The organism is Rhizomicrobium sp., assembly GCA_037200385.1.
Classification (GTDB): domain Bacteria; phylum Pseudomonadota; class Alphaproteobacteria; order Micropepsales; family Micropepsaceae; genus Rhizomicrobium.
Genome location: JBBCGL010000001.1, coordinates 1,124,523 through 1,236,428, shown reverse-complemented (window position 1 = coordinate 1,236,428; position 111,906 = coordinate 1,124,523). Strand labels below are relative to the sequence as shown.

General features: G+C 66.8%; 110 protein-coding genes and 1 riboswitch (2 of these 111 running past the window's edge). Of the genes, 50 read left to right on the top strand and 60 right to left on the bottom strand.

Annotated features, from left to right (window positions below; genetic code table 11):
• The 8 genes from WDM91_06040 to WDM91_06005 all read left to right on the top strand — a co-directional run.
• Nucleotides 1-1,119, top strand: the 3' portion of a protein-coding gene (locus tag WDM91_06040; GenBank protein ID MEI9994134.1) for an ATP-binding protein. 570 nt of this gene lie to the left of the window's left edge; 1,119 of the gene's 1,689 nt are visible here — the last part of the coding sequence; its start codon lies off the left edge, out of view; its stop codon occupies nt 1,117-1,119.
• Nucleotides 1,120-1,233: 114 nt separating this feature from the next.
• Nucleotides 1,234-1,587: an integration host factor subunit beta gene (locus WDM91_06035; GenBank protein MEI9994133.1), complete on the top strand. Its 354-nt coding sequence runs from the start codon at nt 1,234-1,236 to the stop codon at nt 1,585-1,587.
• 52 nt (nt 1,588-1,639) lie between these two features.
• Nucleotides 1,640-2,356 carry an orotidine-5'-phosphate decarboxylase gene (gene pyrF, locus WDM91_06030; protein ID MEI9994132.1) on the top strand — a complete coding sequence of 239 codons (717 nt, stop codon included), beginning with the start codon at nt 1,640-1,642 and terminating at the stop codon, nt 2,354-2,356.
• 57 nt (nt 2,357-2,413) lie between these two features.
• Entirely contained in the window at nt 2,414-3,073 is a 660-nt protein-coding gene (locus WDM91_06025; protein ID MEI9994131.1) for a phosphoribosylanthranilate isomerase, read from the top strand.
• A complete protein-coding gene (trpB, locus tag WDM91_06020) occupies nt 3,070-4,284 on the top strand; it encodes a tryptophan synthase subunit beta (GenBank protein MEI9994130.1) in 1,215 nt (404 codons plus the stop codon). Before WDM91_06025 ends, trpB begins: the two co-directional genes overlap by 4 nt.
• A gap of 22 nt (nt 4,285-4,306) precedes the next feature.
• Entirely contained in the window at nt 4,307-5,143 is an 837-nt protein-coding gene (gene trpA / locus WDM91_06015; protein MEI9994129.1) for a tryptophan synthase subunit alpha, read from the top strand.
• 3 nt (nt 5,144-5,146) lie between these two features.
• On the top strand, nt 5,147-6,100 hold the full coding sequence (gene accD, locus WDM91_06010; protein ID MEI9994128.1) for an acetyl-CoA carboxylase, carboxyltransferase subunit beta: 954 nt from the start codon (nt 5,147-5,149) through the stop codon (nt 6,098-6,100).
• Nucleotides 6,097-7,428, top strand: a complete 1,332-nt coding sequence (locus WDM91_06005) for a folylpolyglutamate synthase/dihydrofolate synthase family protein (GenBank protein ID MEI9994127.1) — start codon at nt 6,097-6,099, stop codon at nt 7,426-7,428. Before accD ends, WDM91_06005 begins: the two co-directional genes overlap by 4 nt.
• A 243-nt stretch (nt 7,429-7,671) precedes the next feature.
• On the opposite strand, the gene WDM91_06000 is transcribed toward WDM91_06005, so the two are convergent.
• The 7 genes from WDM91_06000 to tsaE form a co-directional block, all read right to left on the bottom strand.
• Nucleotides 7,672-8,040 carry a hypothetical protein gene (locus WDM91_06000; GenBank protein MEI9994126.1) on the bottom strand — a complete coding sequence of 123 codons (369 nt, stop codon included), beginning with the start codon at nt 8,038-8,040 and terminating at the stop codon, nt 7,672-7,674.
• Nucleotides 8,041-8,157: 117 nt separating this feature from the next.
• Nucleotides 8,158-8,481 (bottom strand): thioredoxin TrxA, encoded by a 324-nt coding sequence (gene trxA, locus WDM91_05995; GenBank protein ID MEI9994125.1) that lies wholly within the window; start codon nt 8,479-8,481, stop codon nt 8,158-8,160.
• Nucleotides 8,482-8,514: 33 nt separating this feature from the next.
• The gene (gene addA / locus WDM91_05990; GenBank protein MEI9994124.1) at nt 8,515-11,928 is read right to left on the bottom strand and encodes a double-strand break repair helicase AddA; all 3,414 of its coding nucleotides are present in this window, start codon (nt 11,926-11,928) and stop codon (nt 8,515-8,517) included.
• A complete protein-coding gene (gene addB, locus WDM91_05985) occupies nt 11,925-14,852 on the bottom strand; it encodes a double-strand break repair protein AddB (protein ID MEI9994123.1) in 2,928 nt (975 codons plus the stop codon). The genes addA and addB overlap by 4 nt, the downstream gene beginning before the upstream one ends.
• A gap of 2 nt (nt 14,853-14,854) precedes the next feature.
• Entirely contained in the window at nt 14,855-15,577 is a 723-nt protein-coding gene (locus WDM91_05980; protein MEI9994122.1) for a nucleotidyltransferase family protein, read from the bottom strand.
• Entirely contained in the window at nt 15,574-16,680 is a 1,107-nt protein-coding gene (locus WDM91_05975; protein MEI9994121.1) for a phosphotransferase, read from the bottom strand. Before WDM91_05975 ends, WDM91_05980 begins: the two co-directional genes overlap by 4 nt.
• Complete coding sequence (gene tsaE, locus WDM91_05970) at nt 16,673-17,149, bottom strand: tRNA (adenosine(37)-N6)-threonylcarbamoyltransferase complex ATPase subunit type 1 TsaE (protein MEI9994120.1); 477 nt, start codon at nt 17,147-17,149, stop codon at nt 16,673-16,675. The genes WDM91_05975 and tsaE overlap by 8 nt, the downstream gene beginning before the upstream one ends.
• Before the next feature lie 100 nt (nt 17,150-17,249).
• Between tsaE and WDM91_05965 the strand changes: the two genes are divergently transcribed.
• Together WDM91_05965 and WDM91_05960 are read left to right on the top strand one after the other, a co-directional pair.
• A complete protein-coding gene (locus WDM91_05965) occupies nt 17,250-18,461 on the top strand; it encodes an FAD-dependent oxidoreductase (protein ID MEI9994119.1) in 1,212 nt (403 codons plus the stop codon).
• A gap of 11 nt (nt 18,462-18,472) precedes the next feature.
• Nucleotides 18,473-18,793, top strand: a complete 321-nt coding sequence (locus tag WDM91_05960; protein ID MEI9994118.1) for a 2Fe-2S iron-sulfur cluster-binding protein — start codon at nt 18,473-18,475, stop codon at nt 18,791-18,793.
• 63 nt (nt 18,794-18,856) lie between these two features.
• On the opposite strand, the gene WDM91_05955 is transcribed toward WDM91_05960, so the two are convergent.
• From WDM91_05955 to ahcY, 6 genes are all read right to left on the bottom strand, one after another.
• Nucleotides 18,857-19,429, bottom strand: coding sequence for a DUF2807 domain-containing protein (locus WDM91_05955; protein MEI9994117.1), 573 nt, complete (start codon nt 19,427-19,429; stop codon nt 18,857-18,859).
• A 107-nt stretch (nt 19,430-19,536) separates the two neighbouring features.
• A complete protein-coding gene (locus WDM91_05950) occupies nt 19,537-20,688 on the bottom strand; it encodes a PAS domain-containing sensor histidine kinase (GenBank protein ID MEI9994116.1) in 1,152 nt (383 codons plus the stop codon).
• Nucleotides 20,689-20,865: 177 nt separating this feature from the next.
• Nucleotides 20,866-23,211 (bottom strand): PAS-domain containing protein, encoded by a 2,346-nt coding sequence (locus WDM91_05945; protein MEI9994115.1) that lies wholly within the window; start codon nt 23,209-23,211, stop codon nt 20,866-20,868.
• A 363-nt stretch (nt 23,212-23,574) separates the two neighbouring features.
• Nucleotides 23,575-23,970, bottom strand: a complete 396-nt coding sequence (locus WDM91_05940) for a GFA family protein (GenBank protein ID MEI9994114.1) — start codon at nt 23,968-23,970, stop codon at nt 23,575-23,577.
• 2 nt (nt 23,971-23,972) lie between these two features.
• On the bottom strand, nt 23,973-24,452 hold the full coding sequence (locus WDM91_05935; GenBank protein MEI9994113.1) for a GNAT family N-acetyltransferase: 480 nt from the start codon (nt 24,450-24,452) through the stop codon (nt 23,973-23,975).
• 56 nt (nt 24,453-24,508) lie between these two features.
• Nucleotides 24,509-25,915: an adenosylhomocysteinase gene (gene ahcY, locus WDM91_05930; GenBank protein MEI9994112.1), complete on the bottom strand. Its 1,407-nt coding sequence runs from the start codon at nt 25,913-25,915 to the stop codon at nt 24,509-24,511.
• 228 nt (nt 25,916-26,143) lie between these two features.
• Between ahcY and WDM91_05925 the strand changes: the two genes are divergently transcribed.
• From WDM91_05925 to WDM91_05915, 3 genes are read left to right on the top strand one after another with little or no spacing between them, the layout of a single operon-like run.
• Entirely contained in the window at nt 26,144-27,010 is an 867-nt protein-coding gene (locus WDM91_05925) for a helix-turn-helix transcriptional regulator (protein ID MEI9994111.1), read from the top strand.
• Between the two features lie 51 nt (nt 27,011-27,061).
• Nucleotides 27,062-27,706, top strand: coding sequence for an ankyrin repeat domain-containing protein (locus WDM91_05920; protein MEI9994110.1), 645 nt, complete (start codon nt 27,062-27,064; stop codon nt 27,704-27,706).
• Nucleotides 27,707-27,759: 53 nt separating this feature from the next.
• Complete coding sequence (locus WDM91_05915; protein MEI9994109.1) at nt 27,760-28,323, top strand: type 1 glutamine amidotransferase domain-containing protein; 564 nt, start codon at nt 27,760-27,762, stop codon at nt 28,321-28,323.
• A 3-nt stretch (nt 28,324-28,326) separates the two neighbouring features.
• On the opposite strand, the gene WDM91_05910 is transcribed toward WDM91_05915, so the two are convergent.
• The 12 genes from WDM91_05910 to WDM91_05855 all read right to left on the bottom strand — a co-directional run bounded on the left by WDM91_05910 (nt 28,327) and on the right by WDM91_05855 (nt 42,039).
• A complete protein-coding gene (locus WDM91_05910; protein MEI9994108.1) occupies nt 28,327-28,608 on the bottom strand; it encodes an HPr family phosphocarrier protein in 282 nt (93 codons plus the stop codon).
• Complete coding sequence (locus WDM91_05905) at nt 28,605-29,015, bottom strand: PTS sugar transporter subunit IIA (protein ID MEI9994107.1); 411 nt, start codon at nt 29,013-29,015, stop codon at nt 28,605-28,607. Before WDM91_05905 ends, WDM91_05910 begins: the two co-directional genes overlap by 4 nt.
• A gap of 52 nt (nt 29,016-29,067) precedes the next feature.
• The gene (locus WDM91_05900; protein ID MEI9994106.1) at nt 29,068-29,511 is read right to left on the bottom strand and encodes an HPr kinase/phosphatase C-terminal domain-containing protein; all 444 of its coding nucleotides are present in this window, start codon (nt 29,509-29,511) and stop codon (nt 29,068-29,070) included.
• Nucleotides 29,512-31,071 (bottom strand): stimulus-sensing domain-containing protein, encoded by a 1,560-nt coding sequence (locus WDM91_05895; protein ID MEI9994105.1) that lies wholly within the window; start codon nt 31,069-31,071, stop codon nt 29,512-29,514. It abuts the gene before it with no gap.
• Nucleotides 31,072-31,092: 21 nt separating this feature from the next.
• On the bottom strand, nt 31,093-31,794 hold the full coding sequence (locus WDM91_05890; GenBank protein ID MEI9994104.1) for a response regulator transcription factor: 702 nt from the start codon (nt 31,792-31,794) through the stop codon (nt 31,093-31,095).
• Nucleotides 31,795-32,028: 234 nt separating this feature from the next.
• Nucleotides 32,029-32,502 carry a transcription elongation factor GreA gene (gene greA / locus WDM91_05885; protein MEI9994103.1) on the bottom strand — a complete coding sequence of 158 codons (474 nt, stop codon included), beginning with the start codon at nt 32,500-32,502 and terminating at the stop codon, nt 32,029-32,031.
• A 181-nt stretch (nt 32,503-32,683) separates the two neighbouring features.
• Nucleotides 32,684-36,022 (bottom strand): carbamoyl-phosphate synthase large subunit, encoded by a 3,339-nt coding sequence (carB, locus tag WDM91_05880; GenBank protein ID MEI9994102.1) that lies wholly within the window; start codon nt 36,020-36,022, stop codon nt 32,684-32,686.
• A 204-nt stretch (nt 36,023-36,226) separates the two neighbouring features.
• Complete coding sequence (locus tag WDM91_05875; GenBank protein ID MEI9994101.1) at nt 36,227-37,309, bottom strand: aromatic ring-hydroxylating dioxygenase subunit alpha; 1,083 nt, start codon at nt 37,307-37,309, stop codon at nt 36,227-36,229.
• Nucleotides 37,306-38,403, bottom strand: coding sequence for a DUF4340 domain-containing protein (locus WDM91_05870; GenBank protein MEI9994100.1), 1,098 nt, complete (start codon nt 38,401-38,403; stop codon nt 37,306-37,308). Before WDM91_05870 ends, WDM91_05875 begins: the two co-directional genes overlap by 4 nt.
• A gap of 9 nt (nt 38,404-38,412) precedes the next feature.
• Nucleotides 38,413-40,341, bottom strand: coding sequence for a Gldg family protein (locus tag WDM91_05865; protein ID MEI9994099.1), 1,929 nt, complete (start codon nt 40,339-40,341; stop codon nt 38,413-38,415).
• Between the two features lie 4 nt (nt 40,342-40,345).
• A complete protein-coding gene (locus WDM91_05860; protein MEI9994098.1) occupies nt 40,346-41,080 on the bottom strand; it encodes an ABC transporter permease in 735 nt (244 codons plus the stop codon).
• Nucleotides 41,077-42,039 carry an ABC transporter ATP-binding protein gene (locus WDM91_05855; protein MEI9994097.1) on the bottom strand — a complete coding sequence of 321 codons (963 nt, stop codon included), beginning with the start codon at nt 42,037-42,039 and terminating at the stop codon, nt 41,077-41,079. Before WDM91_05855 ends, WDM91_05860 begins: the two co-directional genes overlap by 4 nt.
• A gap of 173 nt (nt 42,040-42,212) precedes the next feature.
• Here WDM91_05855 and WDM91_05850 point away from each other — a divergent pair, with 173 nt between their 5' ends.
• From WDM91_05850 to WDM91_05825, 6 genes are all read left to right on the top strand, one after another.
• Nucleotides 42,213-42,821 carry a TetR/AcrR family transcriptional regulator gene (locus WDM91_05850; protein MEI9994096.1) on the top strand — a complete coding sequence of 203 codons (609 nt, stop codon included), beginning with the start codon at nt 42,213-42,215 and terminating at the stop codon, nt 42,819-42,821.
• The gene (locus WDM91_05845) at nt 42,818-43,369 is read left to right on the top strand and encodes an SRPBCC domain-containing protein (GenBank protein MEI9994095.1); all 552 of its coding nucleotides are present in this window, start codon (nt 42,818-42,820) and stop codon (nt 43,367-43,369) included. The genes WDM91_05850 and WDM91_05845 overlap by 4 nt, the downstream gene beginning before the upstream one ends.
• Nucleotides 43,370-43,397: 28 nt before the next feature.
• Complete coding sequence (locus WDM91_05840) at nt 43,398-43,754, top strand: hypothetical protein (protein ID MEI9994094.1); 357 nt, start codon at nt 43,398-43,400, stop codon at nt 43,752-43,754.
• Nucleotides 43,755-43,819: 65 nt separating this feature from the next.
• Complete coding sequence (locus tag WDM91_05835; GenBank protein ID MEI9994093.1) at nt 43,820-44,185, top strand: hypothetical protein; 366 nt, start codon at nt 43,820-43,822, stop codon at nt 44,183-44,185.
• Between the two features lie 168 nt (nt 44,186-44,353).
• Nucleotides 44,354-45,010, top strand: a complete 657-nt coding sequence (locus tag WDM91_05830) for a class I SAM-dependent methyltransferase (GenBank protein ID MEI9994092.1) — start codon at nt 44,354-44,356, stop codon at nt 45,008-45,010.
• A 71-nt stretch (nt 45,011-45,081) separates the two neighbouring features.
• On the top strand, nt 45,082-45,492 hold the full coding sequence (locus tag WDM91_05825) for a DUF2794 domain-containing protein (GenBank protein ID MEI9994091.1): 411 nt from the start codon (nt 45,082-45,084) through the stop codon (nt 45,490-45,492).
• A 60-nt stretch (nt 45,493-45,552) separates the two neighbouring features.
• Here the strand turns inward: WDM91_05825 and WDM91_05820 are convergent, their stop codons facing one another.
• The 3 genes from WDM91_05820 to WDM91_05810 form a co-directional block, all read right to left on the bottom strand.
• Nucleotides 45,553-46,326 (bottom strand): Bax inhibitor-1/YccA family protein, encoded by a 774-nt coding sequence (locus tag WDM91_05820; GenBank protein MEI9994090.1) that lies wholly within the window; start codon nt 46,324-46,326, stop codon nt 45,553-45,555.
• Between the two features lie 119 nt (nt 46,327-46,445).
• A complete protein-coding gene (locus WDM91_05815; protein ID MEI9994089.1) occupies nt 46,446-48,971 on the bottom strand; it encodes an FtsX-like permease family protein in 2,526 nt (841 codons plus the stop codon).
• A gap of 10 nt (nt 48,972-48,981) precedes the next feature.
• On the bottom strand, nt 48,982-49,701 hold the full coding sequence (locus WDM91_05810) for an ABC transporter ATP-binding protein (protein ID MEI9994088.1): 720 nt from the start codon (nt 49,699-49,701) through the stop codon (nt 48,982-48,984).
• Nucleotides 49,702-49,841: 140 nt separating this feature from the next.
• Between WDM91_05810 and WDM91_05805 the strand changes: the two genes are divergently transcribed.
• The 3 genes from WDM91_05805 to thpR are packed head-to-tail and all read left to right on the top strand — an operon-like array spanning nt 49,842 to nt 52,511.
• Nucleotides 49,842-50,432, top strand: coding sequence for an arylesterase (locus tag WDM91_05805; protein MEI9994087.1), 591 nt, complete (start codon nt 49,842-49,844; stop codon nt 50,430-50,432).
• Between the two features lie 3 nt (nt 50,433-50,435).
• Nucleotides 50,436-51,971, top strand: a complete 1,536-nt coding sequence (gene murJ / locus WDM91_05800; protein MEI9994086.1) for a murein biosynthesis integral membrane protein MurJ — start codon at nt 50,436-50,438, stop codon at nt 51,969-51,971.
• Nucleotides 51,972-51,974: 3 nt separating this feature from the next.
• Complete coding sequence (thpR, locus tag WDM91_05795) at nt 51,975-52,511, top strand: RNA 2',3'-cyclic phosphodiesterase (protein MEI9994085.1); 537 nt, start codon at nt 51,975-51,977, stop codon at nt 52,509-52,511.
• Nucleotides 52,512-52,546: 35 nt separating this feature from the next.
• Here the strand turns inward: thpR and WDM91_05790 are convergent, their stop codons facing one another.
• Complete coding sequence (locus WDM91_05790) at nt 52,547-52,945, bottom strand: metallopeptidase family protein (protein MEI9994084.1); 399 nt, start codon at nt 52,943-52,945, stop codon at nt 52,547-52,549.
• Between the two features lie 38 nt (nt 52,946-52,983).
• Here WDM91_05790 and WDM91_05785 point away from each other — a divergent pair, with 38 nt between their 5' ends.
• A complete protein-coding gene (locus tag WDM91_05785) occupies nt 52,984-53,286 on the top strand; it encodes a 4a-hydroxytetrahydrobiopterin dehydratase (GenBank protein ID MEI9994083.1) in 303 nt (100 codons plus the stop codon).
• A gap of 8 nt (nt 53,287-53,294) precedes the next feature.
• Here the strand turns inward: WDM91_05785 and WDM91_05780 are convergent, their stop codons facing one another.
• The 5 genes from WDM91_05780 to WDM91_05760 form a co-directional block, all read right to left on the bottom strand.
• Nucleotides 53,295-54,530, bottom strand: coding sequence for a hypothetical protein (locus tag WDM91_05780; protein MEI9994082.1), 1,236 nt, complete (start codon nt 54,528-54,530; stop codon nt 53,295-53,297).
• A gap of 7 nt (nt 54,531-54,537) precedes the next feature.
• The gene (locus WDM91_05775) at nt 54,538-55,254 is read right to left on the bottom strand and encodes a PHP domain-containing protein (protein MEI9994081.1); all 717 of its coding nucleotides are present in this window, start codon (nt 55,252-55,254) and stop codon (nt 54,538-54,540) included.
• A complete protein-coding gene (locus WDM91_05770) occupies nt 55,251-56,333 on the bottom strand; it encodes a hypothetical protein (GenBank protein MEI9994080.1) in 1,083 nt (360 codons plus the stop codon). Before WDM91_05770 ends, WDM91_05775 begins: the two co-directional genes overlap by 4 nt.
• Nucleotides 56,334-56,608: 275 nt before the next feature.
• The gene (gene acs, locus WDM91_05765; protein ID MEI9994079.1) at nt 56,609-58,546 is read right to left on the bottom strand and encodes an acetate--CoA ligase; all 1,938 of its coding nucleotides are present in this window, start codon (nt 58,544-58,546) and stop codon (nt 56,609-56,611) included.
• Between the two features lie 69 nt (nt 58,547-58,615).
• The gene (locus WDM91_05760) at nt 58,616-59,800 is read right to left on the bottom strand and encodes a CoA transferase (protein MEI9994078.1); all 1,185 of its coding nucleotides are present in this window, start codon (nt 59,798-59,800) and stop codon (nt 58,616-58,618) included.
• Nucleotides 59,801-59,855: 55 nt separating this feature from the next.
• Here WDM91_05760 and WDM91_05755 point away from each other — a divergent pair, with 55 nt between their 5' ends.
• From WDM91_05755 to WDM91_05745, 3 genes are all read left to right on the top strand, one after another.
• A complete protein-coding gene (locus tag WDM91_05755; protein ID MEI9994077.1) occupies nt 59,856-60,437 on the top strand; it encodes a hypothetical protein in 582 nt (193 codons plus the stop codon).
• A 1-nt stretch (nt 60,438) separates the two neighbouring features.
• Nucleotides 60,439-61,185: a creatininase family protein gene (locus WDM91_05750; GenBank protein ID MEI9994076.1), complete on the top strand. Its 747-nt coding sequence runs from the start codon at nt 60,439-60,441 to the stop codon at nt 61,183-61,185.
• Nucleotides 61,186-61,252: 67 nt separating this feature from the next.
• Nucleotides 61,253-62,461 (top strand): acyltransferase, encoded by a 1,209-nt coding sequence (locus tag WDM91_05745; protein MEI9994075.1) that lies wholly within the window; start codon nt 61,253-61,255, stop codon nt 62,459-62,461.
• 26 nt (nt 62,462-62,487) lie between these two features.
• On the opposite strand, the gene WDM91_05740 is transcribed toward WDM91_05745, so the two are convergent.
• Together WDM91_05740 and WDM91_05735 are read right to left on the bottom strand one after the other, a co-directional pair.
• Nucleotides 62,488-62,691 carry a hypothetical protein gene (locus tag WDM91_05740; protein MEI9994074.1) on the bottom strand — a complete coding sequence of 68 codons (204 nt, stop codon included), beginning with the start codon at nt 62,689-62,691 and terminating at the stop codon, nt 62,488-62,490.
• An 11-nt stretch (nt 62,692-62,702) separates the two neighbouring features.
• The gene (locus tag WDM91_05735) at nt 62,703-63,146 is read right to left on the bottom strand and encodes a GNAT family N-acetyltransferase (protein MEI9994073.1); all 444 of its coding nucleotides are present in this window, start codon (nt 63,144-63,146) and stop codon (nt 62,703-62,705) included.
• A gap of 190 nt (nt 63,147-63,336) precedes the next feature.
• Nucleotides 63,337-63,460, top strand: a riboswitch (TPP riboswitch).
• On the opposite strand from WDM91_05735, the gene thiC reads away from it, so the two are divergent.
• Nucleotides 63,451-65,274, top strand: a complete 1,824-nt coding sequence (thiC, locus tag WDM91_05730) for a phosphomethylpyrimidine synthase ThiC (protein MEI9994072.1) — start codon at nt 63,451-63,453, stop codon at nt 65,272-65,274. (Overlaps the previous riboswitch by 10 nt.)
• A gap of 76 nt (nt 65,275-65,350) precedes the next feature.
• Nucleotides 65,351-65,932: an isochorismatase family protein gene (locus WDM91_05725; protein ID MEI9994071.1), complete on the top strand. Its 582-nt coding sequence runs from the start codon at nt 65,351-65,353 to the stop codon at nt 65,930-65,932.
• A 22-nt stretch (nt 65,933-65,954) separates the two neighbouring features.
• Here the strand turns inward: WDM91_05725 and WDM91_05720 are convergent, their stop codons facing one another.
• The 4 genes from WDM91_05720 to WDM91_05705 all read right to left on the bottom strand — a co-directional run bounded on the left by WDM91_05720 (nt 65,955) and on the right by WDM91_05705 (nt 69,899).
• Nucleotides 65,955-67,157 carry an ATP-binding protein gene (locus WDM91_05720; protein ID MEI9994070.1) on the bottom strand — a complete coding sequence of 401 codons (1,203 nt, stop codon included), beginning with the start codon at nt 67,155-67,157 and terminating at the stop codon, nt 65,955-65,957.
• A gap of 98 nt (nt 67,158-67,255) precedes the next feature.
• The gene (locus WDM91_05715) at nt 67,256-67,516 is read right to left on the bottom strand and encodes a GlsB/YeaQ/YmgE family stress response membrane protein (GenBank protein MEI9994069.1); all 261 of its coding nucleotides are present in this window, start codon (nt 67,514-67,516) and stop codon (nt 67,256-67,258) included.
• A gap of 55 nt (nt 67,517-67,571) precedes the next feature.
• Nucleotides 67,572-68,876 (bottom strand): divalent metal cation transporter, encoded by a 1,305-nt coding sequence (locus WDM91_05710; GenBank protein ID MEI9994068.1) that lies wholly within the window; start codon nt 68,874-68,876, stop codon nt 67,572-67,574.
• Between the two features lie 24 nt (nt 68,877-68,900).
• Complete coding sequence (locus WDM91_05705) at nt 68,901-69,899, bottom strand: NADPH:quinone oxidoreductase family protein (GenBank protein MEI9994067.1); 999 nt, start codon at nt 69,897-69,899, stop codon at nt 68,901-68,903.
• Between the two features lie 178 nt (nt 69,900-70,077).
• On the opposite strand from WDM91_05705, the gene WDM91_05700 reads away from it, so the two are divergent.
• Nucleotides 70,078-70,476 (top strand): DUF6491 family protein, encoded by a 399-nt coding sequence (locus WDM91_05700; GenBank protein MEI9994066.1) that lies wholly within the window; start codon nt 70,078-70,080, stop codon nt 70,474-70,476.
• Between the two features lie 25 nt (nt 70,477-70,501).
• Here the strand turns inward: WDM91_05700 and WDM91_05695 are convergent, their stop codons facing one another.
• Nucleotides 70,502-71,509: an asparaginase gene (locus WDM91_05695; GenBank protein MEI9994065.1), complete on the bottom strand. Its 1,008-nt coding sequence runs from the start codon at nt 71,507-71,509 to the stop codon at nt 70,502-70,504.
• A gap of 137 nt (nt 71,510-71,646) precedes the next feature.
• On the opposite strand from WDM91_05695, the gene WDM91_05690 reads away from it, so the two are divergent.
• From WDM91_05690 to WDM91_05655, 8 genes are all read left to right on the top strand, one after another.
• Nucleotides 71,647-72,177 carry an RNA methyltransferase gene (locus tag WDM91_05690; GenBank protein MEI9994064.1) on the top strand — a complete coding sequence of 177 codons (531 nt, stop codon included), beginning with the start codon at nt 71,647-71,649 and terminating at the stop codon, nt 72,175-72,177.
• Between the two features lie 35 nt (nt 72,178-72,212).
• Nucleotides 72,213-72,965 (top strand): ABC transporter ATP-binding protein, encoded by a 753-nt coding sequence (locus WDM91_05685; protein ID MEI9994063.1) that lies wholly within the window; start codon nt 72,213-72,215, stop codon nt 72,963-72,965.
• Complete coding sequence (locus WDM91_05680; protein MEI9994062.1) at nt 72,962-73,729, top strand: ABC transporter permease; 768 nt, start codon at nt 72,962-72,964, stop codon at nt 73,727-73,729. The genes WDM91_05685 and WDM91_05680 overlap by 4 nt, the downstream gene beginning before the upstream one ends.
• 84 nt (nt 73,730-73,813) lie before the next feature.
• Nucleotides 73,814-74,557 carry an SDR family oxidoreductase gene (locus WDM91_05675; GenBank protein ID MEI9994061.1) on the top strand — a complete coding sequence of 248 codons (744 nt, stop codon included), beginning with the start codon at nt 73,814-73,816 and terminating at the stop codon, nt 74,555-74,557.
• Entirely contained in the window at nt 74,557-75,162 is a 606-nt protein-coding gene (locus WDM91_05670; GenBank protein ID MEI9994060.1) for a 2-hydroxychromene-2-carboxylate isomerase, read from the top strand. The genes WDM91_05675 and WDM91_05670 overlap by 1 nt, the downstream gene beginning before the upstream one ends.
• 147 nt (nt 75,163-75,309) lie before the next feature.
• Entirely contained in the window at nt 75,310-75,840 is a 531-nt protein-coding gene (locus WDM91_05665; protein MEI9994059.1) for a hypothetical protein, read from the top strand.
• Nucleotides 75,841-75,919: 79 nt separating this feature from the next.
• Nucleotides 75,920-77,044, top strand: a complete 1,125-nt coding sequence (rlmN, locus tag WDM91_05660) for a 23S rRNA (adenine(2503)-C(2))-methyltransferase RlmN (GenBank protein MEI9994058.1) — start codon at nt 75,920-75,922, stop codon at nt 77,042-77,044.
• A gap of 135 nt (nt 77,045-77,179) precedes the next feature.
• Entirely contained in the window at nt 77,180-78,088 is a 909-nt protein-coding gene (locus WDM91_05655; GenBank protein ID MEI9994057.1) for an AraC family transcriptional regulator, read from the top strand.
• 7 nt (nt 78,089-78,095) lie between these two features.
• On the opposite strand, the gene WDM91_05650 is transcribed toward WDM91_05655, so the two are convergent.
• Entirely contained in the window at nt 78,096-79,082 is a 987-nt protein-coding gene (locus WDM91_05650; protein MEI9994056.1) for a catalase, read from the bottom strand.
• 120 nt (nt 79,083-79,202) lie between these two features.
• On the opposite strand from WDM91_05650, the gene WDM91_05645 reads away from it, so the two are divergent.
• Together WDM91_05645 and WDM91_05640 are read left to right on the top strand one after the other, a co-directional pair.
• Nucleotides 79,203-79,946 carry a glucose 1-dehydrogenase gene (locus WDM91_05645; GenBank protein MEI9994055.1) on the top strand — a complete coding sequence of 248 codons (744 nt, stop codon included), beginning with the start codon at nt 79,203-79,205 and terminating at the stop codon, nt 79,944-79,946.
• Between the two features lie 106 nt (nt 79,947-80,052).
• Nucleotides 80,053-80,604 carry an AAA family ATPase gene (locus WDM91_05640; protein ID MEI9994054.1) on the top strand — a complete coding sequence of 184 codons (552 nt, stop codon included), beginning with the start codon at nt 80,053-80,055 and terminating at the stop codon, nt 80,602-80,604.
• On the opposite strand, the gene WDM91_05635 is transcribed toward WDM91_05640, so the two are convergent.
• Entirely contained in the window at nt 80,579-81,196 is a 618-nt protein-coding gene (locus tag WDM91_05635; GenBank protein ID MEI9994053.1) for a 2-hydroxychromene-2-carboxylate isomerase, read from the bottom strand. The genes WDM91_05640 and WDM91_05635 overlap by 26 nt on opposite strands.
• Nucleotides 81,197-81,341: 145 nt before the next feature.
• Between WDM91_05635 and WDM91_05630 the strand changes: the two genes are divergently transcribed.
• Genes WDM91_05630 through WDM91_05620 form a run of 3 tightly spaced genes read left to right on the top strand, consistent with a single transcriptional unit; the run spans nt 81,342 to nt 83,935 of the window.
• Entirely contained in the window at nt 81,342-82,577 is a 1,236-nt protein-coding gene (locus WDM91_05630) for an argininosuccinate synthase (GenBank protein MEI9994052.1), read from the top strand.
• Nucleotides 82,578-83,102 (top strand): GNAT family N-acetyltransferase, encoded by a 525-nt coding sequence (locus WDM91_05625; protein MEI9994051.1) that lies wholly within the window; start codon nt 82,578-82,580, stop codon nt 83,100-83,102.
• Nucleotides 83,099-83,935 (top strand): class I SAM-dependent methyltransferase, encoded by an 837-nt coding sequence (locus WDM91_05620; protein MEI9994050.1) that lies wholly within the window; start codon nt 83,099-83,101, stop codon nt 83,933-83,935. Before WDM91_05625 ends, WDM91_05620 begins: the two co-directional genes overlap by 4 nt.
• Before the next feature lie 30 nt (nt 83,936-83,965).
• Here WDM91_05620 and WDM91_05615 read toward each other — a convergent pair whose 3' ends face one another.
• The 8 genes from WDM91_05615 to WDM91_05580 all read right to left on the bottom strand — a co-directional run bounded on the left by WDM91_05615 (nt 83,966) and on the right by WDM91_05580 (nt 94,657).
• Nucleotides 83,966-85,429 (bottom strand): SH3 domain-containing protein, encoded by a 1,464-nt coding sequence (locus tag WDM91_05615; protein MEI9994049.1) that lies wholly within the window; start codon nt 85,427-85,429, stop codon nt 83,966-83,968.
• A 128-nt stretch (nt 85,430-85,557) separates the two neighbouring features.
• Nucleotides 85,558-88,005 carry a DNA topoisomerase (ATP-hydrolyzing) subunit B gene (gyrB, locus tag WDM91_05610; protein MEI9994048.1) on the bottom strand — a complete coding sequence of 816 codons (2,448 nt, stop codon included), beginning with the start codon at nt 88,003-88,005 and terminating at the stop codon, nt 85,558-85,560.
• 63 nt (nt 88,006-88,068) lie between these two features.
• On the bottom strand, nt 88,069-89,199 hold the full coding sequence (gene recF / locus WDM91_05605; protein ID MEI9994047.1) for a DNA replication/repair protein RecF: 1,131 nt from the start codon (nt 89,197-89,199) through the stop codon (nt 88,069-88,071).
• A 158-nt stretch (nt 89,200-89,357) separates the two neighbouring features.
• On the bottom strand, nt 89,358-90,476 hold the full coding sequence (gene dnaN, locus WDM91_05600) for a DNA polymerase III subunit beta (protein MEI9994046.1): 1,119 nt from the start codon (nt 90,474-90,476) through the stop codon (nt 89,358-89,360).
• Between the two features lie 263 nt (nt 90,477-90,739).
• Complete coding sequence (dnaA, locus tag WDM91_05595; protein MEI9994045.1) at nt 90,740-92,158, bottom strand: chromosomal replication initiator protein DnaA; 1,419 nt, start codon at nt 92,156-92,158, stop codon at nt 90,740-90,742.
• A gap of 135 nt (nt 92,159-92,293) precedes the next feature.
• Nucleotides 92,294-92,728: a rhodanese-like domain-containing protein gene (locus tag WDM91_05590; protein MEI9994044.1), complete on the bottom strand. Its 435-nt coding sequence runs from the start codon at nt 92,726-92,728 to the stop codon at nt 92,294-92,296.
• A 447-nt stretch (nt 92,729-93,175) separates the two neighbouring features.
• On the bottom strand, nt 93,176-93,442 hold the full coding sequence (gene rpsT / locus WDM91_05585; GenBank protein MEI9994043.1) for a 30S ribosomal protein S20: 267 nt from the start codon (nt 93,440-93,442) through the stop codon (nt 93,176-93,178).
• Nucleotides 93,443-93,880: 438 nt separating this feature from the next.
• Nucleotides 93,881-94,657 carry an enoyl-CoA hydratase gene (locus WDM91_05580; protein ID MEI9994042.1) on the bottom strand — a complete coding sequence of 259 codons (777 nt, stop codon included), beginning with the start codon at nt 94,655-94,657 and terminating at the stop codon, nt 93,881-93,883.
• A 76-nt stretch (nt 94,658-94,733) separates the two neighbouring features.
• Here WDM91_05580 and WDM91_05575 point away from each other — a divergent pair, with 76 nt between their 5' ends.
• Nucleotides 94,734-95,189 (top strand): metalloregulator ArsR/SmtB family transcription factor, encoded by a 456-nt coding sequence (locus WDM91_05575; protein MEI9994041.1) that lies wholly within the window; start codon nt 94,734-94,736, stop codon nt 95,187-95,189.
• Between the two features lie 2 nt (nt 95,190-95,191).
• Here the strand turns inward: WDM91_05575 and mutM are convergent, their stop codons facing one another.
• The gene (gene mutM, locus WDM91_05570; GenBank protein MEI9994040.1) at nt 95,192-96,067 is read right to left on the bottom strand and encodes a bifunctional DNA-formamidopyrimidine glycosylase/DNA-(apurinic or apyrimidinic site) lyase; all 876 of its coding nucleotides are present in this window, start codon (nt 96,065-96,067) and stop codon (nt 95,192-95,194) included.
• Between the two features lie 157 nt (nt 96,068-96,224).
• On the opposite strand from mutM, the gene ubiE reads away from it, so the two are divergent.
• The gene (gene ubiE / locus WDM91_05565) at nt 96,225-96,983 is read left to right on the top strand and encodes a bifunctional demethylmenaquinone methyltransferase/2-methoxy-6-polyprenyl-1,4-benzoquinol methylase UbiE (protein MEI9994039.1); all 759 of its coding nucleotides are present in this window, start codon (nt 96,225-96,227) and stop codon (nt 96,981-96,983) included.
• A complete protein-coding gene (gene ubiB, locus WDM91_05560) occupies nt 96,971-98,542 on the top strand; it encodes a 2-polyprenylphenol 6-hydroxylase (protein MEI9994038.1) in 1,572 nt (523 codons plus the stop codon). The genes ubiE and ubiB overlap by 13 nt, the downstream gene beginning before the upstream one ends.
• Nucleotides 98,543-98,571: 29 nt before the next feature.
• Here the strand turns inward: ubiB and WDM91_05555 are convergent, their stop codons facing one another.
• From WDM91_05555 to WDM91_05540, 4 genes are all read right to left on the bottom strand, one after another.
• Nucleotides 98,572-98,982: a hypothetical protein gene (locus tag WDM91_05555; GenBank protein MEI9994037.1), complete on the bottom strand. Its 411-nt coding sequence runs from the start codon at nt 98,980-98,982 to the stop codon at nt 98,572-98,574.
• 144 nt (nt 98,983-99,126) lie between these two features.
• Complete coding sequence (locus WDM91_05550) at nt 99,127-100,533, bottom strand: MATE family efflux transporter (protein MEI9994036.1); 1,407 nt, start codon at nt 100,531-100,533, stop codon at nt 99,127-99,129.
• A gap of 360 nt (nt 100,534-100,893) precedes the next feature.
• Nucleotides 100,894-102,477 (bottom strand): rhomboid family intramembrane serine protease, encoded by a 1,584-nt coding sequence (locus WDM91_05545; protein MEI9994035.1) that lies wholly within the window; start codon nt 102,475-102,477, stop codon nt 100,894-100,896.
• Nucleotides 102,478-102,581: 104 nt separating this feature from the next.
• On the bottom strand, nt 102,582-104,072 hold the full coding sequence (locus WDM91_05540) for an NAD(P)/FAD-dependent oxidoreductase (GenBank protein MEI9994034.1): 1,491 nt from the start codon (nt 104,070-104,072) through the stop codon (nt 102,582-102,584).
• Between the two features lie 137 nt (nt 104,073-104,209).
• Here WDM91_05540 and WDM91_05535 point away from each other — a divergent pair, with 137 nt between their 5' ends.
• From WDM91_05535 to WDM91_05515, 5 genes are all read left to right on the top strand, one after another.
• Nucleotides 104,210-105,481 (top strand): acyl-CoA dehydrogenase family protein, encoded by a 1,272-nt coding sequence (locus tag WDM91_05535; GenBank protein ID MEI9994033.1) that lies wholly within the window; start codon nt 104,210-104,212, stop codon nt 105,479-105,481.
• Between the two features lie 203 nt (nt 105,482-105,684).
• The gene (locus WDM91_05530) at nt 105,685-106,248 is read left to right on the top strand and encodes a hypothetical protein (GenBank protein MEI9994032.1); all 564 of its coding nucleotides are present in this window, start codon (nt 105,685-105,687) and stop codon (nt 106,246-106,248) included.
• Nucleotides 106,249-106,331: 83 nt separating this feature from the next.
• The gene (locus tag WDM91_05525) at nt 106,332-107,846 is read left to right on the top strand and encodes a ShlB/FhaC/HecB family hemolysin secretion/activation protein (GenBank protein ID MEI9994031.1); all 1,515 of its coding nucleotides are present in this window, start codon (nt 106,332-106,334) and stop codon (nt 107,844-107,846) included.
• A gap of 63 nt (nt 107,847-107,909) precedes the next feature.
• Entirely contained in the window at nt 107,910-108,839 is a 930-nt protein-coding gene (locus WDM91_05520; GenBank protein MEI9994030.1) for a glycerophosphodiester phosphodiesterase family protein, read from the top strand.
• 59 nt (nt 108,840-108,898) lie between these two features.
• The gene (locus tag WDM91_05515) at nt 108,899-109,303 is read left to right on the top strand and encodes a VOC family protein (protein ID MEI9994029.1); all 405 of its coding nucleotides are present in this window, start codon (nt 108,899-108,901) and stop codon (nt 109,301-109,303) included.
• Between the two features lie 77 nt (nt 109,304-109,380).
• On the opposite strand, the gene WDM91_05510 is transcribed toward WDM91_05515, so the two are convergent.
• The 4 genes from WDM91_05510 to dut form a co-directional block, all read right to left on the bottom strand.
• A complete protein-coding gene (locus WDM91_05510) occupies nt 109,381-110,154 on the bottom strand; it encodes an acyl-CoA thioesterase domain-containing protein (GenBank protein MEI9994028.1) in 774 nt (257 codons plus the stop codon).
• Between the two features lie 153 nt (nt 110,155-110,307).
• The gene (gene cysK, locus WDM91_05505; GenBank protein MEI9994027.1) at nt 110,308-111,267 is read right to left on the bottom strand and encodes a cysteine synthase A; all 960 of its coding nucleotides are present in this window, start codon (nt 111,265-111,267) and stop codon (nt 110,308-110,310) included.
• 105 nt (nt 111,268-111,372) lie between these two features.
• Nucleotides 111,373-111,825, bottom strand: coding sequence for an Rrf2 family transcriptional regulator (locus tag WDM91_05500; GenBank protein MEI9994026.1), 453 nt, complete (start codon nt 111,823-111,825; stop codon nt 111,373-111,375).
• A protein-coding gene (gene dut / locus WDM91_05495; protein ID MEI9994025.1) for a dUTP diphosphatase crosses the window boundary here: on the bottom strand, nt 111,825-111,906 show its 3' end. It continues 377 nt past the right edge of the window; only the last 82 of its 459 coding nucleotides appear in the window; its start codon lies beyond the right edge, outside the window; its stop codon occupies nt 111,825-111,827. The genes WDM91_05500 and dut overlap by 1 nt, the downstream gene beginning before the upstream one ends.

Below are 111,906 nucleotides of genomic sequence, written 5' to 3'. Positions count from 1 at the left end.
CCCGAACAGCGGCTGCTCACGGCGGGCCTGCTCGCGGCGGTCGTCGCCGCCGGCATGGTCTGCTACGCGTTTCCGCGCTTTCCGCTGAGCTTCCTCTACGTGCCGGTCCTGCTGCTCCTGACGTTCCGGCGCGGCTTCGCCGGCGGCGCGCTCGGCCTCTTCCTCGCGGTGGGGCTCTCGTTCTGGCAGGCCCTCGGCGTGCATGTCCCGGCGTCGCTGGCCGCGCATTCGATCTCCGAGCGGATCGCGATCGTGCAGCTCTATTACGCCGTGCTCGGCTTCACCATCATCCTGGCCGGCTCGGCGTTGGACGAGCGCCGCAAGCTCGAGCGAAGGCTGAGCCTCGCGGTGCGCCGCGCCCAGGCCTCGCGTGAGGAGGCGCTGCTCGCCAAGGAGGTCGCGGAGAAGGCGAGCCACGCCAAATCCTCCTTCCTCGCCAATATGAGCCACGAGCTGCGCACGCCGCTCAACGCGGTGCTCGGCTTTTCGGAGATCATCGCCCGCGAGATGTACGGACCGGCCGGCAATGTGCGCTACCGCGACTATGCCGCGCTGATCAACGGCGCTGGCACGCACCTGCTCGATCTCATCAACGACATCCTCGACATGTCGAAGATCGAGGCCGGCAAGCTCGAGCTCCATCGCGAGCGGCTGAACACCACCCTGGTCGTGCGCGAATGCACCGAGCTGATGGCCGAGCGTGCCGCCGCCGGCGACGTCGTGCTCGACGCCGAAAGCGCCGCCCTGCCGGTCTTCGTCAGCGCCGACCGCCGCGCCGTGAAGCAGATCCTGCTCAATCTGCTGTCCAATGCGATCAAGTTCACGCCCGCGGGCGGCACGGTCTCGGTCCGGGTCAGCGACCAGGGCGCCATGTGCCACATTGCAGTCTGCGATACCGGCGTCGGCATCGCGGCGGACGAGATCGACCGCCTCGGCAATCCCTTCGTCCAGCTCTCCAACAATTCGGGCAATCATCCCGGCACCGGCTTGGGCCTCGCGCTGGTCAAGGGCCTCGCCGAGATGCATGGCGGCGGCATACGCATCGAGAGCCAGCTAGGGCAGGGCACCACGGTCACCGTCCGTTTGCCGATGAAGGCGCCGGTCGCGCTGGCTGCCTGACGCCGGCGGGGCGAATCGCCCTGCCGGCGCCGGAACTCCTTCCCCGTCTCAAAAAAGTACTGGTTTTTCAGTAGCTTCGGTTGACGTGCCGCCACAGACTTGTCACAGTTAATCGTGCCGGAGCAGGGGATTCTGCTCTTTGCGCATTTCCCTCAGGGGCAGGGGATGATCAAGTCCGAACTGGTTGCAAGGCTCACCGCTCGCTACCCGCATCTCTACCACCGCGATATCGAGCGGATCGTGTCGACGATGCTGGACGAGATCACCAAGGCGCTGGCCGCCGGCCACCGCGTGGAATTGCGCGGATTCGGCGCCTTTTCCGTAAAAGTCCGCCCCGCCCGCCAGGGCCGCAATCCCCGCACCGGCGAGCCGGTCTCGGTCGACGAGAAGCGCGCGCCCTTTTTCCGCACCGGCAAGGAATTGCGCGAGCGGCTGAACAACGGCGTCGCGGGCGAAGAAGGCGAATAATCCGCCAGCCGCTCTTGCCCGCCTCATGCTCTATGACTAAGACCGGCTTTCGATGAGCGCTCCGCGATTCTCGAACCCCGTCTTCGTCGCCCTCGACACCCCCGATCTTGCGCGCGCCTATGCCGTCGCCTCGGCGGTTCGGCCCCATGTCGGCGGGTTGAAGATCGGCCTGGAATTCATCACCGCGAACGGACCGGACGGCGTCCGCAAGATCGTCGCGCTGGGCCTCCCCGTCTTCGCCGACGTGAAATTCCACGACATTCCCAACACCGTGGCGGCGGCCTCGCGCGAGCTTGCAAGGCTGGGCGCCATGATCTTCAACATCCACACGTCGGGCGGCGAAGTGATGATGCGCGAAGCGGCCGCGGCAGCCCGCGCAGTCGATCCCAAGATCAAGGCGATCGGCGTCACCGCGCTGACCAGCCTCGACGACACGGTGCTGGAATCCGTCGGGCAGCGTGGTCCGGCCGCCGAGCAGGTGTTGCGTCTCGCAAAGCTTGCCAAACAGTCCAGCCTCGACGGCGTCGTCTGCTCCGCGCATGAGATCGGGGTCCTGCGCAAGGCGCTGGGCCCGGACTTCCTGCTGGTCGTGCCGGGCATCCGCCCGGCCGGCGCGGCGCTCGACGACCAGCGGCGCGTCATGACCCCGGCCGAGGCGCACCGCGCCGGCGCCGACATTCTCGTCGTCGGCCGCCCGATCACCGGTGCCGCCGACCCCGCCCAAGCGGCCCGGGCCATCGCCGACGAGCTCGGACTTACAACGGCTTAAGCAGACAACCGGGCTTTGCTTGATCGGCGGGGCCGGGCAGGTCATAAGGCCCGCCTCATGGCTGTCCTGGTGAAAATCTGCGGGATCAACGCGGCCGAAGCGGCCGATGCGGCGGCGCGCGCCGGTGCCGACTTTGCCGGCCTGGTTTTCCACCCCAGATCGCCGCGTCATGTGACGCCCGACCAGGCCGCGACCCTGGCCGCCCGCCTGCGCGGCCGGTTGCGCCTCGTGGTCCTGCTGAGCGATCCGAGCGACGAAGCCGTCGCCGCCGCCATGGCTGCCGTCAGGCCCGATTTCATCCAGCTGCACGGCGGCGAGCCCCCGGGCCGCGTGGCTGCCATCCGTTCGCGCTTCGGCGTGCCCGTGATCAAGGCGATCGCGGTCGCGGAGCCCTCCGACCTCGCCGGCGTCGCCGCCTATGAAGACGCTGCCGACATGCTGCTGTTCGACGCCAAGGCGCCGGTGGGCGCGACCCGCGAAGGCGGCCACGGCATCGCCTTCGACTGGAAGATTTTGAGCGGCCGCAAATTCGCCCGACCCTGGTTCCTCAGTGGCGGACTGAATCCGGAGAATGTCGCGCGCGCCCTGCGCATCGCCGAGGCGCCTGGCGTCGACGTCTCCTCCGGCGTCGAAAGCGCGCCGGGCGTCAAGAGTCCCGAGAAGATCGCCCAATTCGTCAGCGCCGCGCGCAACGCGCAGTTCGGAGCCGCGGCATGAGCCAGCATCTCAATTCCTATCGCACCGGTCCCGATGCGAAAGGCCATTTCGGCGCCTATGGCGGCCGCTTCGTCGCCGAGACGCTGATGCCCAACGTCGTGGCGCTGGAGAAGGCCTATGAAGACGCCAAGCGCGATCCGGCTTTCCACGCCGAGCTCGACGGCATGCTCAAGCATTATGTCGGCCGCGAGAGCCCGCTCTATTTCGCGCAGCGCCTGACGCAGCATCTGGGCGGTGCGAAGATCTATCTCAAGCGCGAGGACCTCAACCACACCGGCGCGCACAAGATCAACAATTGCCTGGGCCAGATCCTGCTGGCGCGCCGCATGGGCAAGACGCGCATCATCGCCGAGACCGGTGCCGGCCAGCATGGCGTCGCCACCGCCACGGTCGCCGCCCGTTTCGGCCTTCCCTGCATCGTCTATATGGGCGAAGTCGACATCGAGCGGCAAAAGCCCAACGTCTTCCGCATGCGCCTGCTCGGCGCCGAGGTGCGCCCGGTGACCTCCGGCTCGCGCACTCTCAAGGACGCGATGAATGAGGCGCTGCGCGACTGGGTGACGAACCCGTACGACACCTTCTACATCATCGGCTCCGCCGCCGGCCCGCATCCCTATCCGGCGATGGTGCGCGATTTCCAGACCGTCATCGGCAACGAGACGCGGGCGCAGATGCAGGACGCCGAGGGCCGGCTTCCCGATCTCGTGACCGCCTGCGTCGGCGGCGGCTCGAACGCCATCGGCATGTTCCATCCCTTCCTCGACGATCCCGAGGTCGAGATCCATGGTGTCGAGGCGTCGGGCGACGGCACCGAGACCGAGCGCCATGCCGCGACGCTTACCAAGGGCACGCCCGGCGTCCTGCACGGCACGCGCTCCTATCTGCTGCAGGATCGCGACGGCCAGATCCAGGAGGCGCATTCGATCTCGGCCGGTCTCGACTATCCCGGCGTCGGCCCCGAGCATTCCTGGCTCAAGGACACCGGCCGGGTGAAATATTTCTCGGCGACCGACAAGCAGGCCCTGGAGGCTTTCGTTCTGTTGTCGAAGCTGGAAGGCATCATCCCGGCGCTCGAAAGCGCCCATGCCATCGCGCATGTCATGCGCATCGCGCCGCAGATGGAGAAGGACAAGGTGATCGCGGTGTGCCTCAGCGGCCGCGGCGACAAGGACGTCTTCTCGGCGGCGGCCGCGCTGGGGGAAGAGATATGAACGTCAAATTCGGTGCCATCCCATGAGCCGCATCTCCGCCACCTTCGCGGCGCTCAAGAAGCAGGACCGCGCTGCCTTCGTGCCCTTCATCACGGCCGGCGATCCCGACACCGAGACCGCCTTCGAGATCCTCTCGAAGCTGCCGGCCGCCGGCGCCGACATCATCGAGCTCGGCATCCCGTTCTCCGATCCGATGGCGGACGGTCCGATCAACCAGGCGTCTTACCTGCGCGCGCTCAAGGCCGGCATGACGCTCTCCAAGCTCGTCGAGCTGGTGCGCAAGTTCCGCAAGGTCGACAAGGCGACGCCGGTCGTCCTGATGGGCGCCTACAATCCGATCCACGCCTATGGCACGGCGCGCTTCATGAAGGACGCGGCGGAGGCCGGCGTCGACGGCCTGCTGATCGTCGACGTGCCGGCGGAGGAAGACGACGTGCTGCGCGTTCCCGCCGCGGCGCACGGCATCGACATCATCCGCTTCCTCGCGCCGACCACCGACGCCGGGCGGCTGAAGGTCGTGCTCGAAGGCGCCACGGGCTACCTCTATTATGCCTCGGTCGCCGGCATCACCGGCACCAAGAGCTTCGCCGAGGACGAGGTCCGCGCCGCGCTCGGCCGCATCCGCACCGCGACCGCGCTGCCGGTGACGGTGGGTTTCGGAATCAAGACGCCGGAACAGGCGGCTGCCATCGCGCGTTTCGCAGAAGGGGCGGTGGTGGGCTCCTCCATCGTCGCCACAATCGAGTCGCATGTCTTAAGAGGCACGAAACGTGCCGAATTGGTCGCGGAGGTGATTGCATTCTGCGCGGCGATCGCCAAATCCGTGCATGCGGCCCGGGAAGGTTCCGTGGTAGGATAGCCCATGAACTGGATTGCCAATTTCGTCCGGCCCCGGATCAAAAGTCTGATCGGCGCCGCATCGCGCGCGGAAACGCCCGAGAACCTCTGGAAGAAATGCCCGTCCTGCGGCGAGATGATCTTCCATCGCGACCTTGCGGCGGCGCAGTTCGTCTGCCCGCAATGCGGCTTCCATATGCGCATCGGGCCGGCCGACCGCTTCACCGCGATCTTCGACGCGTCCAGCTATGAGGAACTGCCCTATCCGGAGGTCCCGTTCGATCCGCTCAAATTCCGCGGCGAAAAGCGCTATGTCGACGAGGTCAAGACCCAGCGCGGCAAGACCCAGCGCAACGAGGCGCTGACCGCGGCACGCGGCACGCTCGAAGGCATGCCGGTCATGATCGCGGTGCAGCCCTTCGACTATTTCGGCGGCTCGCTCTCCATGGGCGTGGGCGAGGGCCTGGTGCGCGCGATGGACGCGGCGATCGCCGAGAAGCGCCCCTTCATCCTGTTCGTCTCCTCCGGCGGCGCCCGCATGCAGGAAGGCATCCTCTCGCTGATGCAGATGCCGCGCGTCACCATCATGATCGACCGCCTGCACGAGGCGGGCCTGCCTTACGTCGTCGTGCTGACCGACCCGACCTATGGCGGCGTCAGTGCCTCCTACGCCATGCTGGGCGACATCCAGATCGCCGAGCCCGGCGCCCAGATCGGCTTCGCCGGCCCGCGCGTCATCGCCAACACCATCCGCGAGCGCCTGCCCGAAGGCTTCCAGCGCGCCGAATACCTGCTCGAACACGGCATGATCGACATGGTCGTGCCGCGGCCCGAACTGCGCTACACGCTGTCCAAGCTGGTGCACATGCTGATGAAGCGCTCGCGCCCGCGCAGCCGTGCCGCGACTCCCCCGGCCGTCGTCAGCGCTACCGCGACGCGCGTGCCGCCGCCGGAAGCCCTGCCCAAAGCCGCGGAATGAGCGTCCAGAACGACGCCGCCGACTTCCGCAGCACCGCCGTCCTCGAACGCCTGCTGGGTCTGCATCCCAAGAAGATCGATCTCGCGCTCGACCGGATCCTGCGCCTGCTGCACGAACTGGGCGACCCGCAGAAGCAGATGCCGCCGACGATCCACGTCGCGGGCACCAACGGCAAGGGCTCGGTCTGCGCCTTCTCGCGCGCCATGCTGGAGGCCCAGGGCCTCAAGGTCCACATGCACACCTCGCCGCATCTGGTGCGCTTCCACGAACGCATCCGCATCGCGGGGTCGCTGATCTCCGAGGACGAACTGGTCGCGACGCTCGAAGAGGTCGAGCGTGTCAATGCCGGCCGCCCGATCACCTATTTCGAGATCACCGACGCGGCGATGTTCCTCGCCTTCTCGCGCCATCCCGCCGACGCGCTGGTGCTGGAGGTCGGGCTCGGCGGCACCTTCGACGCCACCAACGTGATCGACCGCCCCGCGATGACGGTGATCCAGCCCATCGGCCTCGATCACCAGGATTTCCTCGGCCACGACATCAAGGCGATCGCCGCCGAGAAGGCGGGCATCATCAAGCCCGGCGTGCCGGTCGTCATCGGCCCGCAGGACGAGGCGCCGCTCGAGGTGATCCTGTCGCGCGCCGACCGGCTGAGCGCCCCGGCCTTTGTCTTCGGCCAGGATTTCGGCGCGCACCAGGAGCATGGCCGCATGGTCTATCAGGACGAGCACGGCCTGCTCGACCTGCCGCTGCCCAGGCTGATCGGCCGTCATCAGATCGAGAACGCCGCCGTCGCCATTGCCGCCTTGCGCCATGCGAACCGCAACTGGGGTACCGACAAAGGAATCGAAACCGGTTTGCGCACCGTCGACTGGCCGGCCAGGCTGCAGCGCCTGACCCACGGCCCGCTGATCGACATGGCGCCGAAGGGTTCGGAGGTCTGGCTCGACGGCGGCCACAATCCGCATTGCGCCGCCGCCGTGTCCCGCGCCATCGCCGATCTCGAGGAACGCTCGGAGCGGCCGCTCTATTTGATCTGCGGCATGCTGCGGACCAAGGACGCGGTCGGCTTCCTCTCCGCCTTTCGCGGTCTGGCGCGCCATGTCGTGACCGTGACCATTCCGGGCGAGCCGGCCAGCCTCGGCGCCGGGGCGCTCTACGACATGGCGCGTCATGCTGGGATCGACGCCGCGCCGGCGGAGGATCTCGAGGACGCGATGCTGCAGCTGCAGGCCTGGAGCCGCGCCCATCCGAAGGAACCGCCGCCGCGCATCCTGATCTGCGGCTCGCTCTACCTGGCGGGACAGGTGCTGGTGGAGAACAGCTGAAGCCATTCATAAAATCCACCCGTCATTCCCGGCTTGTCCGGGCAATCCATTTTCTTTTGCGCCCGAAAGCAAAATGGGTCGCCCGCATAAAGCGGGCGATGACGGGTTGGTTGCATCAACTTGAAAGCAACGGACTCTAGCGACAGCGTAAGGACGGGCGATGACGGATTGAGGAGCTTTCGCACCTCGAAGCGGCACCAGCGGCGGCGCGGCGCCGGCAATGACGAGTGTCCCGAATGCGGCTCACTTCACCGATTGCGTCATGCAGTCGTGGTAGGTGTCGCTCTCGACCTTGGCCTGGTCGGCGGCGTCGGCGCCCAATTGCCGCGCGTCCTCGGCGCGGTTGTCGGCCATCGCATGGCAACGCGCATTGTAGTCGGGCGCCGGTGGCGGAACGGCCGCGGGCGGCACTGCGGCAGGCTGCGGCTGTGGCGCAGGCGCCGCCCGCTCGGCGCGCGGCTTGGGCTTGCGCAAGGGACGCACGGTCTCCGGCTTTGCGACGGCCGGCAGCGCGATGCCGGCTGGCGGCGCGGGCGGCGGCGCCAGCTCCTGCCGGACCCAGGTGCAGCCCGGCAGCAGCAGGACAACGGCAAGCAAGGCGACGATGCGCATCTGCGACCCGGAAATGTATCGGCCCAGTCTAGCGCCTTTCACGCCGCCGCGCGCCGTCCGGCCAGGCTTCGGCGCGCCGCCGTCGGAGGAAAACGAACTGGAGCTAGGACTGCAGGCTCAGACCGACGACTCGATCCATTCCTTGATCTTGTTCTTGGGCAGCGCGCCGACCTTGGTCGCCGCGACCTGGCCCTGGGAGAAGATCATCATGGTCGGGATGCCGCGCACGCCATACTTCTGCGGGACATGCGGGTTCTCGTCGATGTTGATCTTGGCGATGGTTACTTTGCCGCTCATCTCGCCCGCGAGCTCTTCGAGCGCCGGTGCGATCATCTTGCACGGTCCGCACCATTCGGCCCAGAAATCGACGACCACGGGCGTCTTGGAGTTGAGCACATCGGCCTGAAACGAGGCGTCCGAGACTTTGAGGGGAGAGACCATGGGATGCGTCCTTGGGTTAGCTGGCTGCTATACTTAGGAATGCCCCTGGGAAGGGTCAAGGCGCGCGCGGATGCGGCCCATTTCCCCGTCCAGGAGCCCGTTGGACAGTTCCATGCGTGTGGGTCCGTCGGTCCAGATCAGGCCGCAGACGATTCGCTTGCCCGCGAAGATCTTGCCTGCCGCGGCGCGGTAGAGCGCCATCTGGGTCTTGTAGAGCGGCGCGACGTCGTCCTCGCGCGCCGGCGGCGGGCGGTTGGTCTTGAAATCGACGATCAGCACGCTGTCCTCGGAGACCGCCAGCCGGTCGATCCGGCCATTGACCCGCGCCGCCGCGCCGAGTTCCGGCAGATCGGCCACGATCGCGACCTCCGCCCGGCTGCCCGCCGCGAAGGCGGCGGCGAACACCGGATCGTCCAGCACCGCCAGCGTCTCGCGGATCAGCGCTTCGGCGTCCTCCTCCGGAATATTCCGTAAGCGGAGGAACTGCCGCGCCAAGGCTGCCCGCTCGGCCGGCGGCGTCTCCGGCAGATGCGCCAGCAGCGCATGCACCAGCCGGCCGCGGCGGAAGCGCCGATTGTCCGCGAAAGGCGAAAGCGTCGGCGGCTCGTCCATGCCTGCGGCATCGAACGGCCGCACCAGGCGCGGCGCCGGCACATCGCGCGGGGCGGGGCGCGCCAGCCAGCCGGGCGGCGGCGCGGCCGCGACGGGCGCCGCGGCCCGCGGTGTCGCGCTTTCGTCGGCGGCGTCGCCCACGATCTGCACGGTTTCGCCGCCGCGCGTCAGGGGGATGCCGATCTCGTTCGCGGCGCGCTGCGCCAGCGCGTACCACGAGCCGTCCTTCATCCCGCGCACGCCCTCGAAGCCGCACACCACCAGCCGATCGCGCGCCCGCGTCAGCGCGACATAGAGCAGCCGGCGATGCTCCTCCAGCATCCGGGCCTTCGCGGCCGCTTTGGCCTCCAGCACCGCGCGCGGCGCCTGCGCATCCGCCATCGGATAGAGCACGCCGTCCTCGGTGTAGAGGAGATTGCCGCGGTCATTGGCGAGGCTCGGCAGGCCGGTGGTGTCCGGCAGCACGACGATATCCGCCTCCAGCCCCTTGGCGCCATGCACCGTCATCACCCGCACCTCGTCGCGCGCCCGCTCCATGTCTCGCTTGATCTGTGCCCCGCCGCGTTCGATCCAGTGCAGGAAGCCTTCCAGCGACGGCGTGTTGCCGGCTTCGTAGCCGAAGGACAGCGAGAGGAACTCGTCGACCACGTCGTTCGCCTCGTGGCCCAGCCGCTTCAGCAGCCGCAGCCGCATCCCGCGCACGCCCAGCGCATGGGCGTAGAACTCGTAAGGCGGCGCGAAATCCGCCCGCGCCCGCATCTCTGCCAGGAACCCATATGCTTCGGCGAAGGACGCCGTTTCCTGTTGCCGCCGCTGCAGCTCCCGCCACAGCGAGCCCTTGCGGCCATGTGCCAGCGCGAACAATTCCTCCTCGGACACGCTGCACAGCGGCGAGCGCAGCACCACCGCCAGCATGTGGTCGTCCTCCGGCAGCAGCACGAAGCGGCCCAGCGCGATCAGGTCCATCACCGCGATCTGCTCGGTCAGCACGATGCGGTCCGCTCCCGCGACCGGCACGCCGCGCAGCTTGAGCTCGCGGATCACCGCGCTGCCGAACGGCTCGCGCCGCGGCAGCAGGATCATGACGTCCCCCGCCTTCACCGGCGCGTCATGTCCCGGCAGCTTCGTGCGCCCGATCCAGCCGCGGATCTGCTCCGCCACCCGCCGCGCCAGCTGCACGACCGGGCTGTCCTTGGGCGCGATGTCGATCGGCGGCAATTCGTAAGGATCGCCGTCCGGCACGTCGGCCGGCTTGACCGTCGGCCAGATCTCCACCCGTCCGGCATCGCCGGCGCGATGCGGCTCGTGATGCAGCGGCCCGCCTTCCGAGGTCAGCCCGGCACGCGCCTCGTCGGGGCGGAACACTTCGTCGACGAAGGTCAGGACCTGCGGCACCGAGCGGCGCGACTGCGTCAGTGGCTGTTCGACGAATTCCATCTTGGCCGCGCCGGCGGCGTCGCGGAAGAACTGGCGGTGGCGGTCGAACTCGGCGGGATCGGCGCCCTGGAAGCTGAAGATCGACTGCTTCTCGTCGCCGACCGCGAACACCGTCCGCGTCGCGCCGTCGTCGATGCCGGCGCCCGCGAAGAACTCCGCCGTCAGCGCCTTCACGATGCGCCATTGCTCGGGACTGGTGTCCTGCGCCTCGTCGATCAGCACGTGATGGATGCCGCCGTCGAGCTTGTAGAGCACCCAGGCGGCCGCATCGCTGCGCTCCAGCAACAACTGGGTCTTGACGATCAGGTCGTCATAGTCGAGCGCGCCGCGCGCCCGCTTGGCCCGCGCATATTCCGCGCGCACCGCGTCCGCCACGGTCAGCGCCGCCTCCGCCAGCGCCGCCGCATGCGCTGCCCGCCGCCGCTCCTCGCATTCGAGCACCTCGGCCTGCAGGCGGTCGACCAGCGCGCGCAGCTCCGGCCGCGTCGCAGAGTGCTTCTTCGTCACCGGCTCCTTGCGCGGCTCGCCCTCCTTGGTGAGCCACAGCCCGCGATAGGCCTCGAACATCGCCGCGCCCGGCCGCATCGCCAGCGCCGCCGCCAGCGCGGCGCCGCGCTCCCTGTCGGTCTTTGCGCCGAGCGCCATCCATTCGGCGAGCGCCCGCAGGTCATCCGCGACTTCGAGGAGGTCTTCGCAGAACGCGCCTTGCAGGCCGTCCGCACTGAGCTCTTCGTCCGCGCCATGCGCCCGCCGTATTGCAACGGACAGATCGGTCCCGCCCAGCCCTTCGAAGAAGCGTTCGAGCTTGCGGCGGTCTGCGCCCAAGGCCGCATCGAGGATATCGCCCAGCGTCGCCTCGCTGGTGTTGGTGAGCAGGAAGGCCAGCGCCGCCGCGCGCGGCGCATCGCCCGAGCCGGCTTGCTCCAGCATCCGCCCCCGCGCCGCCGCCATCAATTCGCGCGCCGTCTGGTCGTCCAGCACGTCGAACGACGCCGGCACGCCGGCCTCCAGCGGAAAGCGCGACAGCACGTTCTGGCAGAAGGCGTGGAGGGTGAGGATCTTGATGCCGCCCGGCGTCTCCAGCGCCTTGGCGAACAGCCGCCGTGCCTCCTTCATCTCCTCCGGCCCGCCGAGATCGGCGCCGATCTCGATGACTTTCTTTTCCAGTTCGCGGTTGGGCAGCATCGCCCATTCGCCGAGCTGCTTGAACAGCCGGCCCTGCATCTCCGCCGCCGCGGCCTTGGTGTAAGTCAGGCACAGGATGTGCTCGGGCTTGGTGCCCGCCAGCAGCAATCGCGTCACCCGGTTGGCGAGCGTATAGGTCTTGCCCGAGCCGGCATTGGCCGCGACCCAGGCGGAGCGCGTCGGATCGGCCGCGATGATGGAAGGGTCGCTCATTCCGCCGGCGCCTCCCAGCCGCTGATCGACCATTCGCGCACCCGCGCGAGATGATCGTAGTCGCCCGAGATGCGTGCCTCCTTGGGATGCAGCCGCGGCTCATATGCCGTCGTCGGCCGCGCGAAATCGGCGATCCGCTTCTTCAGCTTCTCCAACGCCTCGCCGATCAATCCGATCTCCACCGGCTTGATGTCGCCAGGCTTGCGGCCGCCGCTGATCTGTACATAGAGCAACTCGCGGACGTCCCTCGCCGCCACGCCGTCGAACGCGCCCGCCGCCAGCATCGCCGCCTCGAGCGGGAGCTGCGGCGCCAGGAAGCTCTCGATCTGCTTGGTCGTCGGCAATTGTCCCGTCTTGTAGTCGAGGATCGCGGCGCGGCCGTCGGTCAGCAGGTCGATGCGGTCGGCGATGCCGTAGAGCGCGAAGTCGGGCGTCACCGCCATCTCGCCATGCCGCTCGGTATGCGATGCCGCGATCTCGCCGCGCCGCGCCCGTTCCAGTTCGACGAACCACTCCGCGGCGCGCGTGAAGCGCGGCCGCCACAGCGCCAGTGCCGCCTTGGGCGTGCCTTCCGCCGCGAACACCGCATCGGCGATGGTGCAGAGTTGCAGCGCGGCGTCGGGCGGCAGTTCGCCGGGAAACGCCTGCACGAACCGCTCCAGCGCCAGATGCACGGCATTGCCTTTTTCCAGCGGGCCGATCTGCGCCTCCAGCGGGTCGAGCACGCGCAGCCGCAGCACCCGCCGCGCATAGATCGCATAGGGATCGCGCACCCATTTCTCGATGTCGGTCACCGGCAGCCGCACCGGCCGCGCCTCCACCGGCGGCGTCGGCCGCGGCATCTTGATCCGCGCCGGCGGTCCTGCGTCGCGCTCGCCCTGCGCCAGCACGATATAGTCCTGCGACGGCACCAGCGCCGTTTTCAGCCCAAGCCCATTGGTGAGCTGGATGAGCCGCTGCACCCAGCGCGACGCCACCGCCGGCACGCCCTCCGCCTTCTGCGCCCGCGTCAGCACCACGCGGGGCCCCGCGCTCAGCATCGCGAAATCATGCGCCGCCTGGCCGATGGCGCGCTCCGGCTGCTCGAGCCCCAGCGCCGCCCGCATCGGCCGCGAGAACCACGGGTCGGCGCCCGGCGAACGCGGCCAGCTGCCCTCGTTGAGCCCGCCGAGCACCACCGTGTCGAAGCTCTGCAGCCGCGCTTCCAGCGGCCCGAGGATCGCCACGCGCGGATGCGCGCTGCGCGCCAGCCGCACCGGCTTGGCGAGCATGAGCTTGCGCAGCAGCGCCGCATAGCTGTTCGGCTCCATCGCGACATCGTTCGCGGCTTCCTGCAGCTCCGCGACGAACAGCGCCGCCGCTTCTCCGGTCTCGGCGCGCCACAATTCGGTCCCCGCCAGGGTCTCCGCCACCGCAAGATGCGTCGCGACGATGTCGGCCAAGCGCGTTTCGCGCGTTTCGAATGCGGTTTCGAGCGGCTTCAGCGCCGCCGCCACCTCCGCGAACCAGTATTGCAGCACCGACAGGCGCTCGCGCCGCGCTTCGTCGGCCTGCGCGCGCTGCCGCAGGAGCGCGGCGCGTATGCCCTCCAGTCCCGGATTGGGCTTGGGCCCGCGCAGCGTCTTGTCGAGTTCGCGCGCCTGCTCGCGGAACGCCGCCGCCGCGCCGCCCAGCGTGCAGAGCGGATGCTTGAGCAGCGCGAGCAGCGGCACCGGCGCAAATCCCGCATCCGCCGCTTCGGCGAGCAGGCAGAGGAATGTTCCCGGCGGCGTGTGCGCCAGCGGCCGGCCGGCGGAATCGTCGACCTCGACCTCCCAGCGCCGCAGCGCGGCCGCGACCCGCCGGGCCAGCGCCCGGTCCGGCGTCACCAGCGTCGCGGTCGTGCCCGGCGTCTCCAGCGCCTCGCGCAGCACCAGCGCGATGACGTCGGCCTCTTCGGTCGGATCGGCCGCCTCGATGAGCGACAGGCCGCGCACGCCGTCCGCGATCGCCGGTTCCTCCGCGGCGTCCGCCAGGGCGCGCCACGCGTCGGTGGTCGGCGCCGGGCGCAAGGCCTCGCGCAGCAGCCGCTCCCGCGTCCCGCCGCGCGCGCCATCCCAGTCGGCCACCGCCTCACGCGCCACGCCGAGCCGCCCCAACAGCTGCTTCATGCCGAATTGCGGATGACCGGGATCGAGCCCGTCCCAGCTCGCCGCATCGAGTTCGCGGTCCAGTCCCGGCAGCACGACGGCGCCATTCGGCAGTTCCGCGATGACTTTCAACAGCGCCGCCGTCGCCGGGATCGAGCCGGTCGAGCCCGCCGCGATCACCGGGCCGCGCGGCGGGACGCGCTGCAGCTGCGCCGCCAGTGCGTACAGCGCGAGATTGCGCCGCGCCGGCGGGCTGATGCAGCCCTCGGGCTCCAGCACGGCCGGCCATGTCGTTTCGAGGATCTTGAGGAAGCCGCGCACCTGGTCCCAATGCGCCGCCAGCGCGCCCGGCACGACGGCGTCGAGAGCGGCGAGCGACGCGCCCTGCGTCTCCACCTCGTCCATCACGCCGGCGAGGCCGTCGGCCAGCGCCGCCGCCTGGGCGAAACCCATTTGGTCGTCGTGCCGTGCCGCATGCCAGCGCCGCACCAGCGTTGCGAGCAACAGCGTGCGCCGCATCGGCGCGATCGCCGGCGGCAATTCCAGCGCCTCCGCCTCGAACAGCAGTTCGTCCTCATCCGCATCGCCCAGCGCCCGGAAGCGCGGCAGCAGTGCCGCGCCGCCCAGCTCGCGCGCGAAGGCGTCGCCGAAGCTGCGCTGCGCCCGCCGGGTCGGCAGGTAGATGGTGGTATCGGCCAGCGCCAGCGGCGCGTCGCCCGCCTGCGCGATCAGGCCGCGCGCCAGGGCCTGCGCGAAATTCGCGCTTGGCGGGATCGTATAGACCTTTGCGGCCACCGTCAGACGGCCAGCGTCCGGTCGGCGAGGAACGCCTCCGCCTCGCTCACCGCCTCGGGCGTGCCGACATGGATCCACACGCCGTCCAGCCGGACGCCGAACATTCGGCGCTTTCCGATCGCGACGTCCCACATCCGGTTGGTCGAGAACCCGCCCGCCGGTGCGCCGTCGAACAGCCGCGGATGGACGATCTGCACCCCGGGATAGGCGAAGGGCGACAGCCGCCCCTCGTCGACCCGGCTCAGCGCCCCGTCCGCCGCCATGTTGAAATCGCCCGGCCCTTCGAAGCCCAGCGCCGTCGTCATCGCCGCCATCAGCAGCAGCGCATCCATCGTCTCGGGATCCCAGCGCGCCACCATCTGCTCGAGCGCCGAGCCGACATTCTCGACCCACACCGTGTCGGAGTTCATGATGTAGAACGGCTCGCCGCCGAAATGCGGCAGCGCCTTGACCACGCCGCCGCCCGTGCCGAGCAGCGCATCGGTCTCTTCCGAGAACACGATCTCGATGTCGTGCCGCCTGGCGAGGTGATCCTTCACCATCTGCGCCTTGTAATGCACGTTGACGACCGCGAAGCGCACGCCCGCCGCCACCAGCCGGTCGAGCGCGTGGTCGATCAGCGTCTTGCCCGCCACCATCACCAGCGGCTTGGGTTTGTCGTCGGTCAGCGGCCGCATCCGCGTCCCCAGCCCCGCCGCCATGATCATCGCGCGTATCGGTCTCATGGCGCCGCTCCTGTCGGCATCCCGCGTTTTTCCGGCGGAATGGTCCTGTCGTACCATGCTTTGAGGCCGGCGAGCGCCGGATGCGCCAGATCGCGGTTGAGATAACCCCACACCCGCGGCAGATAGGCGAGATAGCGGGCCTTGCCGTCACGCTTGTGCAGCCGGGCGAAGATCCCGGCGATCTTGGCGTTGCGCTGTGCCGCCATCACCGCCATCTCCCCGCGATAACGTGCTTCGTCGAGCGGCGTGCCCTGCGCCTTCATGCTTTCCAGGTAATGCGCCGTCGTCGCCGCGGCGATGTCCGGCGGCACGTCGCGCCGCGCGTCCTCGACCAGCGAGATCAGGTCATAGGCCTTCGAGCCCGCCACCGCGTCCTGGAAATCGATCAGCCCGACCCGCGCCACGCCCTTGCGCTGCGGCAGCCAGAGCAGGTTCTGCGCATGGTAGTCGCGATGCACGAAAACGGAATCCACGGCCAGCGCCCCGGCCAGCGCGGCGCGCCACAAGGCGCGATGCTCGGTCACTTCGTCCGGGCGCGCGGCGCGCCCCAGCGCCACCGGCATGAACCACTCGGTCAGCAGATCGACCTCGGCGAGTTGCGCGGTCTCGTCATAGGCATGCAGATGCTTGTCGGGCGGCAGCACGGCTGGCGCCCGGTCCGCGTGCAGCGCCGCCAGGACCTCCGCGGCTGTGCGGTAGAGCTCCGCCTCGTTGCCGCCATCGACGACGTCGGCGAACAGCCCGTCGCCGAGATCTTCGAGCAGCACGAAGCCGAGCTTGGGATCCGCGGCCAGGATCTCCGGCGCGCTGAGCCCCCGCTTGCGCAGATAGTTCGAGGCCGCGATGAAGCGGCCGGTATCGGCGCCCGCCAGCCGCGCCACCGCGTTGTAGCCCAGCGCACGGCGCTCGTCCGGCGTCGCATCGGCCGGCGCCGCCGGCGTCTCCGTCCCCTGCGGCTGGTCCATCAGCATCGCCTTGCGGCCGTTCATCGCCAGCCGCACATAGCGCCGCGTCGAGGCATCGCCGGGCAGGGGCGCGCGCACCGCGTCGCCCCATCCTGCGCCCGCCAGGAACACGTCCCTCTGTTCGCCGCGCTCAGCCATGCCCGGCATCCGCCATCGGCTCGGCCCAGCGCGCCGGCCCGCTGATCTTCGCCCGCCGTCCGCCGCCCAGGATCGTGAGCGCGACATGCAGGCGGTCCGGGGGCAACCAGGCCAGCGCCCGTTCGGGCCATTCGATCAGCGCGGCCCCATCGTCCAGCGCCTCGTCGAGCCCAAGCCCATCGACGTCCTCCGGCTTCTCGATGCGATAGAGATCGTAGTGCCGGATATTCAACGTCGCGGTCTCGTAGGACCGCATCACCGCGGCAGCCCGGCGCGTCGCCTCCTCGTCGACCCCCAGGGCGTGCAGAATCGCGTGCGCCAGCGTCGTCTTGCCCGCACCGCGATCGCCCTCCAGCGCCACCGCGTCGCCGACCCGGAGGGATGCGGCAATCCGCGCGCCCAGCGCCTGCGTCGCGCCGAGCCCGGGCAGCGCCATCGTCTGCTCAAAGCGTTGGGAATCTAAGGACATGCGTCTGTTCTAGCCCGCCCGGGCCTGCCGCTCAACGCGCCACAAGCTGTTGATTTGGCAAGGGTGTTCGGCCATGTTCGCCGGCCAAACCGGGGCGATTATGTCCGAACGCATCGTCATCATCGGCGCCGGCCAGTCCGGCGCCCAGGCCGTCGCGACGCTCCGCGCCGAAGGCTTCACGGGCACCATCACGATGGTGGGCGACGAGCCCTTCGCGCCCTATCAGCGGCCGCCGCTCTCCAAGGCCTATCTGATGGGCACGATGGATCGCGACCGGCTCTTCCTCAAGCCGGACGCCTTCTACCGCGACGCACAGTGCGAACTCATCCTCGACGTCGCGGCGACGAAGATCGACCGGAACACCAAGACGGTTCATCTCGCCGATGGCCGGAGCCTCGGCTACGACAAGCTCCTGCTCGCCACCGGCAGCCGCGTGCGCAGGATCAAATGTCCCGGCGCCGATCTTCCAGGCATCCACTATCTGCGCGGCATCGCGGATGTCGATGCGCTGCGCGACATGTTCACGGCCGGCAAGACGCTCGCCATCGTGGGCGGTGGTTATATCGGTCTCGAAGTCGCCGCCGTCGCGGCCAAGCGCGGCATCGATGTGACGGTGTTCGAGGCGATGGATCGCCTGATGGCGCGCGCCGTCTCGCCTCCGGTCTCGGACTTCTACGAAAAGGTCCACCGCGACGCGGGCGTGAAGCTGCTGCTCGACACCGGCGTCGAGGCCTTCGAGGGCGATGGCAGGCTCGAAGCGGTTCGCGCCGGCGGCGCCCGCCACCCCGCCGACGTCGTGCTCGTCGGCATCGGCATCCTGCCCAATGACGAACTCGCGCGTCACGCCGGTCTCGGCTGCGAAGACGGCATCGTGGTCGATGAGAAGTCGAACGTCACCGGCGATCCGGCGATCTTCGCCGCCGGCGACTGCACCCGGCATGTCGGCCGCGAGGGCACCGCGCTCCGCCTCGAATGCGTGCAGAACGCCATCGACCAGGCCAAGCACGCCGCGCTGCAGATGCTGGGCAAGCCCAATGTCTATCGCGAAGTGCCTTGGTTCTGGTCCGACCAGTACGACCTCAAGCTCCAGATCGCGGGTCTCGCGCGTCCGACCGACCATATCGTGCTGCGCGGCGATCCGGCGGCGCGCAAATTCGCGGTCTTCCATCTGCGTGACGGCGCCGTCGCCGCGGTGGAGGCGATCAATGCCGCGCCGGAATATCTCGTCGGTCGCAAGCTCATCGCCGACGCGGCGAAGATCGCGCCTGAGCGCCTCGCCGACACGACCATCCCCATGAAGACCATCGCCTGAGCGGAGCCTGCATGCCCAAGATCAAATACATCGAACACAACGGCAAGGAGCACGAGGCGGAGGTCCCGGCCGGCTGGTCCGTGATGGAAGGCGCCGTGAAGAACCTGATCCCCGGCATCGACGCCGATTGCGGCGGCGCCTGCGCCTGCGCCACCTGTCATGTCTTCGTCGACGCCGCCTGGCTCGACAAGCTGCCGAAGAAGGACGACATGGAAGTCACCATGCTGGACTTCGCGCCCGACGTCGAAGCCAACAGCCGGCTGTCCTGCCAGATCAAGGTCACGCCGGAGCTCGACGGCCTGGTCGTGCGCATGCCCAAAAGCCAGCACTGACGTTTCTTCCCCCGTGGTGACGGGCGAGGGGATCATATCGCGCAGCGGGTGGAGCGGGCGCGCCTACTCCCCGCCGCGCGCGATGCTGCCGCCGCCGCTCACGGCCTGGTGCACGTCGGCCTGGCCCCAATAGAGGATATGGCCGCCGCCATTGACCGCCGCGTTCAGCGCGCCGTTCGCCGTAACCTGGACATGTCCGCCGCCATTGACCGCGGCATTGACGCTTTGCGCCGATACCGCGCGGCCGTCGACCGAGCCGCCACCGGCGATCGCCGCATCGAATTCGCGCTGTGCGGGAAAGCCGCTCTCGAGCCGGATCGCACCGCCGCCCTTCACCGCCACAGCCTCGATCTGCGGCACGACGATCTCGATGGCGAGATCGTACTGGTGCGGGCAGCGGTCGTTGCAGGCTTCGATGACCAGCGTGCCGTCCGGTCGGACCTCCAGCGTGGTGAATTCGGTGCTGCCCTTGACCAGCGTGACGCTCTGCGCCGCGCCATGCCGCACCACGATCTGTCCGCCGCCTTCGAGCTGGATGGCGCGGAAAGGGCCAAGCGGCACGCTCTGGCCGGCGAAAGCGGGTATGGCTGCGAGGCAAAGCGCGGCGGCGAAGAAGGCGGTCTTGGCACGGCTCATGGAAGCTCCGGATTCGTCGACTGGCGCGGCAAGCCTAAGCTCGTGCCGCTAGTTTGGCCGCATCGCGATCCGGCGGGCCCGCCATGCGGCGGCGCTGCGCGTCGCGCCTAGCGTCCCGGCGCGGCCCGAAACGACAGCAGCGCGCAGGTTCCGCCGTCGGCCTTGCCGTTGAGCACGAAGCTCGCGCCGTGCAGCGCGGCGAGACGCGTGACGAGGGCAAGGCCGAGCCCGGTTCCCGCATGGCCGCGGTCCAGCCGGCAGTCGACCTGGCCGAAGGACGACAGGGCGAGCGGAATGTCCTTCTCGTCGATGCCGATTCCGTTGTCCTCGACGACGATGTCGATCATGCCGTCCGCCATGCCGGCGCGCAGGATGACGGCGCCGCCCTGCGGCGTGAACTTCACGGCATTCGACAGCAGGTTGACGAGCATCTGCCGCGCCCGCCTGCGGTCGACCGCCAGGAGCATGTTCGGCGGCGCGATCTTCGTCTCCAGGGCAATGACCTTCGCGGCTGCCTGCGGCCGCACCGCGACGAGCGCTTCGGCCACCAGCTCGTCCAGCGGCACGGTCTCGAACTGCAGCGCCTCGGTGCCGGCCTCGAGCCGCGCGATGTCCAGGATGGTGTTGATCAGGTTCAGCAGATGCTTGCCGCTGCTCAGGATGTCGCCGGCGAATTCGCGCCGCTTGGCGTCCGTGATCGTCCGCAGCCCGTCCGTACACAGAACTTCCGAGAAGCCGATGATCGCGTTCAACGGGGTGCGCAATTCGTGGCTCATATTGGCGAGCAGCGCCGATTTCGCCCGGCTCGCCGCCTCCGCCTGGTCCCTGGCCAGGCGCAACGCCTCGTCCTGCAGCCGCCGCTGCGTCAGATCCCGCGTCACCTTGGAGAAGCCGACCAGCGTGCCGTCGGCGTCGTGGATCGCGCTGAGCGCCACATGGGCCCAGAACCGCGTGCCGTCCTTGCGCACCCGCCAGCCATCCTCGACGAAATGGCCGTCGCGCGCCGCCTGGAGCAGATGCTGGTCCGGGTCGTCCTGTGCGATCGCCTCTCGCGGAAAGAAGACGGAATAGTGCCGCCCGACGATTTCGGCGGCCGTGTATCCCTTGTTGCGCTCCGCTCCTTGGTTCCAGGTGAGCACATGCCCCGCCGGATCGAGCATGAAGATCGCATAGTCCTGCACGGCATCCACGAGCTTCTTGAAGAGAAGCTCGTCCGACGATGTCGACACGGGCCTGACGGCGGCAGAAGCGTTACGCATACGCAGTACCTCAATGGCAAGCATAGAACGTCCACGTAAACGAAAGTTTCGGGTCGGCGGATCACCAGCCGCGCGCCGCTTCCCGCTTCGGCACATCTTCTGTGCCGGTGCGGGAATTGCGGCCGGGTTCCCGGCGGTCCTTGAGTTCCGTATGCGGAAATATCCGCGCAGCCTCGCCTAGGCCGTCTTCTTCTCGCCCGGCGCAACCGGCTGGTCGTGGATGCGGCGCGGGAAGTGGCAGCGCACCAGCGTGCCGTCCCCGCTCTCGATCTCGACCCAGCCGTCATGCAGCTCGACGAAGCGGTTCACCAGCGCCAGGCCGAGCCCCGCGCCGGCGCGCTGGCCCGAGCGGTGCTTGGAGGCGAAGCGCTCGAATACATTCGCCTTCACCTCGGGCGCGAGGCCCGGCCCGGTGTCGCCGACCGCGATCTGCACGTCCTCGCCGGCGATCGCACCGGTGAGCGTGATCGTTCCGCCCGCCGGCGTGTATTTGAACGCGTTGGACAGCAGGTTGTAGATCACCTGCGAAATCCGCCGCTCGTCGCCGAGGAACAGGCCGGCATCCGGCGCCACCTCGACCTTGAGCGTGAGATCGAGCTTCGCCGCCCAGTCGCGCGCCGTCGCCGCCACGCTCTCCAGCAGGGCGTGCAGGTCGATGCGTTCGAGCTCCAGGCGCAACGCGCCGCTCTCGATCAGCGACAGGTCGAGGATGTTGTTGATCAGGTCCTTCAGCGTGTTCGAGCCGCTGACGATGTCCTGCACATAGCCTTCCTGTGCCGGGTTGAGCCTGCCCGGCAGGCCGCTCGCCAGATGCTCGGCGAAACCCAGGATGGTGTTCAGCGGCGTGCGCAGCTCGTAGGAGACGTGCTTGATGAAGTCGGACTTCAGGTTGTCCGCCGCCTCCAGCGCCTCGTTGCGTTCGCGCAGCGCGTTCTCGATCCGCGCCCGGTCGGTCACGTCGGCGAAGGTCACCAGCGTCGCGCCGTCTGGCAGCGCCGACAGGGTGAGCGACAGGATCGTATGGTCGTTGCGCTCGATCTCGCCCCAGTCGCGCCGCGTCGGGGCGCCGGAGACGAGGCTCTGGATCAGCCTTTCCCACACCGCCTCGTCGCCGAATTTCTCGGCGCAGGCCGCGGCGATCGCCCGCACATGCGGCTCGCCCGCGACGTCTTTCGGCTCGAGCTCCCAGATGCCGAGGAAGGCCGCGTTGTGCAGCTTGAGCTTGCCGTCCGGCCCGAACACCGCCACCGCCTCCTGCAGCGTGTCGAGCGTCGCCGATTGCACCTTGGTGAGCGTCTTGTAGGAGCTCTCCAGCGCCAGCTTCTCGGTCACGTCCTCGTAGAGGAAGGTGAGACCGCCGAACGGATGCGGCTGCGCCACCACGCGCAGCGTCTTGCCGCTGGGCACGTGCCACAGATCCTCCGACGGATAGTCGCGCGGATTGTCGTAGAGCGCGAGCCGCTCGCGCTTCCACGCCTGGTAGTCGCGCTGCTCGGGCAGTTTGCGGTCCTCGCGCAGGCGGTCGAGGATCTCGCCGTCGCCGGGATGGCTCTCCAGCCATTTGTCCGGCAGATCCCACAGCCGCGCGAAGGCTTGGTTGAAGAAGGTCAGCCGCCGGTCGCGCCCGAAGATCGCCACCGCCGTCGCCAGCTTGTCGAGCGTGTCGGCATGGGCGTCGACATGCTGCTGCAGCCGCGCCTCGGCCGCCGCGACGTCGGTCACGTCCAATGCGCTGCCCACGATGCCCGCGCCGTCCAGCGGCGTCTCGGTGAAGACCAGCGCGCGCCGCTGCCCGGCGATCACGGCGAAGCGCCGCGCCTCATAGGCGGCGCCTTGGCTGCGCGCCGTCGCTGCCAGGTCGCGCTCCGAGCGGTCCAGCGACGCCTGCGCCGCCACCGCGGCTTGCGCATCCTTGGCGCCGGCGGCGCTCAGGAAGCTGCGATTGCCCCAGACCAGCGACAGCGTCTTGTCGCGTAGCCACACCGGCACGGGCAGCGCATCGAGCACCGCCTGGAAGTCGATGCCGCTCCTGGCGACGACCGCCGCCTGCTCGATCCACACCGCCGCCATGCCGCCCACCGCGCGGCCGCGCAGCGCGAAGGCGCGGCCGTCCTTGTCGTGTCCGGTCAGGGTGAAGCCGGCGCCGCGATCCGAAAGATCGTCGAGCGCCTGGCTCACGACCGTCGCATCGGGTCCCGCCAGGCAGGCGTCGAGCATGCTTTCCGCGCCGCCATAGGCGATCGGCGGTGTGCCGTCGCGGCCCCACACGATCAGCGCCTCGCGTCCGGCCTGCAGCAGCGCATCGCGCTCGCCCACCGCCGCCCGTGTCCGCGCCCCCGACTGGCGCAGCGCCCGCCGCAGCTTGCCCGCGCGGTTCTGCTCCGCCAGCGCCCACAAGGCCGCCGCGATCGCGAGCGCCAGCGCTCCGGTCGTCACGGCACCGAGCACGAGAATCTGCTGCGTCGTCGCGAGGTCGGGCGCGGCGAGAGCGGGGCTGGGTGCAAGCAGGAATCCGGTCAGCACGGCGCCCAAGGCGCGCGATCCCCAAAATCCTCCCCTGATGCCAGGGCGCTTGTTTTGTCCCTTGCTGGGACCCATCCCGGCGCTTCCCCGATTCGAGTCAACAGCGACGAATCACTGTGGAATCAACATGATACGGAGGCCAGAGAGCCGCAAGAGAATGTGGTTAAGAAAGTGTGAAAATCCAAATATGGGACTGCTCACAACATTTTGCGGCAAATTCCAATTTCCGAGTCAAATCAGCCGATTACAAAGTCCGGGTACGGAGAATCGAATCGCGCGCCATCGGCTGGCACGAATTTTTATCGTCATCTTTCAATGCTTAAGGCGAAATTCAGCATGCGGCCGAGCGCTTGGACCGCCATCCTAATCGTGGTGCTCGGCATCCGGCGGCACGCAAACCCAGTCGTGGCGTCGGATCTCGTAGACCGAGACGGTCGGCGGCGGAAATTTCGGATCGGCGAAGGCGCCGACCGCGACCGCCACGACGTCCGGCATTTGCGGCATGTCGTAATGCACCGTCGAGCCGCAGGTCGGGCAGAAGTGGAAGTTGGCCGTGCTCCCGCTGTCCCCGGTCCGCACATAAATGGTCGCCGTGCCTTCGAAGGTGACCCGCGCGCGCGGCCAGCGCGCCTGCACCGCGAACGGCGCGCCGGACCGCTTCTGGCAGGCGAGGCAATGGCACATCGAGATCCGGACCGGCTCGCCCTCGCAGGTGACGCGCAACTGGCCGCAGGAGCAGGTGGCGGTGCGCGTCGCCATCGTCATTCCCCGTCCAGCGCCTTGTGCAGGAAGACCGTGCTGGCGACCGGCGTCTCGTAATAGGCCGGGATATCCTTGAAGCCGAGCCCGCGATAGAGCGAGAGCGCGGCCTGCATCGTCGACAGCGTGTCGAGGCGCATCGCGCTGTAGCCCATGCGCTTGCCTTCCGCGATCGCCGCGGTGGCGAGCAACCGGCCGGCGCCGGTGCCGCGCGCGCGGTCGCGCACATAGAGCCGCTTCATCTCGCAGAACGCCGTGCCGTGCAGCGGCCGCACCGCGACGCAGCCGACCGCCTCGCCGTCGATCTCGGCCAGCAGCAGCACGCCGCGCGGCGGCGCATAGGCGCCGGGGAGGGATTCGAGCTCGTCCTCGAACCCCTGATAGCCGAGGTCGATGCCCAGCCCGCCGGCATATTCGCGAAACAGCGCGACGATGGTGTCGGTGTCGTCGAGATCGGCGTGGCGCAGTTGGACGGAAACCATCGGCTCGCCTCAAACACTTCGGGCGGCACTTTGAAGGTGCCGCCCGATCGCTTCAACTAATACCGGTAGTGATCCGGCTTGAACGGTCCGGCTTGCGGCACCGAGATGTATTCCGACTGTTTGTCGGTGAGCGTGGTCAGCTTCACGCCGATCTTCTCCAGGTGCAGCCGCGCCACCTTCTCGTCCAGGTGCTTGGGCAGGGTGTAGACCTTCTTCTGGTACTTGCCCTCATTGGCGAACAGTTCCATCTGCGCCAGCGTCTGGTTGGTGAACGACGCCGACATGACGAAGGACGGGTGCCCCATCGCGTTGCCGAGGTTCACCAGGCGGCCTTCGGACAGCAGGATGATCCTGTGGCCGTCGGGGAATTCGACCTCGTCGACCTGCGGCTTGACGTTGCTCCACTTGAGATTGCGCAGGCCCGCGACCTGGATCTCGGAGTCGAAATGGCCGATGTTGCAGACGATCGCGCGGTCCTTCATCGCCCGCATGTGGTCGACCGTCAGCACGTCGACATTGCCGGTCGCGGTGACGAAGATGTCGGCGCGGGGCGCGGCGTCTTCCATCGTCGTGACCTCATAGCCTTCCATCGCGGCCTGAAGCGCGCAGATCGGATCGACTTCGGAGACCATGACGCGGCAGCCGGCCTGGCGCAGCGAAGCGGCGGAGCCCTTGCCGACGTCGCCGAAGCCCGCGACCATCGCGACCTTGCCGGCCATCATCACGTCGGTGCCGCGGCGGATGCCGTCGACCAAGCTCTCGCGGCAGCCATAGAGGTTGTCGAACTTCGACTTGGTGACGCTGTCGTTCACGTTGATGGCGGGGAAGAGCAGCTTGCCGGCCTTCTCCATCAGATAGAGGCGATGCACGCCGGTGGTGGTCTCTTCCGAGACGCCCTTGATGCTGGCCGCGACCTCGGCGAACCAGCCCTTCGGCTTCTCCTTCAGCAGGCGCTTGATGAGGGCGTAGAAGACTTCCTCTTCCTCGTTCTCCGGCTTCTCGAGGAAGGCGACGTCGCCCTTCTCGGCGCGCAGGCCGTGATGGACGAGCATGGTGGCGTCGCCGCCGTCGTCGAGGATCATGTTGGGATAGCCGCCGCCGTGCCATTCGAACAGCTTGGCGGTGTAGTCCCAGTAGTCCTTCAGGCTCTCGCCCTTGATCGCGAAGACCGGGATGCCGGCGGCCGCGATGGCGGCGGCGGCATGGTCCTGCGTCGAGTAGATGTTGCACGACACCCAGCGGATGTCGGCGCCGAGCGCCTTGAGCGTCTCGATCAGCACCGCGGTCTGGATCGTCATGTGCAGCGAGCCGGCGATGCGGGCGCCCTTGAGCGGCTGCGCCTTGGCGAACTCGGCGCGGGTGGCCATCAGGCCGGGCATCTCGACTTCCGCGATATTGAGCTCCTTGCGGCCCCATTCGGCGAGCGAGATGTCCTTGACGACGTAGTCCTGTGCGGCGGTCATGAGATTCCTTCGAGCGAAAGCGAGCGCGATATAGCAGCGGCCCGGCAGAGCCGCAAGGAGGATATAAAGAAATCTACATATCTTTATTCAGATGCCCTATGTGGGCTGAATTTCACTTTTTTTGAATTCAATTCGGTCCCTCCACCGCTGAGAACATATAGAGAACGAATGTGCCTGGTTGCACGGCTCGCGTCAAGCGACGAGGCGGGGCAAAGTACAGGTGTGTCCGTGCTTCTTGACCAACCCGATTTGATTACACCCGCGCGCAGCCGGCGGCTGGTGTTTGGCGCCGGACCCCGCGTCGCCATCCTCAATGCCCGCGGCGCGCGGTTCGAGGGCGGTGGGGACGAGCCGGAGCTATCGCTCAAATGGATTCCGCAGGGCCTCGCACGCTATCGCAGCGAGGGGCATCGGTTTGCGCTCAAGGGCAATGCGCAGCTGCTGCTCAACCGCGGGCAGGCCTATCGGCTGGATATGCGCGAGCCGTCGGAGAGTTTCGTGGTGTTCTTCGATCGCGTCCTGGCGGATGCGGCCTGGGCTGCGCTCAGTGGGCGTGCGGAGGCTTTTCCCGAAGTGCCCAGCGTGGCGGGGCCGAGCCAGGCGGCGTTGCAGCGCGGCCTGGCGCAGCTTCGCGCGGAGTCGTGGCGGGTGCAGTTGGATGGCGCGCTGCTGCGCGAACAGGCGCTGACCTTGCTTGGCGACGTCGCAGTGCTGGCGCGGCAACGCCGCCGCATGGCGCAGGCGCTGCCGGCGATCCGGCGCAGCACGCGCGAGGAGATCCTGCGCCGGGCCGCGCGGGCGGAGAGCTATCTGATCGAGGCGCACCAGGGTGCGACTCTGGAAGGTGCGGCAGCGACCGCGGCTCTGTCGCCGTTCCACCTGATCCGCGTCTTCCGCGCGGCTTATGGAGAGACGCCGCTGGCTTGGGCGGCAGGGCGGCGGCTGGAGAGTGCGCGTGATACTTTGCTGCTGACCGGCGACCCTGTGGAAGAGATCGCGCGGCGCGCGGGCTATGAAAGCCGAACCGCTTTCGACCGAGCCTTCCGCCGCCGCTTTGGCGCGACGCCGGGGCAAATTCGCAATTCCGGCAGATGAGATTTGCTCGGCGCCGGATTAACCTTGCGGCGTGCTGAGGGGAATGACGTCATGACCGCCGATTTGTTTACGCTGGCTGCCGCCGACGGTGTTCCAGCGCTGGACGTTGCGTTGAAGGGCGCCGACCTGACGCGGTTGCACAATGCTGATGGCGAGTCGCTCTATCGTTTCGCGCTGTTCCACGGGCATGCGAAAGCGGCCGAGGCGATCAAGCGGCATGGCGGACTTGGTCCGCACGACGCGGCGCTGGCGGGCGATGCGGCGCGGGTGGAGGCGTTGGTCGGGGCGGCGCCCTGGACCATCGATCTCCTTTCGCCCGACGGCTGGACCACACTGCATCTCGCGGCGTTCGTCGGCAATGACGCCGCGGTCGAGACGCTGCTCGCACTCGGCGCGAATGCGCGGATCATGGGCCGTGCCTTCGAACAGAACCTGCCGATCCACGCGGCCTGCGCCGGCCGCCGCATCGGCAAGGCCGCGATGATCAAGCTCATCGCCGCGACCGGCGATCCCGATGCGAAGCAGAAGCAGGGCTACACCGCGCTGATGATCGCCGCCGCCAACGGCTTCGACGCCGCGGTCGATACGCTGCTCGAGGCGGGCGCGGACCGGTCGCTGGCCCAGGGCGACGGCAAGACCGCCGGAGACATCGCCCGCGAACGCGGTCATGCGGAACTTGCCGCGCGACTTGCCTGACGCGGAACCGCTTTGCCGCGCGCCGGTTCTCTGTCGAGAACAGGAGACGCGTCATGACCGACATCGCCAAAGCCCGCATTCTGATCATCGCCACCAACGGCTTCGAGCAACTGGAACTGGAGGTTCCGCGCGACCAGCTTCGCGCCAAAGGCGCCAAGGTCGACGTCGCCACGCCGGACGGCAAGGCGATCATGGGATGGGACCGCAAGGATTGGGGCCGCCCCGCCGCCGCCGATCTCAAGATCGCCGATGCGAAGATGGAGGACTATACCGCGCTGGTCATTCCCGGCGGCGTGATCAACCCCGACAAGCTGCGGGTCGACGACGATGCGATGAAGGTCGTCAAGGCATTTCTCGCGGCCGGAAAGGTCGTCGCCGCGATCTGCCATGGGCCATGGCTGCTGGTGCAGGCCGGCGCGCTGAAGGGCCGCCAGGCGACGTCGTTCAAGTCGATCCGCAGGGACGTCGAGAACGCCGGCGCGACGTGGCTCGACGAAGAGGTCGTGGTCGACAACGGCATCGTCACCAGCCGCTCGCCCGAGGACCTCGATGCGTTCGTCGGCAAGATCGTCGAGGAGGTGGAAGAGGGCAGGCACTACCGGCGCGAAGCGGCCTGAGGCTCATTCTTCGCCGAACTTGGCCTCGATCAGCGCCAGGATGGCGGTCAAGGCCTCGGCGGAGTCCACGCCCTCCGCCGTCACTTCGATCTCGCTGCCCAGGCTCGCCGCCAGCATCATCAGGCCCATGATCGAGCGCGCGTTGACGCTCTGGCCGTCCTTCGCGATGGTGATGTCCGACTCGAAGCGCGCCGCGGCCTCCACGATCTTCGCCGAGGCGCGCGCATGCAAGCCGCGCTTGTTGGTGATCTTGGCGATGGCGACGCGGCGTTGCGGCTCGCTCATTCCTTGGCGACGCCCGCCAGGTCGGCCGAGCCGGCGCGCATGTATTTGCGGCCTGCGGCGATCGCGAGCTTCACCGCTTCGTCCAGCGGCAGCTTGTTGCGCACGTCGATCAGCTTGATGAGGCTGGGCAGGTTCACGCCGGCGAGCACTTCGATCTTGCCGCGCTCCAGCACGGTGAGTGCGAGGTTGCACGGCGTGCCGCCGAACATGTCGGTGGCGATCACCACGCCGCGGCCGCAATCGACGGATTTCGCCGCGGCGGCGATCTCGCGCTGGCGGCGCTCGATGTCGTCCTCCGGTCCGATGCAGACGGCGCGCAGATGGGTCTGCGGCCCCACCATATGTTCCATCGCGGCAATGAATTCCTGCGCGAGACGGCCGTGGGTGACGAGTACGATACCGATCATGAGAGCCCCTATATGGCGGCACGATAGCAAGGTTCAAGTGGCGGAACAGGCATCAATTGTGCTTGACAGCGCGGCGGCCGAGGCGAAGCGCCAGGATGACCTTGTCCGCCGCCGAAGCCTCGAACGCATTGACGGCGATCAAAGGCGGCGGCGCGGCCAGCTTAAGCGCCATATCATAAGATTTCCCCTCCGGCAGCCGCTCGACAGGGGCCGACAGATCGACCGCCAGCGCGATCGTCGCGGCGGCCGCATGCGGCATTTTGGTGATGCCGATGCCGCGCACCTCCAGGAGGCCCGCGATGGCCTTGGGCGCGCGGGCGACGAGCCGGCCCTGCACCACGGCGAGGTCGCAGCGGTCGTCTGCCACCAGCACGGCGCCGCGGCCGATCAGGCGCAGCGCGAGGTCGGATTTTCCCGCGCCGCTCTTGCCGAGCAGCAGCACGCCCTTGGTTCCGAAGCGGACGCAGGTCGCATGGATGTTGAGCGGCTTTGTCATTCAGCGCACCAGCGGCAGTTCCACGACGAAGCGCGCGCCGCCGTTCTCGCGGTTCTCCGCCCAGACCCGTCCCGCGGCACTTTGCGCGATCTGGCGCGCGATCGAGAGACCGAGGCCGGAATTGTTGCCGAAATTGGCGTGCGGCCGCTCCGTGTAGAAGCGTTCGAAGATGGTCTCCAGATTGTCGGGCGGGATGCCTGGTCCGTCGTCTTCCACCGTCACGCGCGCGACGCCGCCTTCGGCTTTCGCCGACACCGTGACGGTCCTGCCTTCCGGGGTGAACGACACCGCGTTGTCGATCAGGTTGCGGAACACCTGGCCCAAGCGCTCGTCGCGTCCCAGTACGCGCGCCTGCGGCGGAAGGTCGACGGCGAGCTCGACGTTCACGCCCTTGGAGATCTCGGTGAAGCGGTAGACCTCGACGATGGTTTCGAGCAGATGCGCCAGGTCGACGCGCTCGCTGGTCTCGCGGCTGAGCTCGGCATCGAGGCGCGAGGCGTCGGAGATGTCGGTGATCAGCCGGTCGATGCGCTTGACGTCGTTGCGCACGATGCCCATCAGCCGCGCGCGCTGCTCGTCCGTGCCGGCCCGCGCCAGCATCTCCACCGCGCTTTTCAGCGACGTCAGCGGATTCTTCAGCTCATGCGCCACGTCGGCGGCGAAGCGCTCGATGGCGTCGATCCGGTCGTAGAGCGCCCGCGTCATGGCCGACAGGCTTTCGGCCAGATCGCCGATCTCGTCGCGGCGCTCTTCCATAGTGGGTATCGTGGCACGACCGGCATGGCCGCCGCGCACCTCGTCCGCCGCGCGCGCCAGGCGCTGGATCGGTTCGGCGATGAACCGCGCCAGGAAAAGCGACGACACCACCATCACCGCAACGGCGACGAGGAACACCCGGATCAGGGTCGCCCGCTCGTCGCGCAGGATGTCGTCGATATCGCCGCCCTCCGTCGAGACCAGCAGCACGCCGTAGATGGCCTTGAAACGCTGCACCGGCATGGCGACCGAGAGCACGAGCTTGTTGTGCTCGTCGACGCGCTCGGCCGAGGCCACGTCGCCGCCCAGCGCCGTCGTCACCTCGCTGTAGACGCGGCCGTCGTCGCCGGCCTCGAAATAGGGATCGATATGCGTGAACGGCCGCACCCCCATCACGCCCTCATAGAGCCGCGAGACGTCGGCCTTGAAGCGGTCCCACCAGTCGAGCGGCGGCAGGTCCTCGACCTGCACCACGTTGCGCGCCAGGAGATAGCGGGTGTCGATCAGCAGATGCCCGTTGGTGTCGTAGAGGCGGGCGCGCAGCCGCGTCGGTGCGATGGTCTGGCGGAGCAGGGGCTTGGCCTGGCTCACATAGACCATGTGGTTGAACTCGTCGGTGGAATATTCGGCGAGCGTGCTGGCGACGATCTGGGCCTGCTGCTGGATGCCGCTGAGCCGTTCGTCGACCAGGCTGGCGCGGTTCCACTGCACCGTCAGCACGCCGGCGATCAGCACGACCAATGCGAAGCCGTTGAACAGGAGGATGCGCCGCGTCAGCGCGGAGAAGCGCGGTCGCGGGGGCATCGCGGTGGCCATGTTCAGGCGTTACGCCTCGCGGTAGCGATAGCCGACGCCATACAGCGTCTCGATCGCGTCGAAATCGTCCGCGACCACTTTGAATTTCTTACGCAGCCGCTTGATGTGGCTGTCGATGGTGCGGTCGTCGACATAGACCTGGTCGTCATAGGCGGCGTCCATCAGGCTGTCGCGGCTCTTCACGAATCCGGGACGCTGCGCCAGCGCCTGGAGGATGAGGAATTCGGTGACGGTGAGCCGCACCGGCTTGCCATCCCAGGTGCATTCGTGGCGCTGCGGATCGAGTGCCAGCTTGCCGCGCACCAGTGCTTCGGTCTTGCCCTCCGGTCCCGGCGGCAGGCCCTTGTTGGCATCGGCGCGGCGCAGCACGGCCTTCACGCGCTCGAGCAGCAGGCGCTGCGAGAACGGCTTGCGGATATAGTCGTCGGCGCCGGCATTGAGGCCCATCAATTCGTCGATCTCCTCGTCCTTCGAGGTGAGGAAGATGACCGGCAGGTCGGCGGTCTGGCGCAGGCGGCGCAGCAGCTCGAGCCCGTCCATCCGCGGCATCTTGATGTCGAGGATCGCAAGATCGGGCGCATTGGCCGACAACGCCGTCAACGCCGAGGCGCCATCGGAGAACGTCCGGACGTGATAGCCCTCCTGCTCCAGCAGCATGCTGACCGAGGCCAGGATGTTCTTGTCATCGTCGACGAGTGCGATGTTCGCCATGATTCGAGGGCCCTTGCAGCAAGGTCCAGTATAAGCCCGTGTCCGGCAAAGCAAAGCGGGCGCCGCCGCGGCGGCGTTTGCGATCGCGCGAACGATACCCGCGCGAGCCCGTTCGCGATGCGTTCCAGGGAGTGTCAGCGCGCATCTCGGGCGCCGGGCCGCGGCTTCGGCGGAGCGACGCCGGCCGCACGCGCCGGAAGAGGGCGGCGAACCGCGCATCTTCCGGCAGCGCGGTCACACGAATTCGACCTTGAGGATTTCGTAGGAGCGCGCGCCGCCCGGCGTCGAGACTTCGACCGTGTCGCCCTTGCCCTTGCCGATCAGCGCGCGCGCGATCGGCGACGACAGCGAGATCTTGCCGCGCTTCACGTCGCTCTCGACGTCGCCGACGATCTGGTACTTCCGCTTCTCGTCGGAATCCTCGTCGACCAGCGTCACGGTGGCGCCGAACTTCACGGTCGAGCCTGTGAGCTTCGACACGTCGATCACTTCGGCGCGGCCGATCTGGTCTTCCAGCTCCATGACGCGGCCTTCGATGAAGCTCTGGCGCTCCTTGGCCGCGTGATATTCGGCGTTCTCCGACAGGTCGCCATGCGCGCGCGCCTCGGCGATCGCCTTGATGATCTCGTGGCGGTCGATGTTCTTGAGCTGGTTCACCTCGTCCTCGAGGTGCTTGTATCCAGCGGCGGTCATAGGAATACGTTCCATGGCACAATCGTCCTGCTATCGGCAAAGATGCTCCGCCCGGACCCGCCTTGGCAGGGACGCCGGCTGCGAAGTCTGAGGGTGTATCTATTAAATCCTTGTTACGCCTTGGTTTTACCGTCCCATACGGGGGCGCCAACCGGTAAATAGTAGGACCGGTAGAGCCCGACTTCAAGGGTTGGGCTTAGGCGTAGCTCTGCAAGGACCGCACGTCGAGGTCGCCATGCTGCAGCGCCGCGATTGCTTCCGCCGCCGCCGCGGCGCCCGCCATGGTCGTGTAATAGGGCACTTTGAGCGTCAAGGCGGTGCGCCGGATCGACATCGAGTCGGTCAGCGCCTGGGCGCCGTCGGTGGTGTTGAACACCAGATGGATCTCGCCGTTCTTGAGCGCGTCCACGACATGCGGGCGGCCCTCCAGCACCTTGTTGATCCGCTTCACGGCGACGCCCGCCGCTTCCAGCACATCGGCCGTACCGCGGGTGGCGAGGATGTCGAAGCCCAGGGCGCTCAGGCGCCGCGCCGGCGCGATCGCGAAATCCTTGTCGGCGTCGCGCACCGAGATGAAGACGCAGCCGCTCAAGGGCAGCTTGAGGCCGGCACCGATCTGGCTCTTGGCGAAGGCCCGGCCGAAATTGGCGTCCAGCCCCATGACCTCGCCGGTCGAGCGCATCTCGGGCCCGAGGATCGGGTCGACACCGGGAAAGCGCGCGAAGGGCATCACGGCTTCCTTCACGGCGATGTGCGGCGACTTCGACGGCGTCAGGTCGAAGCTCTTGAGCATCTCGCCCGCCATCACGCGCGCCGCGATGGCGGCAACCGGCAGGCCGATCGCCTTGGCGACGAACGGCACGGTGCGGCTGGCGCGCGGGTTCACCTCGAGCACATAGATGTCTTCGCCCTGCACGGCATATTGCACATTCATCAGGCCGCGGACCTTGAGCGCGCGGGCCAGCGCGATGGTCTGGCGCTCGATCTCGCGCAGCGTCGCGGGCTTCAGCGAATGGGGCGGGATGGCGCACGCCGAATCGCCGGAATGCACGCCGGCCTCTTCGATATGCTCCATGATTCCGGCGATGAAGACGTTTTCCTCGAAGTCGCAGATGGCGTCGACGTCGACCTCGGTCGCGTGGTGCAGGAAGCCGTCGATCAGCACCGGGTTGTCGCCCGAGATGCGGAACAATTCGCCGGATTGCACCTGGGTCTTCAGATGCGCCTCGTCGGCGCACACCACCATGCCGCGGCCGCCCAGCACATAGGAGGGACGCAGGATCACCGGATAGCCGATGACGCGGGCCGCCGCGATGGTCTCTTCGGCGGTCATCGCGGTCGCGTTGCGCGGTTGCTTGAGCGCGAGGTCGTGGAGCAGGACCTGGAAGCGCTTGCGGTCCTCGGCGAGGTCGATGGCGTCGGCGCTGGTGCCCAGGATCGGCACGCCTTCCTCGACCAGCGTATTGGCGAGTTTCAGCGGCGTCTGGCCGCCGAACTGCACGATGACCCCGGCGAGCGTGCCCTTGGACTGCTCGACGCGCACGATCTCCAGCACGTCCTCCGCGGTGAGCGGCTCGAAATAGAGCCGGTCGGAGGTATCGTAATCGGTCGAGACGGTCTCCGGATTGCAATTGACCATGATGGTCTCGAAGCCCTGCTCGGACAGCGAGAACGCCGCATGGCAGCAGCAATAGTCGAACTCGATGCCCTGGCCGATGCGGTTCGGACCGCCGCCCAGGATGATGATCTTCTTCTTGTCGGACGGCTTGGCCTCACACTCGGCCGTGCCGTCGAACGGCGTCTCGTAGGTCGAATACATGTAGGGCGTGAGCGCCGCGAATTCCGCAGCGCAGGTGTCGATCCGCTTGAACACCGGATGAACGCCGAGGGCCAAGCGGGCGGCGCGCACGGCCTTGGCATTCGTTTCGGTGAGCGTCGCGAGGCGGGCATCGGAGAAACCCATCTGCTTGAGACGGCGCAGGCCGGCTGCGTCCTTCGGCAGCCCGGCCGCGCGAACCTGCGCCTCGACGCCGATGATCGCTTCGATCTCGCCGAGGAACCAGGGATCGTATTTGGTGATGGCGTGAATTTCGGCGAGCGGAAAACCCAGGCGCATAGCCTGTGCCGCCACCCGCAGCCGGTCCGGCGTGGCCTGTCCGAGCGCGGCGCGGATCGTGTTCTCGTCGTTCTCCAGCGCGATCTCGTCGAAACCGGTGAGGCCCGTTTCCATCGAACGCAGCGCCTTCTGGATCGACTCCGCGAAGGTCCGCCCGATCGCCATCGCCTCGCCGACCGATTTCATCGCAGTGGTGAGGAAAGGCTTGGCGCCGGGAAACTTCTCGAAGGCGAAGCGCGGAATCTTGGTGACCACGTAGTCGATGGTCGGCTCGAACGCGGCCGGGGTCGCCTGGGTGATGTCGTTCTGCAGTTCGTCGAGCGTGTAGCCGACCGCCAGCCGCGCCGCGACCTTGGCGATGGGAAAACCCGTCGCCTTCGAGGCGAGCGCGGAGGAGCGCGAGACGCGCGGATTCATCTCGATGACGACCATGCGGCCGTCGACGGGATTGACCGCGAACTGCACGTTCGAACCGCCGGTCTCCACCCCGATCTCGCGCAGCACCGCGATGCTGGCGTTGCGCATGCGCTGATATTCCTTGTCGGTCAGCGTCAGGGCCGGGGCCACGGTGATCGAGTCGCCGGTGTGAACGCCCATCGGATCGACGTTCTCGATCGAGCAGATGATGATGGCGTTGTCGTGCTTGTCGCGCACGACCTCCATCTCGTATTCCTTCCAGCCGAGCACGGATTCCTCGATCAGAACCTCGTTGGTCGGCGAGGCTTCGAGGCCCTGGGCGACGATCTCGTAGAATTCTTCGCGGTTGTAGGCGATGCCGCCGCCGGTGCCGCCCAGTGTGAAGGACGGCCGGATGACGGCCGGCAGCCCGACCAGCTTCAGCGCGTCCTTGACCCGCGCCGCGGATTCAGCGGCCAGCTCCATGATCGCCCCGCCGCGGCTGTCATACATGAACTCGCCATAAGGGTCCTTCTTGTGGCGCAATTCGCCTTTCAGCGTGACGCCCTTGGGGACTTCGAGGCCGATCTTGATCATCGCCTCGCGGAACAGCTCGCGGTCTTCCGCCTTGTCGATCGCGTCCGCCGAAGCGCCGATGAGCTCGACCTTGTATTTTTCGAGCGCGCCGCGCTTGCGCAGCGACAGCGCGGTGTTGAGCGCGGTCTGGCCGCCCATGGTCGGGAGCAGGGCGAAGACGCGGCCCTCCGGCACATTGGGCCGCTCCCGGGCGATGATCTGTTCGACGAACTCTGGCGTGATCGGCTCGATATAGGTCGCGTCCGCCATGCCCGGGTCGGTCATGATCGTGGCCGGGTTCGAGTTGACCAGCACCACGCGATAGCCTTCGGCGCGCAGCGCCTTGCAGGCCTGGACGCCGGAATAGTCGAACTCGCAGGCCTGGCCGATGACGATCGGCCCCGCGCCGATGATCAGGACCGTATGGATGTCTGTACGCTTGGGCATCTCATCTCGCGCGCGCGAGCCTCTGCGGGCGCGCGTAAACGGCGTCCGTGGGGGCCCGGAATTGCAGGTTAAGGGGATCGTTTAGAGGGGTAGGGCGGGGGCCGCAACCCCTTCCTCGCAACCGTCCACGGGGCGATGCAGCCGGCATGAGGCTCCGAGCGGGCCGGCTCAACCGCAGGCGGGCTTTCGTCGGGCCCGACTCGCCTAGCTCCGCCAGCGTAGCGTGCGTTCACCCTGTACGGGATTGCTGAACGGCGTGCCGTTTTTGGTCGATTCCGCCCAGGCCTTCTTGAGACGGTGGTACCACATGGCCGGGACGTCCGAATCCTGGATCAGCATCAGCGATGGGTTGAACTTCAGGCCCTCGCGCTGCAGCTCCACGATCCGGCGGTCGTCGCCCAGGAAGGTCGGGCCGAGCAGTTGGAAGAACGGCCTGATGAAGCCGAGCCAGATCGGCCAGTAGAAGACCTGCGTCACGTCCGTCGTATCGGCATCGCGCGGGGTGCAGGCGGTGAAGCCGACCACGTCGATCTTGCGTCCCAGCACGGTGCCCGAGATGTTCTCGAACCGGACGCTGGGCAGCTCGAAGGTGATCTCGGTCGAGACGTCGGTGCCGAGCACGGCATACATCGGTTTGCTCGGCTTGTGCCGCGTCATCACGAAGCCGTTGGCCAGCGGCGCATAGGTCTTGGCCTTGTCCTTCGGGCGCACCTTCCACCACCAGCGGCCATGCACATAGGGCGCATGCGCCGGATCCATCAGGCCGATCACGGCATGGTCGATGCTGCAGTGGAAGAGCTGCGTCTCGCTCCAGCGCGGCGTGGCGTTCGGCACGCCGACCTTGGGCGGCGCATTGCGGGGCGGCGCCGCCTCGCGTCCGGCGGCCGCCATATAGACCCAGATCAGCCCATCCTGTTCGCGCACCGGATAGGCGCGGACGCGGATCTTGTCCGGCTCGATGACCTCGCCGCCGACCAGCGACGGAATGAGCGAGCAGATACCGTCCTGCTTGAAGCGCCAGCCATGATAAGGGCACTCGACCGTATTGTCGGCCAGCACCTTGCCGGCGGACAAGGGCACGCCGCGATGCGGACAGATGTCGCGCAGCGCGAAGACCTTGCCGTCCCGCCCACGCCCGACCAGCACCGGCTCGCCCAACAGCATCTCGCGCCGCAGGCTGCCGGCCTTGCCCACTTTCGACGCCAGGCACGCCATGTACCAGCAGTCGCGCAGAAACAGCGGCACCGCTTCCGCGGCACCGGCGGGCAGGGACGTCTCGACCGTCATTGCGGCGCCATGCCTGGCGGCAGGCCGGCACCCGGTGCGGGAGCTTTGAGCAGGCTGTCGAGGGTGGTCATGAAAAGCTGGCCCTTGAACGCCGGCAATTTATACGCCCATCCCGAGGCGTGTGCATTGATCTGGATCGCCTCCCTGGCCGAATCGCCGGGGCCGAAGGCCTCTGCAGAAACCGTCGCCCAGTAATCCGGGCCTGCTTTCTGCACATTCACGGTGACTTTCAGCCCGTCGAAGGTCTTGGTGACGGCGCGGGCGGTGAGCGCGGTGTTGGCGAAATCCAGTTCATGCGCCGGCCGCACGTCGTCGAAGCCGAACTCTGTGAGCGCCGACGCGACGCTGTCGGCCACGCCGGCGTCGGGCGCGGGTTTGCCGGCGGGCACCGGCAGCACCTTGAAGTCGGGCTCGCTCGGCCGGGCCCGGGTCACGACGAAAGGCGTGGTGCCGCCGGCCGGGTCGAAATCCACCTCCTGGATGCGCGCGCGGTCGAGATTCAGCACCTGCTTGCTCAGCCAGTCGGAGATTGCCGGCCGCGGCTCGAACACGGCGCGGACGAGCCAGGCCTGATTCTCGTTCGGGCGGCGTACGAACAACCCGGTCGCGCCGGAAGGATCGCCGATGTCTTCGCTCTTGCCGGCGACCAGCGCCGCGAGCTCGCGTCCCTTGTCGTCGCTCACCGTGATAGCGACGCCGTTGCCGCGCGGCGGAGGGTCGAGCCCCACGAGATCGAACAGTTCCGGCCGCGCCGTCTTGGGCTCGATGGTCTGCAAGGCCGCAAAACCCACCAGCGTGCGCTGGACGAGATCGAACGAGGCCGGATAGTCGCCGCGCTGCGGCACGACCCAGCCCTTTTCGGGCACGAAGACGACGTCGAACGCGCCCGTCTTGGACGCGATATGGATATGCGCCGCGTTGCGGACGTCCCGTGCAAACCCGCGGAAGAACTGCTGCGGCTTGTAGGCCGGCAGGCCTTCATCGGCTTCCTGCCAGACGGCGCCGATGGCGAGCAGCAGGCTGACGAGCGCCACGGCGGCGAGGATCGCCAGATTGCGGCGGCGCGGATCGGAGAGGATCGTGTTGACGTCCATCGCGCGCTCCTAGGCTGCCAGCGCGCGCGCACGGCGGCGGCGCCGGCGCAGCCAAGCCTGCGCGATGGCGAAGATGACGATGAGCAGCGGCACCAGCGCGATGTTGACGAAGGCGAGGAAACTGCCGAGGTCGTCGACATCCTTGCGCAGGCGATGCTGGACGTCGCGCAGCCTCGTGCGGATCTCGACCAGCTGCTTCTTGAAGCGGTCGATCTCCGCTTGCTGTGCCGGGCTCAGGCCTTGGGCATTGGCAGGCTGGCCGTTGACGCTGGCGCCCTGTTCGAGCTCATGCAGGCGCTGCTGCACGGCGGTCATCTGCGTCTGCAGGCCCTCGGCTTCGGCCTGGAAGGCGGACTGCGCCTCGGCTTGCATGTCCTTCACCACCGTGAACGGGCGATCATTGGTGGCGCGGGTACGCAGCGTGATCAGGTCGCTCGAGCCCATCAGGTTCTCGACCGCGTTCATCACGAAGGCGCCGTTGTCGGCGAAAGGCGCCGCGACGCGCTTGCCATAGGCGTTTTCGACATGCACCCAGAAGCGATCGTCGAAAATATCGCTGTCCGCCATCACGATGACGTTGATCGGCCCGGCCGAATCCTTGATCTGCGGCGGCAGCGGCCCGGGCGGCGGCTGACCGCCAGTCGTCATCGCCGCGGGCGGTCCATCCGCGAACGCGGTCTTCGCCGGACCGGAGACGCGCGCCGCGATGACGAAGCGCTCACCCGTCGGATTGATCGCGCCCATCAGATCCTGAGGGCGCGGATTGAAGCGCACCGCCTGCACGTCCAGCAGCGCGGCTTGCGCCGAGGAGCGCACCAGCGGGGAGAAGGTCGTCGTCGCGCCCTTCAGGGCATGCAGCGCGCCGACGCTTGCAAGGTTGAGCGACTGCATCGCGGCGGTGACGATGTCCTTGGAATCGAAATCCGCCGGGACGAGCTTCAGCCAGACCGGATAGCTCGCCACCGGATTGCGCGGATCGCTCGATACCTGGACGCGCTGGGCGAGCTCGCGGTCCGCGACCACCTTGTCCGGCGCATAGCCGACACCCCAGGCCTGGAACAGGCGCGGCAGGTCGGACGACGGATCGCCGCCGGCGCGTGGATCCATGCCGCCGCCCGCCTGGAGCAATTCGGAATTGGGATCGACGAAGACGAGCGCCCGCCCGCCGCGCAGCACGAACTGGTCGAGGGCGTAAAGCGCCGCCGCCGAGAGGCCCGCCGGATGCACCACCATCACGACCGAGATGTTCGCGGGGATCTGGCGCGCGGCGGGATCGAGCATCTGTGTCGTATAGGTCTGGATCAGCTCGGAATAGATCGCATAGGGCTGCGATCCACCCTGCAGCGCCGCCTGCATCCCGCCGCCGCCGCCATCGAGCGGCAGACTCGAAATGATCCCGAGCACCGGCTTTTGCGGCTGCGACAGATGGTAGATCAGCGTCGAGAGGTCGAATTCGAGATACTGTTCGCGCTCGGCGCTGAAATACGGAATGACCTCCTTGCCATCGATCCGGTTGGTGCCGACGAGGCCGAAATAGACGGTATCGCCGGAATCCGTCGGCGCGCCGCTCAGCCCGTTCGAGGTCGCCTCATCCTCCGCGGCGGAGAACGGTTCGGGATCGATTTCCTGCAGCACGATCTTGCCATGGCTGAGTGCGGCGTATTCCCGGAGCAGGTCGTGCACCCGCTTGGCATAGGCCGAGGTTTGCGCATAGTCCGCGGCGACTTTTTTCGAGAAGAAGAATTTGAGCGTGATCGGCTCGGGGATCTTCCGGATGATGTTGCGCGTACCCTGCGCGAGGGTGAACTGGCCATTCTCCGTGAGGTCGAGCTTGGCGGTCGTGATTGCGATGTCGGCCGCGATGTTCACGCAGACGAAGATGACCGCGGCGAGCACGAGGGCGGCAATGGCGTAGAGGCGACGCGGCAGCGGCTTCATCGGATCAACCGCTCTTCTTCAGGTCGACGACGACGATGTTCGCGGCGAGGAACAAGGCGATCAGCGAGAAGAAATAGATCAGGTCGCGCAGGTCGATGACGCCCGCTTCGATCTGCTGGAAATGGGTGAGGAAGCTGAACGACGACACCGCGTTGACCAGCGCCAGCGGCGCCCAGGCGCGGAAGACGTCGAGCACCAGCGGCGCGCCGGAGATCGTGAACAGGAAGCAGACCACGACCGTGACGACGAAGGCGATCACCTGGTTGCTGGTGGTCGAGGAGACGCAGGCGCCGATCGCGAGATAGCCGCCGGCCATCAGCAGGCTGCCGACATAGGACGCGACGATCACGCCATTGTCGGGATCGCCCAGGTAATTGACCGTGATCCAGATCGGGAAGGTCAGGGCCAGGGCCACGGCGACGAACGCCCAGGCGGCGAGATACTTGCCGGCCACCGTCGCCCAGAGCGGAATGGGAAGCGTCAGCAGCAGTTCCATCGTTCCGGTGCGCCGCTCCTCCGCCCATAGCCGCATCGAAATCGCCGGCACCAGGAACAGGTAGAGCCAGGGATGGTAGCCGAAGAACACCGACAGGTCGGCGATGTTGTTCTCGAAGAAGCGCCCCACATAGAAGGTGAAGGCGCCCATCGCGAGCAGGAAGATCACGATGAAGACATAGGCGAGCGGCGTCGCGAAATAGCCTGCGAATTCGCGCTTGAAGATCGGCCAGATGTATTTCATGCCGCGGCGGCCTTCGGGCGCGTCGCGTCATGCGTGGTGATGGCGCGGAACACCTCGTCGAGACGGCCGGCCTCGGCGCGCAATTCCTTGACGTCCCATTTCTCGGATACGGCGAGCGCGCTGATGTCCTCGATCGGGAGCGCGCCATTGCGCGGAAAGGCGGTGATCAGCACCGTGCCGCCATCGCGCTGCGCGGCTTCGACGCTCGCGACCGAGCCGAGCGCCTTCAGCTTCGCCACGGCGGCGCTCTGCTGCGCCAGGGGCAGGGCGATGCTGACCGCGTTGTGATAGCGCGAGCGCGCCAGCAATTGCGCCGGCGTCCCGTCGGCGACGATCTGCCCCCGGTCGATGATCACCGCGCGGGTGCAGATGGCTTCCACTTCCTCGAGCAGATGGGTCGAAACGATGATCGCCTTCTGCGCCGCCATGCCGCGGATCAGCGTCCGCACCGCATGCTTCTGGTTGGGATCCAGCCCGTCGGTCGGCTCGTCCATGATGAGCACCGGCGGGTCGTGCAGGATGGCCTGCGCCAGGCCGACGCGGCGCTTGAAGCCTTTCGACAGCGTCTCGATCGGCTGGTCCAGCACCCCTTCGAGCTCGGTCTTGGCGGTTGCCGCCTCCACCCTCGCCCGCGCCGCCGCGCCCTTGAAGCCGCGTATCTCGGCGATGAAGGTCAGGAATTGCCGCGCCGTCATGTCGCCATAGGCGGGCGCGCCTTCCGGCAGGTAGCCGATGGCGGATTGGGCGGCGAGGGTGTCCGTTTCGACGTCATGGCCGCAAACGCGAACGCGTCCCGCGCTGGGCGCAAGGAAGCCGGTCACCATCTTCATGGTCGTGGACTTGCCGGCGCCATTCGGCCCGAGGAACCCCAGAACCTCGCCCTTGGCGACGTTGAGCGAAAGATTGGCGACGGCCGTGTAAGGGCCGAAGCGCTTGGTCAGTCCCTCGATTTCGATCATGTCGCCTGGTGGATAAAGCCAAGGTTTGCTTAGAGAAATCGCGACCGCATCGCAAGTTCGGACGGCTTAAAGTTGGTTTATGGATTCCCGCGTCCGGAACGCGGCGGCCGCCGTCTCAACTCCGTATGAATGGCGTCACTTGACTTGATTGAATGATCAATCAAATATGCGATGTGGCTGAGGACACCAAAGACCGGCTGGTCATGACCGCGATGCGGCTGTTTTCCGAGAAGGGCTATGAGTCCGCTTCGGTGGCGGACATCCTGCGCGCCGCCAATGCGAATAGCGGCAGCCTCTATCACTTCTTTCCGACCAAGCAGGACCTGCTGATCGAGGTGTTGCGCCGGTATCGCGACGGCATCCGCCCGATGCTGCTGGCGCCGGCCTGGGAGGGCGTCGAGGACCCGATCGAGCGCGTCTTTGCGCTGTTGGCGCGCTATCGCCAGGCGCTCAAGGGCAGTGACTTTTTCTATGGCTGCCCGATCGGCAGCCTCGCATTGGAGATTCACGAGCCGGATCCGCCGGTGCGCGATCTCATCGCGGTGAATTTCGACGGCTGGGTGGATGCCGTCGAGGAATGCTATGTCGCGGCCGGCGCGCGCCTGCCGCGCGATCTCGACCGCCGCGGCCTTGCGATCTTCACGCTGACCACGATGGAGGGTGGCGTGATGCAGTCGCGTACCCACCGCGATCTCGCCGCCTTCGACCGCTCGGTGGCGATGCTGCGCGACTACGTCACCCGGCTCGAGACCGAAGCCGCTTCGAAGAGGAAGACATCATGAAGGCTCGTCACTTGGCCGTTTTGGCGCTCGCCACGCTGCTGTTCTCGCCTGCGCGGGCCGCGGTGAAGGACGATTCGTTCCAGGATGCGGACGGAGCGCGGGTGCTGCGCGAATCCGTCGTGGTCGATGCCGCACGACCGGCGGTCTGGGCGGCCTTTACGGATGACGGCGCCTTCATGCAGTGGTCAGGCGTACCCGTTGCGCATATCACGCCCGGCAATGGCGGGACGATCGAGTTTGGCCTCATGCCGGGCGCGAAAATCGGCGATCCCGGCAATGTGCGCCACCGGATCGTGCTCTGGCTGCCGGACGCGATGCTGGCCTGGCAGAACGAATTCGTTCCCGCCGGCGGTCCGTTCGATCCGGCGACGTTCGCCACCGTGCGCACGGTGATGACCTTCGAGGATGCCGGCGCCGGCAGGACGAAAGTGACCGAGACCGTGATCGGCTTTGCCACCGGCACGAGATACGACGAACTTTATGACCATCTGCGCGGCGGCAACGCCGAATACCTGATCGCGCTCGCCGGCAGATTCGGAAAGAACTGATTCCCTGCAAACCCCGAGGATGAACGCCATGCTCGACACCAAGGCGCTTCAGGGCGCTACCATCGCCGGCACCGTGCTTCAACTTGCCATGGTCGTCGCCGGTCATTTCGTCGCTTTCGTCAAGATGAACGTGTTCGCGTTCGGCGGCATGGCCATCTCGCTGGCTGCCGGCTTTCTCTATGGCCGCAGAGCGTCCAGCCTCGGCGGTGCGGCGCTGGGCGGCGCGCTGGCGGGCGGGGTCTGCGCCTTGATCGGCATCGCGGTCTCTTTCGCGTTGCACGACGTGCCCGCCAACATCCTGGTGCTGGGGACGGCGAGTTCTGCCGTCACCGGCGCCGTTGGCGGGGCGATCGGGCGTCTTGTTTCGGGAACCGTCTCGGCTTGAATCGCACCGGCGATCCGCCATCATTGGCGCGAGGACGCGTGCCGCGTCCGGCGGAAGGAACCGGTATGTTCGACGGCAAACTCGTGCAGCAGGCAACGGTCACCGGCGTCGCGTTGCAGGTGACGCTTGTTGTGCTGGGGCACTACGTCCCTTGGGTGCGCGCCAATGTCTTTGCGTTCGGCACGATGATGATCTCCGGTCTGGCGGGGCTGTTCTATGCGCGCGATTTCGCCAAGGGCTATGCCAAAGGTGCGTTCGGCGGCGCCATCGCGGGCGGCGCCGCGGGCCTTATCGGCATCGCCTTGGCCAACGTTCTGCGGGATGTCACGCTGATCGTGTTGCCGGTCGGCACGGCGCTGACCATCCTGACAGGCGCCATCGGCGGCCTGTTCGGCCAGATGGCGGCCAACATCCGCAAGCTCAACGTCTGACACGGAGAAAATCCGGCGGGCCGATCAAGGCGCCCGCAAGAGAGGGCTGGGGGCTTGATTCGCTCGCGTGCGGCCCGTCAACTCGGACCCGCCGGCGACAGGACCGTCGGCGGAAACCACGGCCGTGCGATGGTCTCATCGTGACCATTTTGCGGCGAAGGAGACCTCATGGGACGCTTCGTGCACGCCACCGACGCCTTGATGGCGTATCTGAGCAAGACAGGCGCGCGGGAAGCGCCGGCGCAGATCCGCTGCCGCGAAGAGACCGCCAAGCTGCCCAACGCGGTGATGCAGATCGCACCGGAGCAGGGCGCGTTTCTCCAGATTCTCGCCCGGCTCACGGATGCAAAGCACTATGTCGAGATCGGCACGTTCACCGGCTATAGCGCGCTCAGCGTCGCCTTGGCGATGCCGCCGGCCGGCCGGCTGGTGGCGCTCGATGTCAGCAAGGAATTCACCGACAAGGCGCGTGGCTACTGGAAGGAAGCCGGCGTGGAGGCGAAGATCGATCTGCGCCTCGGCCCGGGTCTGGCGGCACTGGATGCGATGATCGCCAAGGGGGAAGGCCCCTTCGATCTCGCCTTCATCGACGCGGACAAGACCAACTATGACGGCTACTACGAGCGCGTGCTGCGCCTGCTGCGGCCGGGCGGGTTGGTCGCGCTCGACAACATGCTGTGGAGTGGCGCCGTCGCCGATCCGGATGTCACCGACCCCGACACTGCCGCCTTGCGCGCCCTCAACGCGAAGATCCATGCGGACAGCCGGGTCGACATGGCGCTCGCGACGGTGGGCGACGGGGTGATGTTGGCGGTGAAGCGATAGGCCGTCCGCGAACGCCAGTGGCCGGCGTTGGGGGCTTGCGACAGTCCCATGACAAGGCCAAACTTCCACCGATGGCGGAAGAACCCATAGCGTTCCTCCGCGCAGGCCCGTCGCCGGCCGCGCGGACAGACCATTCAGGCGGATCCAACCAGGGCCAGGCAGGCTTCACGGCCGCGCAGGTGCGCTTCGACCGGGCCGAGCTCAACCGGATATTGACGCTCTATGGCCGCATGGTCGCGGCCGGCGAATGGCGCGACTATGCGATCGATTTCCTGGATGACGTCGCGGTGTTCTCGGTCTTCCGCCGCACCTCCGAGGTCCCGCTGTTCCGGGTGGAGAAGCGGCCGCGGCTGCGTGGCGCCCAGGGCATGTATTCCGTGATCGCCGCCACCGGCCACATCCTCAAGCGCGGCCACGACCTCGCCCAGGTGCTGCGGGTCTTCGACAAGAAACTGCTCAAGGCGCTCGCGACCGGCGGCTGACGCTAACGAAAAAGGGCCCCGGTGAAGCACCGAGGCCCTTGATTCCGCCTGCGCGTCTGCTCAGCGGCGGCTGCCGCCCATGATGTACAGCAGGAACTGGAACATGTTGATGAAGTCGATGTAGAGGTGCACCGCGCCCAGGATCGCCTTGCGGCCCGTGACCGTGCCGTCGTCGTTGGCGGAATAGCGCTCCTTGATGGCCTGCGAGTCATAGGCGGTCAGGCCGGCGAAGATGCCGACGCCGATGATCGACAGCAGCAGCTGCGCGCCTTTCGACTCGAAGAAGATGTTCGCGATCAGGGCGAAGAACAGGCCCCACATGCCCATGATCAGGAACGACGCCATGCCCGACAAGTCGCGCTTGGTGCTGTAGCCGTAGAGGCTGAGCCCGCCGAACGCGCCGGCCGTGAGGAAGAAGGCCTGCGTGATGTCGGTCTGCGCATAGACCATGCAGATCGCCGCGATGGAAAAGCCCATCAGGGCGGAGAAGACCCAGAACACCGCCTGGGCGCCGACCACCGACATCACCCGCACGCGGGCCTGCAGGAACAGCGCGGCCCCGACGGGCGCCAGCATGATCACCCAGCGGAGCGGGGAGGTGAAGATCGCCACGCCCAGCTTGGTGAGCATAAGTCCACCGCTGAGATGCGCGGCAGCGGCGGCCGGATCGGTCGTCACCGAAGCGGAATAGATGCCGTAGGCGCTGACGCCGGTGACCAGCATCGCGATCAGCATGTAGTTGTAGACGCGCAGCATGTAGCCGCGCAGGCCCTCGTCATACACGCCGGCGGCAGCCGCCTGGCCGGGCAGGACGCGGTTGTCGAAGTCAGCCATGTGAAACCCTTTCTTCCCGGCAAGGTCGCCGGCTCCCGCATTATATCGTGTTTCGGAGACGCGGTATCAAGACGGCAGCTTAAATCGCCCTAATCCTTGCATCACGCCCGCAGGGGACGCTATGGCGCACGCAGCTGTTGCGCCGGCCGGGCCGCCAGGGCCGTCCAGGCGCCTGCGAGCCCGAACAACAAGGTTGCGGCGCCACCGCCTGCGACCGTCAGCAAGGCCGCGGCCGCGTCGAAGATCAGCGGAACTCCCAGGACCTGCTCGCAGATGACGGCCGCCGCCAAGGTCCCGGCGCCCAGCGCCAGCAGGCCGGTCAGCAATCCTGTGACGCCGTACTCGATCACATAGACCAGGGCGATTCGGGCCCGCGTCGCACCCAGCACCTTCAGGACCGTTGCGTCGTAGAGCCGCCCGCGCCCGCCTGCGGCGATCGCACCGGCCAGCACCAGCAGACCGGAGAGGATGGTGAGAAGGCTCGCCGCCCGCACGCCGTCGCTCAATTCCTGGAGCAGTCCATCGACCTGTGCGATGGCGTCCTTCACCCGGATGGTCGAGATGTTGGGGAACGCATCCGTGATCGCGCGGTACAGCGCTTCTTCGTCGCGCGGGTCGACGCGCACCGTCGCGAGGAAGGAATGCGGCGCATGCGAAATGGGCTCGGGCGACATCACGATGATGAAGTTCTGCCCGCCGGTCGTGAAATCGACCTTGCGCAGGTTTGCGATGGTGGCGGGGATCTCCCGCCCCAGCACATTCATCACGAGCTTGTCGCCGATCCGCAGCCCCATCCCCTCCGCCAGCGCGGCATCGAAGGAGACCAGCGGCGGACCGGCATAGTCCCTGGCCCACCACCGTCCGTCCGTGATGACGGTGCCGTCGGGCGGCTCTGCGGCATAGGTGATGCCGCGATCGCCGCTGACCGCCCATTTCGCGTCCGGCGCGATCTTCGCGTCCTTCGCCGGCACGCCCTTCAGCGAGACGATCCGTCCCCGGATCATCGGCGTGCGCTTGAAGTCTTCCGCCGATTTGAACTTGAGGATCGCCGCGTCGAAGCGCACCGCCTCGTCCGGCTGGATATCGACGAAGAAGAAACTGGGCGCCGTGCCCGGCAAACGATCCTTCACCTGGGCCGAGATGGTGTGGTCGAGCAGCGATACGGTGGCCAGCAGGGTGAGGCCCAGCCCCAGGGCGGTCACCACGCCCGTCGTTGCCGCGCCGGGCCGCGTGAGATTGGCCAGCGCCAGCCGCAGCGTCGGCATGCGCGGTCGCGGCAGGCGCTTGAGCAGGAAGCGAAAGCCTTCCGCGATCAGGCGCAACAGGATCAGTCCGGCCAGCACCCCGCCCATGAACTCCGCGGCGAAGTCCGGCGCCGGAGCCAGCAGCAGGGCGAGCGCCACGATTCCCAGGCCCGCGACGCCCGCACCCAACAAATAGGGCAGGGCGCCGCGCGCATCCGCCGGCGCGACGAGATCGCGGAACAGGCTGGCGGGCGGGATCAGCCGCGCGCGCGATAAAGGCGGCACGGCGCAGGCGATCGCGGACAGCAACCCGAAGGCGGCGGCGAACAGCAACGGCCCCGGATAGAGCGCGAAATGCGCCGGGGCCGGAAGGTCTTGGGCGAAAGCATATTGGACGCCGAAGGGCAGCAAGGCGCCCAGGATCAATCCGGTGACGACCGCCAAGGCCGCGATCGCCATCACCTGCAGGAAGAAGATCAGGAAGATCAGCGTGCCGTCGGCGCCCAACGACTTGAAGATCGCGATCTCGCCCCGCTTGCGGTCGAGGAAGGCGCTGACCGCCTGGCCGGCGCCCACGCCGCCCACCGCCAACGCGGTGAGGCCGACCAGGGTGAGGAACATGGTGACCTGCTCGACGAAGCGGCGGATGCCGGGCGCGGCGTCGCTGCGGTCTCGGATGTCCCAGCCGGCATCGGGAAATGCGGCCGTCGCTCGTGCCTTGAACGCCTTCGGGTCCGCGTCGGGCGGCAACACGAGATGGTAGTTGTAGTCGATCAGGCTGCCGAGCGTGACGAGACCGGTGCGGGGCAGCGCCGCCATGCCGATCAGGACATGCGGGCCAAGGCTGAAGCCGCCCGAGATTCGGTCGGGTTCGCCGTTCAACACCGCGCTGAGACGGAAAACCTGCGTTCCGATCTTCATCAGGCCGCCGGGCGCAAGATGCAGGCGGTCGACCAGCGTCTGTTCCGCCACCGCGCCGCAAGCCTCCGCGTCGCAGGCCAGCGCTTTTTTGAGATTCAGCGCCGGCGACAGCGATACCGTGCCGAAGAACGGATAAGCGCGGTCGACAGCTTTCAGCTCGACGAGCTGGCGCTCGTCTTCGACACCGCGTTTGAGCGCATAGGCCATGCCGCGCATCGAGACGGTCTCGGAGACGCGCCCGCGCTCCGCCATCCAGGCGCGTTCCTCGGCGCTTGCCTCGCGATGCACCAGATGCACGACGACATCGCCACCCAGCAAGGTGCGGCCCTGTTCCGCCAGTCCGGTGAGGAACGCCGCGGAAAGCGATTCCACGCCGGCGATCGCGGCGACGCCCAGCACGAGACAGGCGAAGAAGATACGAAAGCCGCTCAGTCGCTGCCGCATCTCGCGCCGCGCGAAGCGGAGGGCGAGCCGGATCATGCGGCGACCCTCATGCCGCGCCTGCCGGGACGGGAGAACGCACTATGGGTTCATCGGCCACGATGCGGCCATCCTTGAGCCGCACGATACGATGACATCGCCGGGCCAGCGTTTCTTCATGGGTGACGAGAAACAGCGTGGTCGCGGTCCGGGCATGCAGCGCGAAGAGCAGGTCGGAGATTTCCTTGCCGGTGGCGCCGTCGAGATTGCCGGTCGGCTCGTCGGCGAACAGCACGGTGGGACGGGGCGCGATGGCGCGCGCCAGCGCCACACGCTGCTGTTCGCCACCGGACAGCTGTCCCGGATAATGCTCGAGCCGCGCTCCCAATCCGACTGTGTCGAGCTCGCTTTTCGCCCGGTCGAAGGCGTCGGCGATCCCGGCCAGCTCCAGCGGCACCGCGACGTTCTCGAGCGCCGTCATGGTCGGGATGAGGTGAAACGACTGGAAGACGATCCCGATGCGGCCGCGGCGGAAGCGCGCCAGTCCGTCCTCGCCCATCCGGGTGATGTCGGTGCCGGCGACCGTTACGCGGCCGGAGGTCGCGGTCTCCAGGCCTGCCGCCACCATCAGGAGCGACGACTTGCCCGAGCCCGAAGGCCCCAGCAGGGCGACCGTTTCACCCGATGGAACCGCGAGCGATACGCCGTTCAGGATGTTGACCGGTCCGGCGACGCTGGCCAGCGTCAGCGTCACGTCTTCCAAATTGATGGCGGGTGGGGGATTGTGCATCGATGACTCGCGGGCGCGACCTTACAGCCGATATGGGATGGTTTTCATCTTTCCGTAGTGGGGTGGCGGAAATAAGTTCGCGCGTCCCCGCGATGGCGTGGGCAGCTTGCAGTGCCGTGCTGCTGCTTTGCGCGCTCGCCATGGCGTCCGCCGCCCACGCCGCGCCGGTCAAGATCCTCGCGCTCGGCACCAGCCTGACCCAGGGCTATGGCGTGCCGCCGGGGTTCGATTTCACGGTCGTGCTGGAGGCGCGGCTGAGGGCGTCAGGCATCGACGCCAAGGTGATCAATGCGGGCGTCTCGGGCGACACCTCGGCCGGCGGCCTGGCGCGGCTCGACTGGTCGCTGGCCGACCGTCCGGATGCCGCGATCTTGGAGCTCGGCTCCAACGACGCACTGCGCGGCCAGTCGCCGGCGCAGACGGAAAGCAACATCGCCGCGGTGTTGACGAAGTTGAAGGCGGCGCACGTGCCCGTGCTGCTCACCGGCATGTTGGCGCCGCGCAATTTCGGCCCCGAATACGCCGCGCAATTCGATCCGATCTATCCGCGGCTGGCGAAGCGGTTCGACGTGCTGTTCTATCCTTTCATTCTCGATGGGGTGGCGATGAATCCAAAGCTCAACCAGGCGGACGGCATCCATCCCAACCCTGCCGGCGTGAGGATCGTGGTCGAGCGCATCTTGCCCTATGTGAAGCGGCTGGTGGCGCAAGCCCGCCCGCCCAAGCGCTGAGCGATGTTCAAGCGTCTTCTCTCCGTTGGTGGGTTCACGCTGCTGTCGCGCATCACCGGCTTCGCCCGCGATTTGCTGATGGCCTGGACGCTGGGAAAGACCTGGTATTCCGACGCGTTCATCGTCGCTTTCCTCTTTCCGAATTACTTCCGTCAGATCTTCGGCGAAGGGACGATCAATCCTGCCTTCCTGCCGCGCTATGCGGCGCTGCACGCCAGGGGCGAGGCGCGCGCCGCGGCGGTGTTCGCCGACCGGGTGTTCTCCTGGCAGATGTCGGCCCAGCTTGTGCTGCTGATCGCTGCGCTCGCCTTCATGCCGCTCCTCGTCCATCTGCTGGCGCCCGGCTTCGCCGACAATCCCAAGCAGCTCGCGCTCACCGTCGATCTCGCGCGGATCACTTTCCCCTATCTCATTCTCACCGTGGTCGCGATCCAGCTCTCCGCGATGCTGAACGCGGTCGAGAAATTCTGGGCCGCGGCGGCGTGGTCGAATTTCCAGAACCTCGCAATGATCGCGACCTTGCTCGCCTCGCACTGGTTTCCCAACGCGGCTTATGCCGCCGCCTGGGGCGTGTTGCTGGGCGGCGTTCTGCAGCTCTTCTTCATGTTGTGGGCCGCCGCGCGGGACGGGCTGACGCTGCGGATTTCCTGGCCGCGCTGGACTCCGGAGATCAAGGAATTCTTCAAGGCGCTGGGCGCCGTCACCATCGGTTCGGCCAGCGTGATGATCGCGCCCTTCATCGACACGGTGATCGCCAGCCTGCTGCCGGTCGGCAGCCGTACGGCGCTATACTTTGCCGATCGCGTCAACCAGTTGCCGCTTGGCGTGCTGGGCATCGCGCTCGGTACCGTGCTGCTGCCGGAAATGTCGTCGCGTCTGGCGAAGAACGATCGACCCGGCTCCGACGCGGCGCAAAACAATGCCGCGGCGCTGTCGCTGTTGCTGACGCTGCCCTTTGCGGCGGTGTTCGTTGCGATACCGGGTACCGTCATGGGTATCTTCGCTCATGGCGCCTTCAGCGCGCAGGCGGCGGCGCAATCGGCGGTTGCTCTCGCGGCCTACGGCGTGGGCCTCCCGGCTTTCGCATTGGTGCGCATCGTCGCGTCGACATTCTATGCGAGGCACGACACCGCAACGCCCGCTCGTGCGACCGTCATAGCGATCGCGGCGAATATCGCGATCAAGCTGGTGCTCGTGCTTGGCCTGCATCTGGGCATCGCCGGCGTCGCGCTGGGCACGTCGCTGGCGGCTTGGTTGAATGTCGGCCAGCTGGTCTGGCTCGGGCGTCGCCGAGGGCTGCTCGTGATCGACGGCAATTTCCGCCGCGCCATGCTTCCGGTGCTGCTGGCCGGCGCCGGCGGCGGTCTCGGCGCCTATGCGGGCGTGGAGATCGCCGCGCATCTCCATGTCGCGCACGCACTGAAAGGTCTGGCCGGCCTCGGCGCCGGCGGCGCGTTGGGTGTGGCCGTCTATGGCGTCATCGTCTTGCTCTGTCGCCGTGCCTTGCCGCTTGGGCGCCTGGCGCGGGCGGGGGGCTGAGCGATGCCGCGCCTGTTCGCTGCTCTCGCCATTCCCGACGATGTCGCACCGTCGCTCGCCTCGCTGCAGGGCGGCGTACCGGGCGCGCATTGGCAGAGCCGGGAACAATTGCACCTGACGCTCCGCTTCATCGGCGAGGTCGATGGCCGGGAGGCGGCCATGGCGCACGACGCATTGTCGGCCATCGACGCTTCCGCCTTCACATTGGCGCTGCATGGCGTGGGCGCGTTCGGCGGCAAGCGGCCGCAGGCGCTATGGGCCGGCGTACGTCCGAGCGAGCCGCTGACGCATCTGCAGCGCAAGGTGGAAACCGCCCTGCAGCGCGTAGGCCTTGCGGCAGATCGTCAGAAATACACGCCGCATGTCACGCTCGCCCGCTTGCGCGGCGGCAGTGTCGGCCGGGTGATGGACTATCTCACCGACCACGCGCTCTACTCTTCGCCGGACTTCGCGGTCGAGGGCTTCATCCTCTATTCGAGCGTGCTGACCAGCGACGGCAGCATCTACCGCGCCGAACACGCCTATCGCCTGCGCGGCTAGCCCCGGGGGCGCCTCGGCCGCCGGCTTTCGGAACCTCAGTCTTCCGCCTCGATGGCCTCCATATCGTCATCCGACAATCCGAAATGATGGCCGATCTCATGGATCAGGACGTGCCGGACGATCGCGCCAAGCGGTTCGCGGTGCTCCGCCCAATAGTCGAGGATCGGCCGGCGATAGAGGAAGATCATCGTCTGCATGCCGTGGACGCGTCCCGCTTCGTGGTCGGCCAGCGTCGGTCCCTGGAACAATCCGAGGATATCGAATTCGCTTTCCAGGGCCATGTCGCGCACGACGTCCTCGCCTGGAAAGTCCTCGATACGGAAAACCACCGTCCCCGTCAGGGCCCGGAATTCGGCTGGCAGGCCCTCGAAGGCCGAACGCGCAAGGGCTTCGAACACGTCGAGCGGCGGGGATTCGATATCGTTCCAATCCATGGTTCGCTAGATTACCCCGAATCCCAGAGGCTTTTCGCATGAAAAAACTCGACGCTGCCGCGCGCGACGCCGCGCTGAAGACGCTCGGCGGCTGGACGCCGGCCGGCGACCGCGACGCCATCGTGCGCCGCTTCCTGTTCAAGGATTTCAACGCGGCTTTCGCCTTCATGACGCGCGTCGCGCTGCTGGCCGAGAAGATGGACCACCATCCCGAATGGTCGAACGTCTACAACAAGCTGGACGTCTTGCTTTCGACGCACGATGCCGGAGGCGTCACGCAGAACGATATCGACATGGCCGCGGCGATGAACGACTACGCGGAAAACGCGGCAGCGCGCTGAACGATCGATCAGCTGCGGAGCAGCGGCGCGATCGCGGCAGCCTGCATGCCCTTGCGAAAGCGCGTGCGATAGCCGAACAGCGGGCGAAAGCCTTCCACCTCATAGCCGCCTTCGTCCAGCATGCTGTCGACAGGCAGGTAGCAGTGCGTCTGGTCGATATAGCCTGCGGTCAGCAGCAGCTTGTCGGTGAAATGGGGTTCGAGCAGACGGCGATAGGCGGTGACGGGCTCCGCGTTGACGGCGAGCAGGCGGAAACCGCCGCATTCCACCTTGTGCCACACGAGCGGCTTGTCGCCGCCGCCGCCGTCTCCGAGCAGCGCCTCCGCCACCGTCAGACGGGTTGCCACCGGTTCGCTCAGCACGAGCGGCGCGGCCGGCGACCGGAAGGCCGCGACCACGCGCGCCGCCAGTCCATCGGCCCAGGCACGCCATTCGGGCATCGCGGGCCTGCGGAATTGCGGTCCGAGCAGGACCCTGTGAAGCAGTCCGGCCAGGCTGGGGGTCGTCCCGCTGAAGGGAGGCCGCACATCCCCTGCGAAGCCCTGCAGGAACAATACCGGCACATCGCCGAATGCTTCGCGCAGCCGGGCGCGGACCACGCCGGGATAATCGGCTGAAACCTGCAGCCGTTCCGGAAAGTCGGTGGGATGGCAGGCGTAGTTCCACAGCAACGCAACGGTTTGGCCGGCGTCGTCGCAGAACCGCAAGGCCGCGATCCGTTCGTCCTTTTCGCCGCCGGGGTTCGGCCCGAGACCGGCGCCGTAGGAAAGACCCTTGCGCGTGAGACGCAGCCATTTGAGGCGCCGGCTTATCGCATGATCGGCCTTGCCTTGGGAATGGAAGCATTGCGCGGCGCGCCCCTTGCCTTCCAAGGAGCGGACGAGGGCGGCGATCCGCTCGGCCACGAACACGGCCTGATCGGGGGCCGGTTGACCAAGACCGGGCAATTCGGGGGCGAGCAGGGGCGCGAAATGGGTGTGCGATGCGACGAGGACGAGCTCTTCGTCCTTCAGGCCGAGCGTCGTCAGCAGGTGCTCACGCAAAGTCCGGCCCGGGAAAAGCGAGTCGATGGTGACGAACACCACCCGCGTCGCGGGGCCGGCGAGGACCAGGACGTTGGCCTCCAGCGGATCGGCGATGCTTTGGAAGAGCGCCGTGCGCCCGGAATATCCACCGAGGCCAACGGGTTTCTGAGGCGTGATGTCGACGCTGCCGACGGCGATGGTGACGCCCGGCGCAGTCATCCCGGCATCACGCATTGCCATTTAGGCCGGCATACAATCGGCGAACGGTCCGCTTTGCCAATATCTTCAGCCTGTTCATGTCTTTCAGTTTGACCGCGCTGATGAGCTGCGATGCACCATATTCGAACTGACCGGTCAGCCGCGGCTGTCGCCAGCGCATTTGGCCATGGGACAGCGAAGCGCGCAACGACCCCAAATCCTGCACTTCGACGATGGCATTGCCCAGGCTGTGCGCGAAATGCGCATCGGACGCGGGATAGCTGCGCTTGCCCAACGCGGCGGCGAGCGCCGTGGCGCGTTGATTGGCCGGCGCCGAGGCGCGGCAATTGACGACCTCGACGAGATCGCACTGCGCCGCCAGCGCCTCGGTTTCCTGGTGCCCGACATAGGGATGCGGCAATAGAAGCAGGGCGTCTTTCGCGCGGGCTTCGGCGAAGAACGCGTCGATCTGGCGGCTGGCGATGTCTTCCTTGAGGAACACGGCGATGACGTCGCCGTGACTGGTATTGTATTCGGCCGCCAAGGGTACCTGGAGACGGGGCAGGATGCGGCGGGCGGCGTCGGCCAGTTCCAGCGAGCCCTCGATCGTGTCGTGGTCCGTCAAAACGATGAAGTCCAGCGCGTGCCGGCGTGCCGCATTCAGATAGGCGGATATGTTGACCAGCGAGTCGTGGGAATGCCGCGAATGGCAGTGGATGATCCCGCGAAGGTAGCCGTCGTTCACGTCGTGATCGCCTTGTAGACCAGCGCGAGCGATTTGCGCGCGTCCGCCATCAAGCTTCCGCCGAGATTGGTATGCGCATTGGGACGCCAGTAGTCGCGCATCTTCCCGAGCGCGCCCGTCTTCCACAGTGTGAGGATATCGCCGTCCAGCGGCCAGTAGAATTCGCAGTCGCGGTCGAATCCCGTATCGGCTTCGAGCGTCTCCCCGCGGTAGAACCGGATGAGATCGGCGGCGAAGTTCACGCCGGCGGCGAGCGAAAGCTCGAGGGAGCCCCAGAACTTGCCGTTGATCTCCATCAGCACGAATTCGCCCGTCGCATGGCTGCGGCGGAACTCGACCATCGCCACTCCATGCCATTCGAGCGCCGCGAGCAGCCGCAGGCCCAGTTCCTTCAGGCGCTCCGAATAGAAGGCACGGGCGGCCACGCTGATGCCGCCGGTCGGCGGATATTCGCGCAGGCGCTGATGCATGAACACACGCAGCGGTTTGCCGCGGTCGCACAGCGCGAAAAGCCCGGCGCCGCTGCCGTCGATGCGCTCTTGCACGAGCAGGCCGCCATTGCCGCCTATCGTCTCCAACTGCTTCGCGACCTCCGCCTTCAGGGAGGCTTCGTCGTCGCAATAGCGGACGACCTTGCCGCGCGCGTTTTCACGCGCCGCCTTGACGACGCAGGGAAACGCGATCCCCGAAAAATCGAGTGGCTGGCCGCGTTCGAAATGCCGGGTTGCCGGAAAAGGAACGTTCTGCTCGCGCGCGAGCGCCAATGTCCGGACTTTGTCGAAACAGATTTCGATCTTGTCGCGCGGCGGCAGCACCGCCTTGTCGGGTGCGACCGCCGATGTCGCCAACACCGAGTCGGCACCGACCGGGATCACCATGTCGTATTGAGCGCTCTGCAGAAAAGGCGCGAGCGGCGTGTCCGACACGATCTCGTCGTAGCAGGAATACCATCGCGCCGGATAGGATGGTCCCGTCGAGTGCCCGATCAGATGCAGGTCCGGGATGGCTCTTTTGGCGTACTGCGCGAGGGCGATGCTCGGCCGGTAATTTGCATCGGTTACAATAACACGAAACGACATAAGTCCGAGTCCAGCTTGAAAACATACGCGGTGGTGCGGCGCAACAATTGTCTAACAGGTCGAGCATGTATTTCAAACACGTAACGTTGCTGCGCAAAGGCATTCATCAAAGCGAGAAAGCCGTTCCCTGTCGAGGATTGGCGGTCCGCTGCGGCAACGCCATAGTTTCCTCTGCAAACACTTAAGCCGGCGCGTTAATAATAAGACTGCAGGCGATACGGTCGGTTCCCTTCCGCGGCGGCCAACGCGATACCGCGCATTCGCGCGCGATGGCCCTACCGAGGGTGCGCGTTCCGCACCAGATCGTCCACGACAGCCGGATCGGCAAGCGTCGATGTATCGCCGAGATTGCCCGTGTCGCCCTCGCCGATCTTGCGCAGGATGCGGCGCATGATCTTGCCCGAGCGCGTCTTCGGCAGACCCGGCGCGAATTGGACGATGTCTGGCTTGGCGATGGGGCTGATCTCCTTGCCGACCCATTGCTTGAGTTCGGCGTTCAGCGCGTCCGTCGCGGCGACGCCGACCTTCAGGGTCACGAAGGCATAGATGCCCTGGCCCTTGATGTCGTGCGGATAGCCCACGACGGCGGCTTCGGCCACGTCGTGATGCGCGACGAGCGCGCTCTCGACTTCCGCGGTGCCCAGCCGGTGGCCCGAGACGTTGATCACGTCGTCGACACGACCGGTGATCCAGTAATAGCCGTCGGCATCGCGGCGGCAGCCGTCGCCGGTGAAATACTTGCCGCGATAGGTCTTGAAATAGGTGTCGATGAAGCGTTGATGGTCGCCATAGACCGTGCGCATCTGGCCCGGCCAGGAATCGAGCAGGCACAGATTGCCGCTGGTCGCGCCTTCCAGCACCTTGCCGTCGGCATCGACGAGCTGGGGCCTTATCCCGAACAGCGGTTTGGTCGCCGAACCGGGCTTGAGATCGGTCGCGCCGGGCAAGGGTGAGATCAGGATGCCCCCGGTCTCGGTCTGCCACCACGTGTCGACGATCGGGCAGCGACCGTCGCCGACGACGCGGTGATACCACAGCCACGCTTCCGGATTGATCGGCTCGCCGACACTGCCGAGCAGGCGCAGCGATGCGCGGCTGGTCTTCTTCACGGGCGCGTCGCCTTCGCGCATCAGCGCCCGCAGCGCGGTCGGCGCGGTATAGAAGATGTTGACCTTGTGCTTGTCGATCACCTCCCAGAAGCGCGAGGTGGTCGGATGGTTCGGGACGCCTTCGAACATCAGCGTGGTCGCGCCGTTCGCCAGCGGACCGTAGACGATGTAGCTGTGTCCGGTCACCCAGCCCACGTCGGCGGTGCACCAGTAGACGTCGCCGTCGTGATAGTCGAAGACGTATTGATGCGTGAAGGCGGTGTACATCGCGTAGCCGCCGGTGGTGTGCAGCACGCCCTTCGGCTTGCCGGTCGAACCCGAGGTGTAGAGGATGAAGAGGGGATCTTCCGCGCCGATCTCCTCCGGCGCACAGTCGGTCGAGACCGTCGCCGCCGCCTCGTGATACCAGACGTCGCGGCCGGCCTTCATCTCGATCTCGCCGCCGGTGCGCCGGACGACCACGACGCTCGTCACGTCGGGACATTTGAGCAGCGCGTCGTCGGTGTTCTTCTTGAGCGGGATCGGCTTGCCGCCGCGCAAGCCCTCATCGGCCGTCAGCACGACGGTCGAGGCGCAGTCGACGATGCGGCCCGCCAGACTGTCGGGCGAGAAGCCCGCGAACACCACCGAATGCACCGCGCCGATCCGGGCGCAGGCCAGCATGGCATAGGCGGCTTCGGGGATCATCGGCAGGTAGATCGTGACGCGGTCCCCCTTCTCGACGCCCTGCGCCTTGAGCACATTGGCGAAACGGCAGACCTCGCGGTGCAGCTCCTCATAGGTGATATGGCGGCTGTCCTTCGGGTCGTCGCCCTCCCAGATGATCGCGGTCTGCTTGGCGCGCCGGGGCAGGTGGCGGTCGATGCAGTTCGCGGCGACGTTCAGGGTGCCGTCCTCGAACCATTTGATGTGCAGCTTGTCGGGATCCCACGATACGTCCTTCACCTTGGTGAAGGGCTTGATCCAGTCGATCCGCTTGGCCTGCTCGGCCCAGAAACCTTCGGGATCGGACAGGGAGCGGGCATACATCGCGTCGTAGGTCTCGCGGTCGATGAAGGCGCGTTCTTTCCATTCGCGCGATACGGGGATCGAGATATCGGACATGGCGTTTCCCAGCTCGTTTTATGGACGCGATACTGCCGGGCGCGAGCGGCGGCTTCAAGAAGGCGGGTATCAGCCTGCGGCTTTCCCGGCCTTGGTGACCCGTCCCAATACCTCCGCTGTATCCGCCCCGGGCTTCCGCGGATTGATGCGCACGCTGGCCGGAGTCTTGGAGAATTTGATCGGCGGCTTCATCGAGCGCCATTCGCCCTCGGTCTCGTGCGGCAGGACTTCGAAGAAGCCGACGGCCTTCAGATGCGGATCCTCCAGCACGTCGTCCATCTTGTTGGCGCGCATGACGGGGATGCGATGCTGCTCGCCCAGCGTCATCCAGGCCTCGGTGGTATGCCGCAGCGCCGCCTCGCGCATCGCCCTGTTGTAGAGCGCGACCTTTGCCTTGCCGGTGGGAGCGCTGGTGAATGCTTCCGAATTGTAGAAATCGGCGATGCCGCCCAGCTTCATGAACGTGTCGGCGGCTTCGCGGCCCGACGGCATCGTGGCGATCCAGCCGTCCTTGGTCTTGAAGCAGGCGCGATCCGGCGCCAGGGCCGGCGTCGATCCCACATGGCCCGCCACCGGCTCGAACGACGCGCCATAGAGGTGCTCGACCATCAGGAAGCTCGTATAGCTCTCCAGCATCGGCACTTCGACGAATTGACCCTCGCCGGTGCGCTCGCGATGGAACAGCGCGGCCAGCGTCGCGTAGAGCGCATGAAGGCCCGAGACCTTGTCGGCGACATAGCTGGGGAACATCCGCATCGTGCTCTCGCCCTTGTCGTCGAGCAGCATGTCGGCGCCGCCGCTCGCGGCCTGCACCAGGTCGTCGAACGCCTGGCGCCCGCCATAGGGGCCGTCCGAACCGTAGCCGACGCAATGGACATAGACCATCGACGGATTGACCGCATGCACCTGCTCATAGCCGAAGCCGAGCTGGTCCATCGCGCTGGTCCGGACGTTGTGGATGAAGACCTGGGCGGCCGGGATGAGGGCGCGCAGCTTCTCGCGGTCGGCCTCGACCTTCAAGTCGAGCGTCACCGACTTCTTGTTGCGCCCCAGCATCATGAACGTCGAGCTCATATCCTTGGACTTGTTCTGCTTGAGGCCGAGGCGCTGCTTGTCCCCGCCTGGGGCCTCGATCTTGATGACCTCGGCGCCGAGGTCGCCCAGCGTCTGGGTGGCATAGGGTCCGAAGATGAAGCTGGTCAGGTCGATCACGGTGACGCCGTGAAGCGGCCCTTTTTTCTCGTTGCCATGCATGGGCGAATTCCTCGAAAAAGCCTATTGTCGGATAGCGGTTCGGAGACCTTAAGCCATGGCGGGCCAGGCGCAAAAGACACGGGCAGCCGCGGCGGCCAAGCCGATCATGACGGACGCCGGCATCGCGGCGAAGACCGGCCATGGCTGGGACTGGTGGTTCGCGGCGCTGGACAAGGCGGGCGCCGCCAAGCTCGACCACAAGGGCATCACCGCGCTGCTGGACAAGACGTTCAAGCCCGGTCCGTGGTGGGGCCAGATGATCGCCGTGTCCTATGAGCGCGCCCGCGGCATCCGCGCCGCCAACCAGAAATGCGACGGCGAGTTCTCGGTCGGCGTTACGAAGGTCCTGCCGGTCGGCTTGTCCGAACTTTTCGCCGCGGCAACCGATCCTGCGACGCGCAAGACGTGGTTCCCGCCCGGCGCCTTCGAGGAGACCTCCAGGACCGCCGACAAATATTGGCGCGGCAAATGGAAGACGGAGGCCCGGATTTCCGTCGGCTTCTACGCCAAAGGTCCGGACAAGGCGCAGATCGCGTTCGACATCGGCAAGCTCGCCGGCCCCGAGGCGGTCGAAGCCGAGCGGGCGATTTGGAGAAAGGCGCTCGACACGTTCGCCAAAATGCTCGAAAGCACTTGATATGCAGCTGCACCTCTCCGCCTGGCCCGAGATCGAAGCCTATCTGGCCAAGTCCAAGGCGATCCTGATTCCGATCGGCTCGACCGAACAGCACGGCCCCAACGGTCTTCTCGGCACCGACGCACTGTGCCCGGAGATCATCTCGCGCCGCGCCGGCGACGAAGCCGGCATCCTGGTCGGCCCGACCTTCAATGTCGGCCAGGCGCAGCACCACATGGCGTTTCCGGGCACGATCACCCTTCGGCCATCGACCATGATCGCGGCGATGCTGGACTGGACGCAGTCGCTGACGCGGCATGGTTTCGAGCGCATCTACTGGCTCAACGGCCATGGCGGCAATATCGCGACCATCACCGCGGCGTTCTCCGAGATGTATCATGGCGTTACGTTCGATGCGGCGGGTTCCAACCGGCCGCCGCTGCGCTGCATGCTGCGCAACTGGTGGGAACTTCCCGGCGTGATGGACCTGTGCCGCCAGCTTTTTCCGGTGGGCGAGGGCAGCCATGCAACGCCGTCGGAAGTGTCCGTGACCTATTTCGGCTATCCCGAGGCGGTCAAGCACGTCGAGATGAGCCCGCGCATCGCTCCCAACGGCCCGATCTACGATGCGGACGATTATCGCCGCCGCTTTCCCGACGGGCGCATTGGATCCGATCCGAGCCAGGCAAGCACAGAAGCGGGCGAGAAGATCGTGCATCTGGCCGTCCGCACGCTGATAGACGAATTTCGCCGGTTCAGCCTACAGTAGCGGTCCGCGCTCCATCTGTTTATCGGAGGGTGCCGGCAACAAGCTCTGCATAGGGGAGGAGGCCGTCATGGAAATATTGAACGGCAAGACGATCGACGAACAGCTGACGCTGACGAACAGCAGGTCTTCGGGCTTCGACTACCTGCGCATCGTCCTGTCGGTCTCGGTCATCGCCTATCACAGCTTCGAGGTCTGCTACGGCCCCGGGATATTCAAATCCGTCGGGGTCAGTCCGTTCCGGTTCCTGGTCGGCTTCATCCTGCCGAGCTTCTTCTGCCTGAGCGGCTTCCTTGTGGCGGGAAGCATGTTGCGGGTCAAAGACCTTCTCTCTTTCTACGCGCTTCGCGGCATGCGCATCTTTCCGGCTCTCGCGGTGGAGGTCCTGCTATCGGCTCTTATCATCGGGCCTCTCCTGACGGTCATTCCGGTCGGACAGTATTTCTCGTCGCCCATGTTCTTTTTCTACTTTCTGAACGTGCTCGGCGACATCCATTTTTATCTTCCCGGCTTGTTCGTCACGAATCCGATGCCGGCGGTCAATGCGCAGCTGTGGACGATCCCGTATGAGCTGGAATGCTACGTTCTGATCGGGTTGGCGGCCTTTTTCGGGCTGCTGAAGCGGCGCCGCGCATTTGTCTGGGCCGTGATCGGCCTCACCGTCGCGACATATTCGTGGAGAATCCTGCGTCACGGTCTTCCGACGAATTTCACGATCGCGACGGGACAGGCGCTGGCGATCGCGTTTCTCGTCGGCGTGGCGTTCTATCTCTACAGGGACAAGGTCCGGCTCAACCCCATTTTGTTTGCCGCGAGTGTGGCGATCTACTGCATCCTGCTGCCCTTCCCGGCGGCCGCCCTCCTTCTTCCCTTCCCCGCAGGCTACATGACCGTCTATCTGGGCCTGACCAATCCGCCGAAAATCGGCCTGCTGAAAAGCGGCGACTATTCCTACGGCCTGTATCTCTACGGCTATCCGGTGCAGCAGGTCGTTTCGCAGCTGCTGCCGCAATATCGGTTCTGGTATGTGAATCTGGCGCTGAGTCTGCTGATTGCAGGCGCTGTCGCGTATTGCTCCTGGACTTTCGTCGAGTCGAAGATCCTTGGCCACAAGAAGCTCATCATCGCGCGCCTCGAGGGCATGCGTGCCGCACTGATCGGGTTTGTGCGGCCGGCCTTCCGCCGGATGGGAATTGCGGAGCGCCCCCGCCTCGCGGTCGCGCCCGCCGCAGTTTCGCCGGACGCGGACGCGTCCGTCGCCAACGAGACCCGCGGCTGACTACCGCGTCGATATCGGCTTCGGGCTCATTCTGTCCTGACCCGTCCCACCGACAGCTCGTCGACGCGCAGTTTGCGGATCCGGGCTTGGCCGATGCTCAGCCGGCCGATCGCCATCTCGCCGACCGCCAGCGCCCCGATCGCCGCCGCGCCGACCGCCAACGCGCCCAGCGCCACGGCCACCAGGCCGCGCGCCGGAAGCAGGCGCCGCATTGTCGAGAGTGCCGCCATCGCTCCGCCTCCTATTTCGCCGGCCAGATATAAAGCGCGTCCGGCAATTTCTCGTCATTGTCCGCGCCATCGGTCAGCCGCTCCATCGCACAGCCATGGCGCTCATAGAAGCGGCGCGCCCCCGCGTTCTTCTGGAACACCCAGAGCTGGAAGCCTTGCGGATGCTGCTCGGTCGCGTGGCGGAACAGCTTGTCGCCGGTACCGCTGTTGAAGCGCGAGGGGTGCACGTAGAGGTGTTCGAGCCAGCCGCCGTCGATCACCGCGAAGCCGACCACCTTGCCCTCGCGCTCGGCCACCCAGGTCTCCTTCTCTGCGACCACGTTCGCGATGAAGCCGCGCGCGTCCTCTTCGGCGTGCAGTTTCGGGAGATAGGTCATGGTGGCGCGCGCCGCGAGGAATACATCGGCGACGGCGGACGCATCGGTGGCGGTGGCGCGGCGCAGGGAAGTGGACATGGGACCTCTTGGGGTGGTGCGCAGCCAGTGTCGTGCTCTTGCGCCCCGCCGCGCAAGGGTTGGCGAATCAAATTGCCGGTCCGCCGTCCGTTCGGACTTTATCGACCCTGTAGGACCGAGTTCGGCGCACGAACCGTCGGCCGTACCGAAAGGCGGACGATGACAAGGCCCTGAAACGCCATTAAGCTCCCCGCCATCCCAGGGGTGCCTTGGTGGCCGGTCAACCCGGCCATGGAGGCTGAGATCGCAATCCCGCGAATCCCTTCGAACCTGATCCGGTTCATACCGGCGTAGGGAGAGGTACATGAACAAGCCGATTCTGAATTCCAAGTCCGTCCAGATCACGCGCGGCGCGCTTCCGGGCTCGAAGAAGGTCTATCGCGATGGGGTCCCGTTCCGCGAAGTGGGCCTGTCGGGCGGCGAACCGCCCGTCCGTCTCTACGACACGTCCGGTCCGTATACGGACGATGCCGCGGCGATCGATATCGACAAGGGCCTGGGCGCTGCGCGCCGTGCCTGGATCCTCGCGCGCGGCGACGTCGAGGAATATGACGGCCGCGCGCGCCGGCCGGAGGACGACGGCCTCAAGCGCGGCGAGCTTCTCTCGGTGCCGCAATTCGATCGTGCCGGCCGCAAGCCGCTGCGGGCGAAAGCGGGGCGCAACGTCTCGCAGCTCCATTATGCGCGGCAGGGCCTGATCACCGAAGAGATGAGATACATCGCGGCCCGCGAGAATCTCGGACGCTCCAAGCTGGCCGACGGCAACTCGTTCGGCGCGTCGATCCCGGACCATGTGACGCCGGAATTCGTCCGCGATGAGGTTGCGCGCGGCCGCGCCATCATCCCGGCGAACATCAACCATCCCGAGACCGAGCCGATGATCATCGGCCGCAACTTCCTCACCAAGGTCAACGCCAATATCGGCAACTCCATCGTCACCTCGGGCGTGGCGGAGGAGGTGGAGAAGCTCGTCTGGTCGATCCGCTGGGGCGCCGACACGGTGATGGACCTTTCGACCGGCCGTCACATCCACACCATCCGCGAATGGATCATCCGCAATTCTCCGGTGCCGATCGGCACGGTGCCGATCTACCAGGCGCTGGAGAAGGTCGGGGGCGTCGCGGAGGATCTGACCTGGGAGATCTACCGCGACACGCTGGTCGAGCAATGCGAGCAGGGCGTGGACTATTTCACCGTCCATGCCGGGGTGCGGCTGGCGCATATCCCGCTGACGGCGGAGCGCGTGACCGGCATCGTGTCGCGCGGCGGCTCGATCCTCGCCAAATGGTGTCTCGCGCATCACAAGGAGAACTTCCTCTACACGCATTTTGAGGAAATCTGCGAGTTGCTGAAGGCCTATGATGTCTCGTTCAGTCTCGGCGACGGCCTGCGTCCCGGCTCGACGGCGGATGCCAACGACGCGGCCCAGTTCGCCGAGCTCGACACGCTGGGCGAACTCAACCGCATCGCCCAAAAGCACGACGTGCAGGTGATGATCGAAGGCCCCGGCCATGTGCCGATGCACAAGATCAAGGAGAACATGGACCGCCAGCTCGCCGCCTGCGACGAGGCGCCGTTCTACACGCTGGGGCCGCTGACGACCGACGTGGCGCCGGGCTATGACCACATCACCAGCGCGATCGGCGCGGCGATGATCGGCTGGTTCGGCTGCGCCATGCTTTGCTACGTGACGCCGAAGGAGCATCTGGGGCTGCCCGACCGCGACGATGTGAAGGCGGGTGTGATCGCCTACCGCATCGCGGCGCATGCCGCCGACCTCGCCAAGGGCCATCCGGCGGCGCGCATCTGGGACGACGCGATGAGCAAGGCACGCTTCGAATTCCGCTGGCGCGACCAGTTCGCGCTGGCGCTCGATCCCGACACCGCGCAGGCCTATCACGACGAGACGCTGCCGGCCGATGGCGCCAAGGTGGCGCATTTCTGCTCGATGTGCGGCCCCAAATTCTGTTCGATGAAGATCAGCCAGGAAGTCCGCGACGCCGCGCGCGGCACGAACGATTCGCTCAGCACCGCCGAAATCCGTGCGGCGATGGCGAAGAAGTCGGCCGAGTTCAAACAGGGGGGCGGGGAGATCTACGTCCACAAGCCCGCGGCGGAATCGGCGTGAGCCGCCGGACGATGTGCCCCGTGTCTCTGTTCTGCAGCGCCGCCGCGGCGTTCTCTGCGACCGGCAAGGAGTAACCATGCCCGACTTTGTGCCAAAATCGACCGCTTTGCTCCTCATGGACTTCCAAAATGTCATCGTCGGCATGGTGGGCGAGGCCGGCGGTGCGCTCTTGGAGCGGGCGTCGCGGGCGCGCGCGGCGGCCCGGGCGGCCGGTGCGGCGGTGATGCACATTCGCGTCGCCTTCACCGACGCCGACTATGCCGCGGTCTCGCCGCGCAACAAGTCCTTCGCGGCACTGAGCAAGAGCCGCTTTATCACGGACGGCAGCGAGGCGGCGGCGATCCATGCGGCGCTCGCCCCCGCTGCGGACGAGCCCGTCTTCACCAAGACTCGTGTCGGCGCCTTCAGCACGACGGCGCTGGAGCGGACACTTGGGGAGCGCGGCATCGACACGCTGGTCCTCGCCGGAATCGCCACCAGCGGCGTGGTGCTGTCGACGCTGCGCGATGCCGCCGACAAGGATTACCGGCTGTTCGTCCTCGCCGATTGCTGCGCCGACCAGGATGCCGAGGTTCACCGCGTGTTGACGGAGAAGGTCTTTCCGCGCCAAGCCGACGTGATCGGGCTCGAAGATTTCGCCGCGACTCTCGCCGCCTGAACGCGCCGCCGGGCGGTTCCGCCTAGGCGGCGTCCCGTTGCGTCGTCGCGCTGCGCTCCGCCGGAAACTGCACGCGCACGGTAGTCCCCTTGTTCGGTACGCTTTCGATGCGGAGCGAGCCGTCATGTTGCTCGGTCAGCGCCTTCACCAGCGACAGGCCCAGTCCGGTGCCTTCCTGGCTGCGCGACAGGGGCGAATCGATCTGGCGGAAGGGTTCGAGGGCCAGCGGGATCTGTTCGGGGCTCATGCCGATGCCCGTGTCCGTCACGCCCAGGCAAAGCCCGCCATCCGCCGCGACCGCGGCGCCCAGCCTTATGTGCCCGCCCGCCGGCGTGAACTTGATGGCGTTTGACAGCAGGTTGAGCAGGATCTGCTTCACCCGCCGGCGGTCCGCATCCAGCAGCGGCAGCGCCGGCGGCAGGTCGAGCAGGACATCGATCCCGCTCTCCTGCGCCCGCACTGCGACCATGCGCTGGCAATCCCGGAAAAGCTCGCCGATGCCGAACGGCTCGCAGCGCAGATCCATTTTTCCGGCTTCATATTTCGACAGATCGAGGATGTCGTTGATGAGCGCCAGCAGGTGCTTGCCGGCGCCGTGGATGTCGGCGGAATATTCGCGGTAGCGCGGCACGCCATGCGGTCCGAAAAGCTCCGAGCTCAGGACCTCGGAGAAGCCGATGATCGCGTTCAGCGGGGTCCGCAACTCGTGGCTCATCAGCGCCAGGAAGCTGCTCTTGGCGCGGTTCGCGGCCTCGGCGTCGGCGAGCGCCGTGGCGAGCTGGGCTTCGCGCGCCACCAGCAGGCGCATCTTGCCGCTCACCAGCGCCTCGCATGTCCCGATGCCGAAATATCGTCCGCCGCGCGTCACCACGAAGCATTCGCGCAAGGCGTCCGGCCAGTCGAGCGTCAGCATCTTGCCCAGCTCGGTGAGCTTCATGCTTTCATCGACCACCAGCGGCCGCGGATTGGCGAGCTTGAGGATCGTGCGCCGCGCATAGAGCTCGGGAATGTAGGGCTGGGCGTAGCGCGCCAGGAAGCGCAGCCGGTTGACGATCGCCTTCACATTGCCGTCGTCGTCGACGATGGCCGCGGCGACTTGGTCGCGACGCTCGCGGAACCATTCGAACACCTGGCCGCAGGTGGTCGTGGATGTGAAAGTCGGCATGGGCAGCGCCAGATGACCCGCGGTCCAGTTCGCCTGATCCGTCTCGCCGTCCGTCGACATCCCGTCCCCGCCCATCGCGCGGACGGACGCTAAGCGCGCAGCCTTTTCGTACCGTTAATGTGCCGGTGAATGATTTGCGACGGTCGCTGTGTCGCACGCTAGCGCAGCGTCCGGTTGCCCGTCACCGCATGCCAGAGGAACAGGACCACGATGGCGCCGATCACCGCGACGAGCATCGAGGTGAAGTCGAACCCGAATACGTCGAAATCCGTGAAGCCGCGGAAGATCAGTCCGCCGACCAGCGAACCGACCAGCCCGAGCGCGATGTTCGTGAAGCAGCCTTCACCGCGCTTGTTGACGATCAGGCTCGCGAGCCAGCCCGTGATCGCGCCGAAGAAAATCCAGCCCAGGATACTCATGACGTCTTCCTTCGTTGCCAGGCAACATGGGAAGGCGCGGCCCGCCGCGCAAGCCCTAAGACTGGAAAGTCGCCGCCATGGCGAGCGCCGCGGCAAGCATCACCAGGGTCGAGGCCCAGCCCAGCACTTTCAGCGTCCGTCCCGCCGTGAAGGGGCCCATCAACTTGGTGCTGCTCACGACGAACATCATGGCGAACATCATCGGGACGGCGATGACGCCGTTGATCACCGCGCTCCAGAACAGCGCCTTGATGGGATCGAGGCCGGAATAGTCCATCACCACGCCGAGCACGACCGCGGCGGTGATGACGGCGTAGAAGCCGGTGGCTTGCCACGGCATGTTGTCCAGGCCTTCGTTCCAGCCCCGCAACTCGGCGACGGCATAGGCGGCCGAGCCCGCCAGCACCGGGATGGCCAGAAGTCCCGTTCCGATGATCCCCAGGGCGAACAGCGCGAAGGCGAAATGCCCCGCCGCCGGCTCCAATGCCTTCGCCGCGTCGGCCGCGGTCTGGATGTTGGTCTGGCCCGAGGCATGCAGCGTCGCCGCCGTCGCGATCATGATGGCCAGCGCGATCAGGTTCGACGCCGCCATGCCGGCGATCGTGTCGACGCGGATGCGCGCGAAGGCCCCGGGCGCCTGTTCGGGTTTCTCCAGCAGCGGCTTGTCGTCGTCGACCTGGTCGACTTCCTCGACCTCCTGCGCGGCCTGCCAGAAAAAGAGATAGGGGCTGATCGTGGTCCCGAAGATCGCCACGATGATGGTCGCGGCGGCCGGCGACAGGGTGACGCCGATGCCGACCATCGCCAGCCCGATCTGCGCCCAGTCGAGCTTGACCAGGAAGACCACGGCGACATAGGCGAACAGGCTGAAGGTCAGGACGATCAGGATGCGCGAATAGCGCCGGTAGGGCGCGAACATCTGCAACAGGACCGAGATCACCGCGAAGAGTATGGTGAAGCCGTGCTGCCCGAAGCCGGTCAGCAGCCGCGCCGCCTCGCCCATCGCCGCCACATCGGCGCCGAGATTGATCGTGTTGGCGACGAACAGCAGTGCGACCAGCACGGTGACCAGCCAGCGCGGCATGACCTTGATCATGTTCCAGGCGAGACCGCGGCCCGTGACCCGCCCGATATGGGCGCTCACCAGCTGGATCGCCACCATCAGCGGGAAGGTGAGGACAAGCGTCCAGAGCAGCCCGAAGCCGGCCTGCGCGCCCGCCTGGGAATAGGTCGCGATCCCGCTCGGATCGTCGTCCGCCGCACCGGTGACGAGGCCCGGACCGAGCTGCGAAAGATGCGCAACCGAGAGGACGCGCCGCGCCAGCGACGGTCGTGCCTTTGTCTCGTCCGTCGCGGCCATTTGGCGTCCCCCGGTGTCCGTCGGCTACATCGTAACCACAACTTTGCCCATGGCTTTTCGATCCATCAGCATGCGGATGGACTTTCCGGCCTCGGCCAGCGGAAAGGTCGCGGACACGTCGGGCTTGAGCCTGCCCTCCGAGATCATCTGCAGGATTTCGCGCAGGGCGTCGTTCGCCGCCTTCGGATTGCGTCCCGTGAAGGCTCCCCAGAAGACACCCAGCACGTCGCAACCCTTGAGGAGGGTGAGATTGAGCGGAATCTTGGGGATTTCGCCGGCCGCGAAGCCGATCACGAGATAGCGCCCTTCCCAATTCATCGCCCGCAGCGCCGGCTCGGCATATTGGTCGCCGATCGGATCATAGAGGACGTCGGCACCCTGGCCGCCGGTCAGTTCCTTGATCTTGTCGGAGATCGCCTTCTGCTGGTCGCGCGACAGCGGCAGCCTGGGATAGACAAATCCGGCGCTTGCCCCATGCTTGATGGCAAGATCGACCTTTTCCTGGGTCGAGGCGCCGGCGATCACCTTGGCGCCCATCGCGACGCCGAGTTCGACGGCCGAGAGCCCCACGCCGCCCGCGGCGCCCAGCACGACCAGGTGTTCGCCGGCCTTCAGCCGCGCCCGGTCCTTCAGCGCATGATAGGACGTGCCATAGGTCACGATGAACGCGCTCGCGACCTCGAAACCCACATTGTCCGGCACGGGGATGCAGCGGCGCGCGTCCGCCAGAACTTCCTCGGCGAAGCCGCCATTGCCGACCGACACCGCGACTCGGTCGCCGACCTTCAGGCCGATGGCGTCCTCGCCCAGCGCCTTCACGACGCCCGCGACTTCGCCGCCGGGCGGGAAGGGCAGGGCCGGCTTGAACTGGTATTTGTCGGCCAGCATCAGCACGTCGGGAAAATTCACGCCGCAGGCTTTCACCGCGATCAAGACCTGATTCTTGCCGGGTACGGGCGAGGGCAGGTCGCGCAGCTCCATCTCCTCCGGCGGCCCATAATGCGTGCACAGCATGGCTTTCATGGCGAATCTCCCGATGGCTTACAGTGTTTTAATGGCTGGTGACGTCGACCATAGGCGATGCCGGGGCGAGGATCAAAATGTCGGCATTGCCGGCGCGTCAGACGGCCGGCGATGGATCGGGCTGCCCTGTTGCGCGTATAATGCCATTGGATGGGCCACTACGAAGGATTGCATGCGCATGCGTAAATTGCTGTTGATTGTCGCGGCGACCGCGACGCTGGCCGGTACGCCCGCCCTGGCGGCGCGTCCGGGGATCTGCATCCGCCATGACGATATCCGCAACTGGACGGCGCTGGACGACAAGCGGGTCGTGCTCGAGAACTATCATCACCAGAAAGCGCTGCTGACCCTGATCGGCACCTGTTCCGATCTCAGATTCCACGAGGCGCTGGAGATTCGCTCCCCTGGCGCCATGGGTCTCAGCTGCATCGAAACCGGCGATACCATCGTGACGCGCGGGTTTGGCACGCGCGGCCGCTGTGCGATCACCTCGGTGACCCCTTATGCGGGGCCGGTGACGGACAAGCATCATGATGCCGACAACCACGATGGCGCCCACCCCGCCGACGGCCACTGACGGGGCTTTGCCTTAGGCGAGGTCTTCAGCCGATCCGCATGGCGGCAAGCGCCGCGGCGGGTCGGCGCTCGCCGACGACCGCGCCGCGCGTATTCGTCACCGGCGCACGCAGCAGGGCGCGCGCCTGGGGCGCATCGCCGAGCAGGCCCAGCTGCTCCAGCACGGCCGCGATGACGGTCTCCGCTCCGCGGCCCGCGCCATCATCGATCTTGATCGCGATGCCGAGTCCCAGCTCCGGGATCCAGCCGCCGAAGAAGCCCTCGGCGCCGGTCTTGACCACGGCGCGCCCGCCGCTCGAGCGGATCAGGATCGCGCAGGCGCGGTCCGTCCCGGACATCAGCTCGGGATGCCGCGCCATCGCCCCGAGGATGTGTTGCGCCGCGTCGGCGCGCGGCTTCGCAAGACCGGCTCCGGACGCCATCCGCGATGCGGCGCGTGCGAATTCGGTGAGCGAGGTCGCGAAATTCGGCGCCGCGCAGCCGTCGACGCCCCACGCCATCTCGCCCGCACCCGACAGATCGCGCAGCACCGCCGCGACCGCCTGCTGCACCGGATGTTCGAAGCGCTCATAGCCTTGCGTCGCCACGTCCCAGTGCCGCGCCACGGTGAGGAAGCCCGAATGCTTGCCGGAGCAATTGTTGTGGATGCGGGTCGGCTTGATGCCGTCGCGGATCATCGCCTCGGCGACCGGCTCGTAGCGCGGCGGATGCGCCCCGCAGGCGAGATCGGATTCGCCGAGCCCGATTCGCGCCAGCCACGCCGCCACGCGCCCGGTATGCATCGGCTCGCCGGAATGCGAGGCGCAGGCGAGCGCGATGCTCTCGTCGCCCAGGCCGAACGCTTCGGCGGCGCCGGATTCGACCAGCACCATCGCCTGCATCGGCTTGAGCGAGGAGCGCGAATAGACCGGCGACTCGACCTCGCCCAGCGCGAGCTTGAGCCCGCCCGACGCGTCCACGATCGCGACCGAGCCGCGGTGCACGCTCTCGACCAGGTCGCCCCTTGTCACTTCGACGAGAACGGGATTTGCCATGTCCGTGAAATCCTGTCATCCCGGCCAGCGATGCGTCAGCATCGCGGAGCCGGGACCCATTGGGCCGTACCCGGCATGGGTCCCGGATCGGACGCTAGCGCGTCCGTCCGGGATGACAAGTTTGTTCGTGGAGCAGCATGCGCGGCTATTTCGCAGCGGGAGTCGACGGCATCTCCAAGCCGATGAATCTCGGCAACCTGATGCGCATCTCGAATGCGTTCGGCGCCAGCTTCTTCTTCACCATCAACGCCCAGGTGCGGCTCGCCGACGCGCAATCCGACACCTCCCGCACCGACGGCGCCATCCCGCTCTACAGCTACAAGGACGCCGGCGAGTTCCGTCTGCCCACCGGCTGCCGCCTGGTCGGGGTGGAGATCACCGACGATGCGGTCGAGCTGCCGCGCTTCCGGCATCCGCAGCGCGCCGCCTATGTCTTCGGGGCCGAGCGGATGTCGCTCTCGCCGGAAATCTTGTCGCGTTGCGAATTCGTGGTGAAGATTCCGACCCGCTTTTCCATAAATGTCGGGATGGCGGGCGCCATCGTGCTTTACGACCGTCTGATCAGCCTGGGCGGCTATGGCAGCCGGCCGATCGCGCCCGGCCGCGAGCCGCCCGACATTCCGCCGGCGCATAAATGGGGCGCGCCCATCGTCCGTTCAAGAAAGTGACTTTCGAATTTCCGGCGCTATAGTCCCGCCCGCAAATGACCCCCGCCCTCGAAATCTCCCATCTCCGCAAGGTCTATCGCGGCGGCACCGTCGCCGTCGAGGACGTTTCCCTGACCGTCCAGCCGGGCGACTTCTTCGGCTTTCTGGGTCCCAATGGCGCCGGCAAGTCCACGACCATTCACTGCATCACGGGCATCTCGAATCCGAGTTCGGGCACGATCCGGATCTTCGGGGTCGATGCCGTGGCCGATTACCGCAAGGCCCGCACCATGGTCGGGCTCAGCCCGCAGGAATTCAACGTCGACCAGTTCGCCACCGGACGGAACATCGTCGACTGGATGGGCGGCTATTTCGGCATCCCCAAGGCGGTGCGCAAGAAGCGCACCGACATGCTGATCGAGCGTTTCGATCTGGTGCCGCATGCCGACAAGCCGTTCCGGGAGCTCTCCGGGGGCCTCAAGCGCCGCGTCATCCTGGCCCGCGCCCTGATCAACGATCCGCAGCTGCTGATCCTCGACGAGCCGACCGCCGGCGTCGACGTCGAGCTGCGCATGGATCTGTGGCGCTATCTCCAGGAACTCAATCGCGACGGCAAGACCATCCTGCTCACCTCGCACTATCTCGAAGAGATCGAGCGGCTGTGCCGCACCATCGCGATCGTCGCCAAGGGGCGCATCGTACGCCACGGCCCCAAGGAGGAGTTCTTCACCGAGCCCGGCGGGCTGGAGCGCGCCTATCTCGCGGCGACCGGCCGGACCGCGGACCATGTCGCGGCAGGCGCCCGATGACGATCAACTGGATCGGCTTGTGGACCATGGTCCGGCGCGAGATCCAGCGTCTGGCGCGCGTGCCGATTCAGGCCGTCGTCGCGCCGCTGATTTCGGCGCTGCTGTTCATCTTCATCTTCGGTTTCGTGGTCGGCGGCAGCATCCGCAGCATCGGCGGCTATCGCTATCTGGAGTTCGTCCTGCCGGGCGTGGTGATGATGAACGTCATCAGCGCCTCGTTCCTGCAATCGACCTCGCAGATCTATTTCCAGCGCTTCCAGAAGAGCATCGAGGAGATCCTCGTCTCGCCGCTGTCCTATGTCGAGATGATCGCGGGCGCGGTCAGCATCGTGATCCTGCGCTCGGTCTTCACCGCGCTCGGCATCATGCTCATCGGCATGGCGTTCGGCGCGGTGCACATGCACTCGCTTCCCGAATTCCTGTTCTGGGTGGTATTCGTCTCGATGATCTTCGGATTCCTCGGCATCATCGTGGCGCTGTGGGCCAAGACCTTCGAGCAGCTCAACGTGCTGATGGTGTTCTTCATCCAGCCCCTCTCGATGGTCGGCGGCGTGTTCAACACGGTCGAGATGCTGCCGCCCTGGCTGCGCTGGCTGGCCTATGGCAATCCGCTGTTCTACTTCATCAATGGCCTGCGCCATTCGATGATCGGCTTCTCGGAAGGCTACGAGGCCTTCGGTGCCGCGTTCACGGTCGCGCTTGCCGCGATCCTCGGCGCGATCGTCTGGCGGCTTTATGCCGTGGGCTGGGGATTGCGGGAATAGCGGTTCTCCCAGGACCGCAAGGGGGAGGTGAAAAGAGCGGCGTATTATATTATACCCGTCATGCAATCGCCGGAGGCTCCTGTCATGTCCGCCCGCCACGCCACTGCCGCCGTCATCGGCGCCGGCGATTACATCGGCTCCGCCATCGCCCGGAGATTCGCCGCCGAGGGCTACACCGTCTTCGCCGGCCGGCGCACTGCCGACAAGCTGGCGCAGCTCAAAGCCAGCATCGAATCCGGCGGCGGCCGCTGCGAGGCGCGTGCGCTCGACGCCCGCAAGGAAGAGGACGTCGCCGCCTTCCTGAACGAGGCGGATGCCTATGCGCCGCTCGAAGTCTGCGTTTTCAATCCCGGCGCGAACGTGAACTTCCCGATCCTCGAAACCACCGAGCGCGTCTTCCGCAAGGTGTGGGAGATGGCCTGCTATGGCGGCTTCCTCACGGGGCGCGAGGCGGCGCGTCTGATGCTGCCGCGCGGAAAGGGCACCATCCTCTTCACCGGCGCGACCGCCAGCCTGCGCGGCGGCAAGGGCTATGCGGCCTTCGCCTCGGCCAAATTCGGTCTGCGCGCCGTGGCGCAGAGCATGGCGCGCGAGCTCGGGCCGCAGAACATCCATGTCGCGCATCTCATCATCGATGCCGGCGTCGACACCGCCTTCGTGCGCGACCGCATCCGGGCACGCGGCGGTGAGGACGCCGTCGCCGCGATCGAACCCGACCAGCTCATGGATCCGGACTCCATCGCCGAGGCCTATTGGTATCTCCACAGCCAGGCGCGCGACGGCTGGACCCATGAACTGGACATCCGGCCTTACAGGGAGACGTGGTGATGGCGGTCAAATGCGAATTCCTTTTCGACTTCGGCAGCCCCAATGCGTTCTTCGCGCATCGCGTGCTGCCGGAGATCGAGGGGCGCACCGGCGCGCAATTCGACTATGTGCCCGTCCTGCTGGGCGGCATCTTCAAGGCGACCGGCAACCAGTCGCCGGTGCAGGCTTACGGCCATATCGCCAACAAGATGGCCTATGACCAGCTCGAGACGCGGCGCTTCATCGCCCGCCACAAGATCGCGGATTTCCAGTTCAATCCGTTCTTCCCGGTCAACACGCTGAACCTGATGCGCATGGCGGTCGCGGCGCAGAACGAAGGCATCCTGCCGCGCTACATGGAGGCCGTCTTCCGCCACATGTGGATCGCGCCCAGGAAGATGGACGATCCCGAGGTCGTCCGTGCGGCCCTCGCCGAATCCGGACTCGACCCCGCATTGCTGGACCGCGGCCAAGCGCCCGACGTGAAAGCCAAGCTGATGTCCAACACCGCGGCCGCGGTGGCGCGGGGCGCTTTCGGCATTCCGACCTTCTTCGTCGGGGACGAGATGTTCTTCGGCAAGGATCGTCTGCGCGACGTCGAGGAGGCGATTGTCGCGGCCGGTTAACCGCCTGACCTTCCGAAGTTTTTGACATTTGCCGTGGACGCGGCGGGGCGCGCTGCCTATTCTGCGGCTCACGCTTCGACATCACCACAGAAGTGCCTGATTCCGCTGCCATAACCGGGGTCTGGCTGTATCGGGAGCAGGCAACCCATGATTCGACGTTTCGTCCTCGGCGCCGTTGCGGCCGCGCTGGTCCTGACTCCGGCAGTCGCCGCCCCGGCAACGGGCGATGCGACCCTGCTCGGCGCCACCAAGGACTGGCAGGCCTTCACCAGCGGCAGCGGCAGCGACAAGATCTGCTATGCCATGGCCAAGCCGCGCTCGACCGAGCCGCGGAAGATCAAGCGCGACCCGATCTATTTCATCATCACCGACTGGCCCGGCCGCAAGACCAAGTCCGAGCCCGAGGCCGTGCCCGGCTACCAGTACAAGGACGGCGCGACGGTCACCGCCCAGGTCGGCTCGGACAGGTTCGAGTTCTTCACCCAGAACGACGGCGGCAGCGGTGCCGCCTGGATCCGCAAACGGGCCGACGAGGTGCGCTTTGTGGAGGCTCTCAAGCGCGGCCAGGAACTCATCGTCACGGGCAGTTCCAAGCGCGGCACCCTCACCCGCGACACCTATTCGCTGGCCGGCCTGTCGGAGTCGCTGGATCGCATCCATACCGCCTGCGGCTTGTGATGGCGGCGGCTGGCGAATAGCGAGTAGGGTCCCCGTTCGCCACTCGCAATTCGCTATTCGCTCGACTAAATAAGCGCAAATGACCTCCGTTCCGCTCATCGGCCTCTCGCCGGACGAACTCCAGACCGCGCTGACCGCTGCCGGCCTGCCCGAGAAGGCCGCGTCGATGCGCGCCCGTCAGCTATGGAACTGGATCTACGTCCACGGCGTCCGGGACTTCGCGGCGATGACCAATCTCGCCAAGGACATCCGTGCCTTGCTGGCCGACAATTTCACCCTGGCGCGGCCCGAGATCGTCACCGAGCAGATATCGAACGACGGCACCCGCAAATGGCTGCTGCGCACCGGTCCGGGGATCGCGTTCGAGACCGTGTTCATCCCTGAACCCGGCCGGGGCACGTTATGCGTCTCGTCGCAGGTCGGCTGCACCCTCAACTGCCGCTTCTGCCACACCGGCACCCAGAAGCTGGTGCGCAATCTCACGCCGGCCGAGATCGTCGGCCAGGTGATGGTCGCCAAGGATTCGCTCGCCGACTGGCCGAGCACCGGGCCGGACCGCCGCGTCACCAATGTCGTGATGATGGGCATGGGCGAGCCGCTCTACAATTTCGACAACGTCAAGGCGGCGCTCGCCATCGTCGCGGACGGCGACGCGCTGGCGCTCAGCAAGCGGCGCGTGACGCTCTCCACCGCGGGCGTGGTCCCGATGATCCCGCGCGCCGGCTCGGAGATCGGCTCGTCGCTGGCGATCTCGCTGCATGCGGTGCGCGACGATGTCCGCGACCAGATCGTGCCGATCAACAAGAAATACCCGCTGAAGGCGCTGCTCGACGCCTGCCGCACCTATCCCGGCGTCTCCAACGCCCGCCGAATCACGTTCGAGTATGTGATGCTCAAGGGCGTGAACGACAGTCTGCCGGAGGCCCGCGAGCTGGTGCGCCTGATCCGCGGCATCCCCGCGAAGATCAACCTGATCCCGTTCAACCCCTGGCCGGGCGCGCCTTACGAGTGTTCGGACTGGGAGCAGATCGAGAAATTCGCCGAGGTCGTCAACCGCGCCGGCTATGCCTCGCCCGTGCGCACGCCGCGCGGCCGGGACATCATGGCGGCCTGTGGCCAGCTCAAGAGCGAAAGCGTCAAGCTGAAGGCGAAGGACCGCATGGCCGAGCTGGAAAGCGCGGCGCTGCAGCGGATGCCAGGCTGAGAAGATCATCTGAAGGGCGGTCGTCTGATCGTCGGTGGTCAAAATTGATCAATGACGCTTTGACCGCGCGGGTAGCTGCCGCGCCAAAACGCCTGTAATCTCCGCCATGGCCCTCGCGCCCAACTCGATCCCCGCATGACCGGCCAGGAGTTCTACGGCGAGACCTTCGCCAGGCGGTTCGGCGCTCCGACGGCGCCGGCCTTCGTCACCCGCACGCTCAAGAAGTCCGCCGTCGCCGTCACCTATCTGCGGCAGGAGCAGCCGACCTTCGAGCTCTCGGACCGGCCGCCGGTCGAGGATGCGTTTCTGGTCAGCCTGGGCTGGGGCCACTACCCGAAATTCCAGCTCTTCGAGAACGACCGCGCCGTCCCGAGCGAGCCCATCGTCGGCGGAACGATCACCATCTACGACCTCAAGGAGGCGCCCAGGATCCATGTGAACAGCCCGCTGATCGGGCTTCACTTCCACCTGCCGCGCGGGGCGTTCGATTCGCTGGCCGACGAGGCGGGCGTGCGGCGGATCACGGGCCTCAACGCGGCGCGTGGGCGCGGTATCGACGATCCCGTCATGCGCGGGCTCTCCATGGCGCTGATGCCGGCCTTCGAGACGCCGGAGCAGGCGAGCCGTCTCTTCGTCGAGCACGTCACGCTCGCCGCCGCGGCGCATATCGCGCAGACCTATGGCGGGATGGCGATCCGCGCGATGAAACGCGGCGGGCTCGCGCCGTGGCAGGAGCGCCGCACGATGGAGCTGATCGACGCGCATCTCGACGGCGATCTCGCGCCGGCCGCGATGGCGGCGGAATGCGGCCTCTCCGCCAGCCATTTCGCGCGCGCCTTCCGCGCCTCGACCGGGATGGCGCCGCACCAATGGCTGCTGCGCCGCCGGGTCGAAAAGGCGAAGGCCGCGATGCGCGAGACCGTCCTGCCGCTGGCCGAGATCGCCGTGCGCTGCGGCTTTGCCGATCAGAGCCATTTCACCCGCGTCTTCACGCGCATCGCCGGCACCTCGCCCGCTGCTTGGCGGCGGGCCATACGCGACTGACCGTCCGCTATTGCCGCTCGCCGAGCGAGATCGGATAGGCGCTGTTGCGCAGCACCAGCATCGGATCGGCCGGCTCGACGCCCGGATGCGGCTGGCCGGGCAGGAAGAGCAGGGTGCGCTGCGCCGTCCCCGGATCGGCCGGAAGCCTGGTCAGCGCGAAGGTGCCGAGCTTGACGCGCTTGCGGCTGTCCGGCCAGGCGATGGCAGGGTCTTCGATCTTGTCGCCTTTGATGGCGATCTGGGCATAGAGGTCGAACACGATCGGGCCTTTGGCGATGCGCGCGAGAAGCTCGTCGCCGAGATAGCTGGCGCTCGCTGCCTTGCGCTCCGCCGGCGTCAGGTAATGCTCGCCGGCCTGCGGCACGAACTGATAGCGCACGAACGCGGCCTGGCCCTTGGCGTTGGTGAACTTGACCGAGTTGACGCCGAAATACTTCGCCTGCGCATAGGAGATCGGATAGGTCAGGCTGCCGAGGAAGTCCTTGGCATGCGGGTTGGCGGCGAGGAACTGCTCCACCGGATTGGGATGCGGCGAGTCCGGCTTGGTCGCGCCCACGGCGCGCAGGAAGATGGCGAATTCGTCGAAGGTCGAGACGATGAAGTCCTTGTGCTGGTTCGCCTCGATGTCGAAGTCGTCGCCGTTCAGCGCCTTGATCTTCACCGCAAAGCCCGCCGGCGCGGCGCCGTCGTCATTGTCCGGCAGCGTCGGCACGCCCGCGAAGTCGGAGAAGCGCGCGATCACCGGCAGCGTGCCGCCGGCGAACACCGGCTCCTTAACGAGGCCTTTGGCCTCCTTGGACGGGGTGAAGGTGCCTTCCAGGACGATGCCCTTGGTGTGCACCGCGCGCGCGTGATGGTTGCCGAAAGCGGCGTGGAGCGCCTCGACCATGCTGAGCGGGGTTTCCTTGGCGGCATCGCCGGCAAAGGCAAAGCCGGAAGCGGCCGTCACGGCCGCCAGCGCGACACCAAGCTTGAATATCCGGGACAGGCGCATGAAAATCTCCGTTCGAAATGACGCTTGGAGCTTTGCGCGTCGCATGGCCCGGGTATTTTCCGTTTCCGTCGTCCCTTGCCGGAAAGCACCGCGAAATGTGCCGATGCGCCGAGGTTTCACATGACCGATCTCTTCTCCCTCGCCGGAAAAATCGCCGTCATCACCGGAGGGTCGCGTGGCCTGGGGCGCGAGATGGTGCTGGCTTTCGCACGGGCCGGCGCGGATGTCGTGATCGCGAGCCGCAAGCTCGAGGCCTGCGAGGCGGTGGCGAAGGAGGTCGAGGCGCTCGGCCGGCGGGCGCTGCCGGTGGCGGCGCATGTGGGCAAATGGAGCGACAACGACCTGCTCGCTGAGGCCGCCTATGCGCGGTTCGGTCGGATCGACATCCTGGTGAACAATGCGGGCATGTCGCCTCTGGCACCGTCGCTCTCGGGCACGACCGAGGAACTGTTCGACAAGGTGATCGACGTGAACTTCAAGGGCCCGTTCCGCCTCGCCGCACTGGTCGGCGAGCGCATGGCGGCAGGCGCAGGCGGCACGATCATCAACCTGTCGAGCACCGCGGCCTTCCTGCCGATGCCGCACACCATTCCCTATGGCGGCGCCAAGGCGGCGGTGAACGCGATGACGGTCGCTCTCGCCAAGGCCTTCGCGCCCAAGGTGCGCGTCAACTGCATCGCGCCCGGCCCGTTCCTCACCGACGTCTCGGCTGCCTGGCGCGACAACGAAGCCGCCAAGCATGCGCTCGGCCTCAAACGTTTCGGCGAGCCGCATGAGATCGTCGGTACCGCGCTCTACCTCGCCTCGGATGCATCGAGCTATACCACCGGCCAGGTCATCCGGGTCGACGGCGGCAGCTGGTAGCTTGACGCGGCCCGGATGCGGGTTTTAAATCGCAATATCCCCCGACAATCCGTCTTTTCGAACGCGCCGCCGCGTAGCTTTCGCGCGGCCGCGCCAGCGAGGATCCATGTACAAAGCGAATTTCCACATCTTCACCGGCGGTCCCGGCGCCGGCAAGACCACGCTGATCGAAGCGCTTCGGGCGAAGGGTTATGCTTGCGTGGACGAAGCGGCGCGGCACGTGCTGCGCGGCCAGGCCGCCGTCGGCGGCAACGCCACCCATGACGGCGACCGCGCGCGCTATCGCGACCTCGTCCTGGATCGCAGCCTCGCCGACTATCGTGCGATGGCTGGGATGGACGCGCCGGTGTTCTTCGACCGCGCAATTCCCGAACTCTCCGGCTATGGCAACGCTCCCGGAGAAGCCGATCCGCCGCCGCTCGCCCGCGCGATCGCGGAGTGCCGCTACAATGCGACGGTGTTCCTCTTTCCGCCCTGGGAGGCGATCTATTGCCATGACGACCTGCGCAAGCACAGCTTCGCCGAGGCCGTCGCCACGTACGAGACGATCGCCGCGATCTATCCGCGGCATGGCTATCGCACGGTCGAAGTCCCGCGCGCGCGCGTCGAGGCGCGCACGGCGTTCATCCTTGCTACGCTTGCCGCGCCCACGCGATAGCGTCCTCCAGCCGGTCGTTCCCCCAGAACAGCTCGTCGCCGATGGTGAAGCTCGGCGCGCCGAAAACGCCGCGCGCGATCGCCGCGTCGGTTTGCGCCTTGAGCCCTTCCTTGTTCGCCGGCGCGTTCGCGGCTGCGATGGCCGCCGCCGCATCCACGCCAAGCCCGCGCAGGATCTCTGCCAGCACCGCGTCGTCCGCGATGTCCCGCGCCTGTGCGAAATTCGCCGTATAGACCGCGCGCACGAAGTCGGGCATCCAACCCTCCGCTTCGCTCGCAAGCGCCAGGCGCGCCGCCTTGAGCCCGTTCTGCGGGAAGCGCGCCGGCCGGGCCAGCGCCAGCCCCTCGCGGGCGCAGATACGTTCGAGGTCGCGCCACATATATCTGCCCTTCACGGGGTAGAGATTGAACGGCGAGTCGTTCCAGCCCTGGCGGGCGAAGATCGGCCCCAGCAGGAAGGGCCGCCAGCGCAGCGGCACGCCCGCCTCCGCCGCCTGCCGTCCGATCCGCATCGCCGCCGGATACGAATAGGTCGAAGCGAACTCGAACCAGAATTCCAGCATCTTCATCGCGCTCCCCGTTTCGTCCTTCATACCCCAAGCGTGGTTGCGGTTTTCGCATGCCCAGCGCGCGGCGGCCGCATGAGTCCTTGCACCCGAGACGGCATGGCTGCCAACCGCTTGACGCTCTCCGCCATGCCGCTATGAAGGCCGGCAGAGTATCGCTCGGAGCCCGACCGTGTCCGCCAAATCCGTCAAGAAAGTCGTCCTGGCCTATTCGGGCGGGCTGGACACCTCGGTGATCCTCAAATGGCTGCAGACCGCCTATGGCGCGGAGGTCGTCACCTTCACCGCCGATCTGGGGCAGGGCGAGGAGCTCGGTCCGGCCCGCGAGAAGGCGCTGCTGCTGGGCATCAAGCCGGAGAACATCTACATTGAGGACGTGCGCGAGGAATTCGTCCGCGACTACGTCTTTCCGATGTTCCGCGCCAATGCCGTCTATGAAGGCGTCTACCTTCTCGGCACCTCCATCGCCCGGCCGCTGATCGCCAAGAAGCAGATCGAGATCGCGCGCAAGGTCGGCGCCGACGCCGTCAGCCACGGCTCGACCGGCAAGGGCAACGATCAGGTCCGCTACGAGCTGAGCTATTACGCCCTGCAGCCAGAGATCAAGATCATCGCACCTTGGCGCGAATGGGACCTCACCAGCCGGACCAGGCTGATCGAGTTCGCCGAGACCCACCAGATCCCGATCGCCAAGGACAAGCGCGGCGAGGCGCCCTTCTCGGTCGACGCCAACCTGCTGCACTCCTCGTCGGAGGGCAAGGTGCTCGAAGACCCCGCGGTCGAGGCCGACAGCATCGTCTACCAGCGCACCATCGCGCCGGAAGAGGCGCCGGACAAGGCGACGGTGATCGAGGTCGGCTTCGAGCGGGGCGACGCCGTCTCGATCGACGGCCAGGCGCTCTCGCCGGCCGCGCTGCTGGCCGGGCTCAACGCGTTCGGCAAGGCCAACGGCATCGGCCGCCTCGATCTCGTCGAGAACCGCTTTGTCGGCATGAAGTCGCGCGGCATCTACGAGACGCCGGGCGGCACGATCCTGCTCGCGGCGCACCGCGCGATGGAGTCGATCACCCTCGACCGCGGCGCGGCGCACCTGAAGGACGACCTCATGCCGCGCTATGCCGAGATGATCTACAACGGCTTCTGGTTCACGCCGGAGCGCGAGATGCTCCAGACGCTGATCGACAAGAGCCAGGAGTTCGTCGGCGGCACGGTGCGGCTGAAGCTCTACAAGGGCAATGTCACCGTCATCGGCCGTTCCTCGCCCTACAGCCTCTACAGCCAGGATCTGGTGACCTTCGAGGACGACCAGGGCGCCTACGACCAGAAGGACGCGCAGGGCTTCATCAAGCTCAACGGCCTGCGCCTGCGCACGCTGGCGATGCGCAAGCGCAAGCTGGAGACGAAATAGGTGGCGGCGGCGGTCGAGGAGCTGGACGCCGATGCGGCGCGCTCCGCGACCACCGGCCTCGCCGGCGTGCTGGCCGACTGCGTGGCCGGCGGCGCCTCGGTCGGCTTCATGGACGGCTTCGGCATTGCGGAGGCCGCGCAGTTCTTCGCCAAGGTGAGCGACGACGTCGCTGCGGGCCGGACGAAGCTGTTCGCCGCCCGTGACGGGGACCGCATCGTCGGCACGGTCCAGCTCGGCCTCGACACCATGCCGAATCAGCCCCACCGCGCCGACGTCAAGAAGTTGCTGGTGCACCGCTCCGCCCGCAACCGGGGCGTCGCCGAGGCGCTGATGACGGCGCTCGAGACCGTCGCGCGGCGCGAAGGCCGCACGGTCCTGGTCCTCGACACGGTGACGGCGAGCCCCGCCGACCGGCTCTATACCCGCCTGGGCTGGCAGCGCGTGGGTGCCATCCCGGACTACGCGCTGTGGCCCGATGGCCGTTTCTGCGAGACGACGGTGTTCTACAAGAGGGTTGCGCCATGACCGAGCCGGCGAATGCGGACCAGATCGCGTTCTGGAACGGCGCCACGGGCCTCAAATGGACGGAATTCCGCTCCGACATGGATCGCAACCTGCAGGACGCCAGTGCGGGCGTCCTGAACCTTGCCCGCGCGCGCTCCGGCGAGCGCGTGCTCGACATCGGCTGCGGCGCCGGCCAGACGACGCGGATCCTCGCCAACGCCGTATCGCCGGGCGGGCAGGTCACCGGCGTGGACATTTCCGCGCCGCTGCTCGCCGTCGCCCGTGCGGCGTCTGCGTCCGTTCACAACGTCGAATTCATCGAGGCCGACGCGGCATTCCAGGCCTTCGAGCCGGTCCACGATCTGGTCTTCTCGCGCTTCGGCGTGATGTTCTTCGACGATCCGCCGGCCGCCTTTGCCAACATCCGCAAGGCGCTCAAGCCCGGTGGCCGTCTCGCCTTCGTCTGCTGGCGTCCTGTCGCGGAGAACGAATGGGTCGGCATCCCGGCCGCGGCGGCGAAGGATCTGCTCCCGGCGCAGCCGCCGGCCGATCCGCTCGCGCCTGGGCCCTTTGCCTTCGCCGATCCGGAACGCACGCAGGACATCCTCGAGAAGGCCGGCTTTGCCGACGTAAAGATCGAGAAGCTCGACGGCCGCATGGATCTTGGTCCAAGCGCCGATCACGCGGCCTTCCAGATGACCCATCTGGGGCCCCTGTCGCGGGCCCTCAACGATGTGGACGACGCGACGCGCGAGCAGGTGCGTCTGGCGGTGAAAACCGCGTTCGAAAAGCTCCGGACGCCCGAAGGCATCCGGCCGCGCATTGCCTGCTGGCTGGTGAGCGCGCGGGCGTAAGTCGGCGTCCTGCCGGCGATTTGCGGCGGCTCACGGTGCCGGCAGCGAAACCTGCGATGCGCGCACCCAGCCGAGCGGCTGCTTGTGGCCGAGCTGTAGCCAGGCTCCGCGCCGCGCATAGAACTCGAAGATGTCGCCGAATCTGGCGCGGGCGAGAATGGCCGAAGCTTCGTCCGGCGCGGCCCGGATGATCGCGGCGTCCTCCATCACCAGGACGACCTCGCGTTTCCCCGCCGGCACGGCCGCGGCGGTTGCGGTCGACGACTGCGGCGCGATCTCCTTCACAGGCACCGCACGCCAGGCGAGCGCGGCGACAAGGATCAGCGCGCACAAGCCGAGCGTGAATCCATCGGCGAACAGCGACACCGCGGGAACGGGCGCGACGAAGCTTTCCGGTGGCGTAAAGTCTTCGGTGGTGGTCGGCTCGGGCATGCGCCAGGGCGCGACATCCTGCGCGGTGCGCAGCCTGGACCGGAATTCATACCAGGCGCCGCGGAAACGGCCCGCCAGCGCATAGCTGCTGACGAGGTAGTTCACGTCGCCGCCGGCTTCGCTGCGAAGCGCGATGCTGCCATAACGCAGGATGGGAATCTGCCGATTGCGAGGGGCGCTGCGGTCGCGCGAGCCGTCGCGATTGGCGACCTTCCAGGTATGGCCCGTCAGCTCCGCGTCGTCCGGCACGACGCCGTCCTCGCAGACGCTGTGCGCCGAGATCGCGAGGCGGATGTCGCGCGCGTCGAACAGCACGAAGTCGTCCGTGCCGCGCCACAGGATCGCGACCGTGGGATAGATGATCAGGGTCGTGCCTTGCGCGCTCGGCAGCCGCAACGCCCTGGCGTCGCTGCGCACGATGTCGAGGCCTTCGGCGGCGAAGGCAACCGGCGTCCGCGGCATCTTCGCACCCGGCCTTGCCTGGCGCTCCAGCGCCGCCGCCGCCGTGACGTCCCATACGCCGTCGCTCCGCCCCAAGGCCGCGAAGGCGTCGACCAGGATGTCGAACGTCTCCATCGCCTTGGCCCCGAGCCCGAAATCGACGTCGATCACGCAGGCGGCGAGCTCGCCGTTCAGACGCTCGCAGGTCTTGCGCGCCTCGAACGCTTTGCGGGCGATCGTGGCGAGCCGGCGGCGGAAGGCAAGGCGCAGGAGAAAGCGTTGCGCCGCCGACAAGGCGAAACGGGCGCGGTGCTCATGCTGCTCCGCGCGCAAGAGCGCCGCGCACAGCTCGGCGCGCCGGCGCAGCGCCTTGTCGAGCAGGTTGTGCAGCGCGAAAAGTCCGACGCTCGTCGAGGCGTCGGCGGTCGCGACGGCGACCTCGTCCTCAATGTCGAGCAGCAGCGCCGTCGCCGGGGCGCGGCCGGCGGTGCGAGACTTGGCGGAACGCGCGATGCCGACGTTGCACTCCTGGCGCAGGCCGAGCGTCGTGCTGATGCCGCCACCGTTGATGTTCAGCCTTACGCCAGGAAACAGACTTGCCCGCGAGAGGCGAAATCCCATGGAACACGCCTATGGATGCGATGCAATCACAGGTTGTAACTATATATAGTGCACGTCAATACCGCATATCGCGGATTTGCACGCTACGCAGGCGCGCCCGGTTGTGGCCCGGCGCCGGCGTTGCCGCGCTAGACGTCCAGGGCCGCGTTGAGCGCATTGTCCTGGATGAACAGACGGCGCGGCTCGACCACTTCGCCCATCAGCTTGGTGAAGAGATCGTCCGCCTCGTCGACATGCTCGATCTTCACGCGCAGCAGCGTACGGGCATTCTCGTCCAGCGTGGTCTCCCATAGCTGCTCGGGATTCATCTCGCCCAGGCCTTTGTAGCGCTGCAGCGACAGGCCCTTGCGGCCCCATTCGAGCACCGCGTCGATCAGCCCGCTCGGGGCATGGACGTCGACGGTCTCGTCCTTGCGCTTGATCTGCCCCGCTTTGAGATAGGTCAGCTGCAGGTCGGCGGCCATCCGGTCGAGCTTGCGCGCATCGGCGCTGTCGATCAGGTGCCCGTCGAGCGCCACCGCCTCGCGCACGCCGCGCACCTCGCGCCAGAACTTCAGCCCGCCATCGGGCGTCGGCTCGCCATGCCAATCGCGCTCGAATTCATCCGAAAGAAGGTCCAGCCGCTTCGCGATATAGGCTGCCGTCGTCCTCGCGCGCTCGGGATCCGCCAGCACCTCCGGATTGAGCGCACCCGCGATCGCCGCCTGTTCCAGCACGAACCGCGGATAATGCTGCGGAAAGCCGTTCAGCGCCGCCACCGCGCTGCGCGCCTTTGCCACCACCGCATCGAAATCGGCGCCGGCCAGCGTCTCGCCATTGTGCAGCACGAGCACGGCCCCTTCCGAGCCTTCGGAGATGATGTAGTCGTCGTATTCCGCCTGGTCCTTGAGGTAGCGCTCCGTCTTGCCGCGCGCCGCTTTGTAGAGCGGCGGCTGCGCGATGTAGACATGGCCGCGGTCGATCAGCTCCGGCATCTGGCGATACAGGAACGTCAGCAGCAGCGTGCGGATATGCGCGCCGTCGACATCGGCGTCGGTCATGATGATGATCTTGTGGTAGCGCAGCTTGTCGGGATTGAACTCTTCCCGGCCGATCCCGGTGCCGAGCGCGGTGATCAGCGACACGATGGAGTCGCTGGTCAGCATGCGGTCGAAACGCACCCGCTCGATGTTCAGGATCTTGCCGCGCAGCGGCAGCACGGCCTGGTTCTCGCGATTGCGCGCTTGCTTGGCGCTGCCGCCGGCGCTGTCGCCCTCGACGATGAAGATCTCGCACTTGGCCGGGTCGCGCTCCTGGCAGTCGGCGAGCTTGCCGGGCAGCGAGGCGCCGTCCAGCACGCCCTTGCGCCGCGTCAGCTCACGCGCCTTGCGCGCCGCTTCGCGCGCCAGCGCCGCCTCCAGCACCTTGCCGACCATCGCCTTGGCTTCGCCGGGATGTTCTTCGAGCCAGCGCCCGAGCTGGTCGATGACGACGCTCTCGACCACGGGCCGCACTTCCGAAGAGACCAGCTTCTCCTTGGTCTGCGAGGAGAATTTCGGATCCGGCACCTTCACCGACAGCACGCAGGTCAGCCCCTCGCGGCAATCGTCGCCGGTCAGCGGCACCTTGTCCTTCTTGGCGCTCGACATCTCGTCGGCATACTTCGTCACCACGCGCGTCAGCGCGGCACGGAAGCCGGCCAGATGCGTGCCGCCGTCCTTCTGCGGGATGTTGTTGGTGAAGCACAGCATGCTCTCGTGATAGCTGTCGTTCCAGGTCAGCGCGACCTCCACCGTCATGCCGTCGCGTTCCGCGATGATCATGATCGGCGCGGAAATCAGCGAGGTCTTGGCGCGGTCGAGATATTGCACGAACGCTTTGAGCCCGCCCTCGTAGTGCAGCACGGTCTCCTTCGGCTCGACGCCGCGCTTGTCCGCCAGAACGATGGTCACGCCGGAATTCAGGAAGGCGAGCTCGCGCAGCCGGTGCTCCAGCGTCGCGAAGTCGAACTCCGTCTTGGTGAAGGTCTGCGGCGAGGGCAGGAAGGTCACTTCCGTGCCGCGGGCCTGGTTGTTCTCCGCGACCACGCGCAAGGGGGCCTCGGGCTCGCCGTGGCGGAAGCGCATATAGTGCTCCTTGCCCTCGCGCCAGATCCGCAGGTCGAGAAACTCGCTGAGCGCATTCACCACCGAGACGCCGACGCCGTGCAGGCCGCCCGAGACCTTGTAGGCGTTCTGCTCGAACTTACCGCCGGCGTGGAGCTGGGTCATGATGACTTCGGCTGCCGAGACGCCTTCGCCCTCATGGATGCCGGTCGGGATGCCGCGGCCATTGTCGCGCACGGTGACCGAGCCGTCGGCGTTCAGCGTGACGTTCACGCTTGTGGCAAAGCCGGCCAGCGCCTCGTCGATCGCGTTGTCGACGACTTCGTAGACCATGTGGTGCAGGCCCGAGCCGTCATCGGTGTCGCCGATATACATGCCCGGCCGCTTGCGCACGGCGTCGAGGCCCTTGAGCACCTTGATGCTGTCGGCGCCGTATTCGACCGCGTCTTTGCCCGGCTCGTTGCCGGCCTGCATGTTGCCGTCGCCCGACATCAGCGCACCGCCGCGGCCATGGCGCCGCAAGAGATCGTAAGGGGATGAATGGATGACAAAGGCCTACTCCTGACGGACGAACTGGCCGTCGTTGACATGAAACACGTCGGCGCGCGCCTGAAGGCCTTCGAACAGGGACAGGTCGGTCCCCGTCATCCAGGCCTGCGCGCCGAGCGCAAGGATTTCCTCGAACAGCGCCGTCCGGCGGCGCGCGTCGAGATGGGCGGCGACTTCGTCCAGCAACAGCAGGGGCGCATGGCCGTCGCGGGCGGCGCTGAGCTCCCGGGCGTCCGCCAGCACGATCGAGATCAACAGCGCCTTCTGCTCGCCGGTCGAGCATTCGCGCGCATCGGCGCGTTTTTGGGTGTGTCGCACGGCGAGATCGGTCCGATGCGGCCCGACCGTGGTACGGCCCGCTTCCGCATCCCGGATGCGCGCGCGCGCCAGCTTCTCGCGCAACGTCGCTGCCGCGCCTTCGCCCAGTTCGGCAAGCAGCACATCGGTATCGCCGTCCAGGGCGAGCTGGGCCGAGGGAAATGCACCGGCCTCGCCGCGGGCCGCGAGCGCCCTGTTCAGCCGCGCGACGGTCTGCGCTCGCGCCGCGGCCATCGCGATGCCGGCTTCGACCATCTCCGTTTCCAGCCCGTCCAGCCAGGCCGGATCGCGGGGACCGAACTTCAAAAGCCGTGCCCGCTCGCGCATCGCGGTCTCGTAGCGCGTCGTGGTCCGCGCATGGCCGGCGTCGAAGCCCAGCACCAGGCGGTCGAGGAATTTGCGCCGTCCGCTCGCCGCCTCGATGAAGAGCCGGTCCATCGCCGGCGTCAGCCACAGCATCTGCACCAGTTCGCCCAGTTCGGCCGAATTCTGCGCCGGCGCACCGTTGAGGCGCACCGCGCGCCGCTCGCCGCCGCCGGGTCCCAGGGTCAGGCCGGTGCCGATCTCATAGCTCTCGCCGCCGCGCGACACGCTCGCCGCCACCGCCCAGAGCGCGTCGCTCGAAACCGACGGCCCGCGCCGCACATGCTCGCCCAGCCGGGCCCCGCGCAGGCCGCGACCCGGCGACAGCAGCGAGATCGCGTCGAGCAGGTTGGTCTTTCCCGCGCCGTTAGGCCCCGCCAGCACCACCGGCGCGCCGCTGCTGGCAAATTCGGCTTCCGCGTAAGAGCGGAAATTGCGCAGCGTCAGGCGCGTCACCGCCAAGCGCGCGTGCTTCGAGGCTCGATGCTGCGCATCGGGAACCTCAGCATGACGAGCGTTTTGCCCGTCGCCTGCCTGGCGAAAGCCACGCTCGTCACCCTGAGGTGCATCGCGCAGCGATGCCTCGAAGGGTGGATGCGCAGAATTGGTCAATCTCAAACCCGCATCGGCATGAGGACGTAGAGCGAGCGCGTATCCTCGGCATCCTCGATGATCGTCGGCGAGCCGGCATCGGAGAGCAGGAAGCGGATCTCCTTGCCTTCGATCTGGCCGGTGATGTCGAGCAGGTATTTCGCGTTGAATCCGATCTCGATCCCTGCCGCGCTGTAGGTGGCGCCCAGTTCCTCCGTCGCGGTGCCGCTGTCGGGGTTCACCACGGTCAGGGTCACCTTGTCCTTGGCGATGGCGAGCTTCACCGCACGCGTCTTGTCGGCCGAGATGGTCGAGACGCGGTCGACGGAGTGCGAGAACTCCTTGGACTCGATCTGCAGCGCCTTGTCGTTGCCGCTCGGGATCACGCGCTGATAGTCCGGGAAGGTGCCGTCGATCAGCTTGGAGGTCAGCTCGACGCCGCTGAAGGAGAACTGGATCTTGGTGTCCGACAGCGAGATCTCGATCGCGCCGTCGGCGTCGTCGAGCAGCCGACGCAGCTCCGTCACGGTCTTGCGCGGCACGATGATGCCCGGCATGTCCGCGGCGCCGTCCGGCAGGTCGAGTTCGAAGCGGGCCAGGCGATGGCCGTCCGTCGCGACCGCACGCAGCGTCTTGGTTTTCTCCTTGGCGGCATGGATGTGGATGCCCATCAGGTAGAACCGTGTCTCGTCCGTCGCCATCGCGAAGCGCGTCTTGTCGATCAGGCGCTTGAGGTCGTCCGCCGCCAGGCGGAAGCGGTGGGGCAGGGCGCCCGCCGCCATCTGCGGGAAATCTTCCTTGGGCAGGCAAGCCAGCTCGAACCGCACCGTGCCGGCCGACACGGCCAGGCGGCCACCCTCGCTGGTCAGCAACTCGGCCTGCACCTGCGCCCCGTCGGGCAGCTTGCGCACGATGTCGTACAGCATGTGCGCCGGTGCCGTGGCCGAGCCGTTGCGCAGCACGTCGGCCGGAATGGCTTCCACGATCTCGATGTCGAGATCGGTGGCGGTCAGCTTGAGCTGCCCCTTGCCGGCCTCGATCAGGACGTTGGAGAGGATCGGGATGGTATTGCGGCGCTCGACGACACTCTGGACGTGGCTCAGCGCCTTAAGGAAAGCGCCCCGTTCGACGTTGATTTTCATCGTTCTCGCAAGCGTGGTTTGGGCTGTTGGAAAACCGAAGGTCCGGCCCGCCCGAGCGGCACGGCAACCCACTGATTTCCTTGAGTTTCCGGACAGCCGAGACTCAGGTTTGCGATTATAACAAAACGCGTACAAAGGGCGAAGGAATAATGAGCGCCAAACCCGTCGTCTTTGCCCGGATTCCCTCGGTTTTTCGGTCTTCCGCCGGTCCGGCCGCGACCGGTCCCGGTCGCGGCCTTTCTCAAAACCGAGCGTGGCGAATGTCAATTCGTGCGCGACAGCACCGTGCGGAGGAATTCGACCTCCTGCTTGAACGCCTTGTCCTCGAGGCAGAGCGCCTCGATGCGGCGGCAGGCATGCAGGACCGTCGTGTGATCGCGCCCGCCGAAGCGCCGCCCGATCTCGGGCAAGGAACGCGTCGTGAGCTGGCGCGCGAGATACATCGCGACCTGGCGCGGCCGTGCCACGCGGCGGGCTCGCTGCGGCGAATGGAAATCGCGCACGTCGAGCTTGTAGAACTCCGCCGTCTTGCGCTGGATGTCCTCGATGGAGGTCTTGGCGCCCGGCGCGCTGCGCAGGCCCACGACGTCCTCGATGGTCTCCAGCGTCACCGGCTTCTTGGTGAGGTCGGTGTAGGTCGCGAGCTTGGTGAACACGCCGATCAGTTCGCGCGGCGAGGCGTTCTCCATATCCGCGATGTGCTCCAGCACGTCGTCGGGCAGCAGGGCCTGCGGCTTGTGCCGGGCGAATTCCGCCGCGCGGCCCTTGAGGATCGCCAGCCGCGTCTCGCGATCCGGCTTGTCCAGCGTCACCACCAGCCCGCCGGCCAGGCGCGACTTCACATCGGCACCGAGGCCTTCGAGCGCCGCCGGGGCGCGGTCGGCCGCGATGACCACGCGCCGTCGCAGGTCGGCGAAGGCGTTGACGGTATAGAGGAACTCCGACGCCGTCGCGGTGGAGCGGCAGATATGCTGCAGATCGTCGATCAGCAGCACTTCGGCGGTGCGCAGCTCCTCCTTGAACGCCAGCGTGTCCTTGCGATAGAGCGCGCCCAGGAAGTGGCGCATGAAATCCTCCGAACGCAGGAACAGCGCGCGCTTGCCGCGCTTGCGGAATTCCAGCGCCGCGGCGTTCAGCAGATGCGTCTTGCCGTAGCCGAAGCCGCCATGGATGTAGAGCAGGTTGAAATCGCTCTGCTGTCCCTCGGCGAAGCTCTTGGCCGCGCTCAGGCCGAACTCGTTGGCCGTGCCGCTGACGAAGCTGTCGAAGGTCTGCTGCGGATGCAGCATGCGGGTCCAGAGGCCCTTTGTCGCTTCGCCGGCGATTTCCTCGTCATGCGTGCCCTGGCCATAGGAGGCCGCGGTCGCCTCGTTGCGCACGGCTTCGCGCAGCAGGCCGCCGCCGACCATCGGCTTGGCGGCCGACAGCACGATCGAGAGGGAGACGGGTTCGGCGCCCTCGGCGCGCAGAGCGCGTTCGATGCGCGCGACATAGCGCTCGCTGACCCAGTTGCGGATGAACGACTTCGCCGTCCCGATCCGCACCTCGTCCTTGTCGAAGCCGTCCAGCGTAAGCGGCCCGATCCAGGCCTCGAACACCGCGTCACCCAGTTCCCGCCGCAGCCGCTCGCGCGCACCGGTCCATGCCGCCGGCCAATCCGGCCGCATCGGCTTACTCGTCATCTGTGCCATTACCCTCTATCCGCCTTGACCGGCGCGACGCCGGCTAGCCCTTGTTCGTCCGGGCTTTGCGCCCGGTTCGGTCGTCTAAACTCGGCCCGTCTTAGGCCGTCACCCCTCGTCGCATGGTCGTTTCCCTCAAGTCTGTTTCCACGGAAGGCCCGATGCCTTCCATCCGGTCTTGTTTCCCCGGTGGCGCGAACCGTCGAGGTCGCCCTCGAAGCCCCCGGCCACGTTGTAGGCCTTGGTGTAGCCGGCCCGGGTCAGCGCGATCGCGGCGCTGCGCGACCGCGCGCCCGAGCGGCACAGGAAGAGCACCGGAGCGGTCTTGTCGGCGGCGCCCTGTTCGGTCTGCGCCACGAAGCCGGGATTGACCTGCATGGTCGGGAAAACCTGCCACTCGACAAGCTCGACCTCGCGGCCGAGCTCGCTCAGGTCGGGCAGGCCGACGAAGTTCCATTCCGCGCTGGTCCGCACATCGACCAGCCGTGCACGCGGCTCGCTCTGGAGCAGGGCCCAGGCCTCGGTGGCGCTCAAGTCGCCGGCATAATCGGAAGGGTTTTGGGAGGACATCGATGGACCCGAATGTACAAAATCTCACACCGGCCGGACGGCGCCCAGCCTGTACTTGCAGTAATGTAGAGAACTCAGTTCGTACTGTTCTTACAGTCGGAGCCCGAATACTGGCAGGATGACCCGAATATTTCTGTTATATTATTGCTCTTCTTCGGCATCTTTTTCTCTTGCCCATCGGACGAAGGTTAATCAAACGCATTTCCGAATCAGAGGCAAGTGAACGAAGGAAGAACTTTGACGATTCTGTTGCAACTTGGATTTGAGCTAACCCTTTTGTCCGTATAAGGAATTTTCCTTGTATGACGTTGCGCCGCTGAATCAGACACTTAGGTGACAGTTCCGCGTCGCTGCGCCGCAGCATTGTGCATGTACAAAGAAAATCCGTCCACTGACAATAAAACCGGGCCGTTGCCGACCCGGTTTGGAATCCGTCAAGGAAGACAGCTACTTGCTCAGCTTGGCGACCCGCTTGCTCAGACGCGAGACCTTCCGCGAGCCGGTATTCTTGTGCAGGACGCCCTTGCTCACGCCGCGCATGATCTCCGGCTCCGCCGCCTTCAGCGCGGCCCGGGCTGCCGCCGGATCGCCTTTGGTGATCGCTTCCTCGACCTTGCGGACGAAGCCGCGGACGCGGGTCTTGCGCGCCTGGTTGATCTTGGTGCGCTTGGCCGTGGTGCGCACGCGCTTCTTGGAGGAGTCGATATTGGGCATTGGTCTTCCTGACTGAATCGGACCGGGCGTATAGCCTTGCGAGAAGCTAGGGTCAAATAGCTTCCGGCTAACGTCGAATCCTTCCCGGAATTGCAGAGTGTATTCTTGCTTGGAACACTTTTAGGTTGTATTTTTGCGCATAAATGCACTTCAAAGGCAAGGTTGCGTCGCACTGTACGGACTTGATCCAAGGACGATTGGAGTGAGCAAGTGCCCGGCAACAATTTCAGGCGTGCCCAAGAATCTCATCTGATGCTCCCCATCCGCGACGAATGGCGTCGCCCGGAGTGGCGAAAGTTTGAAGCAAGCGCAGCGCAGGCTGCCGGGCTCTTCTTCCTGACGGACTTCCACACCTTTTCCTGATCGAGGCCCTGAGCGTCTTGCCGCCACGTCGGGCCGCATCGGCTTTTGAACCGCGCTTGGATTGCGGGCGAACGATTATTTGTCCGTGAAATTCGCTTTCCGCTTCTCGCCGAATGCCGCCATGCCTTCCTTCTGGTCGGCGGTCGCGAACATCGAATGGAACAGCCGCCGCTCGAAGCGCACGCCTTCGGCCAGGGTGGTCTCGTAGGCCCGGTTGACCGTCTCCTTGGTCATCATCGCGATCGGCAGGGACTGCTCGGCGATCTTGGTCGCGGCCTTCATCGCTTCGGCCATCAGCTCCGCCGCCGGCACCACCCGGCTGACCAGCCCGGTGCGTTCCGCCTCGGCGGCGTCCATGTTCCGGCCCGTCAGGCACATCTCCATCGCCTTGGACTTGCCGACGAAGCGGGTCAGGCGCTGGGTGCCGCCGATGCCCGGCATGACGCCCAGCGTGATTTCGGGCTGGCCGAACTTCGCCGTGTCGGCCGCGATGATGAAGTCGCACAGCATCGCCAGCTCGCAGCCCCCGCCCAAGGCCCAACCGGCCACCGCCGCGATGATCGGCTTGCGGATGTTCGAGATCCGGTCGTTGGCGTCGGCGAAGAAATTGGATCTGTACATGTCCATGTAGGATCGCGGCGCCATCTCCTTGATGTCGGCACCGGCCGCGAAAGCACGCTCCGACCCGGTGAGCACGATGCAGCGCACCGTATCGTCCTGGTCCCAGGCTTCGAGCTGCGCCACCAGCTCGCCGAGCAATTCCGCGTTCAGCGCGTTGAGCGCCTTGGGCCGGTTCAGCGTGATGAGGCCCACGGCGTCTTGCGTCGTGGCGATGATGTTCAGGTGGTTCACGGAAGCGGCTCCAAAATTCGGCGCGCCTCCATAGCGCCGTCCTTGACATGCAACCAAATGGTTGCATATATGGACCATGAGCATGGATGCCGTTTTCCGGGCCTTGGCGGACAAGAGCCGCCGCCAGTTGCTGGACCGGCTCCACAACAAGAACGGGCAGAGTTTGGGCGAGCTGTGCGAGGGCCTTGCGATGTCGCGTCAGGCGGTGACCAAGCATCTCATGCTGCTGGAAGCGGCGAACCTCGTCGCCGTCCGGCGCGAGGGGCGCGAGAAGCTGCACTACCTCAACCCGGTTCCGATCAGCGACATCGCCGAACGCTGGATCGGCAAGTTCGAGCGCGGTCGCCTGCGCGCGCCCGGCGATCTGAAGAGCGTCGGCGGCGAGACACAGCAGATTCACCTCCCCCTTGTGGGGAGGTCGAAATTTGCGAAGCAAATTTCGGGTGGGGGCGGGTGCCGCCGCATAGGGCGGCCCCCCACCCGACGTGCTCGCTTCGCTGCGCGCGTCGACCTCCCCTCCAGGGGGAGGTGAATTCATTTCTGGCACTTCGGGCAATACCACGTCGATCGTCCCGCCTGGACGATGCGCTCGATCGTGCCCTTGCAGCCCTTGCCGGGACAGGGTTTGCCTTCGCGGCCATAGACCAGGAAATTGTGCTGGAACATGCCGAGCTCGCCGTCGGTGCGCTTGTGGTCGCGCAGGGACGAGCCGCCGGCCTTCACCGCTTCGTTCAGCACCGTCTTGATCGCCGGCACCAGCGCTTCGATCTGGTCGCCGCGCACCTTCGCCGCCAGACGTTTGGGCGAGATGCCGGCGCGGAACAGCGCCTCGCAGACATATATGTTGCCCAGCCCCGCGACGACGCGCTGGTCGAGCAGCGCAGACTTGATCGGCGTCTTCTTTCCCTTCAGCGCCGCCGCGAGAAAGGCCGCGTCGAACTTCGCCGACAGCGGCTCGATGCCGAGCCCGGCAAACAGCTTGTGCTCGTCGAGCGATGCGGTCTCCACCAGCAGCATCAGCCCGAAGCGGCGATGGTCGTTGAACACGATCCGCGCCGGCGCGTCGGTGTCGATCACCACATGATCGTGCTTGTCGGTGCCGATCGTGGGATCGCCCATGTCGTGCACATAGCTTCCGAGCTTCTTGAGGCTGCCGCCTGCATGCACGCTCATCCGGCCGCTCATCCCCAGATGGATCACCAGCGTCTCGCCGTCGTCGAGGTCGCCCAGGATGTATTTCGCCCGCCGCCACAGCTTCACCACCCGCCGGCCGGTCAGCCGCCCGGCGAAGTCGTTGGGAAAGGGAACCCGCAGATCGCCGCGGCGGGTCTCGGCGCGCACGATCCGGAAGCCTTCCAGCACGGGCTGGAGGCCGCGTTTGACGGTCTCGACTTCGGGCAATTCGGGCATTCACCAATTCCTGTCATCCCGGCCAAGCGATGCGTAAGCATCGCGCAGAGCCGGGACCCATGGCGAAACGTCACGGTGGGTCCGTTCATACGCTGTCGCTATGAACCGCTCCACCCCGCTACTCTTACGGGATGACAGTATTGTATGATTCAGCCCGATGAGCGACAGCGACACGACCGCCAGCTTCGGATTCCGCGACGTGCCGGAAGCGCAGAAGGAAGGCCTCGTCCGCGAGGTGTTCTCCTCCGTCGCTTCCCGGTACGACCTGATGAACGACCTGATGTCGGCCGGGGTGCACCGGCTGTGGAAGGACGCCTTCGTCGAATGGCTGAACCCGCGTCCGGGCTGGCGGGTGCTGGACGTGGCCGGCGGCACCGGCGACGTCGCCTTCCGCATCGCCGACCTGGCGCGGGCGCGGGGCGGGCCGGCGGACATCACGGTCTGCGACATCAACGAAGCGATGGTCAATGAAGGCGTGCGGCGTGCTGAGGCCAAGGGCGAGCATGCCATCGCCTGGGTCACCGGCGACGCCGAGGCGCTGCCGTTCCCCGATGCCTGCATGGACGCCTATACGATCGCCTTCGGCATCCGCAACGTGACGCATATCGATAAGGCGTTGCGCGAGGCGCGCCGCGTGCTGAGGCCCGGCGGACGCTTCCTCTGTCTCGAATTCTCGCGTGTCGAAGCGCCGGGTCTCGATGCGCTGTACGACGCCTATTCGCTGAACGTGTTGCCGCGGCTAGGCCAGATGGTTGCCGGCGACGCCGAGGCCTACCGCTATCTCGCCGAGAGCATCCGGCGCTTCCCGCCGCAGGCACGCTTCGCGAAGATGATCGCAGAGGCGGGTCTCGGCCTGGTGAAGGTGCGCAACCTCACCGGCGGCATCGCCGCGATGCATTCGGCATGGCGGCTGTGAGCGCCTATTCCGATTATCGCCGTCTCTGGCATGCCGCGCGGATCCTGTCGCGCAACGACGCGCTCTTTCCCAGGGAATACGAAGCGCTGCTGCCGCCGTCGGCGCGCCTGCTCCGCCGCCTGCTCGGCGCGGGGCGTGCCAGGCACGACGCCTCGCCTGGCGTGCGGCTGGCGCGCGCGCTCGAAAGCCTCGGCCCCGCCTACATCAAGCTCGGCCAGGTTCTCGCCACGCGTCCCGACATCGTGGGCGACGACGTGGCGCACGCGCTGGAGCAATTGCAGGACCGCCTGCCGCCCTTCCCGACGGCGGAGGCCCGCAAGGTGATCGAACAGGCCCTCGGCAAGCCCATCGACGCGCTCTACAGCGCGCTGTCCGAGCCCATCGCGGCCGCCTCCATCGCGCAGGTCCATGACGGCCTCACCGCCGACGAGACGCCGGTGCGCGTCGCGGTGAAGGTGCTGCGCCCCAACATCGCCGCCATCTTCGGGCGCGACCTCGCCGCCTTCGCGCGCGCCGCCTGGCTCGCCGAGCGCTGGAGCGTCGAAGCGCGCCGCCTGCGGCCGCGTGCGGTGGTCGAGATGCTCGCGGTCTCGATGGCGCTGGAGCTGGACCTGCGCATGGAAGGCGCCGGCGCCTCCGAGCTGGCGGAGACCACGCGCCAGGACGCCGATTTCCGCGTGCCCCATATCGACTGGAACCGGACCTCGGACCAGGTGCTGACCAGCGAATGGATCGACGGCATCTGCGTGCGCGACCGCGAGGCGCTGGTCGCCGCCGGTCACGATCCCAGGCGCATCGCCGTGCTGGTGGTGCGCAGCTTCCTGAACCAGGCGCTGCGCGACGGCTTCTTCCATGCCGACATGCATCCGGGCAATCTCTTCGTCGACGCGCAGGGCCGGCTGGTCGCGGTCGATTTCGGCATCATGGGCCGGCTCGACAGCGAGATGCGCCGCTTCATGGCCGAGACCCTGGCCGGCTTCCTCGCACGCGACTACCGCCGCGTTGCGCGGGTCCATTTCGACGTCGCCTTCGTGCCGCCGCAGCACGACATCGACACCTTCGCCCAGGCGTTGCGCGCGATCGGCGAGCCGATCTTCGGCCGTCCGGTGAAGGACGTCTCGATGGCGCGCCTTCTGGCGCAGCTCTTCGACACCACGCGGCGCTTCGACATGCAGGCGCAGCCGCAGCTCATGCTGCTGCAGAAGACCATGATGGTGGTCGAGGGCGTGGCGCGGGGCCTCGATCCGGATTTCGACATGTGGGAGGCGAGCCGCCCGGTCGTCGAGAAATGGATGCTCGAGCACATGGGGCCCGAAGGCCGGCTGCGCGACGCCGCCGAAGGGATGAGCGCGCTGGGCCGCGTGGCGCAGAACCTGCCGCAGCTCCTGCGCAACGCCGAGATCATCAGCGCGATGCTGGCCGACGGCGGCGTCCGGCTGCATCCGGAGTCCGTCGCGCTGATCGCCGCGGCGCAGGCGGCCCGCAGCCGCCATGTCCGCGTCGCGATCTGGATCGCGGCCGGCGCGCTCGGCGTGATCGCGCTGGTGCCGTTTATCTGATCGGGCCTGCCGGGCAACCGCGAAGCGGCTTAGACGATATGCACGCGTCCCGCGTCGCAGGCCTTGGTGCCCTTCGCGTCCGTCACATAGACCGTCACGGTCACCGTGTGGTTGGCGAGGTCCGGCACATCGGGGACCTGCACATGCACCGCGTGGCGCGCCACCTTCTGGTTCGTCGCCAGCACGGCGCTGTAGCCGGTCGGCGCCTCGCCGGGCGGGTTGGCCAGCGCCATCACCACCCGGACGTCCGCGCCGTTGCCTCTGATGCCGTCGCAGGCGATCGCGAATTGATCGCCGCGGGTGACGGTCGGCACGCCCGCGCCCCCCAGATCGGTCGTCGCATAGGTCGTGATATGGCCGGGCACTGTGGTGATGCCGTTCGCCAAAGCCGGCGCGGCACTTGCCAGCACTCCCGCCAGGCCCATCCACAAGGCGCGCATGAAACGGTCCCCAGACAATTCGTCGACTCCGAACATAGTACCGTCCTATGGACTTCCCAATAGCGGCCGTCGCTTTTCGCGCTGCAATAGCGACGGGCGGTGGCGCGTCCGGATGAATCTTCGGACAGAAAGCGCCGCCCATCGTTAACGCGCCCGGGAAAGCCACCAGAATCGCCAGCACAGCAGCACCGCGGCCACGAACAGGCCGAAGGCGAGGCCGATCCAGATCCCGAAGCCCTTCATCCCCAGGCCGAAGCCCAGCAGGATGCAGGCGGGGAAGCCGCCCAGCCAATAGCTCGCTCCTGCGATCCACATCGGGGCGCGGGCGTCCTTCAGCCCGCGCAGGCTGAGCGCCGCGGCCACCTGGATGCCGTCGAACAGCTGGAACGCCGCCGCGACATGGAGGAACGTCACCGCCAGCATGAGCGCCGGCATGTTCGCCGCGGTCGCGGGCAGGATCAGCGCGGCGATCTCGAACGGAAAGCTCGCCAGCAGCGCCGCGCAGAACAGCATGAACACCCCCGCGACGCCGATCGCCGACCAGCCGGCGCGCCGCACCGCCTCGCCGTCATGCGCCCCCGCCGCGAGGCCGACGCGCACCGTCGCCGCCATCGCCACGCCCAGCGGCACCATGAAGGTGACCGATGGGATGTTGAGCGAGACGATATGCGCCGCGAGCACCTCCTTACCGAGATAGCCCATGATGAAATTCGAGGAGAAGAACAGAGTCGACTCGAACAGCATGGTGAGGCCGATCGGCAGGCCGAGCACGTAGATCTCGCGGAGCTTGCCCCAGGCGGGCTTCAACGCGTCGACGAAGATACGATATCGGTGCAGCTTCGGCGTCAGCCGGACCACGCCCAGCATCGTCAGGAAGGTGAACGCGAAGGAACTCGCGCTGGCGATTCCCGATCCCGTCAGGCCGAGCCGCGGCAGCCCGAAATGGCCGAAGATCAGGCCGTAATCGAGCAGCGCGTTGAACCCGACGGCGAGCACGACGACGATCAGCGACGCGTTCGGCTTCGACAGTGCCGTCGAATAGTTGCGCAGCACCTGGAAGCCGAGCGAGAAGGGCAGGCCGAAGGACAGCGGCACGACGAATCTGCTCGCCGCCTCCGCCAGTTCCGGCGACTGGCCGAACAGGATCAGGAGCGGTTTGGCGCTCCACAGGAACACCATCAGCGGCGCCGAGATCATCGCCACCGACCAGAACCCCATCCGCGCCACGGTGCGCACGTCACGCATGTTGCCCGGATCGGCACCGAGGATCTGCGCGATCATCGGCGACACGGCCGCCGACGGCCCCGAGCCCAGGATCCAGCAGAAGTAGAACATCGTGTTGCCGAGCACCGCGCCGTCCAGCGCGGTGGTCGAGTAGCGCGCGAGCATGGTGGTGTCGGTCACGCCGATCGCCATCTGCGCGAGCTGGGTGAGGATCAGCGGTCCGGCGAGCTTGAGCAGCTCGCGGATCTCGGCGATCCACGCTTCGAAGCCGTGCCCCGAGACGGGCGCGCCGGCATGTTCGAGATCGAATTCGGCAATGTCGGTCATAGGTCGGACTTATTCTTTAGTCCCGAACCCGGCATGGAGGCGGCAGCAGCCAACAAAAAACCCTCCGGAGCCGGGCTCGGGAGGGTGGACACGTGACGCAAGGGCGATCCCTAGCGCGCGGACTCCTCGCGAGCGAACACAGCGGTCTCCCCGCCCGGAAGGCGGAAAGGTACGGCCGTGATGACTTTGCAAATCGAACTGCGCATCAATCTCGCTCGGTTGAGTTCCGCAAACCCCGTGCCTGCGGATACGCGCCGTGGGTACGCCTCGAATCTAGGCAAGTCAACACGCGCCGCGATGACGATGTGCATTGCTGGCCTGCGTGGCGCGAACGTCACGTTCGCGGGTGCAAAACGAGCGCTACGTTTCGGAACGTCCGGCTCTGTCGACCAGGAACAGCACGCCGCCCAGCACGGTTCCGGTGACCAGCCCGCCGATATGCGCCGCGTTGTCGATCCCGGAGGAGGTCGCACCGATCACCAGATTGTAGACGACGAAGATCCCGATATTGACGAGCGCATATTGTCGGATCACCGCGACCCGCTTGTCGCCCAGCACCAGCAGCACCAGCAGGATCGCGGCCAGGCCGAAGATCGCGCCGGAGGCGCCGACGCTCACCGTGTCGGGATGCACCGTGACGCTCGCGATCGCGCCGCCCAGGCCGCAGAGCAGGTAGCACAGGATCAATCGCGCATTGCGCAGCACCGGATCGAGGAACAGTCCGATGACGACGAGGCCATACATGTTGCCCGCCAGATGCAGCAGGCCGCCATGCACGAACTGCACGGAGATCAGCCGCAGCACGCCCAGCCCATGGATGGCCGGTCCGTAAGCCGCGCCCCATGCCATCAGGTCGTCGGTCTGGAACGCCATCACGCCGAGTCCGGACAGCGCCATGGCCAGGAACACGCCGACATTCACGTCGATGAGAAGCGGCAGGCCGTAGAAGGACGGCCGCGGCAGCAGGATGTTGGGACTGTAGGCCGTACCCAGCGCGGACGGCGTGGGCGCCGCGGGAACGGGATCCCGCAGCCGCTCATAGTCGAGTGCCGGCCACATCACCATGATCAGCCACGCGATGGCGGCGATCGCGAAGGCGCCGGCCGTCCAGGGCAGGGTGTCGCCCGTCCGCTCGGCGAAAGTCTCCGTGTGCGGCAGCAGGAAGATCGCGCCGGTCGGGTCGACATGGCCGTTCCGCAGCGCCTTCTCGAAACTGCGCCGCGCGGGCCCGGGTCCGGCGCGTTCCAGGAACCGGTAGCGCGCGGGATCGTCGGCGTTGATCGTATTCTCGGTCCGCTGTGCGAACGCCTTGTAGGCGGCGTCCTTGTCCGCGTCGGATACCGAATTGCTGATGCTGTCGTGGAAGACCATTCCGAGCCAGACCTTCGTGCTGGGCAGGTCCTGTGCCTCGCCGTCGCAAACCGGCACCGTCACATAAAGCGTGAAGTCGAGCGTGTCGTCATTGTGGCCGCCGAGGCTGAAGACCGGCTGCGCCTGCGCCCCGCCGCGCGCCAGGCAAAGGCCGTCCGTTGCATAGAATTTCGTGTCGGGCGCCGACGCGATCTGCGACGCCGCCGTGACATGAGTGAGTTCGCCGCTCGCCCGGGCGATATAGGCCTGCGCCACCATCGCCGGCACGGCGATGACCGCCGCCGCAGCAGCCAGATACAGGAGCGGCGTGCTCGAGCGCGCGCTGAGATCGAGTACGCGAAGCCGCGGGTTGACCACGAAGAAGGCGAGCAGCAATCCCAGCCCGCCGGGCAGCCAGAGCCCGACCATGTCCTCATCCAGCGGCAGCAGGCCGCTGCGCGCCACCAGCAGCCAGTTCAGTGCCGAGTAGACGGCGGCGAAACCCACCGCGAGGCCGAGCACCGGCAGATAGACGTGCAGGAGCTTGTAGAGGATCTCGTTGTCCGCCGGCGGCGTGTTGTCCTGATCGGTCACGGTCCCCGTCCCGCTGCAAAGCCCCCGCGATTAGTATGGCGCGGCATGGAGCTGGGCAAGCACCGTCACAGGCAAAGGAGCGTCGGCGGCGGCGCGGCGGCAGCCTAGCCATAGACGAAGACGGGATCGTCGAGATCGATCGCCGGCAATTCGTCTTTCTCCTTCCAATAGTCCTGCGTGTGCTGCCATTCCGGCTTGTCGCCGCGCTTGGGCAGCAGATCCATGCCGCGCTGCAGGTATCCGGGATTGAAGTTCTCCGGATCGATCCAGGGCAGCAGCTTCATGTCCTTGTCTTCCGGCGGCAGCGCCACCGCGATCCTTTTCGCGCCCTTCTCGTCCATGTGCTTGAGCAGGCGGCACACGAAATCGCCGAGCAGGTCGGCGCGCAACGTCCAGCTGGCGCGGAAATAGCCGAACACCCAGACGAGATTGGGAACGCCGGTGAACATCATTCCGCGATACGTCACCGTGTCCGCGAAATCCAGCGGCGCGCCGTCGATCGCGAAGGCGATATCGCCCATCGCATTCAGATTGAAGCCCGTCGCCGTGATGATGATGTCGGCTTTCAATTCCTCGCCCGATTGCAGCAGGATGCCGTCCGGCGTGAACCGCTCGATCCGGTCGGTGACGACCGAGGCCTTGCCGGACTTGATGCCCTGGAACAGGTCGCCGTCCGGCACGAAGGCGATGCGCTGACGCCACGGCCGGTAGGCCGGCGTGAAGTGCTTTCCGACATCGTAGTCCGGGCCGAGAAAAGCGCGGACGCCGCCCAGCAACTCCTGCTTCACCGCTTCCGGCTCCTCGAAAGAGCGCTTGGTGAACGCCGCTTGGTCGAACAGAACCTTGCGCCGGACGATTTCGTGGATCCACTCCTCCTTGACCTCGAGCTGCCGCAGCGTGTCGGCAAGCTCGTTCGCGTTGCGGCCGGGAATGAAATAGGTCGGCGAGCGCTGGAGCAGCGTGACATGCTTGCAGTCGCCCGCGATGGCCGGCACCAGCGTCGCCGCGGTCGCGCCGGAGCCGATGACGACGACGTCCTTGTCCTTGTAGTCGAGATCATCGGGCCAGGTCTGCGGATGCACGATGCGGCCCTTGAAATCGGCCATGCCCTTCCAGGACGGCGTATAGCCTTCGCTCTGGCGGTAATAGCCCTGGCACATCCACAGGAAGTTCGTGGTGAACCGGACCGTCTCGCCGGTGTCGCCGCGCACCGCTTCGATGGTCCACAGGTTGTCCGCGCTCGACCAGGTGGCGGTGGCGATCTTGTGGCGATAGCGGATGTGGCGCTTCAGGTCGTTCTCGTCGATCACCTCGCCCATATAGCGCAGGATCTCGGCCGCGCTGGCGATCGGCGCGCCGGTCCAGGGCTTGAAGCGATATCCGAACGTGTAGAGATCGCTGTCCGAGCGGATGCCGGGATATTTGTGCGTCAGCCAGGTGCCGCCGAAGCTTTCCAGCGCTTCAAGCACCACGAAGCTCTTGCCCGGACATTGCTGCGTCATGTGATAGGCGGCGCCGACGCCGGAAATGCCGGCGCCGACGATCAGCATGTCGAAATGCTCCGCCTTCGCAGGCTTCACCACCGTGTCCGCCATGACTGACATCCTGTCAAAACCTGATGCAGGATTCCCCATTTCGCGGCAAAAGGCCATTGATCGAGATCAAGGCAAGGGCCCTTGCGCCTTCCGCACGGGCAGGCGTTAGGTTCCGCAAAAGCATTGGAGGAACTGCCATGGACTTCACGATCCCCGAGCACATCAAGGCGCTGCTCGCCGACATCGACGCCTTCATCGAGACGGAGATCGTTCCGCTGCAGAAGCAGGACGACAATGACCGTTTCTTCGACCACCGCCGCGAATGGGCTCGCACCGATTTCGAGCATGGCGGCCTGCCGCGCAAGGAGTGGGAAGACCTGCTGCGCGAGATGCGCCGCCGCGCCGACAAGGCCGGCTTCCTGCGGCTCGCGCTGCCCGAGGAATATGGCGGCAAGAACATCGGCAACCTCGCGATGGCGATCATCCGCGAGCATCTCGCGGCCAAGGGGCTCGGCCTGCACAACGACCTGCAGAACGAATCCTCCGTCGTCGGCAATTTCCCGCAGGTCCTGATGATGCGCGACTTCGGCACCGAGGAGCAGAAGAAGACCATCCTGCCCGGCATGCTGAACGGTACGGTCCGCCTCGCCTTCGGCCTGACCGAGCCCAAGCACGGCTCCGACGCGACCTGGATGGAGACGCGCGCGGTCAAGGACGGCAATGGCTGGCGCATCAACGGCGAGAAGATGTGGAACACCGGCGTCCATGTGGCGAGCCACGACATGGTGTTCTGCCGCACCTCCGGCAAGGATGGCGACGCACGCGGCCTGACCTGCATCATCGTGCCGATGGACGATCCCGGCGTGAAGATCGAAGAGTACATGTGGACCTTCAACATGCCGACGGATCACGCCCGCGTCAGCTTCAAGGACGTCTGGGTACCGGACGGCGCGGTGTTCGGGCCGGTCGACAACGGCCTAGTGCTGGCGCGGCACTTCGTGCACGAGAACCGCATCCGCCAGGCGGCCTCCGGCGTCGGCGCGGCGCAGTACTGCATCAATGAGAGCATCGACTACGCCAACACGCGCAAGCCGTTCGGCAAGCCGCTCAGCCGCAACCAGGCGATCCAGTGGCCGCTGGTGGAATTGCAGACCGAGGCGGAGATGATCCGCTGGCTGATCTACCGCACGGCCTGGGAGATGGATCGCCTGACGGGACCAGAGATCCAGCTCTATCTCTCCGACAAGGTCTCGATGTGCAATTACCGCGGCAACAATCTGGTGTGCAACGCCGCGGACTGGGCGATGCAGGTGCATGGCGGCTGGGGCTATTCGCGTCACAAGCAGTTCGAGCACATCTACCGCCACCATCGCCGCTACCGCATCACCGAAGGCAGCGACCAGATCCAGATCCGCAACGTCGCCGGGCACATGTTCGGCTTCATCGGCAAGAACCGGCGGCCGGATTGAACCGGCCGTGCCGGCCCGTCTGCCGGCAGGACGGGCCGCTCCCGGATTCGATCCGTACACACCATGTGCAATCGAGCGATTGCGGTAACCTTTCGTTGGCTGTATCGGCAGCTTTGACTCCGCAATCCAGGGTTGTGTGCCGCATACAACTTCCACAAGAAGCTGTTCGCGGTGGCGTGCCGCGGCACAAAGGAAGGCCCAACATGACCGATACAAGGCGTTTTCTACTGCGTGGCGTAGCTCTCGCAGCGTTTTTCGGCGTCGCGACATCCGGATCGGCGCTCGCCGGCGATTCGCTCCTGGCAAGCAGCGGCAACGCCATGCTCGCACCGCAGTCCTTGAACCTTGCCGCCGTGACCCTGGACAACCAGCAGATCGTCGGCCAGCCGGGCGCCGCCGTCGTGGTCAATGCGCTGTCGAGCACGCCGCAAACGGGCTCGTCGCTTACCGTCAATGCCGCCAGCAACAATGACGTGGTGACGGTGCGCTCGACGACCGGCACGCCGGCGCCGCTGCAGCCCGTCCTCACGGCGCTCCAGCCGCTCAATCCGGTGGTGAAGAATGTCGTCGGGACCCTCGCCGGCACGCTGGCGAAGCTCAATCCGGCAGCCACTTCGCTCCTCGGCGGCGGCAATACCGCGATGGTGCCGGTTTCCCTGCTTGGGGGCGGTGTCGCTCCGCTCGCCGCCGCGTCGCCGTTGGTCGTGAGCCGGCCGCAGACCTCCCAGCTCGGGAGCCAACTCGGTGGCGGTTCCATCGTCCACTGAGTGATCCGCCCGGGCGGGCGAGCCCCCCTGCACCCGCCCGGGCGATCGTTCCCTGCGTGATTGTCCTGCGGACATGGATGCGGATGCCGCGGCGACATCGCTGGCTGTTGGCCGTCCTGCTGTTATGGCCCGGCGCCGTCGGGGCGCAGACTGCGAGCCAAACCGTCGTCGTGCGGCGGGTCGAGGTCACGGGCTCGACCCTGCCGCAATCGGAGCTGGCGGATGCGACCGAGCGCTTCGTCGGCGCACGGCTCGACCGCGCGGGGTTGCAGCGTGTCGCCGATGCGGTTTCCGCACGTTATTCCGTCAGCGACGTCGCGTTCTTCACGGTCACCGTGCCGAGTCAGGATTTCGCCGCCGGCACGGTGCGTCTCGTGGTCTATGAAGGCTTCGTCGAAGCCGTCGAACTGCATGGCGACATGCACCGGAATGCGGGACTGGCCGCGGCCTATGGCCGGCGGCTTGCGGCAGAGCGGCCGCTGCGCCGGTCGAAGCTTGAGCGCTATGTCTCCTTCCTGCGCGACGTCGCGGGCCTGACGCCGGACCTCAAGCTCCTCCCCGGCGACCGCCCGGGTGCGCTGTGCCTGTCGATCGCGCTCGAATCGCCGAGGCCGAAATTCACCCTGGCGGTCGACAACCAAGGCGAGCCGCGGCTGGACCGGATCGAGCTGCAAGCCGGCGCGACCTTTTACGGCCTGTTGCGCGACGGCGAACGCACGCAGCTGAGCTATCTCACCACGACCACGATGGACCGCCTGCAGTTCGTGGCGCTGTCGGACAGCGAGGTGCTGGACGACGACGGCACCGTCGCGCGCATAGGAGCGTCCTTCCTGCGGACGCGGCCCCAGGGCACAGCCGGCGCCGGCGAGGCCAAGACCCTGCAGGCCGCCGTCGCCCACACTTTCCTGCGCAGCTCCGGCGAAGACCTGACAGCCTCCTTCGGCCTCGACGTGTCGCGCGCATCCGACGCCACATATGGAGCCTTTCATTCGAGCGACCGGCTGCGCGTGCTGCGGGCACTGGTCTCTTATGCCTTCAGCGATGCCGACCGCGATTTCGCCCTCACAGCGGCCACCGGTTTCGGCCTCGACGATTTCGGCGCCGCGATCGGTCCCGGCTTCGCGGGCACTGCGGGCTTTCGCAAGCTGGCATTGCAGGCGACGTTGAACCGCGCGCTGGATGCCGCCCTCGTGCTCCGGCTCAAAGCAGTGGCGCAATACGGCGCCGACCGCCTGCCGTCGTCGGAACTTTATACGTTCGGCGGCGCCGATATCGGCGCGGGCTTCGCGCCGGCTTCGATTTCGGGCGACAGCGCCGCGGGCGCCCGCGTCGAGATCGGCTATCGCGCGCCATGGCTGCCGTTTCGCAGCGGTGAATTCTACGCCGACGCCGACGGCGGGGCGAGCTGGCTGAGAGTGCGCCCGCCCTGGCCGACGCGGTATGCCGCGCTCGCTTCGGTGGGCGGCGGGCTTCGGCTGGCGTTCGGCGAGACCGCGGCGCTCGATCTGGGCGCGGCGCTCGGCGTCGTCGCCGACGCGCCTTGGCTGCGTCGCGGGGACTGGCGGTTTGCCTTTGCGCTGCGCACGCAGACGGATTGAGCCTCCATGGATTGCGGCCGGCCATTTGCCTTATCATGAGCTGCCGCCCGAAGGAGAGCACGAATGCCGACGCGGAATTTCGCCCATCGCGGGGGCGCCGGTCTTTATCCCGAGAACACGCTGGCCGCCTTCCGCGACGCGGTGGCGCGTGGCTGCGACGGCGCCGAGCTCGACGTCCAGCTTTCGAAGGACGGCGAGGTCGTGGTGTTCCACGACTATCGCCTCAAGCCGGAGATCGTCCGGCTCGGCGGCAAATGGCTCGCCAAGCCCACGCTGCGCATCAAGGATCTCACGCTGGCCGAGCTGCAGGCTTTCGATGTCGGCCGCCTCGATCCCGCCAGCGATTATGGCCGCGCCCATCCCCACACCATGCCTCTCGATGGCGAGCGCATCCCGACGCTGGCGCAGGTGCTCGAGGTCGCCAAACAGGCGAAGACGCCGTTCAGGCTCCAGGTCGAGCTCAAGACCTCGTTCTACGACCGCGACGTCTCGGCCGATCCCGTCGCGCTGGCCGAGGCGGCCGTCGCGGTGCTGCGCAAGCACGATTATCTCGACCGCACGATCTTCGTCGGCTTCGACTGGCCGGGCCTGCTGCATGCCGGGAAGATCGCGCCGGGCGTCGAATGCTGGTTCACCACCATGGCGCTCGACTTCCTGCGCGAACCGCCGAAGGAAGGCGACAAGCCCGTGACCCGCGCGCTGCGCCACTGGGCGGCGACCGGTACCTCGCCCTGGGCGGCCGGCTACGACGCGGTGAATTATGGCGGCTCGATCCAGCGCGCGATCAAGGCGGCGGGCGGCGATGGCTGGTTTCCGAGCTATGAGGACGCGACACCCGAAATGGTCGCCGAAGCGAAGGCGCTCGGCCTCAAGGTCGGCGCCTGGACGGTGAACGACCCGCGCGACATGCGGCGCCTGATCGGACTCGGCCTCGACGGTCTGTGCACGGATCGTCCCGACCTGCTGGCGCAAGTCCTCGCACAAGTCGGCTGAGACGACGCTTGCGCGGTGGAGGCGATCTTGGTATTTTGGAACAAATAGGGAACAACGTCATGAAACCGAAGATCGGCATCATCACGCTGGGCGTGCGCGATTTTGCGAAATCGCTGGGATTCTATCGCGACGGTCTGGGCTTCCCGCCGCACAATTTCAAGGACGGCGAGGACATCGTCTTCTTCAAGCTCGAAGGAAGCTGGCTCGCGCTGTATCCACGCGACAAGCTTGCCGAAGACGCGACGGTGGCGGATGACGGCGGCGGTTTCTGCGGGATCACCTTGGCGCATAACGCACCCACACCGCAGGCTGTCGATGAGGTTTTCGCCCTGGCGCTGAAAGCCGGCGCGCGGGCGGTGAAGCCGCCGCAGAACGTCTTCTGGGGCGGCTATTCCGGTTACTTCGCGGATCCCGACGGCTATCTGTGGGAGGTTGCGCACAATCCGTTCACCGACCTGACATGACGCACGAGACCGGCGCGGCGGGAAGCGTGGCGTGGACCGCGCTCGGCGCGCGTCGATCTCACCCTCGCGAGGGGAAACTACGCCCGCGTCTGCCGCAGCGCGGCGCAACTCGCCGAGCCGATCGGACCTGTCGTGTCGTGCAGGAAGCATTCGCCGATGGCGACGCCGTCGCTCGCGTGATGGTTGATCTTCTCGAAGCCGATCCATTCGCCCACCGGCAGGCGGTGAAGATAGACCGTCATGTCGGTGTTGATGTAGCCGAGGCCCGTCTCGTGGCGGTTCGCCAGCGGGCTGGCGAAATCCGCCGCCGCCGCGACCCGTGCGAAGGGCGTGAGCGGCACGCCTTCGACCAGTTCGCGGATCTCCGCCATCCACGCGCCGCGCCGCTGTTCCGGCCCGCCGAACCAGTCGCCGACATTGCGCATCTTCCACATCCGCTGGCCGAACTGTCCCGGCGGCGGCGGGGGCAGGGCGTCGGGATGCGGTGCGTCCCAATCGGGCGGGCTCAGCGTCTTGCCGGGCGCGTTCTCGCTGCGGATCAGGAACTGCGCCGTACCGCGCGCGACGCTCTTGCCGCCCTGCATCAGATCGCAGTCGACGACCTGGATCCGCTTGCCGCCGCGCACCACCCGCGTCACCGCCGTGATCGGCGAGAAATCCGGCAGGCGGTACATGTCGACGGTCAGCCGCGCCGGCATCCACGCCGCGCCGCCATGGGTGCGTTCGAGCTCGTGGCCGAGGAGGCCGATGACGACGCGGCCATGCAGCGAATCCTCGCGCCACGGGCCTTTGCTCGGCGGCAGCGGCAGATAGGCGTCGTTCTCATGCTTGAAGAAAGCCTCTTCGCTCATTGGGGCACGCCCCCGACCCAGCCCTTGTTGTCGTGGCCCGCGACTGCAGGCCACCCAGGTGACGCAAACTCGATCTTCAAAATTTGTGCTCCGTGATCAACTGGGTGGCCCGCAGTCGCGGGCCATGACAGCTGGGCGTGAGGGCCGAAGACGTCACAGCCCTTCGAACAGCGCCGTCGACAGGTAGCGCTCGGCGAAGGACGGGATGATCGCGACGATGGTCTTGCCCGCCATGTCCGGCCGCGCGCCCACTTCCAGCGCCGCCGCGATCGCGGCGCCCGACGAGATGCCGACCGGGATGCCTTCGAGCTTCGCCGCCTTGCGCGCGGTCTCGAACGCGGTCTCGTTGGAGATCGTGATGACCTCATCGATCACCTTGCGGTCGAGGATCGTCGGCACGAAGCCGGCGCCGATCCCCTGGATCTTGTGCGGCCCAGGCTGGCCGCCCGAGAGGATCGGCGAGTCCTCCGGCTCCAGCGCGATCATCTTCACGCTCGGTTTCTTCGCCTTCAGGACTTGGCCGACGCCGGTGATCGTGCCGCCCGTGCCGACGCCGGAGATCACCACGTCCACCGCGCCCTTGGTGTCGTTCCAGATCTCCTCCGCCGTCGTCTTGCGGTGGATTTCCGGATTGGCCGGGTTCTCGAATTGCTGCAGGATGATCGAGGCGGGCGTTGCCGCGGCGATCTCTTGCGCCTTGGCGATGGCGCCTTTCATGCCCTTCGCCGCCTCGGTCAGCACCAGTTCGGCGCCCATTATCCCCAGCATCTTGCGCCGCTCGATCGAAAAGGTTTCCGGCATCACCAATATCAGCCTGTAGCCCTTCGCCGCCGCCACGAAGGCGAGCGCGATGCCGGTGTTGCCGCTGGTCGGCTCGACGAGCGTCGACTTGCCCGGCGTGATGATGCCCTGCGCCTCCAGCGTCTCGATCATCGCGACGCCGATGCGGTCCTTCACCGAGGACAGCGGGTTGAAGAATTCGAGCTTCAAGAGCACGTCCGCCTTCACCCCCGCCTCCTTCGGCAGACGGTTCAGGCGCACCAAGGGCGTGTCGCCGATGGTCTCGGTGATCGAGTCGTAGATGCGGCCGCGGCCGGGTTTGCCCTGTTCCATGTCAAGCTCCTGCTGGAGTGGTGTTGCTCACGGCGCAAACCACCATCGTCATGGCCGCCATGAGGGCGGCCATGACGGTCGAAGATTTGGCGCCGAAACTGCCATCTAAATCGTGAAATCCGCGCTGGTGCCACCGCCGCAATCGACGCCGGCAGTGCGGGCGCGCTGGCAGAGGTCCTCGATCGAGATCGCGTCCAGCCGCGCCATGACCTCATCCTGCAAGGTCTGGATCAGCGGCGAGACGATGCGGATGCCGAGCTCGGAGCGCGGATCGATCGCTTCGCTCTCCTCGTCCTCCAGGCTCTCCGCGACCCGCACCACGTCGCCGACCGAGATGCGCCGCCGCTCGCGCGCCAGGCGGTAGCCGCCGCGCGGGCCGCGCACGCCCTTGAGCACGCCGGCGCGCACGAGCTGCTGCATCACCTGTTCGAGATAGCGCTGCGGCACGCCCTGGCGCGCCGTGATCTCCTTGGCTTGCACCGGCTCGGGCCGCGCGTTGAACGCGATGTCGATCACCGCCTCGAGCGCCAGCAAAGTCTTCCGCGAAAGCTTGAGCATCAGTCCGTCTTCACGATATGGAGTCCCGTCGAGCCGAAGCCGCCCGCGCCGCGCGCGCTGGAGGGCAGTTCGCTGACCTCG

Bases quoted from the DNA above. Each gene is read 5' to 3' on its own strand.
- pyrF (MEI9994132.1), top strand. From the start codon at position 1,640: ATGAGCGCTCCGCGATTCTCGAACCCCGTCTTCGTCGCCCTCGACACC.
- WDM91_06025 (MEI9994131.1), top strand. From the start codon at position 2,414: ATGGCTGTCCTGGTGAAAATCTGCGGGATCAACGCGGCCGAAGCGGCC.
- trpB (MEI9994130.1), top strand. From the start codon at position 3,070: ATGAGCCAGCATCTCAATTCCTATCGCACCGGTCCCGATGCGAAAGGC.
- trpA (MEI9994129.1), top strand. From the start codon at position 4,307: ATGAGCCGCATCTCCGCCACCTTCGCGGCGCTCAAGAAGCAGGACCGC.
- accD (MEI9994128.1), top strand. From the start codon at position 5,147: ATGAACTGGATTGCCAATTTCGTCCGGCCCCGGATCAAAAGTCTGATC.
- WDM91_06005 (MEI9994127.1), top strand. From the start codon at position 6,097: ATGAGCGTCCAGAACGACGCCGCCGACTTCCGCAGCACCGCCGTCCTC.
- WDM91_06000 (MEI9994126.1), bottom strand. From the start codon at position 8,040: ATGCGCATCGTCGCCTTGCTTGCCGTTGTCCTGCTGCTGCCGGGCTGC.
- trxA (MEI9994125.1), bottom strand. From the start codon at position 8,481: ATGGTCTCTCCCCTCAAAGTCTCGGACGCCTCGTTTCAGGCCGATGTG.
- addA (MEI9994124.1), bottom strand. From the start codon at position 11,928: ATGAGCGACCCTTCCATCATCGCGGCCGATCCGACGCGCTCCGCCTGG.
- WDM91_05980 (MEI9994122.1), bottom strand. From the start codon at position 15,577: ATGAGACCGATACGCGCGATGATCATGGCGGCGGGGCTGGGGACGCGG.
- WDM91_05975 (MEI9994121.1), bottom strand. From the start codon at position 16,680: ATGGCTGAGCGCGGCGAACAGAGGGACGTGTTCCTGGCGGGCGCAGGA.
- tsaE (MEI9994120.1), bottom strand. From the start codon at position 17,149: ATGTCCTTAGATTCCCAACGCTTTGAGCAGACGATGGCGCTGCCCGGG.
- WDM91_05965 (MEI9994119.1), top strand. From the start codon at position 17,250: ATGTCCGAACGCATCGTCATCATCGGCGCCGGCCAGTCCGGCGCCCAG.
- WDM91_05960 (MEI9994118.1), top strand. From the start codon at position 18,473: ATGCCCAAGATCAAATACATCGAACACAACGGCAAGGAGCACGAGGCG.
- WDM91_05955 (MEI9994117.1), bottom strand. From the start codon at position 19,429: ATGAGCCGTGCCAAGACCGCCTTCTTCGCCGCCGCGCTTTGCCTCGCA.
- WDM91_05950 (MEI9994116.1), bottom strand. From the start codon at position 20,688: ATGCGTAACGCTTCTGCCGCCGTCAGGCCCGTGTCGACATCGTCGGAC.
- WDM91_05940 (MEI9994114.1), bottom strand. From the start codon at position 23,970: ATGGCGACGCGCACCGCCACCTGCTCCTGCGGCCAGTTGCGCGTCACC.
- WDM91_05935 (MEI9994113.1), bottom strand. From the start codon at position 24,452: ATGGTTTCCGTCCAACTGCGCCACGCCGATCTCGACGACACCGACACC.
- ahcY (MEI9994112.1), bottom strand. From the start codon at position 25,915: ATGACCGCCGCACAGGACTACGTCGTCAAGGACATCTCGCTCGCCGAA.
- WDM91_05920 (MEI9994110.1), top strand. From the start codon at position 27,062: ATGACCGCCGATTTGTTTACGCTGGCTGCCGCCGACGGTGTTCCAGCG.
- WDM91_05915 (MEI9994109.1), top strand. From the start codon at position 27,760: ATGACCGACATCGCCAAAGCCCGCATTCTGATCATCGCCACCAACGGC.
- WDM91_05910 (MEI9994108.1), bottom strand. From the start codon at position 28,608: ATGAGCGAGCCGCAACGCCGCGTCGCCATCGCCAAGATCACCAACAAG.
- WDM91_05905 (MEI9994107.1), bottom strand. From the start codon at position 29,015: ATGATCGGTATCGTACTCGTCACCCACGGCCGTCTCGCGCAGGAATTC.
- WDM91_05900 (MEI9994106.1), bottom strand. From the start codon at position 29,511: ATGACAAAGCCGCTCAACATCCATGCGACCTGCGTCCGCTTCGGAACC.
- WDM91_05895 (MEI9994105.1), bottom strand. From the start codon at position 31,071: ATGCCCCCGCGACCGCGCTTCTCCGCGCTGACGCGGCGCATCCTCCTG.
- WDM91_05890 (MEI9994104.1), bottom strand. From the start codon at position 31,794: ATGGCGAACATCGCACTCGTCGACGATGACAAGAACATCCTGGCCTCG.
- greA (MEI9994103.1), bottom strand. From the start codon at position 32,502: ATGGAACGTATTCCTATGACCGCCGCTGGATACAAGCACCTCGAGGAC.
- carB (MEI9994102.1), bottom strand. From the start codon at position 36,022: ATGCCCAAGCGTACAGACATCCATACGGTCCTGATCATCGGCGCGGGG.
- WDM91_05875 (MEI9994101.1), bottom strand. From the start codon at position 37,309: ATGACGGTCGAGACGTCCCTGCCCGCCGGTGCCGCGGAAGCGGTGCCG.
- WDM91_05870 (MEI9994100.1), bottom strand. From the start codon at position 38,403: ATGGACGTCAACACGATCCTCTCCGATCCGCGCCGCCGCAATCTGGCG.
- WDM91_05865 (MEI9994099.1), bottom strand. From the start codon at position 40,341: ATGAAGCCGCTGCCGCGTCGCCTCTACGCCATTGCCGCCCTCGTGCTC.
- WDM91_05860 (MEI9994098.1), bottom strand. From the start codon at position 41,080: ATGAAATACATCTGGCCGATCTTCAAGCGCGAATTCGCAGGCTATTTC.
- WDM91_05855 (MEI9994097.1), bottom strand. From the start codon at position 42,039: ATGATCGAAATCGAGGGACTGACCAAGCGCTTCGGCCCTTACACGGCC.
- WDM91_05845 (MEI9994095.1), top strand. From the start codon at position 42,818: ATGAAGGCTCGTCACTTGGCCGTTTTGGCGCTCGCCACGCTGCTGTTC.
- WDM91_05840 (MEI9994094.1), top strand. From the start codon at position 43,398: ATGCTCGACACCAAGGCGCTTCAGGGCGCTACCATCGCCGGCACCGTG.
- WDM91_05835 (MEI9994093.1), top strand. From the start codon at position 43,820: ATGTTCGACGGCAAACTCGTGCAGCAGGCAACGGTCACCGGCGTCGCG.
- WDM91_05830 (MEI9994092.1), top strand. From the start codon at position 44,354: ATGGGACGCTTCGTGCACGCCACCGACGCCTTGATGGCGTATCTGAGC.
- WDM91_05825 (MEI9994091.1), top strand. From the start codon at position 45,082: ATGGCGGAAGAACCCATAGCGTTCCTCCGCGCAGGCCCGTCGCCGGCC.
- WDM91_05820 (MEI9994090.1), bottom strand. From the start codon at position 46,326: ATGGCTGACTTCGACAACCGCGTCCTGCCCGGCCAGGCGGCTGCCGCC.
- WDM91_05815 (MEI9994089.1), bottom strand. From the start codon at position 48,971: ATGATCCGGCTCGCCCTCCGCTTCGCGCGGCGCGAGATGCGGCAGCGA.
- WDM91_05810 (MEI9994088.1), bottom strand. From the start codon at position 49,701: ATGCACAATCCCCCACCCGCCATCAATTTGGAAGACGTGACGCTGACG.
- WDM91_05805 (MEI9994087.1), top strand. From the start codon at position 49,842: ATGGCGTCCGCCGCCCACGCCGCGCCGGTCAAGATCCTCGCGCTCGGC.
- murJ (MEI9994086.1), top strand. From the start codon at position 50,436: ATGTTCAAGCGTCTTCTCTCCGTTGGTGGGTTCACGCTGCTGTCGCGC.
- thpR (MEI9994085.1), top strand. From the start codon at position 51,975: ATGCCGCGCCTGTTCGCTGCTCTCGCCATTCCCGACGATGTCGCACCG.
- WDM91_05790 (MEI9994084.1), bottom strand. From the start codon at position 52,945: ATGGATTGGAACGATATCGAATCCCCGCCGCTCGACGTGTTCGAAGCC.
- WDM91_05785 (MEI9994083.1), top strand. From the start codon at position 52,984: ATGAAAAAACTCGACGCTGCCGCGCGCGACGCCGCGCTGAAGACGCTC.
- WDM91_05780 (MEI9994082.1), bottom strand. From the start codon at position 54,530: ATGACTGCGCCGGGCGTCACCATCGCCGTCGGCAGCGTCGACATCACG.
- WDM91_05770 (MEI9994080.1), bottom strand. From the start codon at position 56,333: ATGTCGTTTCGTGTTATTGTAACCGATGCAAATTACCGGCCGAGCATC.
- acs (MEI9994079.1), bottom strand. From the start codon at position 58,546: ATGTCCGATATCTCGATCCCCGTATCGCGCGAATGGAAAGAACGCGCC.
- WDM91_05760 (MEI9994078.1), bottom strand. From the start codon at position 59,800: ATGCATGGCAACGAGAAAAAAGGGCCGCTTCACGGCGTCACCGTGATC.
- WDM91_05755 (MEI9994077.1), top strand. From the start codon at position 59,856: ATGGCGGGCCAGGCGCAAAAGACACGGGCAGCCGCGGCGGCCAAGCCG.
- WDM91_05750 (MEI9994076.1), top strand. From the start codon at position 60,439: ATGCAGCTGCACCTCTCCGCCTGGCCCGAGATCGAAGCCTATCTGGCC.
- WDM91_05745 (MEI9994075.1), top strand. From the start codon at position 61,253: ATGGAAATATTGAACGGCAAGACGATCGACGAACAGCTGACGCTGACG.
- WDM91_05740 (MEI9994074.1), bottom strand. From the start codon at position 62,691: ATGGCGGCACTCTCGACAATGCGGCGCCTGCTTCCGGCGCGCGGCCTG.
- WDM91_05735 (MEI9994073.1), bottom strand. From the start codon at position 63,146: ATGTCCACTTCCCTGCGCCGCGCCACCGCCACCGATGCGTCCGCCGTC.
- thiC (MEI9994072.1), top strand. From the start codon at position 63,451: ATGAACAAGCCGATTCTGAATTCCAAGTCCGTCCAGATCACGCGCGGC.
- WDM91_05725 (MEI9994071.1), top strand. From the start codon at position 65,351: ATGCCCGACTTTGTGCCAAAATCGACCGCTTTGCTCCTCATGGACTTC.
- WDM91_05720 (MEI9994070.1), bottom strand. From the start codon at position 67,157: ATGTCGACGGACGGCGAGACGGATCAGGCGAACTGGACCGCGGGTCAT.
- WDM91_05715 (MEI9994069.1), bottom strand. From the start codon at position 67,516: ATGAGTATCCTGGGCTGGATTTTCTTCGGCGCGATCACGGGCTGGCTC.
- WDM91_05710 (MEI9994068.1), bottom strand. From the start codon at position 68,876: ATGGCCGCGACGGACGAGACAAAGGCACGACCGTCGCTGGCGCGGCGC.
- WDM91_05705 (MEI9994067.1), bottom strand. From the start codon at position 69,899: ATGAAAGCCATGCTGTGCACGCATTATGGGCCGCCGGAGGAGATGGAG.
- WDM91_05700 (MEI9994066.1), top strand. From the start codon at position 70,078: ATGCGTAAATTGCTGTTGATTGTCGCGGCGACCGCGACGCTGGCCGGT.
- WDM91_05695 (MEI9994065.1), bottom strand. From the start codon at position 71,509: ATGGCAAATCCCGTTCTCGTCGAAGTGACAAGGGGCGACCTGGTCGAG.
- WDM91_05690 (MEI9994064.1), top strand. From the start codon at position 71,647: ATGCGCGGCTATTTCGCAGCGGGAGTCGACGGCATCTCCAAGCCGATG.
- WDM91_05685 (MEI9994063.1), top strand. From the start codon at position 72,213: ATGACCCCCGCCCTCGAAATCTCCCATCTCCGCAAGGTCTATCGCGGC.
- WDM91_05680 (MEI9994062.1), top strand. From the start codon at position 72,962: ATGACGATCAACTGGATCGGCTTGTGGACCATGGTCCGGCGCGAGATC.
- WDM91_05675 (MEI9994061.1), top strand. From the start codon at position 73,814: ATGTCCGCCCGCCACGCCACTGCCGCCGTCATCGGCGCCGGCGATTAC.
- WDM91_05670 (MEI9994060.1), top strand. From the start codon at position 74,557: ATGGCGGTCAAATGCGAATTCCTTTTCGACTTCGGCAGCCCCAATGCG.
- WDM91_05665 (MEI9994059.1), top strand. From the start codon at position 75,310: ATGATTCGACGTTTCGTCCTCGGCGCCGTTGCGGCCGCGCTGGTCCTG.
- rlmN (MEI9994058.1), top strand. From the start codon at position 75,920: ATGACCTCCGTTCCGCTCATCGGCCTCTCGCCGGACGAACTCCAGACC.
- WDM91_05655 (MEI9994057.1), top strand. From the start codon at position 77,180: ATGACCGGCCAGGAGTTCTACGGCGAGACCTTCGCCAGGCGGTTCGGC.
- WDM91_05650 (MEI9994056.1), bottom strand. From the start codon at position 79,082: ATGCGCCTGTCCCGGATATTCAAGCTTGGTGTCGCGCTGGCGGCCGTG.
- WDM91_05645 (MEI9994055.1), top strand. From the start codon at position 79,203: ATGACCGATCTCTTCTCCCTCGCCGGAAAAATCGCCGTCATCACCGGA.
- WDM91_05640 (MEI9994054.1), top strand. From the start codon at position 80,053: ATGTACAAAGCGAATTTCCACATCTTCACCGGCGGTCCCGGCGCCGGC.
- WDM91_05635 (MEI9994053.1), bottom strand. From the start codon at position 81,196: ATGAAGGACGAAACGGGGAGCGCGATGAAGATGCTGGAATTCTGGTTC.
- WDM91_05620 (MEI9994050.1), top strand. From the start codon at position 83,099: ATGACCGAGCCGGCGAATGCGGACCAGATCGCGTTCTGGAACGGCGCC.
- WDM91_05615 (MEI9994049.1), bottom strand. From the start codon at position 85,429: ATGGGATTTCGCCTCTCGCGGGCAAGTCTGTTTCCTGGCGTAAGGCTG.
- gyrB (MEI9994048.1), bottom strand. From the start codon at position 88,005: ATGTCGGGCGACGGCAACATGCAGGCCGGCAACGAGCCGGGCAAAGAC.
- dnaN (MEI9994046.1), bottom strand. From the start codon at position 90,476: ATGAAAATCAACGTCGAACGGGGCGCTTTCCTTAAGGCGCTGAGCCAC.
- dnaA (MEI9994045.1), bottom strand. From the start codon at position 92,158: ATGACGAGTAAGCCGATGCGGCCGGATTGGCCGGCGGCATGGACCGGT.
- WDM91_05590 (MEI9994044.1), bottom strand. From the start codon at position 92,728: ATGTCCTCCCAAAACCCTTCCGATTATGCCGGCGACTTGAGCGCCACC.
- rpsT (MEI9994043.1), bottom strand. From the start codon at position 93,442: ATGCCCAATATCGACTCCTCCAAGAAGCGCGTGCGCACCACGGCCAAG.
- WDM91_05575 (MEI9994041.1), top strand. From the start codon at position 94,734: ATGAGCATGGATGCCGTTTTCCGGGCCTTGGCGGACAAGAGCCGCCGC.
- mutM (MEI9994040.1), bottom strand. From the start codon at position 96,067: ATGCCCGAATTGCCCGAAGTCGAGACCGTCAAACGCGGCCTCCAGCCC.
- ubiE (MEI9994039.1), top strand. From the start codon at position 96,225: ATGAGCGACAGCGACACGACCGCCAGCTTCGGATTCCGCGACGTGCCG.
- ubiB (MEI9994038.1), top strand. From the start codon at position 96,971: ATGGCGGCTGTGAGCGCCTATTCCGATTATCGCCGTCTCTGGCATGCC.
- WDM91_05555 (MEI9994037.1), bottom strand. From the start codon at position 98,982: ATGCGCGCCTTGTGGATGGGCCTGGCGGGAGTGCTGGCAAGTGCCGCG.
- WDM91_05550 (MEI9994036.1), bottom strand. From the start codon at position 100,533: ATGACCGACATTGCCGAATTCGATCTCGAACATGCCGGCGCGCCCGTC.
- WDM91_05540 (MEI9994034.1), bottom strand. From the start codon at position 104,072: ATGGCGGACACGGTGGTGAAGCCTGCGAAGGCGGAGCATTTCGACATG.
- WDM91_05535 (MEI9994033.1), top strand. From the start codon at position 104,210: ATGGACTTCACGATCCCCGAGCACATCAAGGCGCTGCTCGCCGACATC.
- WDM91_05530 (MEI9994032.1), top strand. From the start codon at position 105,685: ATGACCGATACAAGGCGTTTTCTACTGCGTGGCGTAGCTCTCGCAGCG.
- WDM91_05525 (MEI9994031.1), top strand. From the start codon at position 106,332: ATGCCGCGGCGACATCGCTGGCTGTTGGCCGTCCTGCTGTTATGGCCC.
- WDM91_05520 (MEI9994030.1), top strand. From the start codon at position 107,910: ATGCCGACGCGGAATTTCGCCCATCGCGGGGGCGCCGGTCTTTATCCC.
- WDM91_05515 (MEI9994029.1), top strand. From the start codon at position 108,899: ATGAAACCGAAGATCGGCATCATCACGCTGGGCGTGCGCGATTTTGCG.
- WDM91_05510 (MEI9994028.1), bottom strand. From the start codon at position 110,154: ATGAGCGAAGAGGCTTTCTTCAAGCATGAGAACGACGCCTATCTGCCG.
- cysK (MEI9994027.1), bottom strand. From the start codon at position 111,267: ATGGAACAGGGCAAACCCGGCCGCGGCCGCATCTACGACTCGATCACC.
- WDM91_05500 (MEI9994026.1), bottom strand. From the start codon at position 111,825: ATGCTCAAGCTTTCGCGGAAGACTTTGCTGGCGCTCGAGGCGGTGATC.